This window comes from Atopomonas hussainii (assembly GCF_900109735.1).
GTDB lineage: Bacteria > Pseudomonadota > Gammaproteobacteria > Pseudomonadales > Pseudomonadaceae > Atopomonas > Atopomonas hussainii.
The window spans coordinates 112864-220513 of the sequence record NZ_FOAS01000004.1 but is presented as its reverse complement, the minus strand read 5'-3'; the positions used below and the strand labels follow the sequence as shown (position 1 = coordinate 220513).

122 protein-coding genes (2 of these 122 running past the window's edge) are annotated in these 107650 nt (G+C 58.8%); 72 read left to right on the top strand and 50 right to left on the bottom strand.

Annotated elements, in window-relative coordinates; translation table 11 throughout:
* From BMX80_RS05505 to BMX80_RS05425, 16 genes are all read left to right on the top strand, one after another.
* Window positions 1-265, top strand: partial view of a YkgJ family cysteine cluster protein gene (locus tag BMX80_RS05505; protein WP_071873278.1) — the 3' portion only. 161 nt of this gene lie to the left of the window's left edge; only the last 265 of its 426 coding nucleotides appear in the window; the start codon falls outside the window, past its left edge; its stop codon occupies window positions 263-265.
* 1008 nt (window positions 266-1273) lie between these two features.
* Complete coding sequence (locus BMX80_RS05495; protein WP_074866059.1) at window positions 1274-2542, top strand: parallel beta-helix domain-containing protein; 1269 nt, start codon at window positions 1274-1276, stop codon at window positions 2540-2542.
* Window positions 2535-3653 (top strand): SO2930 family diheme c-type cytochrome, encoded by a 1119-nt coding sequence (locus BMX80_RS05490; protein ID WP_074866056.1) that lies wholly within the window; start codon window positions 2535-2537, stop codon window positions 3651-3653. Before BMX80_RS05495 ends, BMX80_RS05490 begins: the two co-directional genes overlap by 8 nt.
* Before the next feature lie 85 nt (window positions 3654-3738).
* Complete coding sequence (gene nrdR / locus BMX80_RS05485; protein WP_071873275.1) at window positions 3739-4206, top strand: transcriptional regulator NrdR; 468 nt, start codon at window positions 3739-3741, stop codon at window positions 4204-4206.
* A complete protein-coding gene (ribD, locus tag BMX80_RS05480) occupies window positions 4203-5315 on the top strand; it encodes a bifunctional diaminohydroxyphosphoribosylaminopyrimidine deaminase/5-amino-6-(5-phosphoribosylamino)uracil reductase RibD (RefSeq protein WP_074866050.1) in 1113 nt (370 codons plus the stop codon). Before nrdR ends, ribD begins: the two co-directional genes overlap by 4 nt.
* Window positions 5316-5317: 2 nt before the next feature.
* A complete protein-coding gene (locus tag BMX80_RS05475) occupies window positions 5318-5977 on the top strand; it encodes a riboflavin synthase (protein WP_071873273.1) in 660 nt (219 codons plus the stop codon).
* Between the two features lie 27 nt (window positions 5978-6004).
* Window positions 6005-7096, top strand: coding sequence for a bifunctional 3,4-dihydroxy-2-butanone-4-phosphate synthase/GTP cyclohydrolase II (gene ribBA / locus BMX80_RS05470; protein WP_074866047.1), 1092 nt, complete (start codon window positions 6005-6007; stop codon window positions 7094-7096).
* Between the two features lie 60 nt (window positions 7097-7156).
* Window positions 7157-7633, top strand: coding sequence for a 6,7-dimethyl-8-ribityllumazine synthase (ribH, locus tag BMX80_RS05465; protein ID WP_071873271.1), 477 nt, complete (start codon window positions 7157-7159; stop codon window positions 7631-7633).
* Window positions 7630-8094 (top strand): transcription antitermination factor NusB, encoded by a 465-nt coding sequence (nusB, locus tag BMX80_RS05460; protein ID WP_071873270.1) that lies wholly within the window; start codon window positions 7630-7632, stop codon window positions 8092-8094. Before ribH ends, nusB begins: the two co-directional genes overlap by 4 nt.
* Window positions 8095-9075 carry a thiamine-phosphate kinase gene (gene thiL / locus BMX80_RS05455; RefSeq protein WP_074866046.1) on the top strand — a complete coding sequence of 327 codons (981 nt, stop codon included), beginning with the start codon at window positions 8095-8097 and terminating at the stop codon, window positions 9073-9075.
* Window positions 9068-9571 carry a phosphatidylglycerophosphatase A family protein gene (locus BMX80_RS05450; protein ID WP_074866044.1) on the top strand — a complete coding sequence of 168 codons (504 nt, stop codon included), beginning with the start codon at window positions 9068-9070 and terminating at the stop codon, window positions 9569-9571. Before thiL ends, BMX80_RS05450 begins: the two co-directional genes overlap by 8 nt.
* A gap of 23 nt (window positions 9572-9594) precedes the next feature.
* The gene (locus tag BMX80_RS05445; RefSeq protein ID WP_083394249.1) at window positions 9595-10278 is read left to right on the top strand and encodes a substrate-binding periplasmic protein; all 684 of its coding nucleotides are present in this window, start codon (window positions 9595-9597) and stop codon (window positions 10276-10278) included.
* Window positions 10279-10291: 13 nt separating this feature from the next.
* A complete protein-coding gene (locus BMX80_RS05440) occupies window positions 10292-10924 on the top strand; it encodes a retropepsin-like aspartic protease family protein (RefSeq protein WP_071873300.1) in 633 nt (210 codons plus the stop codon).
* Window positions 10925-11028: 104 nt separating this feature from the next.
* Entirely contained in the window at window positions 11029-11628 is a 600-nt protein-coding gene (locus BMX80_RS05435; RefSeq protein ID WP_074866041.1) for a TetR/AcrR family transcriptional regulator, read from the top strand.
* Between the two features lie 74 nt (window positions 11629-11702).
* On the top strand, window positions 11703-12806 hold the full coding sequence (locus BMX80_RS05430) for an NADH:flavin oxidoreductase (protein ID WP_074866037.1): 1104 nt from the start codon (window positions 11703-11705) through the stop codon (window positions 12804-12806).
* 184 nt (window positions 12807-12990) lie between these two features.
* Window positions 12991-13950 (top strand): DegV family protein, encoded by a 960-nt coding sequence (locus tag BMX80_RS05425; protein WP_074866034.1) that lies wholly within the window; start codon window positions 12991-12993, stop codon window positions 13948-13950.
* Here the strand turns inward: BMX80_RS05425 and BMX80_RS05420 are convergent.
* The 9 genes from BMX80_RS05420 to BMX80_RS05380 form a co-directional block, all read right to left on the bottom strand.
* Window positions 13934-15112: a glycosyltransferase family 4 protein gene (locus BMX80_RS05420; RefSeq protein ID WP_074866031.1), complete on the bottom strand. Its 1179-nt coding sequence runs from the start codon at window positions 15110-15112 to the stop codon at window positions 13934-13936. The genes BMX80_RS05425 and BMX80_RS05420 overlap by 17 nt on opposite strands.
* An 85-nt stretch (window positions 15113-15197) precedes the next feature.
* Window positions 15198-15932 (bottom strand): sulfate transporter CysZ, encoded by a 735-nt coding sequence (gene cysZ, locus BMX80_RS05415; RefSeq protein WP_074866029.1) that lies wholly within the window; start codon window positions 15930-15932, stop codon window positions 15198-15200.
* 81 nt (window positions 15933-16013) lie between these two features.
* Window positions 16014-17987, bottom strand: a complete 1974-nt coding sequence (locus tag BMX80_RS05410; RefSeq protein ID WP_074866026.1) for a sensor domain-containing diguanylate cyclase — start codon at window positions 17985-17987, stop codon at window positions 16014-16016.
* A gap of 90 nt (window positions 17988-18077) precedes the next feature.
* Window positions 18078-18419, bottom strand: coding sequence for a HopJ type III effector protein (locus BMX80_RS05405; RefSeq protein WP_074866023.1), 342 nt, complete (start codon window positions 18417-18419; stop codon window positions 18078-18080).
* Window positions 18416-18709 carry a DUF1244 domain-containing protein gene (locus BMX80_RS05400; protein ID WP_074866020.1) on the bottom strand — a complete coding sequence of 98 codons (294 nt, stop codon included), beginning with the start codon at window positions 18707-18709 and terminating at the stop codon, window positions 18416-18418. Before BMX80_RS05400 ends, BMX80_RS05405 begins: the two co-directional genes overlap by 4 nt.
* 93 nt (window positions 18710-18802) lie before the next feature.
* Window positions 18803-19174, bottom strand: coding sequence for a dihydroneopterin triphosphate 2'-epimerase (gene folX / locus BMX80_RS05395; RefSeq protein ID WP_074866017.1), 372 nt, complete (start codon window positions 19172-19174; stop codon window positions 18803-18805).
* Window positions 19174-19758, bottom strand: coding sequence for a GTP cyclohydrolase I FolE (gene folE, locus BMX80_RS05390; protein WP_074866014.1), 585 nt, complete (start codon window positions 19756-19758; stop codon window positions 19174-19176). Before folE ends, folX begins: the two co-directional genes overlap by 1 nt.
* Window positions 19748-20449 carry a dihydromonapterin reductase gene (gene folM, locus BMX80_RS05385; RefSeq protein ID WP_074866011.1) on the bottom strand — a complete coding sequence of 234 codons (702 nt, stop codon included), beginning with the start codon at window positions 20447-20449 and terminating at the stop codon, window positions 19748-19750. The genes folE and folM overlap by 11 nt, the downstream gene beginning before the upstream one ends.
* Before the next feature lie 162 nt (window positions 20450-20611).
* Window positions 20612-21031, bottom strand: a complete 420-nt coding sequence (locus BMX80_RS05380; RefSeq protein WP_074866008.1) for a thiol-disulfide oxidoreductase DCC family protein — start codon at window positions 21029-21031, stop codon at window positions 20612-20614.
* 127 nt (window positions 21032-21158) lie between these two features.
* Between BMX80_RS05380 and BMX80_RS05375 the strand changes: the two genes are divergently transcribed.
* Entirely contained in the window at window positions 21159-22073 is a 915-nt protein-coding gene (locus BMX80_RS05375; protein WP_083394248.1) for a MerR family transcriptional regulator, read from the top strand.
* A 34-nt stretch (window positions 22074-22107) separates the two neighbouring features.
* On the opposite strand, the gene BMX80_RS05370 is transcribed toward BMX80_RS05375, so the two are convergent.
* Together BMX80_RS05370 and BMX80_RS05365 are read right to left on the bottom strand one after the other, a co-directional pair.
* Window positions 22108-22746 carry a hypothetical protein gene (locus BMX80_RS05370; protein ID WP_074866002.1) on the bottom strand — a complete coding sequence of 213 codons (639 nt, stop codon included), beginning with the start codon at window positions 22744-22746 and terminating at the stop codon, window positions 22108-22110.
* Window positions 22747-22940: 194 nt separating this feature from the next.
* Complete coding sequence (locus BMX80_RS05365; RefSeq protein ID WP_074866000.1) at window positions 22941-23387, bottom strand: PAS domain-containing protein; 447 nt, start codon at window positions 23385-23387, stop codon at window positions 22941-22943.
* Window positions 23388-23507: 120 nt separating this feature from the next.
* On the opposite strand from BMX80_RS05365, the gene BMX80_RS05360 reads away from it, so the two are divergent.
* Window positions 23508-23963: a flavodoxin gene (locus BMX80_RS05360; RefSeq protein WP_071873299.1), complete on the top strand. Its 456-nt coding sequence runs from the start codon at window positions 23508-23510 to the stop codon at window positions 23961-23963.
* A gap of 141 nt (window positions 23964-24104) precedes the next feature.
* Here BMX80_RS05360 and BMX80_RS05355 read toward each other — a convergent pair whose 3' ends face one another.
* Window positions 24105-24830: a Crp/Fnr family transcriptional regulator gene (locus BMX80_RS05355; protein WP_083394247.1), complete on the bottom strand. Its 726-nt coding sequence runs from the start codon at window positions 24828-24830 to the stop codon at window positions 24105-24107.
* A 103-nt stretch (window positions 24831-24933) separates the two neighbouring features.
* Here BMX80_RS05355 and BMX80_RS05350 point away from each other — a divergent pair, with 103 nt between their 5' ends.
* Together BMX80_RS05350 and BMX80_RS05345 are read left to right on the top strand one after the other, a co-directional pair.
* Window positions 24934-25716 carry a class II aldolase/adducin family protein gene (locus BMX80_RS05350; protein ID WP_071873251.1) on the top strand — a complete coding sequence of 261 codons (783 nt, stop codon included), beginning with the start codon at window positions 24934-24936 and terminating at the stop codon, window positions 25714-25716.
* Between the two features lie 292 nt (window positions 25717-26008).
* Window positions 26009-26539, top strand: coding sequence for a DUF1569 domain-containing protein (locus BMX80_RS05345; RefSeq protein ID WP_074865997.1), 531 nt, complete (start codon window positions 26009-26011; stop codon window positions 26537-26539).
* A 4-nt stretch (window positions 26540-26543) separates the two neighbouring features.
* Here BMX80_RS05345 and BMX80_RS05340 read toward each other — a convergent pair whose 3' ends face one another.
* From BMX80_RS05340 to mscL, 8 genes are all read right to left on the bottom strand, one after another.
* Complete coding sequence (locus tag BMX80_RS05340; RefSeq protein WP_071873249.1) at window positions 26544-26996, bottom strand: DUF2214 family protein; 453 nt, start codon at window positions 26994-26996, stop codon at window positions 26544-26546.
* Window positions 26997-27009: 13 nt separating this feature from the next.
* A complete protein-coding gene (locus BMX80_RS05335) occupies window positions 27010-28047 on the bottom strand; it encodes a sensor domain-containing diguanylate cyclase (protein WP_074865994.1) in 1038 nt (345 codons plus the stop codon).
* Between the two features lie 5 nt (window positions 28048-28052).
* Window positions 28053-29333 (bottom strand): MATE family efflux transporter, encoded by a 1281-nt coding sequence (locus tag BMX80_RS05330; protein WP_083394253.1) that lies wholly within the window; start codon window positions 29331-29333, stop codon window positions 28053-28055.
* 146 nt (window positions 29334-29479) lie between these two features.
* The gene (locus tag BMX80_RS05325; RefSeq protein WP_074865988.1) at window positions 29480-30832 is read right to left on the bottom strand and encodes a metal-dependent hydrolase family protein; all 1353 of its coding nucleotides are present in this window, start codon (window positions 30830-30832) and stop codon (window positions 29480-29482) included.
* A gap of 72 nt (window positions 30833-30904) precedes the next feature.
* Window positions 30905-31600 (bottom strand): CTP synthase C-terminal region-related (seleno)protein, encoded by a 696-nt coding sequence (locus BMX80_RS05320; protein WP_071873245.1) that lies wholly within the window; start codon window positions 31598-31600, stop codon window positions 30905-30907.
* A gap of 57 nt (window positions 31601-31657) precedes the next feature.
* Window positions 31658-32083, bottom strand: coding sequence for a group II truncated hemoglobin (locus BMX80_RS05315; protein ID WP_071873244.1), 426 nt, complete (start codon window positions 32081-32083; stop codon window positions 31658-31660).
* Between the two features lie 7 nt (window positions 32084-32090).
* Window positions 32091-33215 (bottom strand): methyltransferase, encoded by a 1125-nt coding sequence (locus tag BMX80_RS05310; RefSeq protein ID WP_074866135.1) that lies wholly within the window; start codon window positions 33213-33215, stop codon window positions 32091-32093.
* A 102-nt stretch (window positions 33216-33317) separates the two neighbouring features.
* Entirely contained in the window at window positions 33318-33722 is a 405-nt protein-coding gene (mscL, locus tag BMX80_RS05305; protein WP_074865985.1) for a large-conductance mechanosensitive channel protein MscL, read from the bottom strand.
* 113 nt (window positions 33723-33835) lie between these two features.
* On the opposite strand from mscL, the gene BMX80_RS05300 reads away from it, so the two are divergent.
* A complete protein-coding gene (locus BMX80_RS05300; RefSeq protein ID WP_074865983.1) occupies window positions 33836-34108 on the top strand; it encodes a YdcH family protein in 273 nt (90 codons plus the stop codon).
* 1 nt (window position 34109) lies between these two features.
* Here BMX80_RS05300 and BMX80_RS05295 read toward each other — a convergent pair whose 3' ends face one another.
* Window positions 34110-34766 (bottom strand): oxidoreductase, encoded by a 657-nt coding sequence (locus tag BMX80_RS05295; RefSeq protein WP_074865980.1) that lies wholly within the window; start codon window positions 34764-34766, stop codon window positions 34110-34112.
* 137 nt (window positions 34767-34903) lie between these two features.
* Window positions 34904-35359 carry a MaoC family dehydratase gene (locus BMX80_RS05290; RefSeq protein WP_071873240.1) on the bottom strand — a complete coding sequence of 152 codons (456 nt, stop codon included), beginning with the start codon at window positions 35357-35359 and terminating at the stop codon, window positions 34904-34906.
* A gap of 186 nt (window positions 35360-35545) precedes the next feature.
* On the opposite strand from BMX80_RS05290, the gene BMX80_RS05285 reads away from it, so the two are divergent.
* The 3 genes from BMX80_RS05285 to BMX80_RS05275 are packed head-to-tail and all read left to right on the top strand — an operon-like array spanning window position 35546 to window position 37195.
* Complete coding sequence (locus BMX80_RS05285) at window positions 35546-35911, top strand: CidA/LrgA family protein (RefSeq protein WP_074865978.1); 366 nt, start codon at window positions 35546-35548, stop codon at window positions 35909-35911.
* A complete protein-coding gene (locus BMX80_RS05280) occupies window positions 35904-36617 on the top strand; it encodes an LrgB family protein (protein WP_074865975.1) in 714 nt (237 codons plus the stop codon). The genes BMX80_RS05285 and BMX80_RS05280 overlap by 8 nt, the downstream gene beginning before the upstream one ends.
* Window positions 36614-37195: an LON peptidase substrate-binding domain-containing protein gene (locus tag BMX80_RS05275; RefSeq protein ID WP_074865972.1), complete on the top strand. Its 582-nt coding sequence runs from the start codon at window positions 36614-36616 to the stop codon at window positions 37193-37195. Before BMX80_RS05280 ends, BMX80_RS05275 begins: the two co-directional genes overlap by 4 nt.
* On the opposite strand, the gene BMX80_RS05270 is transcribed toward BMX80_RS05275, so the two are convergent.
* A complete protein-coding gene (locus BMX80_RS05270) occupies window positions 37192-38475 on the bottom strand; it encodes a bifunctional DedA family/phosphatase PAP2 family protein (RefSeq protein ID WP_074865969.1) in 1284 nt (427 codons plus the stop codon). The two genes, BMX80_RS05275 and BMX80_RS05270, sit on opposite strands and share 4 nt — an antisense overlap.
* 112 nt (window positions 38476-38587) lie before the next feature.
* Between BMX80_RS05270 and BMX80_RS05265 the strand changes: the two genes are divergently transcribed.
* On the top strand, window positions 38588-39457 hold the full coding sequence (locus tag BMX80_RS05265; RefSeq protein WP_235821606.1) for a class I SAM-dependent methyltransferase: 870 nt from the start codon (window positions 38588-38590) through the stop codon (window positions 39455-39457).
* Between the two features lie 15 nt (window positions 39458-39472).
* On the opposite strand, the gene BMX80_RS05260 is transcribed toward BMX80_RS05265, so the two are convergent.
* Entirely contained in the window at window positions 39473-40705 is a 1233-nt protein-coding gene (locus tag BMX80_RS05260; RefSeq protein ID WP_407922778.1) for an alpha/beta fold hydrolase, read from the bottom strand.
* A 220-nt stretch (window positions 40706-40925) separates the two neighbouring features.
* Between BMX80_RS05260 and BMX80_RS05255 the strand changes: the two genes are divergently transcribed.
* The 15 genes from BMX80_RS05255 to lipA all read left to right on the top strand — a co-directional run bounded on the left by BMX80_RS05255 (window position 40926) and on the right by lipA (window position 54945).
* On the top strand, window positions 40926-41633 hold the full coding sequence (locus BMX80_RS05255) for a response regulator transcription factor (RefSeq protein ID WP_074865963.1): 708 nt from the start codon (window positions 40926-40928) through the stop codon (window positions 41631-41633).
* A complete protein-coding gene (locus BMX80_RS05250; RefSeq protein ID WP_074865961.1) occupies window positions 41630-42856 on the top strand; it encodes a sensor histidine kinase in 1227 nt (408 codons plus the stop codon). Before BMX80_RS05255 ends, BMX80_RS05250 begins: the two co-directional genes overlap by 4 nt.
* Window positions 42857-42939: 83 nt before the next feature.
* Window positions 42940-43842: an SdiA-regulated domain-containing protein gene (locus tag BMX80_RS05245; RefSeq protein WP_407922777.1), complete on the top strand. Its 903-nt coding sequence runs from the start codon at window positions 42940-42942 to the stop codon at window positions 43840-43842.
* Window positions 43843-43919: 77 nt separating this feature from the next.
* Window positions 43920-45179: a glutamate-5-semialdehyde dehydrogenase gene (locus tag BMX80_RS05240; RefSeq protein WP_074865958.1), complete on the top strand. Its 1260-nt coding sequence runs from the start codon at window positions 43920-43922 to the stop codon at window positions 45177-45179.
* Window positions 45179-45823, top strand: coding sequence for a nicotinate-nucleotide adenylyltransferase (nadD, locus tag BMX80_RS05235; RefSeq protein WP_074865956.1), 645 nt, complete (start codon window positions 45179-45181; stop codon window positions 45821-45823). Before BMX80_RS05240 ends, nadD begins: the two co-directional genes overlap by 1 nt.
* Before the next feature lie 14 nt (window positions 45824-45837).
* Window positions 45838-46197: a ribosome silencing factor gene (gene rsfS, locus BMX80_RS05230; RefSeq protein WP_071873295.1), complete on the top strand. Its 360-nt coding sequence runs from the start codon at window positions 45838-45840 to the stop codon at window positions 46195-46197.
* Between the two features lie 5 nt (window positions 46198-46202).
* Window positions 46203-46670 (top strand): 23S rRNA (pseudouridine(1915)-N(3))-methyltransferase RlmH, encoded by a 468-nt coding sequence (rlmH, locus tag BMX80_RS05225; RefSeq protein WP_074865953.1) that lies wholly within the window; start codon window positions 46203-46205, stop codon window positions 46668-46670.
* 17 nt (window positions 46671-46687) lie between these two features.
* A complete protein-coding gene (gene mrdA, locus BMX80_RS05220) occupies window positions 46688-48601 on the top strand; it encodes a penicillin-binding protein 2 (RefSeq protein ID WP_074865950.1) in 1914 nt (637 codons plus the stop codon).
* Window positions 48591-49736: a rod shape-determining protein RodA gene (rodA, locus tag BMX80_RS05215; RefSeq protein ID WP_074865946.1), complete on the top strand. Its 1146-nt coding sequence runs from the start codon at window positions 48591-48593 to the stop codon at window positions 49734-49736. Before mrdA ends, rodA begins: the two co-directional genes overlap by 11 nt.
* Window positions 49737-49753: 17 nt before the next feature.
* Window positions 49754-50746 (top strand): lytic murein transglycosylase B, encoded by a 993-nt coding sequence (gene mltB / locus BMX80_RS05210; protein WP_074865942.1) that lies wholly within the window; start codon window positions 49754-49756, stop codon window positions 50744-50746.
* Window positions 50746-51729 (top strand): septal ring lytic transglycosylase RlpA family protein, encoded by a 984-nt coding sequence (locus BMX80_RS05205; protein ID WP_083394245.1) that lies wholly within the window; start codon window positions 50746-50748, stop codon window positions 51727-51729. Before mltB ends, BMX80_RS05205 begins: the two co-directional genes overlap by 1 nt.
* Window positions 51730-51865: 136 nt before the next feature.
* The gene (locus tag BMX80_RS05200) at window positions 51866-52978 is read left to right on the top strand and encodes a D-alanyl-D-alanine carboxypeptidase family protein (protein ID WP_074866132.1); all 1113 of its coding nucleotides are present in this window, start codon (window positions 51866-51868) and stop codon (window positions 52976-52978) included.
* Window positions 52979-53042: 64 nt separating this feature from the next.
* Window positions 53043-53318: a DUF493 domain-containing protein gene (locus BMX80_RS05195; protein ID WP_071873228.1), complete on the top strand. Its 276-nt coding sequence runs from the start codon at window positions 53043-53045 to the stop codon at window positions 53316-53318.
* Window positions 53318-53971 carry a lipoyl(octanoyl) transferase LipB gene (gene lipB / locus BMX80_RS05190; RefSeq protein ID WP_074865939.1) on the top strand — a complete coding sequence of 218 codons (654 nt, stop codon included), beginning with the start codon at window positions 53318-53320 and terminating at the stop codon, window positions 53969-53971. Before BMX80_RS05195 ends, lipB begins: the two co-directional genes overlap by 1 nt.
* Complete coding sequence (lipA, locus tag BMX80_RS05185; protein ID WP_074865936.1) at window positions 53968-54945, top strand: lipoyl synthase; 978 nt, start codon at window positions 53968-53970, stop codon at window positions 54943-54945. Before lipB ends, lipA begins: the two co-directional genes overlap by 4 nt.
* 90 nt (window positions 54946-55035) lie before the next feature.
* On the opposite strand, the gene BMX80_RS05180 is transcribed toward lipA, so the two are convergent.
* From BMX80_RS05180 to ppa, 3 genes are all read right to left on the bottom strand, one after another.
* Window positions 55036-55794 carry a methyltransferase domain-containing protein gene (locus BMX80_RS05180; RefSeq protein WP_074865933.1) on the bottom strand — a complete coding sequence of 253 codons (759 nt, stop codon included), beginning with the start codon at window positions 55792-55794 and terminating at the stop codon, window positions 55036-55038.
* Window positions 55791-56105 (bottom strand): nucleotide pyrophosphohydrolase, encoded by a 315-nt coding sequence (locus BMX80_RS05175; RefSeq protein WP_074865930.1) that lies wholly within the window; start codon window positions 56103-56105, stop codon window positions 55791-55793. The genes BMX80_RS05180 and BMX80_RS05175 overlap by 4 nt, the downstream gene beginning before the upstream one ends.
* 62 nt (window positions 56106-56167) lie before the next feature.
* Window positions 56168-56695 carry an inorganic diphosphatase gene (ppa, locus tag BMX80_RS05170; protein ID WP_071873223.1) on the bottom strand — a complete coding sequence of 176 codons (528 nt, stop codon included), beginning with the start codon at window positions 56693-56695 and terminating at the stop codon, window positions 56168-56170.
* Between the two features lie 234 nt (window positions 56696-56929).
* Between ppa and BMX80_RS05165 the strand changes: the two genes are divergently transcribed.
* The 5 genes from BMX80_RS05165 (at window position 56930) to BMX80_RS05145 (ending at window position 62205) form a co-directional block, all read left to right on the top strand.
* Window positions 56930-57259 (top strand): TraR/DksA family transcriptional regulator, encoded by a 330-nt coding sequence (locus tag BMX80_RS05165; RefSeq protein ID WP_074865928.1) that lies wholly within the window; start codon window positions 56930-56932, stop codon window positions 57257-57259.
* A 122-nt stretch (window positions 57260-57381) separates the two neighbouring features.
* A complete protein-coding gene (locus BMX80_RS05160) occupies window positions 57382-59835 on the top strand; it encodes a Lon protease family protein (RefSeq protein WP_074865926.1) in 2454 nt (817 codons plus the stop codon).
* Between the two features lie 750 nt (window positions 59836-60585).
* Window positions 60586-61074 carry a TIGR00645 family protein gene (locus BMX80_RS05155; RefSeq protein ID WP_071873220.1) on the top strand — a complete coding sequence of 163 codons (489 nt, stop codon included), beginning with the start codon at window positions 60586-60588 and terminating at the stop codon, window positions 61072-61074.
* Window positions 61075-61209: 135 nt separating this feature from the next.
* Window positions 61210-61518 carry a DUF6482 family protein gene (locus BMX80_RS05150; protein ID WP_071873219.1) on the top strand — a complete coding sequence of 103 codons (309 nt, stop codon included), beginning with the start codon at window positions 61210-61212 and terminating at the stop codon, window positions 61516-61518.
* A 69-nt stretch (window positions 61519-61587) separates the two neighbouring features.
* Entirely contained in the window at window positions 61588-62205 is a 618-nt protein-coding gene (locus BMX80_RS05145; protein ID WP_074865923.1) for an FKBP-type peptidyl-prolyl cis-trans isomerase, read from the top strand.
* Window positions 62206-62273: 68 nt separating this feature from the next.
* On the opposite strand, the gene BMX80_RS05140 is transcribed toward BMX80_RS05145, so the two are convergent.
* Both BMX80_RS05140 and BMX80_RS05135 read right to left on the bottom strand, forming a co-directional pair.
* Window positions 62274-63440, bottom strand: a complete 1167-nt coding sequence (locus BMX80_RS05140; protein WP_074865920.1) for an FAD-binding oxidoreductase — start codon at window positions 63438-63440, stop codon at window positions 62274-62276.
* Entirely contained in the window at window positions 63433-64959 is a 1527-nt protein-coding gene (locus BMX80_RS05135; protein ID WP_074865917.1) for a phytoene desaturase family protein, read from the bottom strand. Before BMX80_RS05135 ends, BMX80_RS05140 begins: the two co-directional genes overlap by 8 nt.
* A gap of 176 nt (window positions 64960-65135) precedes the next feature.
* On the opposite strand from BMX80_RS05135, the gene BMX80_RS05130 reads away from it, so the two are divergent.
* Window positions 65136-65771: a TetR/AcrR family transcriptional regulator gene (locus BMX80_RS05130; protein WP_074865913.1), complete on the top strand. Its 636-nt coding sequence runs from the start codon at window positions 65136-65138 to the stop codon at window positions 65769-65771.
* A gap of 4 nt (window positions 65772-65775) precedes the next feature.
* On the opposite strand, the gene BMX80_RS05125 is transcribed toward BMX80_RS05130, so the two are convergent.
* Together BMX80_RS05125 and ispB are read right to left on the bottom strand one after the other, a co-directional pair.
* On the bottom strand, window positions 65776-66015 hold the full coding sequence (locus tag BMX80_RS05125) for a PA4570 family protein (RefSeq protein ID WP_071873214.1): 240 nt from the start codon (window positions 66013-66015) through the stop codon (window positions 65776-65778).
* A 141-nt stretch (window positions 66016-66156) separates the two neighbouring features.
* The gene (gene ispB, locus BMX80_RS05120; protein ID WP_074865910.1) at window positions 66157-67125 is read right to left on the bottom strand and encodes an octaprenyl diphosphate synthase; all 969 of its coding nucleotides are present in this window, start codon (window positions 67123-67125) and stop codon (window positions 66157-66159) included.
* 250 nt (window positions 67126-67375) lie between these two features.
* On the opposite strand from ispB, the gene rplU reads away from it, so the two are divergent.
* From rplU to BMX80_RS05095, 5 genes are all read left to right on the top strand, one after another.
* Window positions 67376-67687 carry a 50S ribosomal protein L21 gene (gene rplU, locus BMX80_RS05115; protein ID WP_071873212.1) on the top strand — a complete coding sequence of 104 codons (312 nt, stop codon included), beginning with the start codon at window positions 67376-67378 and terminating at the stop codon, window positions 67685-67687.
* Window positions 67688-67710: 23 nt separating this feature from the next.
* Window positions 67711-67968 carry a 50S ribosomal protein L27 gene (gene rpmA, locus BMX80_RS05110; protein WP_071873211.1) on the top strand — a complete coding sequence of 86 codons (258 nt, stop codon included), beginning with the start codon at window positions 67711-67713 and terminating at the stop codon, window positions 67966-67968.
* A gap of 101 nt (window positions 67969-68069) precedes the next feature.
* Complete coding sequence (cgtA, locus tag BMX80_RS05105; RefSeq protein WP_074865907.1) at window positions 68070-69290, top strand: Obg family GTPase CgtA; 1221 nt, start codon at window positions 68070-68072, stop codon at window positions 69288-69290.
* Between the two features lie 62 nt (window positions 69291-69352).
* Window positions 69353-70471: a glutamate 5-kinase gene (gene proB / locus BMX80_RS05100; protein WP_074865904.1), complete on the top strand. Its 1119-nt coding sequence runs from the start codon at window positions 69353-69355 to the stop codon at window positions 70469-70471.
* Window positions 70472-70482: 11 nt separating this feature from the next.
* The gene (locus BMX80_RS05095) at window positions 70483-70947 is read left to right on the top strand and encodes a CreA family protein (protein ID WP_074865897.1); all 465 of its coding nucleotides are present in this window, start codon (window positions 70483-70485) and stop codon (window positions 70945-70947) included.
* 110 nt (window positions 70948-71057) lie between these two features.
* Here the strand turns inward: BMX80_RS05095 and rpsT are convergent, their stop codons facing one another.
* Window positions 71058-71330, bottom strand: a complete 273-nt coding sequence (gene rpsT / locus BMX80_RS05090) for a 30S ribosomal protein S20 (RefSeq protein ID WP_071873207.1) — start codon at window positions 71328-71330, stop codon at window positions 71058-71060.
* A 149-nt stretch (window positions 71331-71479) separates the two neighbouring features.
* Between rpsT and murJ the strand changes: the two genes are divergently transcribed.
* From murJ to ispH, 6 genes are all read left to right on the top strand, one after another.
* On the top strand, window positions 71480-73030 hold the full coding sequence (gene murJ, locus BMX80_RS05085; RefSeq protein WP_074865892.1) for a murein biosynthesis integral membrane protein MurJ: 1551 nt from the start codon (window positions 71480-71482) through the stop codon (window positions 73028-73030).
* Between the two features lie 84 nt (window positions 73031-73114).
* A complete protein-coding gene (gene ribF, locus BMX80_RS05080; RefSeq protein ID WP_074865888.1) occupies window positions 73115-74062 on the top strand; it encodes a bifunctional riboflavin kinase/FAD synthetase in 948 nt (315 codons plus the stop codon).
* A 40-nt stretch (window positions 74063-74102) separates the two neighbouring features.
* A complete protein-coding gene (gene ileS / locus BMX80_RS05075; RefSeq protein ID WP_074865885.1) occupies window positions 74103-76922 on the top strand; it encodes an isoleucine--tRNA ligase in 2820 nt (939 codons plus the stop codon).
* The gene (lspA, locus tag BMX80_RS05070) at window positions 76915-77433 is read left to right on the top strand and encodes a signal peptidase II (RefSeq protein ID WP_074865882.1); all 519 of its coding nucleotides are present in this window, start codon (window positions 76915-76917) and stop codon (window positions 77431-77433) included. Before ileS ends, lspA begins: the two co-directional genes overlap by 8 nt.
* The gene (locus BMX80_RS05065) at window positions 77426-77872 is read left to right on the top strand and encodes an FKBP-type peptidyl-prolyl cis-trans isomerase (RefSeq protein WP_071873202.1); all 447 of its coding nucleotides are present in this window, start codon (window positions 77426-77428) and stop codon (window positions 77870-77872) included. Before lspA ends, BMX80_RS05065 begins: the two co-directional genes overlap by 8 nt.
* A 3-nt stretch (window positions 77873-77875) precedes the next feature.
* Window positions 77876-78820, top strand: coding sequence for a 4-hydroxy-3-methylbut-2-enyl diphosphate reductase (gene ispH / locus BMX80_RS05060; RefSeq protein ID WP_074865879.1), 945 nt, complete (start codon window positions 77876-77878; stop codon window positions 78818-78820).
* Between the two features lie 66 nt (window positions 78821-78886).
* On the opposite strand, the gene BMX80_RS05055 is transcribed toward ispH, so the two are convergent.
* The 7 genes from BMX80_RS05055 to BMX80_RS05025 form a co-directional block, all read right to left on the bottom strand.
* A complete protein-coding gene (locus BMX80_RS05055; RefSeq protein WP_074865877.1) occupies window positions 78887-79300 on the bottom strand; it encodes a type IV pilin protein in 414 nt (137 codons plus the stop codon).
* 7 nt (window positions 79301-79307) lie between these two features.
* Complete coding sequence (locus tag BMX80_RS05050; protein WP_074865874.1) at window positions 79308-83987, bottom strand: pilus assembly protein; 4680 nt, start codon at window positions 83985-83987, stop codon at window positions 79308-79310.
* A 20-nt stretch (window positions 83988-84007) separates the two neighbouring features.
* Window positions 84008-84502: a pilus assembly PilX family protein gene (locus BMX80_RS05045; protein ID WP_074865871.1), complete on the bottom strand. Its 495-nt coding sequence runs from the start codon at window positions 84500-84502 to the stop codon at window positions 84008-84010.
* Between the two features lie 2 nt (window positions 84503-84504).
* Window positions 84505-85482, bottom strand: coding sequence for a PilW family protein (locus tag BMX80_RS05040; RefSeq protein WP_074865869.1), 978 nt, complete (start codon window positions 85480-85482; stop codon window positions 84505-84507).
* 3 nt (window positions 85483-85485) lie between these two features.
* Window positions 85486-86031, bottom strand: a complete 546-nt coding sequence (gene pilV / locus BMX80_RS05035; protein WP_074865866.1) for a type IV pilus modification protein PilV — start codon at window positions 86029-86031, stop codon at window positions 85486-85488.
* Window positions 86022-86498, bottom strand: coding sequence for a GspH/FimT family pseudopilin (locus BMX80_RS17920; RefSeq protein ID WP_074865863.1), 477 nt, complete (start codon window positions 86496-86498; stop codon window positions 86022-86024). Before BMX80_RS17920 ends, pilV begins: the two co-directional genes overlap by 10 nt.
* A 100-nt stretch (window positions 86499-86598) precedes the next feature.
* Window positions 86599-87108, bottom strand: a complete 510-nt coding sequence (locus BMX80_RS05025; protein ID WP_074865860.1) for a GspH/FimT family pseudopilin — start codon at window positions 87106-87108, stop codon at window positions 86599-86601.
* Window positions 87109-87157: 49 nt separating this feature from the next.
* Between BMX80_RS05025 and BMX80_RS05020 the strand changes: the two genes are divergently transcribed.
* A complete protein-coding gene (locus BMX80_RS05020) occupies window positions 87158-88246 on the top strand; it encodes an NAD(P)/FAD-dependent oxidoreductase (protein WP_074865857.1) in 1089 nt (362 codons plus the stop codon).
* On the opposite strand, the gene BMX80_RS05015 is transcribed toward BMX80_RS05020, so the two are convergent.
* Complete coding sequence (locus tag BMX80_RS05015; RefSeq protein ID WP_074865854.1) at window positions 88241-89110, bottom strand: helix-turn-helix domain-containing protein; 870 nt, start codon at window positions 89108-89110, stop codon at window positions 88241-88243. The two genes, BMX80_RS05020 and BMX80_RS05015, sit on opposite strands and share 6 nt — an antisense overlap.
* 138 nt (window positions 89111-89248) lie before the next feature.
* Here BMX80_RS05015 and BMX80_RS05010 point away from each other — a divergent pair, with 138 nt between their 5' ends.
* Entirely contained in the window at window positions 89249-90151 is a 903-nt protein-coding gene (locus BMX80_RS05010; protein ID WP_074865852.1) for a DMT family transporter, read from the top strand.
* Here the strand turns inward: BMX80_RS05010 and BMX80_RS05005 are convergent.
* The 4 genes from BMX80_RS05005 to BMX80_RS04990 all read right to left on the bottom strand — a co-directional run bounded on the left by BMX80_RS05005 (window position 90128) and on the right by BMX80_RS04990 (window position 92577).
* Window positions 90128-90946 carry an SDR family oxidoreductase gene (locus tag BMX80_RS05005; RefSeq protein ID WP_074865850.1) on the bottom strand — a complete coding sequence of 273 codons (819 nt, stop codon included), beginning with the start codon at window positions 90944-90946 and terminating at the stop codon, window positions 90128-90130. The genes BMX80_RS05010 and BMX80_RS05005 overlap by 24 nt on opposite strands.
* Window positions 90947-91056: 110 nt before the next feature.
* Window positions 91057-91518, bottom strand: coding sequence for a hypothetical protein (locus BMX80_RS05000; protein ID WP_074865847.1), 462 nt, complete (start codon window positions 91516-91518; stop codon window positions 91057-91059).
* A 1-nt stretch (window position 91519) separates the two neighbouring features.
* Complete coding sequence (gene yaaA, locus BMX80_RS04995; protein ID WP_074865845.1) at window positions 91520-92299, bottom strand: peroxide stress protein YaaA; 780 nt, start codon at window positions 92297-92299, stop codon at window positions 91520-91522.
* Between the two features lie 56 nt (window positions 92300-92355).
* Window positions 92356-92577 carry a hypothetical protein gene (locus BMX80_RS04990; RefSeq protein ID WP_071871935.1) on the bottom strand — a complete coding sequence of 74 codons (222 nt, stop codon included), beginning with the start codon at window positions 92575-92577 and terminating at the stop codon, window positions 92356-92358.
* A gap of 189 nt (window positions 92578-92766) precedes the next feature.
* Between BMX80_RS04990 and BMX80_RS04985 the strand changes: the two genes are divergently transcribed.
* On the top strand, window positions 92767-93462 hold the full coding sequence (locus BMX80_RS04985) for a lipopolysaccharide kinase InaA family protein (RefSeq protein WP_074865842.1): 696 nt from the start codon (window positions 92767-92769) through the stop codon (window positions 93460-93462).
* Window positions 93463-93720: 258 nt separating this feature from the next.
* On the opposite strand, the gene BMX80_RS04980 is transcribed toward BMX80_RS04985, so the two are convergent.
* Both BMX80_RS04980 and BMX80_RS04975 read right to left on the bottom strand, forming a co-directional pair.
* Window positions 93721-94227, bottom strand: a complete 507-nt coding sequence (locus tag BMX80_RS04980; RefSeq protein WP_074865840.1) for a L,D-transpeptidase family protein — start codon at window positions 94225-94227, stop codon at window positions 93721-93723.
* 13 nt (window positions 94228-94240) lie between these two features.
* Window positions 94241-94795 carry an NUDIX hydrolase gene (locus BMX80_RS04975; RefSeq protein ID WP_074865837.1) on the bottom strand — a complete coding sequence of 185 codons (555 nt, stop codon included), beginning with the start codon at window positions 94793-94795 and terminating at the stop codon, window positions 94241-94243.
* 129 nt (window positions 94796-94924) lie between these two features.
* On the opposite strand from BMX80_RS04975, the gene BMX80_RS04970 reads away from it, so the two are divergent.
* From BMX80_RS04970 to BMX80_RS04950, 5 genes are read left to right on the top strand one after another with little or no spacing between them, the layout of a single operon-like run.
* The gene (locus BMX80_RS04970) at window positions 94925-95530 is read left to right on the top strand and encodes a CoA pyrophosphatase (RefSeq protein ID WP_071871931.1); all 606 of its coding nucleotides are present in this window, start codon (window positions 94925-94927) and stop codon (window positions 95528-95530) included.
* 5 nt (window positions 95531-95535) lie between these two features.
* A complete protein-coding gene (locus BMX80_RS04965) occupies window positions 95536-96057 on the top strand; it encodes a gamma carbonic anhydrase family protein (protein WP_071871930.1) in 522 nt (173 codons plus the stop codon).
* The gene (locus BMX80_RS04960) at window positions 96054-96269 is read left to right on the top strand and encodes a DUF1289 domain-containing protein (protein WP_071871929.1); all 216 of its coding nucleotides are present in this window, start codon (window positions 96054-96056) and stop codon (window positions 96267-96269) included. Before BMX80_RS04965 ends, BMX80_RS04960 begins: the two co-directional genes overlap by 4 nt.
* A gap of 17 nt (window positions 96270-96286) precedes the next feature.
* Window positions 96287-97468, top strand: a complete 1182-nt coding sequence (gene purT, locus BMX80_RS04955; RefSeq protein WP_074865835.1) for a formate-dependent phosphoribosylglycinamide formyltransferase — start codon at window positions 96287-96289, stop codon at window positions 97466-97468.
* 5 nt (window positions 97469-97473) lie between these two features.
* Entirely contained in the window at window positions 97474-98175 is a 702-nt protein-coding gene (locus BMX80_RS04950) for an SGNH/GDSL hydrolase family protein (protein WP_074866125.1), read from the top strand.
* On the opposite strand, the gene BMX80_RS04945 is transcribed toward BMX80_RS04950, so the two are convergent.
* Both BMX80_RS04945 and BMX80_RS04940 read right to left on the bottom strand, forming a co-directional pair.
* Window positions 98165-99451 (bottom strand): HlyC/CorC family transporter, encoded by a 1287-nt coding sequence (locus tag BMX80_RS04945; protein WP_139214023.1) that lies wholly within the window; start codon window positions 99449-99451, stop codon window positions 98165-98167. The genes BMX80_RS04950 and BMX80_RS04945 overlap by 11 nt on opposite strands.
* Window positions 99452-99464: 13 nt before the next feature.
* Window positions 99465-100265 (bottom strand): cytochrome C assembly family protein, encoded by an 801-nt coding sequence (locus BMX80_RS04940; protein ID WP_071871926.1) that lies wholly within the window; start codon window positions 100263-100265, stop codon window positions 99465-99467.
* A 149-nt stretch (window positions 100266-100414) separates the two neighbouring features.
* On the opposite strand from BMX80_RS04940, the gene ffh reads away from it, so the two are divergent.
* From ffh to BMX80_RS04910, 6 genes are all read left to right on the top strand, one after another.
* Window positions 100415-101788, top strand: a complete 1374-nt coding sequence (gene ffh, locus BMX80_RS04935; protein ID WP_074865829.1) for a signal recognition particle protein — start codon at window positions 100415-100417, stop codon at window positions 101786-101788.
* Window positions 101789-101932: 144 nt separating this feature from the next.
* Window positions 101933-102184, top strand: coding sequence for a 30S ribosomal protein S16 (gene rpsP, locus BMX80_RS04930; RefSeq protein WP_071871924.1), 252 nt, complete (start codon window positions 101933-101935; stop codon window positions 102182-102184).
* A gap of 5 nt (window positions 102185-102189) precedes the next feature.
* On the top strand, window positions 102190-102729 hold the full coding sequence (rimM, locus tag BMX80_RS04925; protein WP_074865827.1) for a ribosome maturation factor RimM: 540 nt from the start codon (window positions 102190-102192) through the stop codon (window positions 102727-102729).
* A 5-nt stretch (window positions 102730-102734) separates the two neighbouring features.
* Window positions 102735-103478 (top strand): tRNA (guanosine(37)-N1)-methyltransferase TrmD, encoded by a 744-nt coding sequence (gene trmD / locus BMX80_RS04920; protein WP_074865824.1) that lies wholly within the window; start codon window positions 102735-102737, stop codon window positions 103476-103478.
* Between the two features lie 45 nt (window positions 103479-103523).
* A complete protein-coding gene (rplS, locus tag BMX80_RS04915) occupies window positions 103524-103874 on the top strand; it encodes a 50S ribosomal protein L19 (protein WP_071871921.1) in 351 nt (116 codons plus the stop codon).
* 125 nt (window positions 103875-103999) lie between these two features.
* Entirely contained in the window at window positions 104000-104434 is a 435-nt protein-coding gene (locus BMX80_RS04910) for an acyl-CoA thioesterase (RefSeq protein WP_074865821.1), read from the top strand.
* Here the strand turns inward: BMX80_RS04910 and BMX80_RS04905 are convergent, their stop codons facing one another.
* On the bottom strand, window positions 104435-105106 hold the full coding sequence (locus BMX80_RS04905) for a hypothetical protein (RefSeq protein ID WP_071871919.1): 672 nt from the start codon (window positions 105104-105106) through the stop codon (window positions 104435-104437). It abuts the gene before it with no gap.
* Between the two features lie 109 nt (window positions 105107-105215).
* A complete protein-coding gene (locus BMX80_RS04900) occupies window positions 105216-107156 on the bottom strand; it encodes a cation:proton antiporter (protein WP_074865819.1) in 1941 nt (646 codons plus the stop codon).
* 69 nt (window positions 107157-107225) lie between these two features.
* Between BMX80_RS04900 and xerD the strand changes: the two genes are divergently transcribed.
* A protein-coding gene (gene xerD, locus BMX80_RS04895) for a site-specific tyrosine recombinase XerD (RefSeq protein ID WP_235821609.1) crosses the window boundary here: on the top strand, window positions 107226-107650 show its start. 472 nt of this gene lie beyond the right edge of the window; only the first 425 of its 897 coding nucleotides appear in the window; it begins with the start codon at window positions 107226-107228; its stop codon lies off the right edge, out of view.

Genomic DNA, 107650 nt, shown 5'->3' with positions numbered 1-107650 from the left:
GCGCGGAGAACCGCTAAAAAACACCGCCAAGCGTTTAATGAAAGAAGGCATCGTCGAGCACTTTCAGTCGCGCACCGGCCTGTTCACCTTGGCGCGCATCAGTAATGGCGACTGCCTGTATCTGGATCAGAAAACCCGCCTGTGCACTGTGTACGACAACCGACCGGATACCTGCCGCAATCATCCCCAGATCGGCCCGCGACCGGGCTATTGCGCGTTTAAACCGCAGCCGCAGTTACGGGCGCAGGTTAAGCGGTTGGATTGAAGGGGTGGTCAGCTAGATAACAGTGTTGGCGGAACCATCTTGTTGCGCCTTCCCGGCGCGTCACTTGACTCGCTTCGCTCGCCCATCGGGCCAGCCTGCGACTGTTACTCCGCTTTGCTACGTTCATCTTGCGTGCCCAAGAAGAAAGTAACCAAAGAAGAAGGGCACCCTGTGTCCGGGTTTGGCCTGCGGCCAAACTCCCTTCGCGCCGGGCCTGCTCCACGGGTCGCGGCGAAGGGCCATCCTGGCCCATCGCCACTCGCTCGACATCCCTGTCTCGCGCCCCGCTGCGCAAACCCTCTGCTCAGCCGAACACCAAGGGGTTAGCGCCTTCGTCCGACTTGGCGTGAAGCGTATTAACATGGTGCTGTTTGTACTCCCTCTCCCGCTGGGAGACGACTGCATGGATGCAGGAGTTAGGGCGACGCAGGATGCCAAAGCCGAGGGCTGGGGTGAGGGCATTGAGCATGGTCACCAATGGTTCAGCACGCACCAATCGCCCCTTTTATCCGGCTGAGCGCAGGCTGGCTGTAGTGGGGTAAGCCGCAGGGATGCGGCGCAAGCGGCGATGGGCTAGGGATAGCCCTTCGCCGTGGCCCCGCGGAAGACTGCCGGAGCGAAGGCACTCGGCGCAGCCGAGCCGGATAGTCGGGGCGAGCGGTTTTGCGCACTTTTGCCAAGACAAAAGTGCGTCGCCCGGGAAGGGCGAAACAAGAGGGTTCTGTTTGCGCAGAAATCAGCTTGGCACATGAAGTAGCTATCAATTCATTGCTTCACCTTGGCTTGGTTCGTTTGGGGTAACGCAGCAGGCCTTGCAGCCTGCTTGCCGGGTTACGCCTTGGGCTAACCCGGCCTACGGGGCTCATGAGCCTGAGCTGAAACTCACCCGAACCCCCTCAAAACCACCTCTTTACACAAATCCGTCAGTGATTTTTCAGCTTTCCGTAAGCCACCCACACCGGCAATGACTAGGCTCGTGGCAGTCATAACAACAAGAGTGCCCCGAACATGCCCCGTTTACCCTTTTATGCCGCACCATTGGCTGTGCTGTTGCTGGCCGGTTGTGGTGAAGAGCAAGCGCCGCAAACCCACAGCGACTTCCAGAAAGACCTGCAAACCCAGCTGATTCGAGCCAAGCCCGGCGCGGTGATCGAGCTGCCTGCCGGCACCTTTCAGCTCGATCGCAGCCTGACGCTCACCGTCGATGGGGTCACTCTGCGCGGCGCGGGTATGCAGCAAACCGTGCTGTCGTTTAAGGGGCAAAAAAGCGGCGCGGAAGGCTTAACCGTGTCGGCGTCGGACTTCACCTTAGAAAACCTCGCCATTGAAGACAGCAAAGGCGATGGGGTGAAGATCACCGGCGGCAAGAACATCGTGATTCGTGGCGTGCGGGTGGAGTGGACTAACGGGCCAGACACCAAAAACGGCTCTTACGGCCTGTACCCAGTGCAAACTGAAAACACCTTGATTGAAGATTCCGTGGTGTACGCCGCTTCCGACGCGGGTATTTATGTCGGCCAGTCGCGCAATGTGGTGGTGCGTAATAACCGCGCCGAGCGCAATGTGGCTGGTATCGAGATCGAGAACACCATTGCTGCCGATGTGTACGGCAACTTAGCCACCAATAACACCGGCGGCATTTTGGTGTTCAACATGCCTAACTTGCCGCAGCCGGGGCATACCACGCGGGTGTTTGCTAACAAGGTGATCGCCAATAATCACGACAACTTCGCCCCTAAAGGCACCGTGGTGGCGAGTGTGCCGGCCGGCAGTGGGGTGCTGATTAACTCCAACGATTTTGTCGAAATCTTCGATAACGAGATTGCTGACAATAAAACCGCCAACGTGATTGTGAGCAGCTACTTCAGTGCCGGTTACGACAGCAAAGGCAAACAAGCCGACGACTTTGACCCATATCCGGAAGGCATTTTTATTCACGGCAACCGCTTTAGCGGCGGCGGTGATAGCCCCGATCACCTAGAGCTGAAAGCGCTGCGCATTGCCGAGTTTGGCTTAAACGGCAGCCTGCCGGATGTGCTCTGGGATGGCATCGTCAACCCCGCCAAACTGGTCGATGGCACGCTGCCCACTGAACTGCGCTTGTGCCTGAATAACGGCGAAGCCGGGCTGGTGAATGTCGATGCCGGCAATGGCTTTAAGTCGATTAGCACCGACGCCAGCGCACATCAGTGCAGCTTAGAGCCGCTACCCGCCGTGGTGTTGCCTGCGGTGCCGGGCGAGGCCGAGACCAACAAAGAGACCAGCCACGATGCGTAAGTGGCTTTTATTCGCGCTCAGTGGTCTGTTGGCAGCTTGCCAGCAAACCGCTGAGCCGCTGTTTATGCCGACCGGCGAGGATTACCCCGAGCAGCTCAGCGGCTGGGGCATGTTGCAGCGCTCGGGCGGGCAGTTGCAGCTGGCTAAGGGCGTGAGCCCGTACGACCTCAACACGCCGCTGTTTAGCGACTACGCGCACAAGTTGCGCACGGTGTGGCTGCCTGCCGGCACGGTCGCGGAATACGGCGACGAGCACTTTAACTATCCGGTCGGCACGGTGCTGACCAAAACCTTCTATTACCCGCTGGATGAGCAAGGTCAGCCGCTGCTGATGGATAGCGGTACCGAACTTGAGATCGCCAACAGTTTGCCGCTTAAGCGGGTGCGCTTGATGGAAACCCGCGTGCTGGTGCATCAAAAAACTGGCTGGGTGGCGCTGCCGTATGTGTGGAATGCCGAGCAAACCGAAGCGCAGCTGGAATGGATCGGCAGCGAAACACCGCTCACCGGCACTGACGCGCAGGGTAAAACCCACAGCTTTACCTATACAGTGCCCGACGCTAACCAGTGCCTAGGCTGCCACGCGCAAAACCATGTGGCTAAAGAGTTGCGCCCGCTCGGCCCCAAAGCGCGGCACTTAAATAAGGACTATCCCTACGCCAGTGGCGGGCAAAACCAGCTGGTGTATTGGCAGCAGCAGGGCTTGCTGGCTGAAGTGCCGGAGCAGGTTGCGCAGAACACTCTGTGGCCCAGCCCGCGTGCGGGCGAGGCGCTGGCGGCGCAAGCGCGCAGTTATCTGGATATCAATTGCGGGCATTGTCATAACCCTCAAGGCGCGGCACGTACCTCGGCGCTGTGGCTGGATCTCGCCACGCAAGATCCACTCAAACTCGGCCTGTGCAAAGCGCCGATTGCTGCCGGAAAGGGCACCGGCGACAGACTCGTGGCGATTGCGCCGGGGCAGGCTGCTGAGTCGATCTTAAGTTACCGCATGGCCAGCCTTGACCCCGGCGAGATGATGCCCGAGCTAGGCCGCAGTCTGGCGCATGCCGAAGGTGTGGCGCTGATCGAGCGGTGGATTAACGCCATGCCCGGCAACTGCACCGACTAGAAGCAGCCAGAGAGGGGGCGGGTAGGCCCAGCGCACGCTTTGCGCTACCATGGCGCCCCCTGTTCTTTATGATGCGGTGACGGCCATGCACTGTCCCTTTTGCGGCGCAAACGATACCAAGGTGATCGACTCACGCTTGGTGGCAGAGGGCGAGCAAGTTCGCCGTCGTCGTGAGTGCTTGGCCTGTCAGGAGCGTTTCACCACCTTCGAAACCGCCGAGCTGGTGATGCCGCGCATCATCAAGCAAGACGGCTCGCGCCAGCCCTTCGATGAAGAAAAGCTCCGCGCCGGTTTGCAGCGTGCGCTGGAAAAGCGTCCGGTGAGTGTCGAGCGCCTCGAAGAAGCCATCGCCCATATCAAGCACAAGCTGCGCGCCACCGGCGAGCGTGAGGTGAAATCGCTCACCATGGGCGAGTGGGTGATGGACGAGCTGCAGCAGCTCGATGAAGTGGCCTATATCCGTTTTGCCTCGGTGTATAAGCGCTTCCAAGACCTCAACGAATTCCGCGAAGAAATCGAGCGCCTGTCGCGCGAACCTATTAAGCGCTCATGAGTTTGTCCGATCACGCCGCCATGGCGCGCGCGCTTAAACTGGCGCGCCGTGGTTTGTATTCCACCCACCCCAATCCCCGCGTTGGCTGTGTGCTGGTGCGTGATGGCACCGTGGTGGGCGAAGGCTGGCACGTGCGTGCCGGCGAACCGCATGCCGAAGTGCACGCCCTGCGCGCCGCTGGCGAGCAAGCACGCGGCGCGACGGCGTATGTGACGCTAGAACCCTGCAGCCACCACGGCCGTACTGGCCCGTGCGCCGATGCCTTGTTGGCCGCTGGCGTGAGCCGTGTGGTGGCGGCCATGCAAGACCCGAATCCGCAAGTGGCCGGCCAAGGTTTAGCACGCTTGCGCGCCGTCGGTGTGCAGGTGGAATCCGGCCTGTTAGAGGCCGAGGCCCGCGAGCTAAACCTCGGCTTTATCAGTCGCATGGAGCGTGGCCGCCCGTTTGTGCGCGCCAAGCTCGGCATGAGTCTGGATGGCCGCACGGCCATGGCCAGCGGCGAAAGTCAGTGGATTACCGGCCCGCAAGCCCGCCAAGCGGTGCAGCGTTTGCGCGCCCAGTCGTCGCTGATTATTAGCGGCGCGGATACCGTGCTGGTCGATCAGGCGCGGCTTACCGTGCGCGCTGCTGAACTGGGTTTAGATGAAGAGCAAACCGAGCTGGCGCTGAGTCGCTCGCCGCAGCGCTTGCTCATCGACAGCCGCTTGCGCGTGCCCGTGAACGCACCGTTTTATCAAGCTGGCCCCGCGTGGCTGGCCTGTAAGGCTGGCCAGGATGCCAGCGCCTACCGCGCCGCCGGTCACACTGTGCTTGAATGCACAGATAGCCGCCCGCATATCGACCTACACGCTTTGCTGGCGCAACTCGCCGCCCTGCAAATCAATGAAGTGCTGGTGGAAGCCGGCCCGCGTTTGGCGGGGGCGTTTGCCGCCGCAGGGCTGGTGGATGAGTTTTGGCTATTCCAAGCGCCCGTGCTGCTCGGTAGCAGCGCACGGCCTTTGCTGGACTGGCCCCTTGAGCGCTTGGCCGATGGCCCGCGCTTAACCGTTATTGAGCGCCGCATGGTGGGCAACGACCAGTTGCTGATCGCGCGGCCGAGCAAGGAGTAAGCATGTTTACCGGCATTATTGAATCGGTCGGCAGCATTCGCGCCTTAACGCCAAAAAGCGGCGATGTGCGCGTGTATGTGCAAACCAATACGCTGGATTTAGGCGACGTAAAACTCGGCGACAGCATCGCCGTCAACGGTGTGTGCTTAACCGCCGTCGAGCTACCGGGCGATGGCTTTTGGGCCGATGTCTCGGGCGAAACCATCCGCCGCACCGCGTTTGTCGATTTAAAAGTCGGCAGCCGAGTGAATCTGGAAAAAGCCCTGACCCCGACCACGCGCTTAGGCGGCCATTTGGTCAGCGGGCACGTGGATGGCGTCGGCGAAGTCATCAGCCGCAGTGATGACGCGCGCTCTATCCAGTTTCGGGTGCGTGCACCCAAAGAGCTGGCCAAGTACATTGCCCACAAAGGCTCAATCACGGTGGATGGCACTAGCCTCACGGTGAATGCCGTGGACGGCGCGGTGTTTGATCTCAACATCGTGCCGCACACCGCGCAAGAAACCATCATGGCCGAGTATCGCGCAGGACGCCGAGTCAACCTCGAGGTTGATCTGCTGGCCCGTTATCTGGAGCGCCTGCTGCTGGGCGACAAAGCGGCCGAGGGTTCCTCCGGCGGCATCAGCGAAGCATTTTTGGCCGAGCACGGCTACCTCAAATAACCGACTTGTGATTTAAGGAGCCGCCCTGTGGCCCTCAACAGTATCGAAGAACTGATCGAAGACATTCGCGCCGGCAAGATGGTCATCCTCATGGATGACGAAGACCGCGAAAACGAAGGCGACATCATCATGGCCAGCGAGGCCGTGCAGGCCGAGCACATCAACTTTATGGCGCGCTTTGCCCGTGGCCTGATCTGCATGCCGATGAGTCGCGAGCGTTGCGAGCGTCTTAATCTGCCGCTGATGGCGCCGCGTAATGGCTCAGGTTTTGGCACTAAGTTCACCGTGTCGATCGAAGCCGCTACCGGCGTGACTACCGGTATCTCTGCCGCTGACCGCGCGCGCACTGTGCAAGCTGCCGTGGCTAAAGAGGCCACCGCCGATGACATCGTCAGCCCCGGGCATATCTTCCCGCTGATGGCGCAGCCCGGTGGCGTGCTGGCGCGTGCTGGGCACACCGAAGCGGCCTGTGATCTGGCTCGTTTGGCCGGCTTTGAACCGTCTGGGGTGATCTGCGAAATCATGAACGACGACGGCACTATGTCGCGCCGCCCGGAGCTGGAAAAGTTCGCCATCGAGCACAACATCAAGATCGGCACCATTGCCGACCTGATCCATTACCGCCTGCTGCACGAACGCACCGTCCAGCGCGTAAACGAGCAGCCGCTGGAAACCGAACACGGCACCTTCAACCTAGTCACCTACCGTGACGGCGTTGAGGGCGATATCCACATGGCGCTGACCATGGGCGATATCAGTGCCGAAGAAGATACCCTAGTGCGTGTGCACAACATGGACCCGCTGCGCGACCTGTTGATGGTCAAGCAAGAAGGCCGTTGGAGCCTGCGTGCGGCGATGAGCAAGGTTGCCGAAGAAGGCAAAGGCGTGGTGCTGCTGTTGGGCAATCAGCTCAGCGGCGATGCGCTGCTGGCTCGCGTGCAAAGCCAAGCCGGTGTGGTGGAAACCGCCAAGCGCCCGGCCTCGTACCAAGAAGTCGGCGCTGGCTCGCAGATTCTGCGTGACTTGGGCGTGCGCAAAATGCGCTTGCTCTCCGCGCCGATGAAGTTTAACGGCATATCCGGCTTCGATCTCGAAGTTGTAGAATACGTCGACTGCTAACCTATTCCCTTGTGGCTGGCCCCTGCGGCCAGTCCGCTCTTTATTAGTGATGAGATAACCATGACCCTGAAGACCATCGAAGGTACTTTCACCGCCCCTAAAGGCCGCTACGCGCTGCTGGTAGGTCGTTTTAACAGCTTTGTCGTAGAAAGCTTGGTCGAGGGCGCGGTCGATACCCTAGTGCGTCACGGCGTGAGCCGCGACGACATCACCCTGGTGCGTGTGCCGGGCGCTTACGAGATGCCCCTGATGGCCAAGAAGATTGCCGCCAGCGGTAAGTTTGAAGCCATTGTGGCGCTGGGCGCAGTGATTCGTGGTGGCACCCCGCACTTCGAATACGTGGCTGGCGAGTGCACCAAGGGCTTGGCCCAAGTGTCGCTGGAATACGGCCTGCCGGTCGCCTTCGGCGTGCTGACGGTGGACTCCATCGAGCAAGCCATCGAGCGTTCTGGCACTAAGGCCGGTAACAAAGGTGGCGAAGCGGCTCTGTCGGCTCTGGAAATGCTCAGCGCTATCGCTGCGCTGGAGGCTGTGTGAGCGAGCAAACCCCTAACACCGGCAAGTCGCCCATCGCTAAGCGCCGCAAGGCGCGCAGTTTAGCGGTGCAGGCCGTGTATTCCTGGCAGATCGCTGGGCAGTCGGTGGCTGATATTGAAGCAGCCTTTCGTACCGATAACGACTTCGACAGCGTTGACGGTGCGTATTTCCACGAGCTGTTAAGCGGCGTGGCGCGTTTGAAAACTGAGCTGGATGAATGCTTCGAGCCGTTCCTCGATCGCGCCCTGAGTGAGATCGACCCGGTGGAGCTGGGCATTCTGCGCTTGGCCACGTACGAGCTGCGTAACCGCGTTGATGTGCCCTATAAAGTGGTGATCAACGAAGCCATCGAGCTGGCCAAAGTGTTTGGCGCCAGCGAAGGGCACAAGTTCGTCAACGGCATTCTCGATCGTTTGGCCCCGCGCCTGCGTTCGGCCGAGCTGCGTGGCGCTAAGCGCTAAATGCCAGCGGGTGAATTTGCCCTGATCGCCCGTTACTTCGCCAGCGCGGCTTGTGCCGCCGCTGGCGAAGAACTGGCACTGGGCATTGGCGATGATTGCGCCATCCTCTCTTTAGCCGCCGAGCAACAACTGGCGGTATCTACCGATACGTTAAACCAAGGTGTGCACTTTCCGGCAGGCGCCGACCCGCGCTTGCTCGCTTGGCGCGCGCTGGGTTGCACCTTGAGTGATTTGGCCGCCATGGGCGCTAAGCCCGTGGGCTTTACCTTAGCGCTAAGCCTGCCTGAGGCCGATGAGGCGTGGTTGACGGCGTTTGCCGAAGGGCTGAACACCGCCGCCCAGCAATACCGCGTGCGCTTGGTCGGTGGCGACACCACGCGCGGGCCGCTAAGCCTCACGCTAACTGTATTAGGCCGCGTGCCCAGTGGTATGGCGCTCAAGCGCAGCGGCGCGCAAGTCGGCGATTTGCTCTGTGTCGGTGGTGTGCTGGGCCAAGCTGCAGCCGCTTTACCGTGGGTGCTTGGCGAGCGTTTGCCGGAGGCGGCAGCCGAAGGTTTGCTGCACCGCTACTGGCAGCCAGCACCGCAGCTGGCCTTGGGCCGCGCCTTGCGTGGTCGGGCGACCAGCGCGATTGATATTTCCGATGGTTTGCTGGCCGATTGCGGTCACTTGGCTAAAGCATCCAACGTGTTGCTGGAAGTCGACAGCGCCCGCGTGCCGCTAGATGCCAATGCCGTCGCGTTACTGGGCGCCGAGCAAGCGCAAGCCTGCGCGCTGCGCGGTGGCGACGATTACCGCTTGGCCTTTACCTTGCCGCTTCGTTGTCTTGAGGGCTTGCAGGCCGAAGGCTATGCGGTGAGTGTGATTGGTCGCGTGCGTAGTAAGCAGGTAGGCGGGGCACTTGAACTGCTGCATAACGGCCGTCGTGAAACCGTCACCCAAGGTGGCTATCAACATTTTCAGGAGCCAACCGATGGCTGATGTAACCCCGGCCTCGGTGTGGCGTAATCCGTGGCATTTTCTCGCCTTTGGTTTAGGCTCCGGCGCTATGCCGAAAGCGCCTGGCACCTGGGGCACCTTGGCGGCCTTGCCGTTTGGCATTGCTTTGCAGTTTGTCAGTCCGCTACTGGCTGCGCTGCTAATCTTAATGGCGGCAGTTTTTGGTATCTGGCTGTGCGAGCGGGTATCACGGGATCTGGGCGTGCACGATCATGGCGGCATCGTCTGGGATGAATTCGTTGGACTGTGGATCACCTTATGGCTAGCTCCTGCGCATTGGTCGGTGTGGCTAGCAGCCTTCGCGCTGTTTCGCCTGATCGACATCAGCAAGCCTTGGCCCATCAGCTGGTGCGACAAACACGTGCACGGCGGTTGGGGCATCATGCTCGACGATCTCTTGGCCGGCGTCTTCGCCTGGGCCTTGCTGCAGCTGGGGCTGTGGTTTGTGGGGTATTCCTTACTCTGGCCGGCGTCGTAAGCCACGCCGATTCGCCGCCGCTATTGCCGGCTAAAACGCTGATCGCCAGCGAAGTCTGGACCGGGCTTACTGAAGCCGACGGGCGCGGCATGGCGTGGGATCTTCTGCGTGAAGTGTTTACCGGCGTCACTGAGCTGCAATTCGAGAGCATGCCGTATACCCGCTCTGTGGGCTTAGTGCTGCAAGGCCAGCGCCATGCGTGGGTGGGTTCATACATTAATGAAGAGCCGCAAGCCGTGTACCCGCGTTGGCCAATTGATGCCGACCGTTTGGGCGCACTGGCGTTGGCTAAGCGCCATATCAGCCGTGCTGAGCAGCTAAAAGACATGCGCGTGGGCTCGTTGCACGGCTACAAAATGGATCAATACATCCCGGTGCGCATGCAGTATCAAGAGTTTCCGCGCACCACGGGCGTGGTCAATATGCTGGTGCGTGATCGGCTGGATGCCTATATCGACGGTGTGGTGGAGGTGGAAGAAATTCTCGCCCGCGCCACACCCGAGCAGGCGGCGCTATTGGCGGTGCATGAGGTGGCGCAGGTGCCTTTATATGTAGCCTTTAGCGATACCGATGAAGGCCGCGCGCTGCGCGATTATTTCGACCTGCGCATGGATGAGTTATACCGCCAAGGTGTGATCCGCAAGGTGTATGAACGCTGGGATTGGCCGTATGCTCCGTTTGTCAAAGTGGTTCCGCAAGGAGAGTAGTGTGAAGCATTGGATGGCGGCTGCCCTGTTGGCAGTCAGTGGTGCCAGCGCGCAGGCCGCGCCGATTGTGCAGGTGGTGGGGCTGTTTAACGACGGCGCGGTGGTGAGTGTCGATGGCCAGCGTAAGCTGCTGCGCGCCGGCGAAGTGGGCCCCAAAGGCGTCAAGCTGATCAGTGCCACCACCCGTGAAGCGGTGCTGGAGGTCGACGGGCAAACCCGCACCTTGGGCCTCTCGCGGGATACCTCGGCCTCGGCCAGTGTGAACACGCCGAAAACCAGTTTCAGCGTGGCGCGCTCCAATGATGGGCATTACTGGGTCACCGGCGCGGTGAATGGGCAAACCATGCAATTTATGGTGGATACCGGCGCCACCTCGATTGCCATGAACGAGGCTTACGCCAAGCGCTTAGGGATTGATTACCGCGTGCAGGGTTCCCCTATGGTGGCCAGCACTGCTGGCGGCAATGTCAAAGGCTGGCGGGTTAAGCTCAACAGCGTGAAGATCGGCGGCATTGATGTGCTTGGCGTTGAGGCGGTGGTGCTGGGCGGCGACTTTCCCACCGAAGCGCTGCTGGGCATGAGCTGGTTGTCGCGGGTGAGCTTTAAAGAAGACAACGGCGTGCTGCGCTTAGAGAGCAAGCACTGAGCCGAGGCGGTGTTTGTGGCGCGCTAACGGCGCAGTGCTGGGCGTGCTATCACCAAAATCAATAGTGCTGGGCGAGGCGAGACGATCGGTCATATCCTCGCCGCATGCAAACACTCAAGCTCGACAAACACGATAAACGCGATCTGATCCTCGCCAAAGGCGCGGCGGTGATGATGCGCCGTGGCTATCACGGCACCGGCGTGCAGGAGATAGTTCAAGCCGCCGGCATCCCCAAGGGCAGCTTTTATCACTACTTCGCCAGCAAAGAAGACTTTGCCTTGGCCGCGCTTGCGTCTATCTATCAGCCGCGCTTGCAGCGTTATGCGCAAGCGCTCAGCAATGCCGACAAAGCGCCGCTGGCGCGCATTCTCGATTACTACCGCGACTTGCAGGCTTACTTTAGCCAACCGCAGGGCGTGCAGTGCCACTGCTTTATTGGCAGCTTGAGCTTTGAAATGAGCGAGGCGGTGCCGGCCATTGGCGAGCACGTTGCAGCGGTGTTGGATGAGTCGGTACGCCTGTTGGCCGCCTGTCTGCGCGAAGCCCAACAGCAAGGCGCGCTGGCCGCCGAAGAAGACTGCGACAACCTCGCCCTGTTTATCGCCAATGCTTGGCAGGGCGTGTTAACCCGCCTAAAAGTCGGCAACGACCTTGCCCCCCTCAATGCTTTTGTCCTGCGCCTAGAGCGCTTATTGCAACCTTAACCCGTGCGGCCAGTGCCTACGGGCGAGGCTTAGCATTTAACGAGACGACCGGTCAGTTTGACCTTGGAGAACCCATGTCTGCCAACGCTCTGTTTGAACAATTCACCTTAGGTAATCTGACCCTGCCGACCCGTGTGGTTATGGCACCGATGACCCGCTCGTTTTCCCCCGGTGGCGTGCCGAATGCCAAAGTGGTCGAGTACTACCGTCGCCGTGCGGCGGCTGGCGTGGGTTTGATCATCACCGAAGGCACCACGGTGAATCATGTGGCCAGCAACGGCTACCCGAACGTGCCGCGCTTCTACGGTGAAGATGCGCTGGCCGGTTGGAAGCAAGTGGTCGACGCTGTGCACGCCGAAGGCGGCAAAATCGTCCCGCAGCTGTGGCACGTGGGTAATGTGCGCCGCTTGGGCACCGAACCGGATGCCAGCGTGCCGGGTTACGGCCCGATGGAAAAACTTAAAGACGGCAAAGAAGTCGTGCATGGCATGACGCAAGACGACATCAACGACGTGATCGCCGCCTTCGCCCAAGCCGCCAAAGACGCGCAAGCCATCGGCATGGACGGCGTAGAAATCCACGGTGCGCATGGCTACTTGATCGACCAGTTCTTCTGGGAAGGCACCAACCAGCGTACCGACGGCTACGGCGGCAGCTTGGCGGATCGTTCGCGTTTTGCCATCGAGCTGATCAAGGCCGTGCGTGCTGCGGTGGGCCCGGAGTTCCCGATCATCCTGCGCTTCTCACAGTGGAAGCAGCAAGACTACACCGCGCGTTTGGTGCAAACCCCGGAAGAACTCGGCGCCTTCTTGCAGCCGCTGTCGGATGCAGGCGTGGATATTTTCCACTGCTCTACACGCCGTTTCTGGGAGCCAGAGTTTGAAGGCAGCGAGCTGAACCTGGCGGGCTGGACGCGTCAGCTGACCGGCAAGCCGACCATCACCGTGGGCAGCGTGGGGCTGGACGGTGAGTTCCTGCAGTTTATGGTCAACACCGACAAAGTGGCCCAGCCGGCCGGCATCGAAGGCCTGCTGGAGCGCCTCAACAAGCAAGAGTTCGACTTGGTGGCGGTTGGTCGTGCGCTGCTGGTCGACCCGGATTGGGCGATTAAAGTGCGTGAAAATCGCCTCGAAGACATCAAGCCGTTCTCGCGCGAAGCCTTGATGAGCTTGGTGTAATTCGGCCAAAACCGAGGGCGGGTTGTTCACCCGTCCTCGGTTGGCTTGTGATGCTTGTCACAATGCGGCACATTGTTCGACAAGCTTTTACTGCTAACTCCACGCAGCGCTGCCCTTGGCGCTTGGCGCAGTAAAGGCACTCCCAAAACAACAATGGCGCCGCGAGCGCTGACTGGAGTGAATCATGCGTATTGGCTTGGTGGTCGATGCCACCTGCGATCTGCCGCACGAGTTTCTGCGCGACAACGATATTCGTGTGTTACCCATTCATTTGCACATCGGTGACGAGCTGGTTATCGATCGGCGCATTCCCGACACCATGGGCGCGTTTTTAAAGCGCGTGCAGGCTGGCGGATTGCCGGAAAGCCACACTTCGCCAGTGGGCGCCGAGCAGCTGCAACCGTGGATTCTCGAAGAGCTCGTTGAGCGCTACGACTTGGTCTACTGCATGACCGTTGCCGCTGCCCGTAGCGGCATTTATGAGCAAGCGGCGCAAGCGGCCACCACCGTTATGCCCAAGGCGCAAAGCCAGCGCGAAGCCGCCGGGCAAAGCGGCGACTTCACCCTGCGGGTGATCGACAGCGAAACGGCGTTCAGTGGCCAAGGCGTGTTAGCTGCCGAAGCGGTGCGCCTACTAAAAGCCGGCGCACACCCCAACGCGATCCGCACCATGCTGGAAAAACTGCGCAGCCAGATTGGCGTGTATTTGGTGCCTAATGATTTGGATCGTTTACGTAACGAGGCGCTGAAAAAAGGCGACAACCGCAAAGGCGCGGCTATTTGGCTCAAAGGCGCGGCGCTGGGCTTAGGCTCGATGCTGGATGTGAAGCCCTTGGTGGAGCTGCGTAACGGCGTTGAGAAGGTGCATGTTGGCGGTAAAGGCTTCGCCAAAGCGGCAGACAAACTGTTTAAGTTCTTGGCCGAGCGAGTGGATAGCGCCACGCTGGAAGCGCCGCACTTGTGCATCAGTTATGCCGGCGATATGCAGGACTTAAAACAGATGCCGGCCTTCCAAGCCTTGGAGGCCTTGTGCCCCAAGCGTGGGGTGAGCCTGTATCTGGCCCCGTTAAGCATGACCGGCATGATCAACTTAGGCGCCGGCGCCTTGGCCGCCGCGTTTGCCGGGGCTAATGACGGTTTGTAAGGGGCGTCTGCTGGGTTTGTTGGAGCAGCTGCTCCAACTCGCCGACAATGTGCTGCCAACTGAAGGCGGTGGCGCTTTTGCGCGCATTGAGGCGCAAGCGGCGGCGTAGTTCGCTGTCTTGCGCGCAGTCTTGCAAGGCTTGGCAGAAGGCTTGCTCATCGCCATCAATCGCTAACAGGCCGTTGTGCCCATGCTCGATCAGCATGCTGGCGGCGGCTAGATCATAGGCTAAGGTGGCCAAGCCACTGGCCATGGCCTCTAACACCACATTACCGAAGGTTTCGCTGCGCGAGGGAAACACGAACACGTCGGCACTGGCGTAGTGACGGGCCAACTCATCGCCCACCAGCGTGCCGGTAAAGTGCGCCTGTGGCAGGGCTTTTTGCAGGCTCTTGCGCAGCGGCCCATCGCCGACGATGACCAACGGCAGCGGCTTGGCCAAGGCTTGATAGCTGTGCAGGAGCAGCGCGAGGTTTTTCTCCGCCGCCAAACGGCCCACATACAGCAAGGCCGGGGTCTGCTCGTTGGCCCCCCATTGCGCGCGCAAGCGCTCATCGCGGCGGCTGGGGCAAAAGCGCTGGCCGTCGACGCCGCGACCTAACACGTGACTGTTGTGAATGCCCAGGTGCACGAGGGCGCGCTGCTGTTGCTCGCTGGGCACTAAGGTGCGCTGGCTGCGGTTGTGGAACCAGCGCAGGTATTGCTCCAACAGGCTTTGCAGCCAGCCAAAGCGGTAATGCTGACTGTACTGCTGAAAGTTGGTGTGAAAGCCGCTTAAGCAGGGAATCGCCAATTTGTTCGCCGCACGTAGTGCTGACAAGCCCAGCGGCCCTTCGGTGGCGACATACACCACATCGGGGCGCTCGCGGCGCCACTGGCGCAGCAGTTTGTGGTGCGCTGACACGCCCCATTGCAGCTCGGGATAACCGGGTATCGGGGCGCCGCGCACTAACAGGTGATCGGCCTGCTTGGCCGGCTCGTGGGCTTGTCGGGGGCGAATGATGCTTACCCGGTGGCCGCGCTCACGCAGACCTTCCACCCAGTGTTTCAGGGTGTGGGCAACCCCGTTTACCTCGGGCGCGTAGGTTTCGCTCACTAAAGCCAAGTGCAGGGGCAGTGTGCTGTGGTGTGCGGCATTGAGCAGCAAAGACGGTGCATTCATACGGTCACTCTGGCGCTAATGAGTGGCGAAAGAGTGACCGTTTTATGAACGAAACATGACCTTGGCACGCCTGTGCTGCGTGCGCTTAGGCGCTGGGAGTTTCACGTACCCAGTACAGGGTGGCGCCGATGACGGCCGCCGGCATACAGAACAGATTGGCCAGCGGGATCAGTGTGGCCACATACACCACACCGCCAAAGCTGAGCGAGCCCCAGCGCCGTTCACGCAGCCAGCTGAGCATGTCGGGAAAGCTCACTTGGTTGTTGTCGCAGGGGTAGTCGAGATATTGCACAGCCATCATCCATGCGCCAAACAGCAGCCACAGCGGCGCGGCAATGATGTTTAAACCGGGAATCAGCGAAAGCACCAAGAGCCCAATCGCGCGTGGTGCGAAGTAGGCCAGTTTGCGCAGTTCGCGGGCAATGCTGCGCCCCACTAAGGGCGCTAAGTCGGCCAGGCGAAACGGCTGCGTGCGGTCTTCGCCGCGCGCCATGATCTCGACCTTCTCGGCGAGAAAACCATTGAACGGCGCGGCAATGATGTTGGCCACCACGGTAAAGGTGAAAAACACGATGACCAGCACTAACAAAGCGAACAGCGGCCAGAGGATATAGTTAAGAAAACTGGCCCAATCCGGCAGGCTGGGCATGAAGTAGTTCACCCAGTAGTCGAACTCACCGAAGGCCCAATAAATCATCCCGCCGAACACCAAGATGTTCACCAGCAGCGGCAGCATGACAAAAGCCCGAAGGCCGGGGCGCAGCATGTAGCTGAAGCCTTCAATGAAATATTGCGGGGGGGAAATGACCGGATGGTTCACAGCGCACTCCTAGAACGGGTGAGCGCTTAGTGTACCGATCTGCTGTGCTTTAAACAGCGGCACGCGGCTTAAGAGTGCGCCTTAGGGCGTATCGGGGCTGTGGCTAGTGGCGAGCGCCGGGCTGTAGCTCATCACCCGGTTACGCGCTTGCTTGGCTTCATACATGGCCAAATCGGCCGCACGCAGCAGGCTTTCGCTGTCTTGCGCATCCTCGGGGTACATGGCTAGGCCAATGCTGGGGGTGATGAAGTCGATGCAGGTGCCGTCGATGTCGTAGTCCTCGCCGGCCCGATTGAGCAAGCGCTGGGCGATCATCCAAGCTTGTTCGCGCTGGGTGTTGGGCAGCACGACGGTGAATTCGTCGCCGCCTAAGCGAAACACCCGGTCGTCATCGCGCAGCAACCCGCTTAAGCGCTTGGCGACATGCTGGAGCAGCTGATCGCCGACGTCGTGGCCAAAGCGGTCGTTGACGGGCTTGAATTGGTCTAAGTCGATAAACAGCAGGGCAAACGGTGCGTTGCCGCGACATAGCCCCTGTAAGCGTTCGCTAAAAGCTTTGCGGTTGCCTACGCCAGTGAGCGCGTCGCGGTAGGCCATGTCTAACAAGGCGCTGTGGTAGGCCTCTTGCCGTGAGGTGTCGCGCAAAATGCCGCGCAACCCGCAGATCTGGTCTTGGCTGTCGGTGATTTGGCTCAGGCGAATTTCAAAATGGCCAAGGCTGCCGTCGGCACGTTGATACTGGCTGTTAAAGGCCGGTATTTGGTCGCTACAGGCAATCGCTTCTTGGAAGAAATGCTCGGCGGTGGGGCGCAGTGCTTCCGGCAGCATCGCGCTGTAGTGGGTGCCAACGAGCTGCTCTTCGCTGGCGCCGATGATGCTTTGCATGGTGTGGTTGATGCGGGTCAGCCGGCCTTGCACGTCTAACTCGCAGTAACCGTCTTTGATGTTGTCGAGGATCAGTCGTTCGCGTTCGCTGCTGTCTTGGCGCTGGTCGAGCATCAGGTTGATGCTGCGGCTCACGCGGGTCAGCTCGTCGTTGCCGGTGATGGGCAAGCGGTGCTTGGGCTGCTGGGCAATGCGTTTGATATGCCGGTTGATATGCCGAATGGGCACCAGTACCCAATATTCGAAGCTGAGAAAACCAATCAATAACCCCACCCCGGCGAGCACAAACGCGCTGATCAAGAAAAACTCCACGCTGTGCTGGCCTTGCAGGTACAGCTGGCGCGGCAGGCTGAGTTCGATATCAAACTGCGCTTGGTGCTGCGCGTCGCCAATGCGCAGCCAGCCGCTTTGCAAATGCTCGCTAGGTGTTTCGCGGCTGAGTAGGGTGATCGCCGGCTTTTGAACATCCAGCGGTAGGCTCAGTGGTAGGGCAGGCAGCGTGCTGGTTTTCGCTTGGCGCAGCTGAATGGGGGTGCGTAGGCCGGATTGCATTTCTTCCTGCCAGGCTTTGTCGAGCAGACGCACCATCACCAGTGCGCCGTTGCTGGTGCTGCGGTCTTCGCCGGGGGTGATGCTGACTTGTACGGCGAGCATCACCACATTGGCGACCCGCACCAACAGCACGCGATTGTCGCGAATGTTGTTGGAGCTGTGCTGCATGCGCAGTGCTTGCAGTGCCGTGGTGACCATAGGTTGGAGTGCTTGGCTAGACGGTGCAGGTTGGCCGTCGAGGGTGATCAAGGTGTGATTGCTGCTTTTGCGCCACCGGGTGTGTACAGGTTTGCCGGCGGCATCGTAATAGATGACGAGATGCAGGTTGAGGTTTTCGAGGGTGTCGCCGCTGAGGTTGCTGTCGATATATTCGGGATTGCCTCGGGCAATAAATTCGAAGCTGTCGTCCCACCAAGCCCAGTCGCGCGCTACGGCCAAGTGGTAGCGTAAGGTTTGGTACAGCTGGCGGTTGAGTTGTTGCAGACGGTCGTTGAGTTCTTCGTGGTCGCTGCGATCAAAGCGCGCCACGAGGGTGTTTTGCGCCAGCAGCCAGACGCCCGTCACAGTAGCGAGCAGCAGGGGCACAAATAAGCTGAGCAGGCGTAGGCGTAAGGGCATTGCTGGCGCCGTCTAATGTCTTATCGACAGTATAGGCAGCGTTCTTGCGCGGCGCCGCGCGGTTGCAGCAGCGCCGTGTTTTTTCTTGCTTTACGCCTTGGTGCTCAAGGGCAGCTGGGTGAAACGCACGCCGGCCAAGCCTTCGCGCATCAAGGCGCGGATATTGGCATGGTCGTCGCCGTTGGGGTTGGCCAGTACGGCGCGGTAGTGCTCGCCAAAGGCGCGCAAGGTTTCTTCGAGGCTTAAGTTTTCCAGCAGGGCTAGGCCCAGCACTTTGCATGAGCCTTCGTTCTGCCCAGCGGCATTGTGGACGTCGCCGTTGTCGAAGGCTTGCGGCTGATAAGCATAGTGCTCGGCAATAAACGCTAAGGTTTGTTCAAAACGGTGTGTGTCGCGCTGCAGGGCTTGGCGAAAGGCATTGATGGCGTTCATTCGGGCTTGTTCCGGGCAAAATCAGCCAGCTGCTCGGCAGAGGCTTCGCGTTGGTATTGGGCCTTCCATTGCGCGTAGGGCATGCCGTAGATCAGCTCGCGGGCGTCATCTTGGGTCAGCTCAATCTGCTGCTCATCAGCAGCGGCTTTGTACCACTTAGATAAGCAATTACGGCAGAAACCGGCGAGGTTCATCAGGTCGATGTTTTGCACGTCGGTGCGCTTTTGCAGGTGCGCAACGAGGGTACGGAAGGCGGCGGCTTCAAGTTCTAGGCGTTGTTGTTCAGTCATGCGGGGCTCCCATTCAGCGCTGGCAGGGTAGCCAGCCTAGGGCTTGTGGGCAAGGCGCCTAGGCTGTTGCGGTAAGCAGCGACGGGGCAGCCTTTAACGATGCTCGCTTAAGGTGATCGACACCGACTCGGCAAAACGCAGCGCATGCGGCTTGTCGATTTCTACTTCGGCATAGCGAACCTGCTTGAACTCCATGACCACTGCCAACACCTCTTGGGTTAAGCGCTCAAGCAGGGCAAAGCGGTTTTCTTCCACATGGCGAATCACCGCTTTGGTGATGGTGCGGTAGTTCAGCGCGTGCTCGATATCGTTCTCGTTCACCGCGTCGGCGGCGGGGTAGAGCACGGTGATGTTGATCAGCACGTCTTGCTTGTTTTTGATCTCGTCATCATTGATGCCGATATAAGTGCGCAGACGCAGATCTTTAATGCGGATTCGCGCCATGCCGGGTTCGAGGCGGGCCATCAGTTGCTCCGGTGAATCAGTTGCAGAAATTCATGCCGAGTGTTACAGGACTCGCGGAACGCGCCAAGCATCACCGAGGAGCTCATCACCGAGTTCTGCTTCTCGACACCACGCATCATCATGCACATGTGCTTGGCCTCGATCACTACGGCCACGCCGGCGGCTTGGGTGACTTCCTGCACGGCTTCGGCAATCTGACGGGTGAGGTTTTCCTGAATTTGTAAGCGGCGGGCGAACATATCGACAATGCGCGCCACCTTCGACAAGCCCAGTACTTTGCCGGTGGGGATATACGCCACGTGGGCTTTGCCGATAAAGGGCAATAGATGATGCTCGCACAGCGAGTACAGCTCGATATCGCGGACGATCACCATCTCGTCGTTATCAGACTCAAACAGCGCCCCGTTGACCACCTCTTGCAGGCTCTTTTGGTAGCCGTTGCACAGGTACTGCATGGCCTTGGCGGCGCGCTTGGGGGTGTCGAGCAAGCCTTCGCGCTCGGGGTTTTCGCCCAAACCTTGGAGGATCTGCTGGTAGTGCGCGGCCAGCGCTTGGGTGGCGGCGTTAGGTAATTCAGTGGACATGGCGACCTCCGTTTAAGTGCAAAGTGGTGCCGGTTAAGTAAGGGTTGTCGAGCAGGCTGCGTAGCGCCTGATAGAAAGGTTCGGGGCCGGGCTCAATACCCAAGGCCGATTTAGCCAGCGCTTGTTCGCGATACGCTGGGCTGTCGTGTTCGTTAAACATCAGCAGTGCCGGGGCTATGCCGTTAACTTTGATGCGCGGCGCGAGACGCTCAGCAAACGATAAGGTGAGGCTTTCCAGCCCGGCTTTGCTGGCGCAATAGGCGGTGTGTTTGGCGCTGCCCTTACGCGTGACGTCGTCGCTGATATGCACGATGTCCCGCAGGCCCGTGCCACTGAGCAAATCGCTGCAGTGCAGGTTGATTAAATAGGGCGCCAGCATGTGCACGCTAAACAGTTGCTGGAAGCTGGCGGCTTCTTCGCCACGGGTTTCTGCCAGCCATGTCGAGGCGTTGTGCACAATGGCGCGTAGCCCTTGGGTTTCGCGGTGCAGACTGTCGATAAAGGCCATGATCCCCGCGGTGCTGGCAAAGTCAGCTTGCAGGGTGCGAATGCCCAGCGCGCGTAGCTCGGTGAGCGATTCGCGCTCGCGCCGGTAGCTGATGATGACCTCGTGGCCGTCTTCGAGCAGCCGCTTGGCGCAGTGCAAGCCTACGCGCTGGGCGCCGCCGGTGATCAAGATAGGGTGCGACATGGTTGATCCATGAGCAAAGATGATGGATCAAGGTTATACCTGATTTTTATCTTGTACAACCTTTTGCTGTGCTTGATGGGGTCTGCGTGGGCGCTAAGCCGCGCTGTTCGTGGGGTTTTTGTTTTTCTGGCTTAAGTCAGTGGGCGTTTTGCCTTTGCTGATTCATGGTTTTGTACAAGTTTTATTGCCTTGCTGGTCGGCGTGGCAGGCAATTTGCCCACCGGGGTGCGGTAGCCAACCCAAATAGGGCCGAGCAATGCTGAACAGCCGGTACAGCGCTTGCCACACGCCGCGTAGCCATGGCCAGGCTAAAGGCGCTACCCAGCGGCCTAAGCCGGCGGCGCGCCAGCTCCACAGGGTGGCTTCGGGGCCGCTGAGCCATTGCCCATCGGTAAAGCGTGCGTGCAGGCGTTGCTGCAAATTGGCGCCGGCGGGCAAATCGACCGGCGTTTGGAAGCTGGCCGCGCTGATATCGACAAGTACTAAGCGTGCCGGGTTGGCGTGGCGGCGCAGGTGGTTAATCTCGCGCGCGCACAGCGGGCAAGCGCCATCAAAGTAGAGGGTTAGAGGCCAAGCGGGCATGCTGTGCTCCTGGATCTTTACCTTGTACAAGTTTTGTACATTCAACCGTGATTTGTGCTGGGTTACAATCCAAAGCCATTGCCAGCGCCGACCACCTGTCCATGCGTCGCGCACTTTAGGGATGTCTATGTCTGATATTGCCAGCAGCACCGACGCCGAGTTGTTTCCCATTCGCGAAGTGTGTCGCCTAACCGGCATCAACCCGGTGACGTTGCGCGCTTGGGAGCGCCGCTATGCCTTGGTGGTGCCAACGCGCACGGAGAGCGGTCATCGTTTGTACTCCATGGCCGATGTTGAGCGGGTGCGCAGCATTTTGGCGTGGATCGAGCGTGGCGTAGCGGTGAGCAAAATCGGCGCTTTGCTGCAAAGCAGCAGCGATAAGGCCGCCCCAGTGTTGGCCGATGGCGAGTTTGCCGCTTGGCAAGGCCGTGTGCTGGATGCCTTGAAAGTGTTCTCTGAGGCCGAGCTGGCACGCTTATACGGCCAGTTATTTTCACTCTACGGCGCGCTAGAAATTTACCGCGAAGTGCTGCTGCCGGTATGGAATCAACTGCTGATTGCCCGCGAGCAATTCGGTATGCGCAGCCAATGGCTGCTGTTGGATACTTTTTTGCGTGGCCGCGTATTGCAGCGTTTGCAATTAGCCCGTCGTGACGGCGCGCCCGACGTGCTGCTGTGTGCTCCGCAGGGGCAATGCCATGAGTTGGAGTGGCTGTTAGCCGGTTTGGCCTTGCAGGAGTCGGGCGTTAGCGTGCAGCTGCACAGCGCCGAACAACCCTTAGAAGAACTCGCCTTAGTGGGTGCGCACAGTGCGGCGCCGGTGCTGCTATTGCTGGCGCAAAAGCCGTTTGCCACCGACTGGTTGAATAAGCCGTTGGCCAAGTTAAGCCTGAGTTTGGATTGCACCTTAGCGCTGGCCGGGGCCGGCAGCGAGCTGGCCGCCGAGCGCTTGGCTGAGCTGGGTATCGCCCATTTGGGCAGCGATTGGTTTGCCTTGGCGCTGCGCCTTAAGCGCCTGCTGGCTGAGCAGCTAGACACCTAACACTGGCGCCACGCTGAGACAGGCGGCGACGGCGTTAGTACGCTGAGATACCCATCTCGCTTAAGTGTTCTTCGATCGACAGTTCGGGGTGCTGTTTGCGGTGTTGCTCGAAGATAAAACTATTGATTTGGTCTTCTTGCTCTTGCTCGTCGTAACTGAGCAAGTAGGCGGCGTGTTGTGTGCCGACGTCGCGCACTTTAACCGCCGAGATGGCCACGCGGCGGCCATTGCTGGGCAGCTCGATAAAGCCTTTGACGTGCTCCGGGGCGCGCTCGCTGCTGCGAATCAGCGCGCTGGATTGCGACAGTTGGGCGATTTCCAGCTCGGTGGTGCTGCCATCGGCGGCAATCAAACGCAGCGGAATACTCGGCTCCAGGCGCCATTGGCGCACGGTGGGGCCTTGTTCGTAAATGCGCGGTGGGCGCAGCTCTAAGGTCAGCTTGCCGAACTCGTCTTGCACCAGTTGCAGCGGGAAAACCAACTTGTGGCTGCGAAACAGGGCGGTCATCTGCAATTCGGAACTGGCCGCTAAGCGCACCAGCATGGCATTGCCAGCTTCGCCGCCATCCACACTGAACTGCGGATGGCGCGGCAGACCATCAGGCAGGCGCGTTTCCATGACTTCCAGAAGGAAATCCAGCTCTTCTTGGTTGAGTAAGCCTTTGCGGCCCATGTGCTAGTCCCGTGCGGCGTGTGCTGCAGATTGCTGACAATGCGGCGAGTATGCGCGGGCCAAGAAGCTGAAACAAGTTCGACTTGACAGGTTGTGATCTTGGTCTACCCGAAAGGTAGGCTGGCAAAAGGCCGTAACCCTTGCGCGGGTATAGCGCCCCGCTGAGTACGGCGGGGCGGTTGCCTCAGGAGCGGTTACGGGGTCTGTTTGGCCAGTTGCTGTTGCAGTGCGGCCAGTTGCGCTTCGAGCTGTTGCACGCGCTCTTCGGCGTTCACGGCGCGGGTGACGTCTTTTTGAATGCCGATAAAGTAGGTCAGCTGATCGGCTTCATTAAACACCGGGGTGATCGATAGCTCGTTCCAGAATGGGCTGCCGTCTTTGCGGTAGTTGCGCAGGGTTACCCGGCAGGGCTGGCCTGCCTTGATCGCCGCGCGAATGTCGCGCAGGCCTTGTTGGTCGCGGTCATCGCCCTGCAAAAAGCGGCAGTCCTGATAGAGGATGTCGTCGCTGACATAGCCGGTCAGGCGCTCGAAGGCTGGGTTGACGTAAATCAGGATGTTGTCATCGCCTTCTTGTTCGGCAATCACGATGCCGTCGTTAGAGGCGTTAATCATTTTTTGCAGCAGCTTGGCGCTGATCATGCGGGCAATCCTTGGAGGTCAGAGGCGCATGCTCTGATTCTAAGACTTGAGGCGCAAATGTCACGGTGTGTCAGCTTTGGCATAATGCGCGCCCCGAATCATCATCTGCGCGAGGCTTCGATGAAAATTGCCATTGTGTCCGGTTCTGTCTATGGCGCTGCCGAGGAAGTGGCCCATGCCGCTGCCGAATTGATGACTGCACAAGGCCTAGAGAGCTGGCATAAGCCACGGGTTAACCTTGATGAGCTGCTGGCCTTTGCCCCCGATGCGCTGTTGGCGGTGAGTTCCACCACCGGCATGGGCGAACTGCCGGATAGCCTGATGCCGCTGTTTTGTGAGCTGCGTGACCGTTTTCCGCAGTGGATGGGCAAGCCCGTCGCGGTGATTGCCTTGGGCGATGCCTCGTATGGCGACACCTTCTGCGCCGGTGGCGAGCAGCTGCGTGAGCTATTGGTGGACGAGCTGGGTATGCGCGAAGCACAGCCCATGCTGCGTTTAGATGCCAGCGAAAGCGTAACGCCGGTGGAAGATGCGCAAGATTGGCTAGTCCAGCTGGCCGCCGCGCTAAAGGCGTGAAGCTTGAGTTAGGAGGCGCTGAATTAATCGGCGAACGGCCCAAGCACAAGGCGTACGGAGCGCAACAGCCGAGACATACCGTCTGGTAGGCGAGGTTGTGAGCACCGCGCAACGCAGTGATTGGGTCGTGCAGGCATTAAGTCAGTGGCTCTGGGCGATCTGCTCAAGGGTGTCGTGCTGGTGAATGGTCAGGCTGCCGTAGTGCAGGCTGACCACGCCGGCGCGCTCCCACTCCTTAAGGTGCTTGTTAATGCTCTGCCGGCTGGCTTGCAGCATCAAACCGAGCATTTCTTGCGATACATGCAGCTGCAAGCGCGTGCCGCGCGCCTCTGTGCGGCCATAGCCTTCGGCAAGCATTAACAGGCGCTTGGCTAAGCGGCCTTCGAGCGGCAGAAAGGCGGTGTCTTCGATCACCGAAAAGCTCAGGCGGATATGCCAGCACAGTAGCTGGACAAAATGCGCGTACAGCTCGGGGCGTTGTTTGAGCAGTTGTTGAAAGCCAGCCCGGGGAATCATCAGCAGCTGTGTGGTGCCTTGCGCCCAGCCATCATGGGTGCGGGGTTGGTTGTCGAAGAGGGAGATTTCGCCAAACCAGCTGCCGGGTTCCAGAATGGTCAGCACCGCCTCGCGGCCATCGGCCGAGCTGGAGCTGACCTTAATGCCGCCGCTTAACACGCCGTACAGGCCATCGCCGGGGTCACCTTTACGGTGCAGGCATTGCCCGTCGCTAAGGTTGCGCAGCCGTGCACAGCTCACTAAGTGCTCGATGGCGTCGGCGGGCAAATCAGCAAACCAGCGGTAACGCAGTAACTCGCGGCGGCAGTGCTCGCTGTTGGGCAGTGTAAATTCGTTGACAGTTTCAGCCACGGTGACTCACTACACTCTTAAACGTATTCCCCAAGCTTAGGCTTTGGGCAGCCCGTTGTGGCTGGCTTTGCCGGCCAGATAATGCCAATAAGAGGAAAGCACCGTGTCGCTCGCGCAAACCCTGCAAGATCTCAACGTTAAACAACACGTCAGCGCTGCCGAATGGCAGACCCGCGTCGACTTGGCCGCGTGTTATCGGTTGATTGCTCACTACGGCTGGGATGACCTGATCTTCACCCATATCTCCGCCAAAGTGCCGGGTACCGAAGAGTTTCTGATCAACCCCTACGGCTTAATGTTTCACGAGATCACCGCCAGCAGCCTGGTGAAAATCGACTTGCACGGCAACAAGCTGATGGACACCCCGTTCGACATTAACCCCGCCGGTTTCACCATCCACAGCGCCGTGCACGAAGCGCGCGAAGATGTGGCCTGCGTACTGCACACCCACACCGCACAAGGTGTGGCCGTCGCGGCGCAGAAAGACGGCGTGTTACCGCTGTCGCAACAATCGCTATTTGTGTTGGCTAGCCTCAGTTATCACGACTACGAAGGTGTGGCCCTGCGCGAAGACGAAAAAGCCCGCCTGCAGGCCGATCTTGGCCACACTAACTTCATGCTGCTGCGTAACCACGGCCTGATGACCGTAGGCGGCAGCATTGCCGATACCTTCCTGATGATGTTCACCTTTCAGCGCGCCTGCGAAATTCAGGTCATGGCGCAAAGCGGCGGCGGGGCCTTGGTAAGCATTCCCGGGGAAATTCTCGCTGGCGCCAAGCAGATGGTCGCCGGAGTGATGAAAACCAAAGAAGGCATGGGCGGCGGCCTTGCATGGCCGGCCTTGCTGCGCTTGTTGGATGCAAAGGACCCGAGCTACCGCAGCTAAGCAAGCGCTGATTGAATGGCTGCACGCCCCAATCACGGCACGATCCAAGCACTGGATTGTGCGGTGCTCATAAGCTCGCCTACCAGACGGTATGTCTCGCTTACTGTGCTCCGTACGCCTTGTGCTTGAGTCGTTCGCCGATTAACTCAGCGCTTCCGTACAAAGATGTGGATTGATCGACGCGCATTGGCTCACCGCCACTGCGCGTTTTTTATCGCCTCGCCGCAGCGTGCAGAAACTTGCTAACGTGCAGGCGCAAAACAATAAAAAGTAAGCCTTGAGAGGGAAGGGAATGAACCGACGTCGATTACTGTTGGCCGCCGTGGCCGGCACTGTGGGTGCAGGGGCAGGTATTTGGCAAACCTTAGGCCCAGCGCTGCCCAAAGCCGAGCTGACCTTGGCCGCCGTGCGTGAGCGCTTGCTGGCTACGCGCAGCCAGCCAGTGGCGTATGCCGGCAGCTGGAGCTTAAGCCAGCTTTGGCAGCACCTTGCGCAGAGCGTGGAGTTTTCCATGCTGGGCTTTCCCGAGCTTAAGCCAGCGTGGTTTCGTAGTTCTGTGGGGCCAACGGCGTTCAGCGTGTTCAGCGCTCGTGGGGCGATGAAGCACGGCCTTGATGAGGCGATTCCCGGCGCGCCGGCACTGAATGCCGAACAGGCAGAGCAAGCCGCATTTGAGCGCTTAATCACCGCGCTCGATGACTTTGCCGCGTGGCAGGGCGAGCTGCAGCCGCACTTTGCCTACGGCGCCTTGAGCAAAGATGATTACGCCTTAGCCCATGCTCTGCATGTGCTCGATCACTGGCGGCTGATGCGCCCGGCGTAAGTGTTTATTGGCCGTAACCGCGCGCCAGCAGATGCGCTAAGGCGAGCATGCCCAGCAGCAGGGCAAACTCCACACGCATCGTCCACAACACCCATTGGCGCTGGCGTGGATTGATGATGGGCGCTTGCTGGGCCACTAACTGCGGGCGCCAATTGAGAAAGGTAAAGGTCGGCAGCATCGACAGTAGGCTGATCAGCAAAAACAGCCCGACTTTGCTGAGAAACACACTGTTGGTTAGGTAGTACTGCCAGCCCTTGCCAAACCAGATCACCCGCGCCGCGCCAGTGGCGAACACCATGGCGGCCATCAGGCCGTAGCTTAAGTCGAGCACAATCAAGCGCTTGGCTTGGCGGGCGCTGAGCGCCGGCTTAAAACACTGATGCTCCAGCACTAACAGGGCAAACAACAGCGCAATGCTTATGTAGTGCGCATAGGCGAGCAGGCTACTGCCAGACATGGGGCTTCCTAGTTCAGGGGCTTGCGGGCTCGGCCAGGCACGTGCGATTGCGCCCGGCGCGTTTGGCGGCATATAACGCCATATCGGCGCGGTGCAGCAAGCTTTCTCGCGACTCATTCGCTTGCAGCAGTGCGGCGCCAAGGCTCAGCGTCATCGTGCGGCTGCCTGAGTCGGTGCTGATCGGTGCGCGGCCAATGCTTTGCCGCAGGCGTTCGGCAATCTGCTCCAGCTCTTGTGTGCCGCTGACGCCGGTCAGCAAGAGAAACTCTTCACCGCCAAACCGCACCAGTAAGTCATCCGGACGCGTGGTGGCCGACAGACGCCGCGCCACGGCCCACAGCACTTGGTCGCCGGCCAGATGCCCCAGCTCGTCGTTGACCGCTTTGAAGTGATCGAGATCGGCAAACAATGCGCCCAAGTGCTGGCCGCGTTGGGCCAGACTCTGCAGTAGGGTGTCCCATTGCTCCTCCATGCCTCGGCGATTCCATAGCTGGGTCAGTGGATCGAGCAAGGCTTGCCGGTGTTCGCGGCTGACTTCATGGCGCAGGCGGCGGGTTTGCCGGCTCATGTGGTGCAGGGTGAGCAGGCCTTGGGCGATATTGGCCAAGTGCTCCAGCTGCTCACGATCGGCGGCGTTAAACTCGCGTGGGCGCGGGTGCAGTAAACACAAGGTGCCAATGGGGCGGTTCATAAAGAACAGTGGCATGCCGGCATAAAAGCGAATGTATGGCGCGCCTGTTACCAGTGGATTGTTGGCAAAGCGCGGATCATCCAGCGCGTTCTCAATCACCAAGCAGTCGCGCTCTAAGATGGTGTGCCCACAAAACGACACCTCGCGTGAGGTTTGTGCGCAATCCAGCCCCACGCGGGCTTTAAACCATTGCCGGTTGTGATCGAGTAAAGACACCAGTGCGGTATTGACCGCAAAGACACGCTGGGCGGTGGCCACCAAGCTGTCTAGAAACGGGTCAGCGGGGGTATCGAGAATTTCCAGCGCATCCAGTGCGGCTTGTCGCTCAGCCTCCTGCCGTGCAAAAGGGGGCGCCTGCATGATGGTTACCTGTGCTTAACCATAAAACCTGAAGGTGAACTGGCAATCTGCCACGTCATCAGGCTTAACGATAGCCCACGCATGGCCATAAACAGTAGAAAACCCGACCACAGGCCATGGTTGCCCAGCGCGGCTAAGGGCCACGATAGCGGCAAGTACAACGCCAAGGCGATCAGCATGGCGTTGCGCATTTCCCGTGCCCGCGTGGCCCCGACAAACAGGCCGTCGAGCAAGTAGCTGATCACTGCCACCACCGGCAAGGCGGCCAGATAGGGCAAGTGTGCTTGGGCGATCTGTTGCACGGCCGGTAAGCTGGTTTGCAGGACGATAAACGGCTCGCCCAACAGCCAAAACGCTCCGCTGAGCAACACGGCAAAGCCCACCGACCATAGCCCAGCCACCTGCAAGGCGCGCCACAGAGCTTGCGGCTGCTGCGCGCCGATGGCTTTGCCGCACAGCGCTTCAACCGCGTGGGCGAGGCCGTCCAGTGCATTGGCGGTGATCAACAGGCCATTAAGTAGCAAGGCATTGGCCGCCACGGTGCTATCGCCCAAGCGCGTGCCATACAGGGTGAGCAGAAAGAACACCACCTCAAGGGCTAAGGTGCGGATGAAAATATCCCGGTTCACCGCCAATAAAGCCGACCAAGTATGCGCTTGTTGTAACGCTGCCCACTGCAAGTGTCCGGGGTGCTGGCGCAGGGTTTTAAGCCCCAGTAACAGACCCAGCAGCAGGCCGCTCCACTCGGCAATCACCGAGGCCCACGCCGCCCCGGCCACGCCCCACTGCAAGCCCCAAACAAAGGCAATATCCAACACCACGTTGCACAGCGAGCTGGTCAGCAGCATCGCCAGCGGTATCCGCGCGTTCTGCGTGCCCAGCAACCAGCCGATCAAGGCAAAACTGCACAGTGCCGCCGGCAGGCCTAACAGGCGGATGTACAGGTACTCCTGCGCCAGCGCATCCAGCGCGGCGCTCGGCTGCATCAAGGTCAGTAGCCAAGGCGTGAGCGGCAGCATTAAGAGTGCGAGGGCAAGGCCGAGCCCGGCGCCGAGTAATAAGCCCTGCGCGAGTAGGGTACGCAGCGCCGAACCATCGTGACGGCCCAAGGCCTGTGCGGCAAAGCCGGTGGTGCCCATGCGCAAAAAGCCCATGGCCCAGACCAGCAAGGTATACAGATTGCCGCCCACCGCCACGGCTGCCAGTTGATGGTCGTGGGGTAAGTGGCCCACCACGGCGGTATCCACCAGCGCCACCAAAGGCACGGTGAGGTTCGACAGCAGCATGGGCCCGGCCAAGGCCCATACATCACGATGGGTTTGCCGGTGGCGTAAGTCGGTGAGCACGATGGGTTAGGCTTAATGGTGAGCAGGATTAAGCCCAAAACCTCGCCGGCTATGCTTCTTAGCGCGGCGAGGTGATGTTGCGGTCGTTATTGGCCGCTTTGGGCAGTGGTGTTCTTGTAGATTTTGCCGTCTTTCATGATCAGGGCGAAGTTCTTTTCTGGTTCAGCGACCAAGTCGATGTTTTCCAGCGGGTTGCCGTTGACCAGCAGGAGGTCGGCATAGGCGCCTTCTTTAATAACGCCCAAGGGGCCGGCCGGATAAGGCGTTCGGGGGCCAGAAAGAGCTAAAAGCTCGCCCGCTGTTGAGGTGGCTTGGCGCAGCACTTCCACAGGGCTGAACCAGCGCTTGAGTTTAGCCAGTTGCTTGCCTTGTTTCTCGGCCAGTGCCGGGTCAAACAGGGTGTCGGTACCGAACACCGTTTTTACGCCTAGTTCTTTGGCCAGCTTGTAGACGTGATCAGTGCCTTTGGTGACTTGAATATATTTGGCGCGACTAAAAGAGCCCTCAGGGAAGGGGATAGCGTCCTCGTCATCCAAAATGGGCTGCATGCTTAAAAACGCCCCTTTGCTTTTGATTAAACGTAGGGTCTTTTCGCTTAATAAATGCCCGTGTTCGATGCTCATAACCCCGGCATTGAGCGCGCGTTGAGTGGCTGCATCGGTGAAGGTGTGGGTGGCGACATAGGTGTTCCAGTCGGCGGCGGCATCGACCGCAGCCTGGGTTTCTTCGTCGGTAAACTGGCTCACGTCTAAGGGGTCGAATGACGAAGACACGCCGCCGCCGGAGTTGATTTTGATTTGCGTGGCACCCATGCGCAGCGCTTCGCGGGTGCGCTTAAGCACTTCTGGCACGCCATCGGCGACCATCACGTGACCGATTTGCTCCATGTACACCAATGGGGCGTCAGGCTCTGCTGGCACTGCGGTCGCGGGGCGAAAGTCCGTGTGGCCGGAGGTTTGGCTAATGGCTGGTCCCGAGGGAAAGATACGCGGCCCGTTATACATGCCGGCGTCGGTGAGTTTGGCTAAGGAAAACACATTGCCGCCTACGTCGCGCACGGTAGTAAAACCGCGCAGCAGAGCTTTTTCATTGCTCTTGGCTCCAACCAGCAAGTGATAGGCATGGTCGACATTCAAGCCGACTTGCATGGGAATGCTGGCGTAGGCTGAGTGCCAATGCATGTCGATCAAGCCGGGCATCAGGGTGCGTCCTTGGCCATCAATTATCGTGGCGCTGTCGCTGCTGATGGGGTCGGTTGAAATGGTCTTAATTAGGTTGCCTTGAATCAGCACATTGCTGTTCATCTGCAATTGCTCGCTACTGCCGTCAAAAATATTGACGTTGGTGATGAGCGTTTGTGGTGCATCGTTGGCATAGGTCGGGCTGATGCCTAAGAGGCCGGTCAATAGCAGGCAAATGCCGCGATATAGGGTGGGCATGGTGGAGGTCCTTTTCTGGCTGGTCAGTGCTCGCTACAACACTGTACCTAGCGAGCAGGCGGGGAAGATGACCTAGCGCAAGCGTTTCTGGCAGGCGCGCAAAAAGCCTAACACGATCGGCGGCGTGGTCCCGTTCAGTGCGGCGCGTTCGGGTTGGAACAAGGTGGCGACAAAAAATGGGTGCTCGCCAAGCTCCACGGCGCGTACTTCGCCATGTTCATCAACGCCGGCGATGCGTAACTGCTCTTTAAACAGCGCCTCTTGCAGGGCAGGGTTGAGACCGTAGCTGCACTGATAACCTTCTTGGCATTCCTTGCTGCCGTAGGCGTGTGCCAGATGGCTGCCGGCAACTAGATGGATGGTGTCGCTGACATTGATTAGCGCGCAGCTGAGTTTGTTGATCAGTAATTGGCGGCCGCGTGGGTTGCTTTCGGCGTGCTCCGCCTCGGCCATGCCCAGATGATGGCGGGCGTATTCCAGTAGTGCATGCTGAAAGCCGCCACAGGTGCCGAGAAAAGGCACCTTGTGCATGCGCGCATAGTGAATCGCCAGCAATGCGCCGTCGGTGCTGTCGTAGGGGCTGCCGGGCACGCACCACAGGCCATGAAAGCGCGCTAAGCGATCTTCGTTATTGATCAGCAAGGTGGGCACCCACTCGAAGCTGAGCATGATGCCCAGCGCGTCGGCCGCCATCTGTAATGCCTGGGGAATGGCTTGGTGGGCGGTCAGCTTGGCGTTGTAATCACCGATCAGGCCGATATGCAGCATGGCAACAGTTCCTAGCTCTTTGCCTGAGCTTAGCTGCCTGCGCTGCCGGCCGGGGGATTATTTTTGGCCGTGCTGGTGTTGGCTGACTTGATACACGCGCTCGGCGGGAATGCGCAGCTGGGCGAGCAAATAGTCGGCAAAGTCGGCGGCGTAGGGTTGCTTGGCAATCGCCTGTTGCATGCAGTTCAGCCACGCGTCGCGCTCTTCGGCGCCAATGGTTAAGTGTGCATGGGCTTGCGGAATGCTGATGGGCCCGTAGGTTTCGCTAAACAGACGTGGGCCGCCGAGCCAGCCGCAGAGAAACTTAGCCAGCTTGTCGATGGTGGTTGCGCGGTCGGCGGGGTGCATCTGGCTAATGTGCGTGGCCTGCTCATCCATGATGGCGTAAAAGTCGCGCACCAATTGCAGGATGCCGGCTTCGCCGCCGGCGGCTTGGAAAGAGGTGTCGCGGTAGCCGTAGCTGGCTTTGTCGCTGATTTGCATAACAGGCCTATTTGCGCGCTTTAAGAATGACGAACTTGGCGTTGCTGGCCACCAAGCTCACCTCGCGGAAGGCGCGCTTGAGTTTGGCGTGGTAGCCCAAGTGGCGGTTGCCGACGATCCACAATTCACCGCCCACGCGCAGCGCTTTATGCGCCTGCTGGAACATGCGCTGGGCCAAATGATCGCCGACCACTTGCTGCTGGTGAAACGGCGGGTTGCACAGCACCACATCGACACTGCCGGGCGCCACGCCGCTTAAGCCATCGTTGACGTGAAACTCGGCCTGCCGTGCACCGTGGCACAGGCGCCAGTTTTCCGCAGCCGATTGCACCGCCATATAGGACTCATCGAACAGACTGAACTGCGCCTCAGGATTGTGCAGTGCACAGACCAAGGCCAGTACGCCATTGCCGCAGCCTAAGTCGGCTACGCGAGCGTTACCGAGGTTGCGTGGCAGGTGCGGCAAAAACGCGCGGCTGCCGATATCCAGCCCCTCGCGGCTAAATACATTGGCGTGGTTGCGTAGCTCCAGCGCCGGTTGCTCTAAGCGGTAGCGACTGGGGTAGGGCGAGATAAACGGCCCTTTGGCCTGTGGGGTAACAAACAGCAGGCGGGCTTTTTTCTGCGCCAAGCTGGCTTGCACTGGGCCTAGGTAGCGCTCCAGCAAGTCGCCCGCCGAGCGCGGTAGGTGTTTAACCATGCCGGTGGCGATCACCGTGGCGTTAGCTGCCAGCTGGCCGTGCAGGCGAATCAGTTGTTCTTCCAGCAGGCTCAGGGTTTTCGGGATGCGCATCAGTACTAGATCAAACGGCCCCTGCCAGCGATCACACGCGGGCACGAACTCGACCGAGCTAGCGCCTAAGCCATTGTGCTGTTGGTTGTAGCGCAGGCCTTGCTCGGCCAAATACGAGTCGCCACTGCTGGTGACAGGACAGTGCTGCGCTAATGACAACGCCAGCGCACCGAAGCTGTCGTTGAGCACCAGAGCGCGGCAGTTTGGCGGCAAGGCCAGCGTGTGCACGTGGTTGAGCAGGTACTCATCGGCGGCGTCGAAGGCTTGCAGGGTATCGCCCCGCGTGACGGGCATGCGCGCCAAGGCGAGGGTGGCGAAAGACGTTTGAAGAACAGGCAGGTCAGACATGCGGCAGGCTGGCACAGCGGGAACAGGCGCAGGATTGTACCTTAGGCGTAAAGAGGCGCCGACCCATGCGCGGCTCTTTACGCCTAATGCGGCTTACTGTTTTTCTTTAAGTAGGTCGCGAATCTCGCTGAGTAGCTTTTCTTCCGCGCTGGGGGCAGGCGGCGCAGCCGGTGCGGCCTCTTCCTCTTTCTTTAAGCGGTTAATTGCCTTAACCCCCATGAAGATGGCAAAGGCGACGATGGTGAAATCGACCACGGTCTGAATGAATTTGCCGTAGCTCATCACCACCGCCGGCAAATCACCTTCGGCGGCTTTGAGGGTGATGGCCAGATCACTGAAGTCGACACCACCGATCAACAGGCCCAGCGGCGGCATGACCACGTCACCGACAAACGATGACACTATCTTGCCGAAGGCGGCGCCAATGATGATGCCCACCGCCATATCGACCACATTGCCTTTAACGGCAAAGGCTTTGAACTCGTTAAGTATGCCCATGGATGCACTCCCTCTTCATCGTTGTTGTTATCACCGGTAGCGGTTGATGCAGGTCAACGCTGTGCCCGCTGCCTAGGGGCATAGTGCCGTTAAACCCCGCTGGAGGACAACGCATGCATGTAGATCACCACCCGCTGATGAACGACTTTCCCGAGCTGCGCGCCGAGCTGCAAGCGCTGCGCATGAACGACAACCACTTCGCCCGCTTGGCCGAAGAATATGAGCTGCTGGATAAGCGCATTTGCCGCATCGAAGACGGTATCGAGCTGTTGGATGATGCGGCGCTCGGTCAGTTAAAAACCGAGCGTGTGCAGCGCAAAGATGAGATTGCCGAGCTACTGCGCAAGGCCGCTAAGCCGGCTTGCTGCGGCTCGTGTTGCGGCTAGGTTAGTCGCGGCCGAGGCGGCGTAATTCGTCGGATTCGACGAAGCGCACGCCTTGGCCTTCTTCAAGGGCTAGGCGCCACAGGGCGCGCGCCAGTACCGAGGCTTCGATGCCGCGCCACTTGCCCGGCAGCCAGCGCATCAAGGGCGCAGCGAGGGTTTCCCCCAAACGCTGTTCGCGGCGTTCGCCCAATAACAAGCTGGGCCGCACTATGGTCAGTTGCTCCCAACCTTGTGCTTGCAGGGCGTCTTCCATTTCGCCTTTGACCCGGTTGTAGAAAACCTTCGAGCGGCTGTTGGCGCCGAGCGCGCTGATCACCAAAAAATGCCGCGCGCCCATCGCTTTGGCGGCTGCCCCTACGGCCAAGGGCAGGTCGTAATCCACTTGGCGGAAGGCGTCTTGGCTGCCGGCTTGTTTGATGGTGGTACCTAGGCAGCAGAAGGCGGCTTCCAGTTCGCGGTCGTTGTGGCTTTGGATGTCATCCAGAAGTGGCAGCAGCTCGCCGACGGGGTTGAGCAGCTTGTTGTGCTTGGCCAGCGGGCGGCGCGTGGGCGCGATGACCTGCTGCATGGCCGGTACGGCCAGCAGACGGTCGAGCAAGTGCTCGCCGGTTAAACCCGTTGCGCCAGCTAATAAAACGCGAATGGGAGTGTGGTGCATGCGCAGGCCTCTTATAGCGGTGGGTTGTAACCCAATGCTTTAAGCATAATTCATCGCAGCATTTGTGCCGGACATAACGCACAACGCCGATGCCTAGGAGGGCATCGGCGTTGTCGGTAACGCGGCTGCGCAGGTGCTTATACGAAGCAGAGGGTCAGCGGCTCGGCGATATACGCAGGCTTAGCTTGGCCTTCGATTTCCATCTCGGTGCGGGCTTTGATCAGCCACTGGCCGGGGTTCTTTTCGGTCACGTCAGTGATGCTGACTTTCAAGCGCACGCGTGAGCCTTCACGCACGGGCTGTACGAAGCGCACGCTGTCCAGACCATAGTTGACGGCCATCTTCAGGCCTTCCGGCATGATCATCAGGCCTTCCATCAGTACAGGAATTAGCGACAGGCTTAAGAAACCGTGGGCAATGGTGCCGCCAAACGGGGTCAGCTTGGCTTTGACTGGGTCTACGTGAATAAATTGATGGTCGCCGGTGCACTCGGCGAATTGGTCAATGCGGTTTTGTTCGATGGTGAGCCAGTCGGATGTGCCCAGCTCTTTGCCGATATAAGAAGTCAGTTCTGCTACAGGAACGAATGCCATATTTCCTCCATGGCGGGTTTTGCTGCGATTGTTTTTGTTGTGTGACTGCCATCACTGGCGTCAACCCTTTGGGCTAAGAAACCACGCGGGTTTAGCTCGGTCAAGCCGCAATGTTTGACCGAATGTTTAGTTATCAGATGAACGGCGGTTGCTGCCATAATTCAGCGCACAAGCGGGGAGGCGAGCATGTTGTTACGCGGTATTACAGCGCTGATTGTGTTGCAAATTATTGGCAGTGGCGTGCAGGTGTTGCTGTTACCTATGTTGCCGGGGCCGATCATTGGTTTGCTGTTGTTGTTTATCTGGCTGTTGCTGCGTGGTGAGGTGAGCCCGGCGTTGCATGAAGGGGCTGGCGCACTGCTGCGTTATTTGCCGCTGCTGTTAGTGCCGCCCTCAGCTGGGGTGATTTTGTACGCCGCCGACCTTGCCGATGATTTACTCAAGCTGGCGCTGGTGTTGCTGGTTTCGCTAACCGTGTCGCTGTGGTTTACCGGCTTCTTTATGCAGTGGCTGATCCGCCGGCAACAGCGCAAGGAGGCCAGTCATGAGTGATTGGCATGCGGCATGGCAGGCCATCAGTGGCCATCCGTTATTTGGCTTAGGGCTGACCCTAGGCGTTTATCAACTGGCGCTGGCGCTGTACGAGAAAACCCGCTGGGTGTTCGTGCAGCCCATGTTGGTCAGTGTGTGTTTGCTCAGTGGCGTGTTGTGGCTGCTGAAAATTCCTTACGCGCAATACGCCAGCAGCAGCCAGCTGCTGACCTTATTACTCGGCCCGGCCACGGTGGCCTTGGCTGTGCCCTTATTTATGAACTTACGCCGCGTGCGCCAATTGCTGTGGCCGACTGTGCTGACCTTGTTGGTCGCCGGCACTTTAGCCACGGTGCTGGGTGTGGGCTTGGCGTGGCTGCTGGGGCTGGAAGATTGGCTGCTGCTGACCTTGGCGCCTAAGTCCGTCACTTCGCCGATTGCCATGTTGGTGGCTGAGCAAATTGGCGGCGTCGCGGCGCTGGCGGCGGTGTTCGTGATCATCACCGGGATTATCGGTGTGCTGCTGGGGCCTGAGTTCTTGCGCCTGTGTGGCATCACCCATCCGGCGGCGCAGGGCATGGCGCTGGGGCTGACTTCGCATGCCATCGGCACCGCGCGCGCCTTGCAGGAGGGCGAGGAGTGCGGCGGCTTCTCGGCGCTGGCGATGAGTTTGATGGGCGTCAGCACGGCAGTGTTGTTGCCGCTGGTTGTGGCGCTGTTGGTATGAACAGGCTGCCGTTATTTCCGCTTAAAACCGTGCTGTTTCCCGGTGCGCGCTTGTCGCTGCAAATCTTCGAGGCGCGCTATCTGGATATGCTCAGTGCCTGTCTGCGGGAAGACGCCGGCTTTGGCGTGGTAGGACTGTTACAGGGCGAAGAGGTGGCTGGCGGCAACCTGCAATTTGCAGCGGTGGGTTGTGAGGCGCGCATTGTCGATTTCGAGCGGCGTGACAACGGCCTGCTGGGCATCACCGTACAAGGCCAGCGACGTTTTATCGTCCGTGAGCACAGCGTGGCAGCGAACCACTTGCACCAAGCCACAGTGGACTGGCTGACTGAAGAAGCGCCCAGCCCTTTACAGGTGGAACACACCGAGCTGGCCGCTATTCTGCTGGCCTTGGCCGAACACCCCAGTGTGCAAGAGCTGGGCATGCCCGGCGTGGTGGGTGACCAGCAAGCGCTCAGTTATGCCTTGGCCTATCTGTTGCCGTTGGAGCAAGAGCACAAGCTGGAACTGCTGACCATCAGTAGCGCGCGTGCCCGGCTGGCGCGTATCGAAGAGCTGGTGGCGTGGATGCAGAGTTAACCCAGCAGCGTCAGCAGCGTGAGCCAACCGGGGATAAAACTCAGCAGCGCCCAACCGAGCTGGCGCGGGCTCAGGGCCGTCATCGGTGTAATGCGCTGGCACAGGCTTTGGCTCAACGCCACGCACATCGCCGCGAGTAGCAGCGAGGCAGCGACATCGGTGGGCCAGTGCGCCGAAAGATACAGGCGCGAATACAGCACCGGCAGCGCCGGCACGCTGAGCACCAGCAGCCAAGTTAGTCGGCCCGTGGCCCGCCTGCCGCGCCCTAGGAGTACGCCAAGGCTGAGGGCTAAAGTCAGGGCCAACACACTGTGCCCGCTGGGCAGGCTGATTTGCTCGAGGGTTTGCCCTAAACCCGGCGGCCGTTGGCGGGCGATGCTCAGTTTGATCAGCCCGGTGAGGCCGGTGGCAGTGAGCACACTCACCGCCATAAACAAGGCTTGGCGTCGTGCTCGAACCCACCAAAGACCCAGCGTTAAGCTCAGCCCGCCAGCAAACAGTGGCCAGGTATCGCCCAGCGCGCTGATGCGGCTAAACCACTGATCGGCGTTGGGGGTGTGGACACGCTGCAAGGCCTGATTAACCCACTGGTCCAACACCTGAAAGTGCGGCCAAGTGGTCAGTAAAATCAGCAGCGCCGCCGCGCAGCTCACTCCGGTCAGTAGGGTGGCGTAGCGATACTCGCGCGCACCCAGCCATAGCCCCACCGCCAGCGGCGTGATGACCAGCGCGCTAAGCCACAGCACTTGCGGCCAGAAGCCTTCTGGCAGCGGCAGTTGCAGCGCCGCCCCGGCCAGCCAGCCGGGGGCGATATAGGCCACGCTCCAACCGGCGGCAGCCACTAAACTGACCAGCGCAAAACGCAGGCGCGGCATATCCAACATGCCCGCGACCATCGGCAGAATGGGCCGTAAGGGGCCGATAAAGCGGCCAATCAATAAGCTGGCGATGCCGTAGCGGGCGAAGAATTGCTCGGCATGGCTGATCCACTCAGGGTGTTGGCGAAATGGCCAGACCCGCCGAATGCGCTGATGAAAATGTCGGCCAATGGCATACGACAAACCATCGCCCAGCAGCGCGCCGCCATACGCCCACGCCAAGGCTGCCGGCAGGCTCAAGGCGCCGGCGCCGGCAAGGCTGCTTACGGCAAACAGCAGCACCACGCCGGGAATCAGCACGCCAGCTAGGGCGAGGCATTCGAGGCAGGCGATCAGGGCGATGGTCAGGCCAAGCCATGCGGGGTTTAGGCTCAGCCAGTGGATAAACGGTTCGACAGTCATTAACGCGTGGTGCTCGGCGGGCCAACCAAGGTTGGGCCTATCAGTGGTGTCATTGTGCCGACGCAGGGCCGGGCATAGGCTGGGCGCAGAATAACAAAACCCGGAGCCCTTGATGGCCACTTTGATGTTGCAAGGCATGACCCGCAAAGACAGCGCACATATTTCCCCCAGCGCGCATTACACCGGGTTTGTCTGGTTTCGCCATGGCTTAAGCGAGCCCGCGTTTGCCAGTGATTTTGGCCGTTTTGCGCACCGGGTTTTGGCGCCGATCAGCTGGGCTGCCAAGCGCGCTTTCGGGCTGGATATCGAGCGTTTCTTATTGCAGCGGCATTTGCTGATCGATGCTCGTTTGGTGCAGGCCATCGAGCAGGGCGGAGTCACCCAAGTGGTGGAGATCGCCTGTGGCTTGTCGCCGCGCGGCCGGCGCATGCGTAAACGTTTTCCGCACATCACGTATGTAGAGGCTGATCTGCCTGATATGGCTGCCAGCAAGCGTGAGCTGCTGCGCGTGCAGGGTTGGCTGGGGGCGCAGCACCGCGTCGAAGCGGTGGATATCTTGGCTGAAGAAGGCCCGCTGAGCTTGGCGAGTTTATTTGCTGGGCTGGATCGCACTAAGCCGGTGGTGGTGATTACCGAAGGCTTGCTGAATTACTTTGAGCGCCCTGTGGTCGAGCGTTTCTGGCGTGCGCTGGCCGCGCAGCTGCGCGGCTTTAGTCAGGCGACCTACCTCACCGAGTTATATCCAGATTTAACCGAGCACCCGCGTTACCGTCAGTTACGTTGGGGGGTGTGGTTGATCGGCAAGCTGACCCGTGGCGGCTATCCGCTGCATTATCAGAGCGAAGCGGCGATTGCCGATGCGGGCAAAGAATGCGGCTTTCGCGAAGTGCGCGTGCTGGACCCAGACCGCCAGCCGGCGGAGCTGAACCTGCCGCGTGGCGAGTTGGCTAGCTTGGTGCGGATTGTCGAGGCGCGTCTCTGACGTTGCCCTGCTAGATCAGGCGCTGGCCTTGAGCGCCTGGGTACTTAAGTGCTGTTGCAAATAATCTTGCAGGCGCTGATCGGCATCCGCATCTAGATGCGTGCAAACAAACGTCGCACAGCGGCCCTGATTGCGCACCAAGGCGATGGCTTGCTCGCCCAGTGCATTGCAGTGCAGATGCCAGTCGAGCAGTGGTGCGTCGTCTGGCAAGGTCACGCTCAATAAACCGCCGAAATAGCTCAGCTGGCTGAGGTGTGCGCTAAGGCTGCCTAGCTCCGGGTGGCTAAGCTGCACGTTTAGGTTGGCGCTTAAGTGGGGCTGCTGGCGGCGCTCTAAGGTGTCGAGGTCTTGCAGGTCGATCCGCTCGGTGTGCGGCGCGTTGGCGGTCACGGTTTGGCCGTGTAAAAACGGGCTGTACAAGCTCAGGCAGGCGTCGCGCTGTTCAAACTGCGCCAGATGGTCGGCGTTACGAATCAAGTAGGCCTCCGCCTGCGGGCACTGAGCGGCAAAGGCGGCGTTTTCCCACGGTTGGGTGAAGTGGTCGAACTCGCCGGTAAACACCAGCGTGGGGCACTGCGGGTAAGCGCTAAAGCCTTGAAAGTTCAGCAGGCGCTGGCTGTTTTGCTGGTAGCGCAACTGCGCGGCGTCATCCATGCGCACAATTTGCCGATACAGCGCCTTGCGAAAACCTGCGCTGACTTGGGTGTGCTCAAGCGCCAAGTGGTTGATTAACCCCGCCATGGCGCCGTGAGCAAAGGCATCTTGCTGGCCCTGTTGCAGCAGGGTGAGAGCTTGCTCCAGTAAACGCCGTGAACCATCGCGACCAAACTGCGTCACACCGGCCAGTAACAGACGCTCGCAGCGTGTTGGATGGCGCACGGCAAACAGCGCCGCTAAGGCCGAGCCGTATGACAAACCCACCGCTTTGACCTGCGCCACACCTAAGGCAGCAAGGCTGTCATTGAGTAAGTCGGCAAGGCCTTCCAGGCTCAGCTCAGGGGCTTGCTGTTCGTTACAGCCCTGCGAGGGTAGGTCGATCAGCAATACCGGGTGCTCGGCGAGCAAGGTTTCGATTTCGCTGGCGAACGAGCGAAAGCTTTGAAAGGCCCCGCCCAGTAGCAGTACTGGCGCACGCTGGTCGTTGGCATGCCGGGCAAAGGCCTGATAATTCACCTGCCACGGGCCGACGCGCAAACAATGCGGCGTTTCGCTCAAGCGCTGCGGGGTGAAATCGAGGGCGTAATCCAACATGACAAATCCCTGGGCTGTAAGTGCCACGCCCGAAGGCAGCGGCTTTTATCTTTTTTATCAGGGCTTCACGTTACGGGCGTGCGTGGCACTTGGTTACCCAACCTTTATTGGGTGCATGCGCTGGCGCGAGGTGGGTGCTCTAAGCTGCTGTAGCAAGAGGTAACTTTCACGATGTCTTTACGCTACGTGATGTTTCCTGAGGGTTGCGGAGGTGTCTGTGGGTCAACATCGTGGTCGCGTATTGCTGGTTGAAGACCAGCGCGATTTGGCAGTGTCGTTATTAGAAGCGTTAGCGGATGAGGGCTATCAAGCCGATTACGCCGCCGATGGGCGGCAGGCGCTGACCTTGGTGCGCGAGGCCGAGCCACGCTTTGAGTTGCTGGTGGTGGATATTGGCTTGCCGCGCTTAAACGGTTTGGCGTTGTGTGAGCAGCTGCGAAGCGAAGGTCTGCACGTGCCGGTGTTGTTTCTAACCGCACGCGACAGCCAAGACGATGTGCTGCAAGGCTTTGCCGTCGGTGCGGATGATTACTTAGTTAAACCCTTTGCGATCAAAATTCTGTTGGTGCGGATTGCTGCGCTCTTGCGGCGCAGTCGCGTAACAGATGAGCACCAAGGTCAGCTCAGTTATGCCGGCCTGCGTTTGGCGCCGGAGCAAGGCATCGCATGGCGCGAAGGCATGCAGCTAGCGCTATCGCCCATTCAAACCAAGCTGCTGACGATATTGCTGCGCGAGGCGCCGAAAGTGGTCAGTCGCGAACAGTTACTGTTGGAGGTGTGGGGCGAGGACTCCTCCGCCAACGCCGCCCTGTTGCGTGCCCATGTGTACCAGCTGCGCCAAGTGATTGACCGGCCATTTGCCCAGCCGCTGCTGTGCACACGGGGGCGGCAAGGGTTTTATTTGACGGCAGAGGGCATGCAATGAAGGCGCAGAGCTTGCAGCGCCAGCTGCTGTTGCCCTTGATGGCGCTGTTGCTGGCGCTGATGTTAGGCAATGCGCTGCTGATGCAGTCGGCGCTGAACTGGGGTAGTGAGGCGCAAACCCGCCAGCAACTGGTCTACCAAGCGCAGTTCTGGCAAGCGCGCTTGCCGGCATACTCGCAGCAAATCGATAGTTTTACTTGGTTGGTATTGGCTTACGACGATTTGCCGGCGACGGTGCGTGAGCAGGTTTCGCCGCTCTGGCGCGGGCTGGATGAGCTCAGTGGCGTTCAAGAAGACGTATTTATTCTCAGTTGGCCCAAGCCTGCGGGTGAAGTGTTTTACCTTCTGTTTAATACCCAACAGATTGAGCCTGATGAGCCCTTAGAAACGCAGGTTATGCTGCGCTATGGCTTGCTGATCGGGCCTGCCGTGCTGCTGGGGCTGTTGTGTTTGTGGTGGCTGATTCGTCGTGCCGTGCAGCCTTTAAAGCAAGTTCAGCAACAACTACAGATGTGGGATGGGTACGTCGAGCAGGCCAAGCTCGTACTGCCGCCGCATAGCTCGGCGGAAGTTAGGCAGCTGCTGCAGGCGCTCAACCAGGCGGTGCAACAAGTGCGGCAAGCGGTGGCGCGGGAGCAGCAATTTACCCGCTTTGCCAGTCACGAATTGCGCACGCCCGTGGCGGTGGTACAGGCAGCGCTGGAGCGTCTGCAGGGTACGTTACCGGCCCAGCAGCCCGCTTTGGCGCGAATAGCGCGGGCCGTTAAGGACATGCAGGGGCTGATCGAAACGTTTCTACTGCTGGCGCGTGAGCGCACTGTCGATGGCGCGGTGCGCGACGCCGTGCTGCTTGATGCGCATTATTTGCAGGCGGTGCAGGCGCACTTGGCCGAGGCCCGCACGATGCCAACGCTGCATGTCGAGGTTGAGGGCGTGCCCGGGCAGTGGGCGTCGGCCGCCTTGCTGCATGTATTGCTCAGTAACTTGCTGAGAAATGCTGCGCAGCACGGCGATGGCTCGCCCACGCAGGTGCGTTTAACCCCAGCGGCACTCACCGTTACGAATCGATTGGCGGATGAGAGCAGCGCTGGCGAAGGCTGGGGCTTGCAGATTGTGCGGGCGATTTGTGCGCACTGCGGCTGGCAGTTTGCGGCTGAGCACGATGACCAGACGTTTACCGCCTGCGTGTGTTTTAACCCGGAGTCTGCCGAGCCTTCACGTTAGCTTGACGCTGCCTTACTTAGCCTGTCGCACAGTTCATTCTCAATGAGGTGTGTGGCGTGACAGAGGCTAAAAAGGCGAGGCATGTGGGGCGTTGGCTATTGTCGTTGGCGCTGCTGTTAATGTCGTTGTGGGGCGGGGTGTATGCCAAGCAGCACCAGTGGCTTGATCGCGGTTGGTTCAATTTGCTGTTTTGGTGGGAATCCTTACCGCAGGGTATTGCCGGGGTTTGGCTGAATGACTATCAGGTGTTGCTCGATGCGGTCGAGCTGCCCGATGTGCACGGTCTATCCGATGTGCAGTACGACCCCGAACGCCAAGCCTTGTGGGCGCTGGTCGATCATCCTGCTGAGCTATTGCTGGTGTCGCTGCAAGGCCAAGTGTTGGCCAGAACCCGTCTGCTGGGGCTGGAAGATGCCGAAGCACTCACCTTAGTGGCGCCGGGTCGCTTGGTGGTGGCCGACGAGCGCGTGCAGCGCTTGCTCGATGTGCAGCTGGAAAACCTGCAAGCCAGGCTGACGGTAGATAGCTTGCCAAACCTTACCCTCGGCGTGGCGCGCAACGGCAATAAGGGCTTCGAAGGGCTGGCGTGGGACAGCAGCACAGAACAGCTCTGGGTGGCTAAAGAGCGTGACCCTAAACAGCTCTTTACCGTGAAGGGTTTCCCTTATTCGGGGCAAGAAAACCTAGTTGTGGATGATGACGCCGAACGCAATCGTCGCTTGTTTATGCGTGACATAAGCGGCTTACATTTTGATGGGGCGAGTGGTCACTTGCTGGTGCTGTCGGATGAGTCGCAGTTGCTACTTGAGGTCGATCGGGCAGGACGACCGAAGAGTAGTTTGTCGCTGCGCCGTGGTGCGGCAGGCCTTAAGGCGGCTGTCCCGCAGGCAGAAGGCGTGAGCATGGATGAGGCTGGCAATTTGTATTTGGTCAGCGAGCCAAACCTGCTCTATGTGTTTGCGCGGCGCAAAGCGCCCGCCGGCTGAATGCTGCTAGGTACTCGAAATACAATGCCGCAGGCCCGTATAATCAGCCGTTTCGCTGAAAAACCTGTGGAAGTTGCATGACTGAGTCTGTACTTGCCTATATGCAGAGCCTGGGCCAAGCCGCCCGCGATGCCTCGCGTGTGGTTGCCCAAGCCAGCACCGCGCAGAAGAACGCCGCTCTGCTGGCCGCCGCTAAGGCGCTGGATGCGGCCCGCGCTGAGCTGACCGAAGCCAACCAAAAAGACCTCGATAATGGCCGCGCCAATGGCTTAGAAGCCGCGCTGCTTGATCGTCTGGCGCTGACCCCAGCGCGCATCGACGGCATGATCGAAGGCTTGCGCCAAGTGGCCGGTTTGCCAGACCCCGTCGGCACTATCCGCGATATGACCTACCGCCCGTCGGGTTTGCAGATTGGCCGCATGCGCGTGCCGCTCGGCGTGGTGGGGATTATTTATGAGTCGCGCCCGAACGTGACCATCGACGCCGCCAGCCTGTGTTTGAAGTCGGGCAACGCGACGATTTTGCGTGGTGGCTCCGAGGCGATTCACTCTAACCGTGCGATTGCCGCCTGCATCCAGCGCGGCTTGGCAGAAGCCGGTTTGCCGGCTGCGGCGGTGCAAGTGGTGGAAACCACCGACCGCGCCGCGGTGGGCGCGCTGATCAGCATGCCCGAGTTTGTTGATGTAATCGTGCCGCGCGGCGGCAAAGGCCTAATCGAACGCATCTCACGCGAAGCGCGTGTGCCGGTGATCAAACACCTCGATGGCATCTGCCATGTGTATGTCAGCGCGCATGCCGACTTGGCCATGGCGCAAGAGATCGCCTTCAACGCCAAGTGCTATCGCTATGGCATTTGCGGCGCGATGGAAACCCTGTTGGTCGATCAAGCGATTGCCGCTGAGTTTCTCCCGGCCATGGCGGCCCGCTTCGCCGAGCAAGGCGTCGAGCTGCGTGGCTGTGTGCAAACCCAAGCGCTGATCAGCTGCCTGGCGGCGAGTGAAGAAGACTGGTCGACTGAATACTTGGCGCCGGTGCTGTCGATTAAGGTGGTGGCTGATCTACCTGCAGCGGTGACGCACATCAATCACTACGGTTCGCACCACACCGACGCCATCGTCACGGAAAACCTCAGTCAGTCGCGGCAGTTTATGGCCGAGGTGGATTCAAGCTCGGTGATGGTTAACGCGCCGACCTGTTTTGCCGATGGCTTTGAATACGGCTTAGGCGCGGAAATCGGTATCTCCACCGATAAAATCCACGCCCGTGGCCCGGTTGGCTTGGAAGGCCTGACCAGCGAGAAGTACGTGGTGATCGGCAGCGGACAGACGCGCGGCTGATGACCCAGCGCATTGGCCTGTTAGGCGGCACGTTCGACCCGATTCATCACGGCCATCTGCGCGCGGCGCTGGAGGTGCGTGAAGCCTTGGGCTTGGACGAACTACGCCTGATTCCCAGTGCGCGGCCACCGCACCGTGAGCGGCCCGGTGCTAGCGCCGAACAGCGTTTGGCGATGGTGCAATTGGCGATTGCGGGTATCGCCGGTTTGGCGGTGGATGACCGCGAACTGCAGCGGGAAAAGCCTTCCTACACGGTCGACACACTGCTGTCGTTACGTGCCGAGCTAGGCGCTGAGGTGCAATTGATTCTGCTGTTGGGCTGGGATGCCTTCTGTGGCTTGCCGACTTGGCACCGCTGGCAGAGCTTACTGGAGCTAGCCCATGTGCTGGTTCTGCAGCGCCCGGATCAGGCCGCTGAACTGCCGGAGGCGCTGAAGGATCTGCTCGCCGCACGCAGTGTGCAAAACCCGCAAGCGTTCACTGGCCCAGCGGGGCAGGTGGCGTTTATGGAGCAAACATCGCTGGCTATCTCGGCAACGCACATTCGAGCGTTGTGCGCGGCGGGCCAGTCCATTGATTTTCTGCTGCCGTCCAGCGTGCAGCATTTTATTCAGGCGCACGGCTTGTACCGTGACGCCCCTTGAGGTTGAACAACAGCATGCAAACAGAACAACTGGTCGAACTGGCGGTCGCCGCCTTAGAAGAGATCAAAGGCAAAGACATCGTCACCATCGACGTGCGGGAAAAAACCAGCGTCACCGATGTGATGATCATCGCCAGCGGTACTTCGGGCCGTCACGTTAAGTCGCTGGCCGACAGCGTGATGATGAAAGCCAAAGAGCAAGGCGTTAGCGTGCTCGGCAGCGAAGGCCTAGACAGTGGCGAGTGGGCGCTGCTCGACTTGGGCAATGTCGTGGTGCACGTCATGCAGCCTACCGCGCGTGAGTTTTACGACCTTGAGCGCCTGTGGCAGAGCACCGCGCAAAGCCGCGAGCAGCATCAGTCGCAGGGCGAATAAGCACGGTGAAAATTCGCCTGATTGCTGTGGGCACGCGCATGCCGCGTTGGGTGGAAGACGGCTGGCAAGAATACGCCAAGCGTCTGCCGCCTGAGCTGACGCTGGAGTTGGTGGAGATTCCGCTGTCGACGCGCGGCAAAAATGCCGATGTGGCGCGGCTGATCCACAAAGAAGGCGAAGCCATGCTGAGCAAAGTCGGCGCTGGGGAACGTATTGTCACCCTAGAAGTCGAAGGCAAGCCGTGGAGCACCGAGCAGCTGGCGCAGTCACTGGATAACTGGCGCCTCGATGCGCGCACCGTCAACTTGATGGTCGGCGGCCCGGAAGGGCTGGCGCCTGAGGTATGCGCGCGCAGCGAACAGCGTTGGTCGTTGTCGCCGCTGACCTTGCCGCACCCCTTGGTGCGGGTCTTGTTGGCTGAACAGCTGTACCGCGCTTGGACTGTGCTGTCCGGCCATCCTTACCACAAATAACGAGTCGCCCACCTGTTATGGCCGCGCCCATCCGCCTGAAAGATCACGAACGTGACGCCCGCGTGGTGCGCTCGCGCGTGTGGGTGGGTGTGTTATTTGTGCTGATCTTGGTGGGCATCTTGTTTGCGCGCCTGTACCACCTGCAGGTCACGCAGTACGAGCATCACAGCACGCTGTCGGAAAACAACCGCGTGCACGTGTTGCCCATCCCGCCGCACCGCGGGCTGATTTACGACCGCAACGGCAAAATTCTCGCCGATAACCGCGCCAGTTTTAGCCTCACCTTAACCCGCGAGCGGGCCGGACAGAGTTGGCCTGATCTGCTCGATGAGGTGGTCGCAGTCCTTGAACTAGGCGCCGATGACCGGCGCTTGTTTGAGCGCCGCGTGCGCCAAGGGCGGCGGCCCTTCGAGCCGGTGCCGTTTTTGTTCAACTTAAGTGAAGAGCAAATCGCCCGCATCGCGGTGAATCAATATCGCCTGCCCGGTATCGAAGTGCAGGCCAACCTCGTGCGCCACTACCCGTTTAAAGAGCACTTTGCTCACTCGGTCGGCTACGTCGGGCGCATTAATGAGCAAGAGCTGAAGAAGCTCGACCCCGTGGCGTATGCCGGTACTCACCATATCGGTAAAACCGGCATTGAATACTTCTACGAAGACCGCCTGCATGGCCAAGTGGGTTATGAAGAGGTAGAAACCAACGCCCGTGGCCGAGTGATGCGCGTGCTTAAGCGCACCGATCCACAGGCCGGCGTTGACCTGCACCTGTATATGGATGCCGACCTGCAAGAAGTCGCCGAGCAAGCCTTAGGCGGTCGCCGTGGCGCAGTGGTGGCGATTGAGCCACAAACCGGCGGTATTCTTGCGCTGGTCAGCCAGCCGGGCTACGACCCTAACTTGTTCGTCACCGGCATTAGCTTTAAAGATTACGCCGAGCTGCGCGACTCGATAGACCGCCCACTGTTTAACCGCGTGCTACGCGGCACCTATCCGCCGGGCTCGACCATCAAACCGATGGTGGCGATTGCCGGTTTGGACTCCGGCGTGGTGACACCGCAGAACCGTGTATTCGACCCCGGCTTTTATAAGTTGCCCAACGTTAAACACCTGTATCGGAATTGGAACCGTACCGGTGATGGCTGGGTCGACATGAACATGGCTATCTACCGTTCTAACGACACCTACTTTTACGACCTAGCCCACAAGATGGGCATCGATCGCTTAAGCGAATACATGAAAGCGTTTGGCTTAGGTCAGCGTGTGACTGTCGACTTGGCCCGTGAAGAAAGTGAAGGCTTGGTGCCGTCACGGCAGTGGAAGCGCGCCGTGCGCAATCAAGCCTGGTACCCCGGTGAAACGCTGATCGCCGGGATCGGCCAAGGTTACATGCTCGCCACGCCCATGCAGCTGGCACAGGCCACGGCGGTGATGGCCAATCGTGGCCAGTGGATTCGTCCGCGCATGGTGCGTTTGCTTGGCGATCAGCCGATTGACGAGCCGGAAACACCTGCGAACGTCACCCTCAAAGACCCGAAAAGCTGGGATCGCGGTATTGAAGGCATGATCAACGTGCTGCATTACCCGCGCGGCACGGCTTACCGCGTCGGTAGTACGGCGGCGTATCAAATCGCCGGCAAAAGTGGCACCGCGCAGGTGGTGGCGATCAAGCAGGGTGAAAAGTACGACCGCAACAAAATCAATGAACGCCATCGCGACCATGCCTTGTTTATCGGCTTTGCCCCGGCCGATGCGCCACGCATTGCCGTGGCAGTGATGGTGGAAAACGGTGAGTCCGGCAGTGGTGTGGCCGCGCCGGTGGTGAAAAAAGTCATGGATGCTTGGCTGCTAGATGCCGAAGGCAAGCTCAAGGCGCACAGCGGCAAGGTGGAGTACCATCCGCCGCCACCGCCCGAGGAAGCCCATGGCCAATAACTTCGACCGCAACATCACCCGAGAAGACTTAATGCGTCGGCGTGCTTCGCTGTTACAGCGCATGCATATCGACGGGCAGCTGCTGTTTATCTTGCTGACCATTGCCGCTACGGGCCTGTTTGTTTTGTATTCGGCCAGCGGTAAAGACTGGGGCTTGGTTATTCGCCAGGCCGTGTCGTTTGGCATTGGTTTAACCGGCATGCTGATCATCGCTCAGTTCGAGCCGCGTTTTATGGCCCGCTGGGTGGTGTTGGCGTATGTCGGCGGCTTAGTGCTGTTGGGTATTGTGCTGGTGGCGGGCGATGGCGCCAAAGGTGCGCAGCGCTGGATTTACATTCCCGGGGTGATTCGCTTTCAGCCGTCGGAATTCATGAAACTGATCGTGCCGATGATGGTGGCCAGCTACTTAGGCAGTCGCGCTTTGCCGCCGCGCCTAAAACACATTGTGGTGGCGCTGGCGCTGGCGGTGGTGCCGTTCGGCATGATCTTGATTCAGCCCGACTTAGGCACCTCGCTGCTGATTATCGCCTCCGGTGCGTTTGTGCTGTTTATGGGCGGCTTGCAGTGGCGTTGGATTCTTAGCGCCGTGGCTGCCGTGGTGCCGCTGGCTATCGGTATGTGGTTCTTTGTCATGCGCGATTATCAAAAGCAGCGCGTGTTGACCTTTCTCGACCCCGAGAGCGATCCGCTGGGCTCGGGCTGGAACATTATTCAGTCCAAGGCGGCGATTGGTTCTGGCGGTGTGTATGGCAAAGGCTGGCTGCAGGGCACGCAGTCGCATTTGGATTTTTTGCCCGAAAGTCACACGGACTTTATCATTGCCGTGCTTGGCGAAGAGTTTGGGCTAGTAGGCATCTGCCTGCTGCTGTTTTTGTATTTACTGTTGGTGGCTCGTGGTATGGCCATCACCTATAAAGCACAGAGCCTGTTTGGCAAGCTGATGGCGGGCACAATCACGCTGACGTTTTTTGTTTATGTGTTTATCAACATAGGCATGGTTAGCGGATTGTTACCGGTGGTGGGGGTACCCTTGCCATTTATCAGTTATGGTGGCACCTCGATTGTCACCTTGCTGGCTGGGTTTGGCGTCATGATGTCGATTCACACGCACCGCAAGTGGATCGCCCAAGGTTAAATAAAGAGAACGAGTTAATGCGTCTTCGCAAAGGTTTGTTGGCCGCACTGTTGGCCGGTTTGGGGGCTTCTACGGCTGTGCAGGCGGCGGATTATCAAAGCCAGCCGCAAGTGCAGGCGTTTATTCAGGACATGGCCAATAACCATGGCTTTGCTCAGGAGCAGCTGCATGGCTTGTTCACTGAGGTGGAGCGCAAGCAAAGCATTCTGGATGCGATTTCGCGCCCAGCTGAGCGCGCCAAGCCGTGGAAGGATTACCGCAAGATTTTCATCACCGACCAACGCATTCAGCGTGGTGTGGATTTCTGGAAACAACACGCCGCCACCCTGGCGCGCGCCGAGCAAACCTACGGCGTACCGGCTGAGGTGATTGTCTCGATCATTGGCGTAGAAACTTTTTATGGTCGTATCACCGGCAACTTCCGCGTGATCGACGCGCTGTCGACACTGGGTTTTGATTACCCGCCGCGCGCCGACTTCTTCAAAAAAGAGCTGCGTGAGTTCCTGCTGTTAAGCCGCGATCAGCAAGTTAACCCGCTCACCCTCAAAGGCTCTTACGCCGGTGCCATGGGCATGCCGCAGTTTATGCCGTCGAGCTACCGCGCCTACGCGGTGGATTTCGATAACGACGGGCACATCAATATTTGGAGCAACCCGGTCGATGCCATTGGCAGCGTGGCCAACTACTTCAAAGTGCATGGCTGGGTAACTGGTGGTGCAGTGGTGTCGCGCGCTAGCGTGAGTGGCTCGCGGGTGGATGAAGGCTTAACTCAAGGCCTCGACCCGGTGAAAACCGTGGCTGAGCTGGCCGAGCTGGGCTGGCAGAGTGAAGACAACCTGCCCGCCGATATGCTGGTGACGGCTTATCGCCTAGAAGGCGCCGAGGGTAATGAGCACTGGCTGGGGCAGAAGAACTTCTACGTTATCACCCGCTACAACCGTAGCGTGATGTACGCCTTGGCCGTGCATCAGCTGGCCGGTGAAATTCGTCGTGCACGAGGTGCCAACTAATGCTGTTACGCCCGTTATCGCAGGCTGTTTTGCTGGGCTCTGCGGCCTTGTTGCTGGCCAGTTGTGGCAGCAAACAACAAGCGCCGACAGAGTACTCGGCTAGCCCTATTAGCGGGCCCGTTTCAGCCTATAACCGGCCTAACCGTGATGGCGCGCCGTGGTGGGACGTCGATGTGTCGCAAATCCCCGATGCCGTGCCCACGCCGCATAATGGGGCGTACAAAAACAGCCCGTATACCGTGATGGGCCAGCGTTATTTTCCGCTGACCAGCTCGCGCAATTATCGCGTCGAGGGCACGGGCTCGTGGTATGGCACTAAGTTTCACGGCCAAGCCACCGCCAATGGCGAAACCTACGACCTGTACGGCATGACTGCCGCGCATAAAACCTTGCCGCTGCCCAGTTACGTGCGCGTCACCAATCTGGAGAACGGCAAGAACGTGATCGTGCGGGTTAACGACCGTGGGCCGTTTTATTCCGACCGGGTGATCGACTTGTCGTTCGCTGCGGCGAAGAAGCTTGGTTATGCCGAGAAGGGCGTTGCTCCGGTGCGCGTCGAGGCTATTGACCCGCAGCAGTGGTGGGCCGAGCGCGGCCAGAGTGCGCCGTTGGTGCTGGCTTTGCCGCCCAAAGCGCCGCAAGCGCAGGGGGCTGAAACCTATGCGCCGCCACCCAGTGAGCCGATGGCGGTCAGCGCTGTCTCCAGCACGGAGATCGACGCAAAAAAAAAGCCCATTGCATCGCCCGCTGGGCTGTATCTCCAAGTCGGAGCCTTCGCCAACCCGGACGCAGCGGAACTGCTGCGCGCCAAATTGTCTCAACAGCTGAACACCAACGTGCTCGTCGCGCCGCTGAATCAGAGCGTGCAAACCCTGCACCGAGTACGCATCGGCCCGCTTGCGAGTCGGGAAGAAGCTGTCCGCCTGCAGGATGAACTGCGCGTGGCCAATTTTGATGCCGGCCACGTGGTCACCCAGCAGTAACCGAATTTGCACGGCCTAGCGGTAGGGGCCGCCAATCCACCGCAACACTAGAACGCTTGTCATGCTGAAAAAAACTAACCGCCTTATCGCCCTGATCTTTGCTTGCAGCAGTGCTTTTGCTGTGGCGCAAACCCCCATGCCGACACCCGCGCCTAACCCGGCGCAGAGCATTGTGCCGGCACCGCCGCAGTTAGCGGCTAAGTCGTATGTGCTGATGGATGCCGCCAGCGGCAACATTCTGGTCGAATCCAACGGCAACGAAGCCCTGCCGCCGGCCAGCCTGACCAAGCTGATGACGGCTTATCTGGCCACGCTGGAAATCCGTCGTGGGCAGATCAAAGAAAGCGACCTAGTGAGCATCAGCGAAAAAGCTTGGCGTACCGGCGGCTCGCGGATGTTTATCGAAGTGGGCAAAGAAGTGTCGGTGGATGACCTGCTGCACGGCATCATCATTCAGTCCGGCAACGACGCCAGCGTGGCGATTGCCGAGCACGTGGCCGGCAGTGAAGATGCCTTCGCTGACATGATGAACAGCACCGCCGAGCGCTTGGGCTTAAGCAACAGCCACTTCATGAACGCCACCGGCCTGCCAGACCCCGAGCATTACTCCTCGGCGATGGACATGGCCAAGCTGGCACGCGCGATCATCTACGAAGATCAGGCCCACTACGAGATCTACAAGCAGAAGGAATTCTTCTGGAACGGCATCAAACAGCCCAACCGTAACCTTCTGCTGTGGCGCGACAAAACCGTCGATGGCCTGAAAACCGGGCACACCGAAGAGGCCGGCTATTGCTTGGTGGCTTCCGCCGTGCGTGACGGCATGCGCTTGATTGCCGTGGTGTTCGGCACTAACAGCGAGCAAGCCCGCGCGGCCGAAACGCAAAAGCTGCTGACCTACGGCTTCCGTTTCTTCGAAACCCAGACCTTCTACCAAAAAGGTGCTGAGCTGACGCAAAGCCAAGTGTGGAAGGGCGAGCAGAGCATAGTTAAAGCCGGCTTGGCTGAAGACCTGACCCTCACCGTTGGCCGTGGCCAGCTGCAGAAGCTTAAAGCCAGCATGACCTTGCAATCCCCGCTGATTGCCCCCATCAAGCAGGGCCAGGCGATTGGTCAGGTTGAGGTCAAACTGGACGATCAAGTGCTGCACAGTGCGCCGTTGATTGCCTTGGAAGAAGTGCCGGAAGGCGGTTTCTTCCGTCGGATCTGGGATGGCCTGCGGTTATTCTTCTTTAATCTGTTCAATTAATCGTTAATCAGGCCGCCGCCGGTTATCCGCCGGCAGCGGCTGCGGGCCACAAGCCTGAGGTGTTATGAGCGAAGACGTACAAGCGCCAAAAATCGAATTTCCCTGCGCCGACTACCCGGTGAAAATCATCGGTGATGCCGCCGAGGATTTCTCCAGCGTGGTGATCGAAATCATCCAGCGCCACGACCCGGCGTTCGACGAAACCTGCGTCAACCTGCGGGCCTCCAGCAACGGACGCTTTGTCTCCGTGCAGGTGCGCATGTTGGCCACCAGCGAAGCGCAACTTAAGCAGCTGCATGAAGACCTGCGGGCTACGGGCCGCGTACACATGGTGCTGTAATGAGCACCGCGCTGGTCATTCGTGACCTCGGCTTAGTTGATTACGTGCCGACGTGGCATGCCATGCAGACCTTTACCGAGTCGCGTGGTGCTGAAACGCCGGACGAAATCTGGCTGCTGGAGCACCCGCGCGTGTTCACCCAAGGCCAAGCTGGTAAAGCCGAGCATGTGTTAGCGCCGGGTGATATTCCGGTGGTGCCGGTCGATCGCGGCGGGCAGGTCACGTATCACGGCCCCGGCCAGTTGGTGGCTTACCTGCTGATCGACGTCAAGCGGCGCGGCACTGGCGTGCGCGAGCTGGTCAGCCAGATCGAGAACAGCTTGATCGCCCTGTTAGGCGAATATGCCATCACCGCTGTGGCCAAACCCGATGCACCGGGCGTCTATGTCGATAACGCCAAGATTGCCTCATTGGGCCTGCGTATCCGTCACGGCTGCTCGTTTCATGGTTTAGCCCTGAACGTGGATATGGATTTAGAACCCTTTGCACGCATCAACCCCTGCGGTTACGCCGGGATGGCGATGACTCAGATGCGTGCCTTAACCCCGGCCGTGTCACTGGAGACCGTGCGTCAGCAATTGGCGGCGCAACTGGCCCATCATTTGAACTATGCCGCGAGCGAGATCCGCCGCGCAGGAAGTGAACCGCTATGAGCACGCCCCAAGAGCCCGGCAAGCGCCCGGCTAAAGTAGAAGCTGGAGTTAAACTGCGCGGCGCCGACAAGGTGGCGCGTATCCCGGTGAAGATTATTCCCACCGATGAACTGCCGCGTAAGCCGGACTGGATTCGCGTGCGCATGCCGGTATCGCCGGAAGTCGAGCGGATCAAAAAGCTGCTGCGCCAGCACAAGCTACACAGCGTGTGCGAAGAAGCCAGCTGCCCGAACTTGGGTGAGTGCTTCAGCGGAGGCACCGCCACCTTCATGATCATGGGTGACATCTGCACCCGGCGCTGTCCATTCTGCGATGTGGGTCATGGCCGACCCAAGCCGCTGGATACCGACGAGCCGATGAACTTGGCCACGGCGATTGCCGACCTGCGCCTGAAGTACGTGGTGATCACCTCGGTAGATCGCGACGACCTGCGTGACGGCGGCGCGCAGCACTTTGCCGACTGCCTGCGCGAGATTCGCAAGCTCTCACCCGGCGTGCAGCTGGAAACCTTAGTGCCGGACTACCGTGGCCGTATGGACATCGCCCTCGATATCACCGCCACCGAGCCGCCGGATGTGTTCAACCACAACCTGGAAACTGTGCCGCGCCTGTACAAAGCCTCGCGCCCCGGCTCGGATTTCGAGTGGTCGTTGGACCTGCTGGAAAAATTCAAACAGCGTGTGCCGGGCGTGCCGACCAAATCGGGCCTGATGCTGGGCTTGGGCGAAACGGACGACGAAGTGCTGGAAGTGATGCAGCGCATGCGCGAGCACGACATCGATATGCTCACCCTAGGCCAGTACCTGCAACCGTCGCGCAGCCACCTGCCGGTGCAGCGCTTTGTGCACCCGGATACCTTCGCCATGTTCGCCGAGAAAGGCGAGGCGATGGGCTTTAAGAACGTGGCTTCCGGCCCCTTGGTGCGCTCGTCGTACCACGCCGATCAACAAGCGCACGGTAGCAAGATCAAGTAATCAGTGCTTCCTTAGCCTGCGATAGAAGGCGCTGACTTAATCGGTGCCTTACTAAAAAGCGCTGCGCTGGTTAACCAGCTCGGCGCTTTTTTATTGCCGCTGACACAGCCAGTGCAAGTAACGGCCAAGCCCAGCAAAGGTCGGGTGGCGGCTATGGGCAAGCTCTTGCTCGACATAGGTTTCAAGGCTCGCGTGGCTTTGAAACTGCTTGGGCATGTAGTCAAAAAACACCCGAATACCGCTGCGTGCCTGCACTGCGAGGCTTGCCTCTGTGAGCGCGCTTTCCAGCAGGCGCGGGTCGATGGGTTGCTGTGGGGTTAAGCCGCCTTGCTCGCCGCGCCAGTGCTCTTTGCTGACCTTTCGGAAGTTGCCTTTGATCAGGTTGCGGTAGCGCAGCGCATCTTGGTTGTAGAACGCCAGCGACAGCCAGCCATCGTCACTGACAAAGCGGTGCAGGGTGCTGAGGCTAGTCAGCGGCTCTGCTAACCACTCCAGCACCGCATGGCAGAGCACCAGATCAAAGCGCTCGCTGGCTAAGTGTTGGTTGAGGTCTTGCCACGGGCATTGAATAAACCGTGCGTCTAAGCCAGCTTCAGCAAAGGCGTGCTCAGCCTCGGCTAGCATGGCTGCGGAAGGTTCGGTCAGTGTCAGCTGGTGGCCTTGCTGGGCTAACCAGAGGGCGATGTGCCCTTGGCCGGCGCCGATGTCCAACACGCGCAAGGGGCGCTTCGGCAGCACCTCAAGCAAGTCGCGTTGCAGCACGGCTAAGCGCACCGCACCTTTGGTGCTGCCGTAAATCTTGCTGGCGAAGCGGCTGGATAGCTCGTCGAAATAACGGTCGCCACTCATGGCTTCGGCTCCGGCCAGCGCGCGGCATTCTTGGCTAGCTTGTCGGCGACAACGCTGGGCATATCCAGCTTGAGCTCGGCGCACAGCAGCAATAAATACAACACCACATCGGCGATTTCTTCACCGCAGGCTTCTAGCTGCTCGGTATTGAGCTCGCGCGCTTGCGCATCGCTTAACCACTGAAAACACTCCACCAGCTCGGCCATCTCGACGCTGGCGGCCATGGCGAGGTTTTTCGGGTTGTGAAAGCGCTGCCAGTCCATGCGATCGCGCAGGGCATGCAGTTGCTGGGTGATGGCGACGGTATCCATAAAATCTCCAGACACAAAAAAGGCCGACAGCTAGGGTCGACCTTGTTTGTCAGGCGTGCAGATTAGCCTTTGTAGGCAGCCGCAGCCTTGGTGATCGCAGCGCGGGCGGCGTCGGCGCCTTCCCAGCCTTCAACCTTAACCCACTTGCCTTTTTCGAGGTCTTTGTAGTTCTCGAAGAAGTGCTTGATCTGCTCCAGCAGCAGCGCCGGCAGGTCGGTGTATTCCTGCACGTCTTTGTACAGCTGAGTCAGCTTGTCGTGCGGCACTGCCACCAGCTTAGCGTCGCCACCAGCTTCGTCGGTCATGTTCAGCACGCCAACCGGACGGCAGCGAATCACTGAGCCCGGCGCTACCGGGTAGGGGGTGACTACCAGCACGTCCAGCGGGTCGCCATCGTCAGCCAGGGTGTGCGGAATAAAGCCGTAGTTGGCCGGGTAGAACATGGGGGTGGCCATGAAACGGTCGACCATCAGGGTGTCCATGTCGTGATCAATTTCGTACTTGATCGGCGCATGGTTGGCCGGAATTTCGATGGCAACGTAGATGTCGTTGGGCAGGTCCTTGCCGGCCGGGATCTTGCTGTAGCTCATGGTTCTACCTTCAACGCAGGTCAAAAAGTGCGCCGGATTATAGGGCCAATCGGCGCGTGATGCTATTTCGCCGCTGTGGCCCATTGGTCGCATGCACGCCGGAAGGCTGATGCAGGTCAGCGCGCAGGGTGTTTAAGCGCGCGAGGATAACGCCAAGTGCGGCGTGTCACGCGCGCAGCCAGCAAGACTGGCGTAGATGACCAATACTCAATACAGGCAACGAAGGAGTCAGCCATGTCTACCCTCAATCGCGAGCAACAGTTGGCTAACCTGGCGGCAGAGTACCGTGCCCGGCGCGAGGCGCTGCGCCGTGACCTCAGCCAAACCCGTTCGGCGGATTTCGCCGAGCAAGCCAGCGAGCGGGAAAACGACGAAGTGCTCAACGCCTTGCTGCTGGAAACCGAGCAAGCGCTAATCGATGTGCAGCATGCCCAAGAGCGCCTCGCCAGTGGCGAATACGGCTGCTGCAAAGCCTGCGGTGAAGACATTCAAGCCGCCCGCCTTGAGGCCATGCCGCTGGCTGAGCTGTGCATTGCCTGTGCGCAGAAGGCTGAGCACGCCTAGTGCCGCACCGGTGCAGCCGTCACGCGGCGTTACGCTGGCGTTGCTGCGGCACTGGGGCGACAATGCCGCTTTATTGCATCAATCCGGGCGCTGCGCGCGCCCGCCGCAGATAAGGATTAGGCATGCCGGCAAAGAAAACGGCTTCCCCTTTGGCCTTGGGCCTTCATGAACTGAGCATCCAGCTGGACGAGCAGGCGCTCAACTTTAACCACACCGACGAGCTAGAGCCGTTTCGCGGCGTACTCGGCCAGGAACGCGCTGTCGAAGCGTTGCAGTTCGGTGTGGCCATGCCGCGTAGCGGCTACAACGTGTTTGTGATGGGTGAGTCGGGCACCGGGCGTTTCTCCTATGTGCAGCGTTACCTCAAGGCGGAGGCCAAGCGTCAAGCCACGCCGAGTGACTATTGCTATGTGAATCACTTCGACGAGCCGCGCGAGCCCAAAGTGCTGGAGCTGCCCTCGGGCACGGCGTGCCAGTTGATTGCGGTGATTGATCAGCTGCTGGATAACCTGTTGGCGACCTTCCCGGCGGTGTTCGAAACCCCGGCGTTTCAGCAGCGTAAAGCCGCCATCGAGCGCATCTTCAACCAGCAATACGACCGCGCGCTGGATAAGGTCGAGCGCAAGGCACTGGAGAAAAACGTCGCGCTGTATCGCGATGCCAACAACGTGGCGTTTACGCCGATGCAAGACGGCAAGGCGTTGGATGAAACCGAGTTCGCCCAGCTGCCTGAAGCCGTGCGCGAGCGCTTTCACGAAGACATCAGCGCGCTGGAGGATTATTTAAGCGCGGAGCTGTCGAACCTGCCGCAGTGGAAGCGTGAAAACAGCAACCAGCTGCGTCAGCTCAATGAAGAAGTGATCACCGAAGCGCTGCAGCCTTTGCTCGACCCGCTGCGCGAGCAGTACGCCGAGCAAGCCTGCGTGTTGGCTTACTTAGAGGCCATGCAGGCCAATTTGCAGAAGGTGGTGATTGATCTGCTGGTGGAAGAACGCCCGCTGGAAAGTCGCCCAGATGCGTACAAAAAACAGCTGCTCACCGAGCTGTATGCACCCAGTTTAGTGGTCGGCCACGGGGAGCAAGCCGGCGCGCCGGTGGTGTTCGAGGCGCACCCGTCCTACGACAACCTGTTTGGTCGCGTGGAATACGTGTCTGACCAAGGCGTGCTGTCCACCAGCTACCGGCAGATTCGCCCCGGCGCGCTACACCGCGCCAACGGCGGCTATCTGGTGCTTGAGGCAGAAAAAATGCTCGCCGAGCCGTTTGTTTGGGAAGCCCTCAAACGCTCGCTGCATTCGCGCACGCTGAAAATGGAATCGCCTTTGGCCGAACTGGGCCGTTTGGCGGCGGTGAGCCTGTCGCCGCAGGTGATTCCGCTGCATATCAAGGTGATTCTGATTGGCTCGCGGCATGTGTATTACACCCTGCAAGACCTCGATCCGGACTTTCAGGAAATGTTCCGCGTGCTGGTCGACTTCGACGAAGACCTGCCGTGCACCGGCGAGAGCCTAGAAAGCTTCGCCCAGCTGCTGAAAACCCGTTGCAGCGAAGAAGGCTTGGCGCCGCTCACCCGCGCCGCCGTGCAGCGTTTGGTGATCTACAGCGCGCGTCTGGCCGAGCATCAAAGGCGCTTGTCGGCACGGATTGCCGATGTATTCCAGTTGGTTAGCGAAGCCGATTTCTTGCGCAATTTGGCCGGCGATCCATACACCGATGTGCAGCACATCGAGCGGGCGCTCAAAGCCAAAGCCACCCGTACCGGGCGTGTCTCGGCGCGGATTCTCGATGACATGCTCGACGGCGTGATCCTGATCGACACCGAAGGCGCTGCGGTGGGCAAGTGCAACGGCCTGACAGTGCTGGAAGTCGGCGACTCGGCGTTTGGTGTGCCCGCGCGGATTTCCGCCACGGTGTACCCCGGCGGCAACGGCATTGTGGATATTGAGCGCGAGGTCAACCTTGGCCAGCCGATTCACTCCAAGGGCGTGATGATTCTGACCGGCTATCTGGGCAGCCGTTACGCGCAGCAATTCCCGCTGGAAATCTCCGCCAGCATCGCGCTGGAGCAATCCTACGGCTATGTGGATGGCGACAGTGCCTCGTTGGGTGAGGTCTGTGCGCTGATCTCGGCCTTGTCGCGCACGCCGCTCAAACAGTGCTTCGCCATCACCGGCTCGATCAACCAGTTTGGTGAAGTGCAGGCCGTAGGCGGGGTGAACGAGAAGATTGAAGGCTTCTTCCGTCTCTGTGAAGCGCGCGGTTTAACCGGCGAGCAAGGGGTGATTATCCCGCGCTCCAACGTGCCGAGCTTGATTCTTGAGCAGCGCGTGATCGATGCGGTGAAAGCTGGGCGCTTCCACATTTACGCGGTGCGCCAAGTGGATGAAGCGCTCGGCCTGTTGCTCGGCGAAGACGCCGGCGCCTTGGCCGACGATGGCCAGTTTGCCGAAGGCTCGGTGAATGCTCGCGTGGTCGAGCGCCTGCACGATATTGCCCAGCTCAGCGAAGATGAGCGTGAAGAGGCCGAAGGCGCGGAAGGCGCTGAGGGCAGCGAAGAGGCTGACGCCAAGGGCTAAACGCGACGCGGGTTCATAGTCTGTCTGGTCGGTCACTGCACAATCTGCTGCAGGCACCGGCCAGACTCGCTCAGGCGGGCTTTCCCCAAGGCCATGCACAGAGTTATCCACAGCGAGCGGGGATAACCTGCGAAGGCGTACCGCACTTGTCGGCATGCTCTGTGCGCTGGGGAATGTGTCACTGGATATGTCATAGCCCCACCGGCTGCAAGCTGCTGCTGAGCGGCCTGTAGGGCCTTCAATGCACAGTGGGGCAGTACAAGCGCTGTCTTGCTGGTGTGCAGCGGCTGAGCTTGACGCCGTGTTGCTGCTGCTTAGCTGTTGCTCCTCTAATCGCTTGTAATGCACTGTTTTTATTAATAAATCTGCGTTTTCTGGGCTTTTGCTAAGCGATGGCTGTGGGCGTCGTGGTTCGCTATCGCCTTGCCCTAGGCCTCGGCGCGTTGTGGTGCGTTGCAGGGGCATGACGGTGCGTGGTTGCTGCGTAGGCAGGCATGGCTTTTGACGGCGCTGGGCGCTTTTGGGGCTGTGCTGAGCAAATCCTGATCAATCTGCTATAAGCCGCGTCAGGCTTAGCGTGTAGCCGCTTACTCCAAGGCCACTCACAGAGTTATCCACAGAAGCTGGGGATTAACTCTGCGGTTATGCCAGCGGGTGGCTTGGCTAGGCATTCACGCGGGGCGTGCCTTGTATGCAGGGTTAAGCTGGGTATACTCGCGCCGCATCGTTCACCCCTTGTTGAGGAGCGTTATGGAACGTTTTATCGAATCAGTCATGTACTCCGCCCGTTGGTTACTGGCGCCTATTTACTTAGGTCTGTCGCTGGCGCTGTTGGCCTTGGCGCTGAAGTTCTTCCAAGAGCTGGTGCATGTCATCCCCAACGTCTTTGCGCTGACCGAATCGGACTTAGTGCTGGCCATTCTGGCGATGATCGACATGGCGCTGGTCGGCGGCTTGTTGGTGATGGTGATGATCTCGGGCTACGAGAACTTCGTGTCGCAGATCAATCTGGCCGAAGGCAAAGAACGCCTGTCGTGGCTGGGCAAGATGGATTCCAGCTCGCTGAAGAACAAAGTGGCGGCGTCCATCGTGGCGATTTCCTCCATCCACCTGCTGCGTATTTTTATGGATGCGCAGAACATCGAGCCGGTGTACCTAAAGTGGTACGTGATTATCCACATGACCTTTGTCGCCTCGGCCTTTGCCATGGGCTACTTGGATAAGCTCACCAAGCATTAAGCGGCTGGTAGGGCTGGTAAAAAACCGCAGGCGAGCCCTGCGGTTTTTTTATGCGCGTTGGTCGGGTAATGCAGGTTAAAACTTGTACATCTGTGTTTTTGGTGTAAAGGTTTTTCTAGGCAGAGGAGGAACACCATGAACCTAGAAGAACTCTCCGTACTGGCCCATGGCGGGCAAATCGAGGCGCTGGATTTGGTCTCGCTGGAAGGCGGCATTTATGTGCTAGAGGCGCAAATGGACGGGCGCCGCATGCCGGTGCAGGCGCACAACGGTGGCGAGTTACGCCTGCGTTCGGTGGAGCACGCGCGTGAAGTGCTGCAAGGCATGCCGGCCGAGGTGCCGCTGCATTTAGTGCATGCCGTGGTGCATGACGAAATGATTGGCCTGCCCGGCAAAGCCGCCGAGCCATTGCGGGTGCCGGTGCATAATCAGCCCTCTTGGTGACTGACAAGGGCAGGGCTGGGCGAATGTGTTAGGCTGCGCGCCTCGTTGAATTGTTAGCAGGAGTCGCGCATGTCGCACCAAGTACCCGATACCGATGAAGCCCGCGTAAGTTACGGCATTGGCCGCCAGCTGGGTGATCAGCTGCGTGACAACCCTGTGCCGGGCATGTTGTTGGATCAGGTGATCGCCGGTCTTACCCAAGCGTTTCAGGGCGAAGCCAGCGCTGTGCCGATGGCTGACTTGAGCGCGAGCTTTAAAGTCATCCGCGAAAAAATGCAGGCCGAAGCCGCCGCGCGTGCCGAGCAAGCGCAGCAAGCCGGTTTGGATTACTTGGCAGAAAACGCCAAGCGCGAAGGCGTAACTGTGCTGGCCTCGGGCCTGCAGTATGAAGTGATCAATGCCAGCGAAGGCCGCCAGCCTGCTGCCACCGACCGCGTGCGCACCCACTACCACGGCACCCTGATCGACGGCAGCGTGTTTGACTCGTCGTATCAGCGTGGCGAGCCGGCTGAGTTTCCGGTTAACGGCGTGATTGCTGGCTGGGTAGAAGCCCTGCAGCTGATGGGCGAAGGCGCCAAGTGGCGTCTGCACGTACCGAGCGAGCTGGCTTACGGCGCGCAAGGCGCTGGCAGCATTCCGCCGCACTCGGTGCTGGTGTTTGATGTTGAGCTGCTGAACGTGCTGTAAGACGTTCTGCGAAAAAAACGGCCATCACGCGCAAGCGGATGGCCGTTTTTTATGCCTTGTCGGCTGCTTTACAGAAGGATCTCGATGTCCTCAGTCGGAAACGCCACGCAGGAATAAATCCAGCCAAAGTCGCGGTCGGATTTGCGCAAATGCGCTTCTGTAGGGTTAAACACCGCCCCAGACAGCAGCTTAATGCGGCACAAGCTGCACTCGCCCGAGCGGCAGGCGTTTTCTGCGCCATAGCCGTTGCGCTCTAAGCTATTGAGTAACGGTTCGCCCACTTTGGCGGTAAAGCTGCCTTTGCCGCGCACGCTGATGGTGACTTCATCATCCAAGCTCACGCCTTGCGGCCAGCCGGCTTGTTGGTCGGGGCTTTTCGGTGCGCCGTTGGCTTCAATGCGAATACGCCGACGTTTAACGCCCAGCGCTAGCAGTTGCTCAAGGCAGTTGTTGTTAAACGGCGTGGGGCCGCAGATGTAGAACATCTTGCCGTCAAGCTGCTCGCCTAATAGCTCGCGCAACACCTCGCCAGTTAAGCGCCCGCTGCGGCCAGTAAAGCCAGCAGGTGGGCGCGAGATGATTTCATCTAAGCGGAAGTTGGCGTGCTCACTGGCCAGTTGGCGCAGTTCGTCGGCGTAGATCACGTCATCCACAAAACTGTTGGCGTAGATCAGCTGAAAGTTAAACGGCAAGTCGTTGTGCAGAATGTTCAGCAACATGCTGCGCGCCGGCACGCTGCCCGAGCCACCGGCTAAAAACACGAGGTCATCGCCGTGAAACACTGGGTTGTGGTGAAAGCTGCCCATCGGCCCTGAGCTTTGCAGGCTATCGCCCACCTGCACGGCATCCAGCAGGTGATGCGAGACAAAACCGCCTTGGGCGCGCTTGATGGTCAGGTCGTAGTAACGGCGCTCGCACGGAGACGAGGCCACCGCATACGGCCGCGCAGTTTCGACGCCATTAATCTGCACAAACACGTTGATGTATTGCCCGGCCTGAAAAGGCGGTAGGAGGCGGCTGTCGCTGGCGGCGACGCGCAGGGTTTTGGTCGAGGGGGTGTCTTCGACGATCTGCGTCACCGTGAGGGCGAGGCGTTTGGGGTGCAGTTGGCTGATGGTTTTCGCCACCGCGCCTTTGACTTCAGTGAAGTCGCTGCCGGTCTGCGCGAGGGCATCTTTGGCGGCCATAGCATCGCGAAAGCCAGCCACCGCGTTAAGCAGGTTGTTATCAGACATGGGCCACCTCGGTGTGCTGCGCTTTGATGTATTTCAGGGCGGCGCGGGCGGTGGATTCGCCGGCCATGTAGGTGGGTTGGAAACCGCCCATGCCTGTCCACGCGCTGGCTAAGTACAAGCCCGGTACACCGTCTAAACGCTCGCGCAGCAGGGCTGAGTCTTCCGTGCTTTGACGGAAGCCGTAGATCGCCCCGCTGGGCGTGTTGAGGTAGCGCATCATGGTCAGCGGTGTGGCGACTTCGACTTCTTCGATGTAGTCGCGCACCTTGGGGTACACCTGCTCGATCACGTCGATCAGCTGCTCGGCAAAGGCGTACTTGGTTTTCGCGTAGTCTTCCGGTGCCACGCTATTCCACACATCGCCGTATTGCAGGCACACCAGCACCACTTGGCTTTTGCCCGGCGGCGCGGCCTCGGGTTCTTCAAAGTTGTAGCAGGTCAGCATGCCGCCTAAAGGCGCTTCCAGGCTGCCCATGCGCTGGTACAGCGCTTCATCGCTTAAGGTTTGGTAGACGAAGCTCGAAGCCGCGGTGATGCCCAGTTCTTGCGGCGTGCAGTCCAAGCCCAGATAAATCACAAACGCCGAGGTGCCCATGCGTCGCGACTTGAAGTCTTGCTGCACAGGTAGTGGCGGTTGCTGGCCGTCGAGCAGCTCGTTAAAGGTCATCAGCGGGCTGGCGTTGGAGACCACCGTGCGGCACTTAACCACTTCGCCGGTTTCTAGCTGCACACCGCTGACTGCGCCGTTGTCGGTGAGGATTTTCTCGGCGCCGCAGTTAAAGCGTACTTCGCCGCCGGCTTCTAAGAACGACTCGACTAAGGCGTTAGACATCGCCTGCGAGCCGCCCTTGATATGCCACGGTTTAAACGCCGCGTAGGCGTAAATCATCACTGCTAAATCAGGGAAGGGGATCTCACCCGGCGGCACGCCAAGGTACAACCAATAGGCGCTGATCAGGCTTTTAAGCTTAGGGTCTTGGAAGTGCTCGTCGACCACGCTTTTGGCACTCATAAAGCCGTATTTCACATAGTGGGGGCACATCTTCTTCAGCATGTCTTCGCTGCCGGCGCGGCGCGCTTGCGGCAGGGTCATAAAGCTTTCTAGGCAGATGGTTTCGCAAAGCTTTAAGAAGGCCTCGATGCCGGCTTGCTCGGCAGGAAAGAGCTCGATCAGGGTGCGCTTCAGGCCGCTCCAACTGGCTGGCAGGGTAACGTCGATTTCGCCGGGCACCGCCAAGCGATACAGCGAGTGTTCTTGCACGAACTCGACTTTATCCAGCACGCCAAGGCTGTCGAACACCTTGCGCATGATGAACGGCTTGTCCGGCGTGCCGAGGCCGCTGAGCTGGTGCAGGGCCACTTCAAACTCAAACTGGCCGCGCACGAAAGAGGTCGCGCAGCCGCCGGGAATGTTGTGCCTTTCCAGTAGCAAGGTTTTGCTGCCCTCGCGTTGCAGGGCGGTGGCGGCGGTAAGCCCGGCATTGCCGGCGCCAATCACCACGGCGTCGTAGCTGTGCATAAAATAACCTCAACTTAGCGGTGTTAAGATTTGCCTAAAATAAAACTCAGATGGGTTTCGGCGGCGTGCTGCTGGCGAATCACCTGAGTGCGTTTTCGCAGGGTAGGGGCTTAATCTTATCGCTGTCAAGATTCTTTCGGGTGATAGGATTACGCGACACAGAACCTGAGGCGGCTATGGCGCAATCGGCAAAAAACAAACGCGATACCTACCATGTGGGCAACTTGGCGCCGCAGTTACTCAGCGCGGCCGCAGAACTGTTGGCCGAGGTGGGGCCGGCAAAGTTGTCGTTGCGTGCGGTGTCTGAGCGGGTGGGGGTGAGCTCTACGGCCGCGTATCACCACTTTGCCAATCGCACCGAGCTGCTCAGCCAACTGGCCGCACAAGGCTTTGATGAGTTAGGGCGAGTGCTGCGGCAACGCGATGATGGCGCGAGCTTAAATGCCAAGTTGCGCGGCGGCGTGCGCACTTACTTTGCCTTTGCACGGCGTAATCCGGCGCTGTATCAGCTGATGTTTGGTGCCGAGCTGGCGACTGAGGACATGAGCCCAGCGCTGCGCATCGCTCGTGAGGCGGCCTTTGGCGAGCTCAAGCAGCTGATCGCCGAGGTGCTGGCAAAACCGTTGGATAGCAGCGAGGTGCGCAGCGCCGCACTGGCCAGTTGGTCGTATACCCACGGCTTGGCGTCGTTAGTGATTCACGGCGTACTGCAGCCGCCCGCGGAGGGCGGCGATGAGGCGTTTGTGATGAAAGGCCTGCAGGGTTTGAGCCTGCTGCTGCAGGTGGGGATGAACAGCGCTAGCGAGCGATAAGCGCTTACAGCCAGTGATTTTGCCCAAGCGCACGGGCGTAGCAGAGCAAAAACAGCTGGCGCACGGTTTCTTTTTGCGCGTGTGGCGGGGTTTGCTCCAGCTCGTGTACGTCTAGGTCGCCTTGATCGACCAGCTCGCGAATCGCTTGGCTATCCAGCTCGGCACACACGCGGCCGGTGCCGCAGTGCAAAATCCGTAAACGGGGTTCTGGCCGCTCCAGCCAGGCATCAATTAGATACGTCATAGCACACCTCCTTGGCTTATTTGCAAATGATAATAATTATCATTAAGTAGGCGTGCAAGTGAGCTTTGCTGTGTGCGGCGCGGAAAACGACCAACGGCAGCCGAAGCTGCCGTTGTCTGAACTGCGTAGGTGCTGTTCGGCTTAGTGCGTGCGGGCGACCGAGAAGCGCGCCAAGCCTTCCAGCGCTTCGCGGTAGGGCGAGGCGGGTAGTACGCTGAGCAGTTCTACGGCCTTGTCGGCGTATTCGCGGGCCAGCTTGGCGGTGTAATCCAGCGAGCCGCTGGCCTCTACCGCTGCGCCAATGGCAGTGATATCGGTGCTGCCACCTTTCTGAATCGCTTCACGCACGAGTGCGGCTTGTTCGGCGGTGCCTTCGCGCATGGTGTAAATCAGCGGCAGGGTGGGCTTGCCTTCGGCCAAGTCATCGCCGACGTTTTTGCCCATTTCCTCGGCATTGCCGCGGTAGTCGAGCAGGTCGTCCGCCAGCTGGAAGGCGACGCCCAAGGCATCGCCGTATTGGCGCACCGCTTCGCGCTGTTCATCACTGGCGCCACAGAGGATGGCGGCGCTGTGGGTTGAGGCTTCGAACAGCATGGCGGTCTTGCAGCGAATCACTTCCATATAGGTTTCTTCGCTGGTGCTGGCATCGCGCACTTTAGATAGCTGCAGCACTTCGCCTTCGGCAATCACGCGGGTGGCTTGCGAGAGCACTTGCATCACCGGCAGCGAGCCGAGCTCGACCATCATTTCGAACGAGCGTGAATAAAGGAAGTCGCCTACCAGCACGCTGGGTGAGTTGCCCCACAGTGCATTGGCGGTCGAGCGGCCACGGCGCATGCCCGAGGCATCTACTACGTCGTCGTGCAATAACGTTGCGGTGTGCAGGAATTCGATGATCGCAGCTAATAAGCGGTGGTTGTTAGCTTGATGGCCAAGGGCGTTGGCGGTGAGCAGCACCAGCAGCGGACGCAGGCGTTTGCCGCCGGCGGAGACAATATAGTCACCAATCTTGCTGACCAGTGGCACGCGCGACTGCAAGCGCTCGCGGATTTCGGCGTCGACGGCGGCAAAGTCGTCGGCCACCAGCTCGATAATGGCCTGGGGCTGCATAATTGCTGGGCTTCCTCAATGATTGCGCGGCATGCTAGGTGTGGGGCTTGGGGGTGTCAAGGCAAAAGCCAATCAGGCTTGCTTGCGCTCAAGGCTTTGCGTAGAATCGCGGGCCCTGAATCTATTACCCAGGTTTTCCCTGCCTACGCAATCGTCGGGTGACGCGGAAGGTTCCGCCAAGCCGACAGCCATGCCGGTCGATAACTCTTTCGATAAAGCGCCGGGTGAGCAGGACTAACGGAGAACATACATGTACGCAGTAATCGTTACCGGTGGCAAGCAATACAAGGTTGCCGAAGGTGAATTCCTTAAGGTTGAGAAGCTCGAAATCGCTACTGGCGAAGCTGTAGCTTTCGACCGCGTTCTGCTGGTTGGCAATGGCGACGACGTTAAAATCGGTGCTCCGGTTGTTGATGGCGCCAAAGTAACCGCAGAAGTTGTGGCTCACGGCCGTGGCGAGAAGGTTCGCATCATCAAGTTCCGTCGCCGTAAGCACCACATGAAGCGTCAGGGCCACCGTCAGTGGTTCACTGAAATCAAGATCACCGGCATTCAGGCCTAACCCTTTTTTGGAGGATTGCATCCATGGCACACAAAAAAGCTGGCGGTAGTACCCGCAACGGCCGCGACTCAGAAGCTAAACGCTTAGGCGTGAAGATGTACGGCGGCCAAATCGTTAAGGCTGGCAACATCATCGTTCGTCAGCGCGGCACCAAGTTCCATGCAGGCCCGAACGTTGGCATGGGCAAAGATCACACCCTGTTCGCTAAGGCTGACGGCGTGATCAAGTTCGAGGTTAAGGGCGCCTTTAACCGCAAGTACGTGACCGTGGTTAACGCCTAATCACTGCTTGACTGAAAAAGCCCTGTCGATGACAGGGCTTTTTTGTTTGTATTGATAATGATCTACAGTGAGCCCATCCGTAATGGGTGGGAGATGGTCCCATGAAATTCGTAGACGAAGTCAGCATCCGCGTTCAGGCTGGCGATGGCGGCAATGGCTGCATGAGCTTCCGCCGTGAAAAATTCATCGAAAAAGGTGGTCCGGATGGTGGCGACGGCGGCGACGGTGGCTCGATTTATCTGGTCGCTGACGTCAACCTCAACACCTTGGTGGATTACCGCTACACGCGCCGTTTTCAGGCGCAGCGTGGCGAAAACGGCAGCAGCAAAGACTGCACCGGCGCGAAGGGTGAAGATATGTTTTTGCCAGTGCCGATTGGCACCACGGTGATTGATGCGGGTACGCAGGAAATCATCGGTGACCTGAAAGCCGACGGGCAAAAACTGCTGGTCGCCAAGGGTGGCTGGCACGGCTTGGGCAACACCCGCTTCAAGTCCAGCGTTAACCGCGCGCCACGGCAGACCAGTAAAGGTACGCTGGGTGAAGGTCGCGACCTGAAGATGGAGCTGAAAGTGCTGGCCGATGTCGGCCTGCTCGGCATGCCCAATGCCGGTAAGAGTACTTTTATTCGTTCGGTTTCGGCGGCTAAGCCGAAAGTGGCGGATTACCCCTTCACCACTATCGTGCCTAACTTGGGCGTGGTGCGTGTCGGTTCGCATCGCAGCTTTGTGGTGGCAGATATCCCCGGCTTGATTGAAGGTGCTTCCGATGGTGCTGGCCTCGGCACGCGCTTCTTAAAGCACTTGTCGCGTACGCGCCTGTTGCTGCATTTGGTGGATATGGCGCCGTTGGATCTGTCTGATCCTGCTGATGCGGCGGAGATTATCCTCAATGAGCTGGAACGTTTTAGCCCGGCATTGATGGAGCGTGAGCGCTGGTTGGTGCTCAACAAGGCCGATCAGCTGCTGGAAGATGAGCAGCAAGAGCGCGTGCAGGCGGTGGTTGAGCGCTTGAATTGGCAGGGCAAGGTGTACACCATCTCTGCGCTGGAGCGTGAAGGCACCGAGCAGCTGTGTCGCGACATCATGGCCTACATGGAGCGTCGCGGTGAGCTGATCGAAGAAGACGAGGCCTTTGCCGCGCAGCTTAAAGAGCTGGATGCGCGTATCGAGGCTGAAGCACGCGCGCATATCCAGACGCTGGATGATCGTCGTGCGCTGCGTAAAGCAGGCTTGTTGCCCAGCGATACCGATGACGAAGAGTTGGATGATGATTGGGAAGGCGACGAAGATGGTCCAGAGATCATCTACGTACGCGACTGATCACGTCGGGTAATAGTGTTTGGGCGGTCGTTGACCGCCCTTCGTTTGTGTGGAAAGAACAAATGCGCGAAAGAGTTCAGCAGGCTAAGCGTTGGGTGGTGAAAATCGGCAGTGCCTTGCTCACCAATGATGGGCAGGGTCTTGATCGTGCGGCCATGGCGGTGTGGGTTGAGCAGCTGGTTGCGTTGCGGCAGGCAGGCGTGGAGTTGGTGCTGGTGTCATCCGGTGCGGTAGCGGCCGGCATGCGTACGCTAGGCTGGACGGAGCGCCCCAAGGCTATGCACGAGCTGCAAGCGGCCGCTGCCGTAGGACAGATGGGCTTAGTGCAGGCGTGGGAGTCCAGCTTTAAGCAGCATGGTCTACACACCGCACAAGTGTTGCTCACCCATGACGACTTGTCCGACCGCAAGCGCTACCTGAATGCCCGCAGCACCCTGCGCAGCTTGGTGGATTTTGGCGTGATTCCGGTGATTAACGAGAATGACACGGTCGTCACCGATGAAATCCGCTTTGGCGATAACGACACCTTGGCGGCCTTGGTGGCTAACTTGGTGGAAGCTGATTTGCTGGTGATCCTCACCGATCGCGATGGCATGTTCGACGCTGATCCGCGCAATAACCCCGATGCGCAGCTGATTCTTGAGGCGCGCGCGGATGACCCTGACCTCGACGCCAAAGCCGGCGGCAGTGCCGGTGCGTTGGGGCGTGGCGGCATGGCGACCAAGCTGCGTGCCGCGCGCTTGGCGGCGCGTTCGGGCAGTCACAGTGTGATTATTGGTGGGCGTATCGAGCAGGTGATCAGCCGCTTAAAGGCGGGTGAGCGCATCGGTACTTTGCTCACCCCAGAACGCACGCCGTTGGCGGCGCGTAAGCAGTGGTTGGCTGGGCATCTGCAAATGCGTGGCGCGCTGGTGTTGGATGACGGTGCCGTGCGGGCGCTGCGCGAAGGGCATAGAAGTCTGCTGCCGGTGGGTGTGCGCGAAGTGCGTGGCCAGTTCCGTCGTGGCGAGATGATCGCTTGCGTGGATGTCAATGGTGCCGAGGTGGCGCGCGGTTTGGTCAATTACAGTGCGCTGGAGGCCAGTAAAATCGCTGGTCAGCCTAGCGAGGCCATCGAACGCTTGCTGGGTTACGTGGATGATTTGGAGTTGGTGCACCGCGATAACTTGGTGCTCGTCTAAGGAGATTCGGCATGCGTTATGGCGTGTTGGTGGGCTTGCTGTTAAGCAGTTCTGCAGTAATGGCAGAAGAGATTGGCGAAGTGTCGACGGTGTTTAAATGGCTCGGCCCGAACGACAAGGTGGTGGTTGAGGCGTTTGATGACCCTAAGGTGCAGGGTGTGACCTGTTATCTGTCACGCGCCAAGACGGGCGGCATCAAGGGTGGCTTAGGTTTAGCGGAAGATCGCTCCGAGGCCTCGATTGCCTGTCGTCAGGTTGGCCCAATCCAGATTGTTGAGCCGCTCAAAGAAGGCGAAGAGGTCTTCAAGCAGCGCACCTCATTAGTGTTCAAGAGTATGCAGGTGGTGCGTTTTCATGACCGTAAGCGCAACGCGCTGGTGTACTTGGTGTACAGCGATCGGGTGATTGAGGGCAGTCCGCAAAACAGCATTACGGCGATCCCCATCATGCCGTGGCCTAAGGCTGAGGCTCAGTAACGATAAGAAAGGCGCCGTGATTAGGCGCCTTTTTTTGTGCGTGCGAGTAAATCGCAGGCAATAAAAAACCAGCTCGAAAGCTGGTTTTTTATGAATCCGGTAAGAACCGATCAGGCCGCTTGTGACAGCGCTTTAACCTGAGCGTTCAGGCGGCTCTTATGACGAGCAGCCTTGTTCTTGTGGATGATGCCCTTGTCGGCCATGCGGTCAATGACCGGTACAGCAGCAACGTATGCAGCCTGGGCTTTTTCGGCGTCTTTGGCAGCAATGGCCTTAACGACGTTTTTGATGTAAGTGCGAACCATGGAACGCAGGCTGGCATTGTGGCTGCGGCGCTTCTCAGCCTGCTTGGCGCGTTTCTTGGCGGAGGGGATATTAGCCACCGTCGAGCTCCTCGAAATACTGGGGGTTACCAAATAAAGGCGGCAGATGATGCCGCCGTGCTTTGCGTCTGTCAACCCTGAAACGCATCTGTGCTGGAGCGCATTCAGCCTGTTGGTTACACTCGCGCCACGTTTTCGGGGGATCGAACATGGCGGCGGCACCAGCAAAAGGCGGTTTATTGCGTTCCAGCGCGGTGGTCAGTGTGATGACGCTGCTTTCGCGTGTGCTCGGCATGGTACGCGATATGGTCGTGGCTGCCTATTTTGGTTCGGGCTCGGCGGCCGATGCCTTCTTTGTGGCCTTCAAGATTCCTAACTTTTTACGCCGCTTATTTGCCGAGGGCGCCTTTGCGCAAGCCTTTGTGCCGGTGCTGGCGGAATACCAAACCCAGCGCAGCTTTGATGACGTCAAACTGCTGGTGGCACGCACGGCGGGCAGCTTGGGGTTAGTGCTCAGCGGCGTGACCTTGTTGGGCGTTGCCGGTGCGCCGGTGCTGATCATGCTGTTTGCGCCGGGCTTTCACAGTGAGCCCGCCAAGCTGGCCATGGCTGGCGAGATGCTGGCGATTACCTTTCCCTACTTGTTGCTGATTTCCCTTACCGCCTTCTGCGGCAGTGTGCTGAACAGCTATGGCCGCTTTGCGGTGCCGTCGTTTACCCCGGTACTGCTGAATATCTGCATGATCGCTGCCACGGTGGGTCTGACGCCGTATTTCGACGAGCCAGTCTTTGCGCTGGCGTGGGGCGTGTTTATCGCCGGTATCGCGCAGTTGCTGTTCCAGCTGCCGTTTATGGCGCGCCTAGGGCTGCTGGCAGCGCCGCGCTGGGGCTTTAAAGACGAAGGCGTGCGCAAGATTATGACCTTGATGCTGCCGGCGCTGTTTGGTGTGTCGGTGAGCCAGATCAACTTGCTGCTGGATACCGTGCTGGCGTCGTTCCTGCAGACCGGCAGTGTGTCGTGGTTGTATTACGCCGACCGCTTGTCGGAATTGCCCTTGGGCGCCTTCGGGATTGCCATTGGTACGGTGATTTTGCCTTCGTTGTCGCGCCAACACGCCTCTAGCGACCCGAAAGCCTTTAGCAAAACCATCGACTGGGCGCTGCGTATGGTGCTCTTGGTTGGTGTGCCGGCAGCTTTGGCATTGGCCTTGTTGGCCGAGCCGATGATCGCCACCTTGTTCTTCTACGGCGCGATGACGCAAACCGCGGTCGAGCAATCGGCGCTGGCCTTGCAGGCTTATTCGCTCGGCGTGCTGACCTTTATGCTGATCAAGGTATTGGCGCCGGGCTATTTCGCCCGCCAAGACACTAAAACTCCGGTACGCATCGCGATCATCTGCATGGCGGCGAATATGGTGTTTAACCTCATCTTGATCTGGCCGCTGCAGCACGTGGGCTTGGCGCTGGCGACGTCGCTATCGGCCATGCTCAACACCGGTATGTTGCTGTGGGGCTTGCGCAAGGCGGGCGTGTACGAGTTTGCCCCGGGTTGGGGGCGTTTCTCGCTGCAGCTATTGTCTGCATGTGTGGCCATGCTGGCCGTGGTGGTGTGGCTGAACCCGGCCCACGCGGTGTGGTTTGACTGGGGCTGGCAGATGCGTGCCGGGTGGATGGCTCTCTTGGTTGTGGCTGGCGGCGCAGCCTATGCGGGCGCTTTGCTGGTAACCGGTTTGCGTCCACGCCATCTGCGTCACGCCTAACATGGCTGCGGCATGCGCTAAGCGGTTGGTCAGCGCTGAGCTGGCAAGGCTATAATCGGCCTCTTTTGCTGTAAGCCAGGTGCTATGGAGCTGATTCGCGGTCTGCACAATTTGCGCCCCCGTCATCGCGGGCATGTCGTCACTATCGGTAATTTCGATGGTGTGCATGTGGGCCATCAAGCCATTTTGTCGCGCCTGCGTGAATCTGCCGCGCGCGCTGGCTTGCCCAGTTGTGTGGTGATTTTCGAGCCGCAGCCACGCGAGTTTTTCGCCGGCCGCGAAGCGCCGCCGCGCCTGAGCCGCCTGCGTGACAAACTCGCGCTGCTGAAAGCCGCGGGTGTCGATCGCGTGCTGTGCCTGAGCTTTAACCAGCGCCTGCGTGAACTCACTGCAGAGGCCTTTGTGCAGCGCATTTTGGTTGAAGGCTTAGGCGTTACCCATCTGCAAGTGGGCGACGACTTCCGCTTTGGTTGCGACCGTGCCGGCGACTTTGCCTTTTTACAGCAAGCCGGCAGCACGCTGGGGTTTACCGTAGAAAACACCCAAACCGTCGAGTTGCTCGGTGATCGCGTAAGCAGCACGCGGATTCGCTCGCTGCTGGAGTCAGGCGATTTCGCCACTGCCGAAGCCCTGCTAGATCGCCCCTTTGTGATCGCCGGGCGCGTGCTGCACGGGCAAAAGCTCGGCCGCACCTTGGGTGTGCCGACCGCCAATATCCAGCTCAAGCGCTTACGCGCACCGCTGCACGGCGTGTATGTGGTGAGTGTGCAGCACGAAGGGCAAGTACTGGCTGGGGTGGCCAATATCGGCGAGCGCCCCAGTGTGGCGGGCGACGGCCAAGCGCACCTTGAAGTGCATGTGCTCGATTACGCCGGCGACCTCTACGGCCAATACCTGCCGGTGCGCTTTCATGCCAAGCTGCGCGACGAGCAAAAATTTGCAGGGCTAGATGCCCTAAAAGCCGCGATTTATGCGGATATCGACGCTGCCCGCGCTTATTGGCAGCAATACCCTTTACCGTGCTGCGTGTAACGCGGCAGTTCTTTACGCAAGCAGGAATGAGCCAAGAGCCATGACCGACTACAAAGCCACCCTGAATCTGCCGGAAACCGACTTTCCCATGAAAGCCGGTCTGGCCCAACGTGAACCCGGCATGCTGGACGCATGGAACGGTATTGGGCTGTACCAGAAGATTCGCGCCATTAGCGCCGGTCGGCCGAAGTTCGTCCTGCACGATGGCCCGCCCTATGCCAACGGCGACATCCACATCGGCCACGCGGTGAACAAGATCCTTAAGGACATCATCGTTAAATCGAAAACCCTCGCCGGTTTCGATGCGCCGTACGTGCCGGGTTGGGACTGTCACGGTCTGCCGATTGAACACAAAGTAGAAACCCTGATCGGCCGTGCCGGCGACAAAGTGCCGTACCGCGAATTTCGTCAGAAGTGCCGCGAATACGCCGCCAGCCAAGTCGATGGCCAGAAGCGCGACTTTATCCGCCTGGGCGTGCTTGGCGATTGGGATAATCCCTACCTGACCATGAACTTCCAGACCGAGGCCGACATCGTACGCAGCCTCGGCCGCATCGTTGCCAACGGCCACTTGGTCAAAGGCTACAAGCCAGTGTACTGGAGCGTGGTGGGGCAGAGCGCCTTGGCCGAGGCCGAGGTGGAATACCAAGACAAGACCTCCACTGCCATCGACGTACGTTTCACTGCTGTCGATCAAGCCGCCTTGCTGGCCGCCTTCCCTGAGGCCGCTGGCGAAGGTAGTGCCGCGCTGGTGATCTGGACCACCACGCCGTGGACCATCCCCGCCAACCAAGCCGTGGCGCTGAATGCCGAGCTGGAATACAGCTTGGTGCAGCTGGATTGCGGTAATGGTGTCGAACGCTTGGTGCTGGCCACCGACATGGTCAAAGACATCATGGCCCGCTGGGGCGTGGAGAGCTGGCAGAGCCTAGGCGTGTGCCGTGGCGCTGCGCTGGAAGGTTTAAAGCTGCAGCACCCGTTCTTCGATCGCCAAGTGCCGGTCATCTTGGGCGATCACGTGACGCTGGATGCCGGTACCGGCGCCGTACACACCGCCCCCGATCATGGTTTGGAAGACTTCCAAGTCGGCCAAGCCTATGGCCTCGGCACCCTCAACTTAGTGCAAGCCGACGGCACCTACAGCGAAGCGGCTGGCCCGTTTGCTGGCGTGCATGTGTACAAGGCCGACGAGCCGGTACTGGCCGCGCTGAAAGAACACGGCAAGCTGGTGTGTGTGAAGAAATTCCAGCACAGCTACCCGCACTGCTGGCGCACCAAAACCCCGCTGATCTACCGCGCCACGCCGCAGTGGTTTATCTCGATGGACGAGAAAGGCCTGCTGGATGACGCCAAAGCCGCCGTTAAGGGCGTGCGCTGGGTGCCGGAGTGGGGCCAGAACCGTATCGAAGGCATGCTGGAGCAAAGCCCGGACTGGTGCGTATCGCGCCAACGTACCTGGGGCGTGCCGATTACTCTGTTTATCCATAGAGACACCGAAGCGCTGCACCCGCGCACGCAGGAGCTGTTCGAAGAAGTCGCCAAGCGTATCGAGCAAAGCGGTATCGATGCCTGGTTCGAGCTGGACGCCGCCGAGCTGCTCGGTGCTGAAGCCGAGCAGTACCTGAAAGTCACCGATACGCTGGACGTGTGGTTCGACTCCGGCGTGACCCACGCTGCGGTGCTGGAACGCCGCGAAGAGCTGGGCTTCCCTGCGGACCTGTATCTGGAAGGCTCCGACCAGCATCGCGGCTGGTTCCAGTCGTCGCTGAAGACCAGCATCGCCATCCACGGCAAAGCGCCGTACAAGCAAGTGCTGACCCACGGTTTTACCGTCGATCAGGACGGCCGCAAGATGTCCAAATCGCTCGGCAACGTGGTTGCTCCGCAAGCGGTGATGGACAAGCTAGGTGCCGACATTCTGCGTCTGTGGGTGGCCTCTACCGACTACTCGGCCGAGATGGCTGTGTCGGATCAGATCCTTACCCGTACCGCCGACTCGTACCGCCGCATCCGTAACACCGCGCGCTTCCTGCTGGCCAACTTGAACGGCTTTGATCCGGTTAAAGACCTGCTGCCCAACGAAGAGTTGCTCGATCTGGACCGCTGGGCCGTAGCCCGTGCCGCCGAATTGCAGGCAGAAATCCTCGAGGCGTACAGCAATTACCGCTTCTTGGTGGTGTACCAGAAAGTGCACAACTTCTGCGTGCAGGAGCTGGGCGGCTTCTATCTGGACATCATCAAAGACCGTCAATACACCACGCAGGCTAACAGCCGTGCGCGCCGTTCGTGCCAGACCGCGCTGTACCACATCATCGAGGCGCTGGTGCGTTGGGTGGCGCCTATCCTCAGCTTCACCGCTGACGAGATCTGGGGCTTCCTGCCGGGCGAGCGTAATGAGTCGGTGCTGCTGAATACCTTCTACACCGGCCTAAGCGCACTGCCTGCTGATGCCGAGCTGAACATGGCCTTCTGGCAGCGCGTGATGCTGGTCAAGGATGCAGTAAACAAAGAGCTGGAAAATCAGCGCAGCCAAAAACTGATTAAAGCCAACCTGCAAGCCGAAGTCACCCTGTTCGCCAGCGACGCCATTCAGGCCGACTTGGCCAAGTTGGGCGATGAACTGCGCTTCGTGCTGATCACCTCCAAGGCCAGCGTAAAAGGTCTGTGTGAGGTAGGCGAGAGCGCGGTAGCCACCGACGTCGAAGGCCTGAAACTGGCGATTGTGGTCAGCCAAGCGCCGAAGTGCGTGCGTTGCTGGCACCACCGCGAAGACGTCGGCCAGCATGCCGGTCACGAAGAGATCTGTGGCCGCTGCGTGGATAACGTGGCTGGCAGCGGCGAGGAACGAGCTCATGCTTGATCGCCTCAAGCAAGGCGGCTTGCCGTGGCTGTGGTTGAGTCTGCTGCTGTTAGTGGCAGACCGCCTCAGCAAGGTCTATTTCGAAGGCCTCTTTGACTACCAGCTGTACCGGCAGATCGTGGTGATTCCGGACTATTTCAGCTGGACGCTGGCCTACAACAAAGGCGCCGCGTTCAGCTTTTTGGCCGGGCACTCGGGTTGGCAGCGCTGGTTCTTCGCCGCCATTGCCGTGGGCGTGAGCGTGGCGCTGGTGATCTGGCTCAAGCGCTTGCCGAAAAACGATCGTTGGACGGCCATCGCTTTAGCCATGGTGCTGGGCGGTGCGTTGGGTAACTTGTACGACCGCGTAGTGCTAGGGCAGGTGGTGGATTTCATCCTCGTGCACTGGCGCAACGAGCATTATTTCCCAGCCTTTAACTTGGCCGATTGTGGCATCACGCTGGGCGCAGTGATGTTGTTTAAAGATGTATTTAAGAAAGACGAAGCCCCGTCCGGAGAAAAGCATGTCTGACCTAGTGATTGGCCCGGATAGCCGCGTAACCCTGCACTTTGCCCTTAAGTTTGCCGAGAGTGGCGAAGTGGTCGATTCAACCTTCGACAAGAACCCCGCGAGCTTCACCGTAGGCGATGGCAGCCTATTGCCGGGTTTTGAGCAGGCGCTGTTCGGCAGCCAAGCGGGCGACAAAAAAAGCATCGCCATTGCCCCCGAGCAAGGCTTTGGTCAGCCCAACCCGCAGAACGTGCAACGCATGCCGCGCGATAACTTCCAAGATATGGAGTTATCCGAAGGCCTGCTGGTGATCTTTAACGATGCCGCCAATACCGAGCTGCCCGGCGTGGTTAAAGCGCTGGAAGGCGACAGCGTGGTGATCGACTTCAACCACCCGCTGGCCGGTCGTGCGTTGACTTTTGACGTGGAAATTATCGAGGTCCGGCCTGCTGCCGGTTGAGCCATGCAGATCAAACTCGCTAACCCGCGCGGCTTTTGCGCCGGCGTCGACCGCGCCATCGAGATCGTTAACCGCGCGCTGGATGTTTTCGGCGCGCCGATCTACGTGCGGCACGAAGTGGTGCACAACAAATTCGTGGTCAACAACCTGCGCGAACGCGGCGCGGTGTTTGTCGAAGAGCTGCATCAGGTGCCGGATAACGTCATCGTCATCTTCAGTGCCCACGGCGTCTCCCAAGCGGTACGTCAAGAGGCCGACCGTCGTGGCCTGAAAGTCTTCGATGCCACCTGCCCATTGGTCACCAAAGTGCATATGGAAGTGGTGCGCTACAGCCGCGAAGGCCGCGAAACCATCCTCATCGGCCACGCCGGCCACCCCGAGGTGGAAGGCACTATGGGCCAGTACGACGCCAGCAACGGCGGCACGATTTACCTGGTTGAAGATGAAGCGGACGTTGCCAAGCTAGAAGTACGCAACCCAGAAGCGCTGGCTTACGTGACGCAAACTACCCTGTCGATGGATGACACCAGCAAAGTCATCGACGCCCTGCGTGCGAAATTTCCCGCCATCCACGGCCCGCGTAAAGACGACATCTGCTACGCCACGCAAAACCGCCAAGATGCGGTTAAACAGCTGGCTGGCGAGTGTGACTTAGTGCTGGTGGTAGGCAGCCCGAACAGCTCCAACTCCAACCGCCTGCGTGAGCTGGCAGAGCGTATGGATACCCCAGCCTACTTAATCGACGGCGCCGAAGAAATTCAGCCGCAGTGGCTTGAGTCGGTACAGCGTGTGGGTATAACCGCCGGTGCCTCCGCGCCGGAAATCCTTGTGCGCGGTGTTATTGAACGCCTACAAGCCTTAGGCGGTGGCGGCGAGGTGGAGCTTGAAGGTGAGCCGGAAAATATTACCTTTTCAATGCCCAAAGAGTTGCGGCTGAAAACGCTTTGAGCTGTGCTTTAAGCCCAATAAAAAACCGCCTTTCGGCGGTTTTTTATTGGGCTTAGGGTATGGAGCTTACAGGCTGCATCCTTCGTCCCAGGCGGTAGCGAAGTTGCCGGTGCCGCCGCGGATGCCGGCTGATGTGAGCGTCAGAGTGCCTTGGCCTGCCAGTCGACCAGGATTAAGGGGAGTTGCCGTTAGCGTGTAGCTTGAAGCATTTGAGGCGGTTATCGCTACGTTAAAGATCGCGCCGCCATCCACGGGGGCTTGGCTATACGCTCCTAAGTTGGCTCCCGCATAGGATTGGGTTTGTGCGCGATGGCTCTCCATGATGGTGGCGGCGCCTGTGAGGACGCTTTTGGCGTTCTCACAGGCAGTGTTGTTGATATAGGTTTGATAATTAGGGATAGCGATTGCGGCGATAATGCCAATGATCGCTATGACCATCATCAACTCAATCAATGTAAAACCACGGTGATGGCTGTTCATTAGGGCCTCAGAGCTCGTCAATCCAGAAAATTTTGCCGGTGCCGGATTTGAAGTCAAATTCCTCACACTCGATGCCGTTACATTTGACACCACTGCTGCCGCCACTGCTGTTGTCACGAATCAGAACAGTAGTGTCACCCGAAATACCGCCAGAGTTTAACTTCGTTTTTCGTGTGGCGTTGCCGCTGGTTGAGTCAATGTTTCCAGGTAACGGCGTGGCATCATAAAGATTAACTTCATAGCGCCAGTTGATGCCGGCGGAAGCGCGACAGTCAGCAGTATTGGCCGTTGGCTCGTAAGTGGTGAAAGTGATCACGCCCTCAATAGTAAGTGCGCGAGTTAGGTTCTTTTCACCGGTTCCTGTCAGAGTAATAAACCAGCCCCCATTACGCTCTGCGAAGGCTTCTGCGGCTTCCTCTTGTGCCGCGCTACTACCGCTTTGTACAAGGTTGTCAGTGGCATCATACAGCGCGCTTTCAGTCAGGGCAGTATTGGTGCCAGGGGCTCCGTTGGCTGGGTTGTAGGTAATGCTGCTTCGGAACGAGTAGAAGCGGTCAGTCGTCCGGGTGCTTAAGGGGTGGGCACGATAGCCCGAGCCAATGTTGACGACCAGGGATGTGCCGCTAGCTGTTTGCAGAAGCACCGCGTCAGGCGTGTTATAGAACCGGCGAGTATTGGCTTGGCGCTGCTCTAATGTCAGAGAGCTGTAGTTACTTGGCACAACGTCCGCCATAACACCGTCTGCATTGTCTGCTGAGCTGTTACCGTTACTGTCGATGCCAGTGACTAGGCTGCTGCCAGACTCTCCTTTGTTGATGAAGAAGCGCCAGAGCTGACCTCCTACGTCGCCAATCAGAATTTGATCGGTTAAACCGTCACCGTCAATGTCGTAAATGCGCGGTGAGGCAGGCATGGAATACTTCATTTTGGTGAAAGTTTTGGTATGGCCAGCAAAACTGCTAGCTGACCAAATTAAGCTGCCGGTTTCGGCATCGACAATATAGAGTGCGTTGCCGTAGGTGTCAGCAGTGCGAACATCGACATTGTCTTGTGCCGGGTTGTAACCGCCACCAAAGATCAGCACGTTCTTATCTACGCTGCCAACCTTAATTTTACCGCGCACCGGCACTGACCAAGTTTGACCTAAGTACTCAAACCCAGGTGTAACGCCCCCTTGGATTTGCCATAGCAGGCGTGGTGATGAGCGGTTGGTAATGTCTAGGGCGTATATGTCACGGCCACCACGGCGCATGGTTGCGTAGAGGTAGACAAATTCGCCAGTGTTGAGGCTGGTGCTGGAAGTGCCAATATCTCCGTAGATAAGGCCGTTGCCGTTAAGGTCGTTTTTCCAAATCAGCACACTATTATCCATGCCATAAGGCTTGGGGTTAGGGGAGGCTGTTTTGGCGTTTGTTTTCAGCTTTTTGATATTTGAAAGCAAGGCTTGCGGCATGAAGGCGAACTGTTCAGCACCCGTGTTGGTGTTAAACGCCTGAATAAAGCCTTCGTTAGTGCCTACATAAACGCTTTGATCTTCGCTGGTGCAAGTCTCGCCTGACCAGGCAGTACAGCCATAAGTAACTAGCTGAGGTACCGAGTGCAGTGGATCGCCCATGGCCTTGCGCTGGCTACTATCATCGTTTTGCCCGCGAATCCAGTTGATGAGGCTAACGCGCTCTGCATCATCGGTGGCATTTAAATGGCCATTAAGGATGCTTGTGTTGTTGTTGCTCAGCTCTGTCGCGGCGGTATTGAGGGTTACTGGGCTGCTAGGAGCGTTGCCGATATAAGTGCGCAAGTTTCTGCTAGCGGCTGTGGGGATTTGCGATGCAGCCCCACCATTAGCAGTGTTGTTGCCGTCGGCAGAGGTGGACCAGAAGCTTCGTGAGGTTGTTTTAAAGCCGCCTGTTAATGGGTCTACTGCAGCGATGCCGTCACGATCTAAGATCAGTTTGCTTAAATCACCTGTGCCATCGTCAATACTAAAGCGCTTGAGGTTGCCAACCCAGCGGTCAGTATCAGATGGCTTGAACAGTGCGAAGTAAACTTCATTCTTGTTCTCGGTTCGTTCGAACTGGTTAACAGTAGCGCCGGGACTTACAAAGGTGGTGTCGGTCGCTAACACCTCTTGAATGATATTGTTAAAGACTTGAGTCAGGTCTGAGGCATTGCTAGCGGTGTTGAAAGTACCACCGCCTTCAGTAGCAAGATCCTGCAGAAAGTCTTTAATAGATGCGCTGGTTGCTGCATCTGAGGCGTCCAAGGCAAAGCCAACAGTATGCGTGGTTACGAAGTTGTCACCAGAAATTGTCGGAGTCTGATCTTGTGTTGCCCACCACTCTGAAAGTGAACGTGCACAGCGCTCGCCATCATTGCCAGAGTCGCCCGTGCAACTTGAGCCAATGAGTGAGCCAATCCCGTTTTTAGCGGCTGTGGTGTTTGAGTTAGCCACCCCGTCGGTGAGAAGTACGGTATGGGTTGACTGACAGGCGCTAGTAATAGGACTGCTGTTGCCGCGTAAATATTGAGCAGCATCGTACATGGCGGGAACGACAGGGGTGCCGTTGCCTGCATACATTGATTGAACTAGAGAGTTAACTTGATAACGTACGGTGTTAGTTGAGGAATCTAATCCGCCATTGGCTACTTTGATGCGTAACTTAATAGATTCAGCCGGGTTGCTTTCAAAGGCCTTGATAGGGATGGTGCTGTTGCCTTTGTCTAGAATAATTGCCACATCATTGCTGGGCACCCAGTCGCCACGATTAACTAGTGCTTGTAGCGCGTTTTTAAGCGCTGTAGAGCTGCATGTATAAGGCTTGTCTGCAGGCCAGTTGCCAGTGCTGCTAGTAATAGTGCACGTGCCGCCATTGATGTTGGCTCGTGCTGATAGGTTATTGTAAGCGGCCGATAGCTCAGGGGCGCTGCCAATGTTTTGAATGAACGGCGTGAAAGTTGCGCCTGAAGTGATCGAACTACTTGGGGTGACAGTAATGCTGGCTTCCATGATTGTTGCGTTGCGGCGAATAGGCAGCTTTTCAAAGCGAGCGCCTGCATAGCGTGTATTGAGCACGCTATTGCCTAAATTGGCATTGCTATTTAGGTTCTGATCGCCATCGTTCTTTTCGGCGCCAACGCGTGTTTCAACGATGGGGTTATTACAGCCACTGCCGCCGGTGTAGTTGATGGTCAGTGTTGGCTGTAGGCCTTGTGCGCCATCAATGCTCCAGGCTGCTCTATAGCCGACGGTGAGCGGGGTGACAAAGAACGCCATGGCGTTGTTGCCACACCAGTCGCTACGGTTAACAACTTCCTGTACTACGTTGGTTACATCCGGGCCAGGTTCGACGACAGAGGGGTTTTGTACCGTCCAGCTTGGAGGGGTCCAAGTGGTAGTGGCGACAGTTTTGGAACGACTGTTTAAGTTTTCGCCGGCAGTAAAGGCAGCGCTGTCACTTGCTGCTTGGGCTTTGATTGAAAAGCTCGGGTTGTCTGCAACGGCGCTCGTGGCTGCCGGGGCAAAACCGAGTACGGCGCTGGTGATGACAGCACCTTGGGGGATGCCGACGTTCTGAAAGCGCAGAGCGGTCATGCGTTGCTCTGTGCTGGTTAGGGCAGAGGTGTACTGAATAACTAGTCGGGGGCTGTTGCCGCCGCACGAATTAGGGTTGGCGCAGAATGTGTAATTGGTATTGTTGGTCGGTTGTACTGAAACCAGTACAGAGTTTATCGCCGAGCCAATATTGCTGTTTACAATGGCTTGAATGCTACTGGTTACGGTGAAAGAGGCAGGCGAGTTCTTCCAGTTGCTGTTAGACGATATCGTGGTGCTAGGTAGAAAGACTTTTGCGCTGTCTAGCGGGGTGCCGTGATTGGGCAGGCTCGGCGTCGCACTGTTCTCGAAGGTAAAGCTAAAAGGGGCTTTATGGTTTTTGCTATTAGTTTCGCTGAATGTGATGTAGGCGTCGTCAATGGTTGCGCCGGAGGGAATATTAAACCCACTAAAGTGGAATAGTGCATTGTTGGGCTGCGAGCCATTACCATCTATCGTGATGTCTTTTAACGTGGTGGTTTGGCAAGCTCCGCTGGGGTCTGTCGTTGGGGTAAGACGGCAGGTGGTATTGCTCTTCAAGTAAAAAGCGCCAGCACCTGTCAAAGTAATATTGTTTGACTGACTGACGTTAGTGCTAACAGAAATTTGCCCCATGCCTAGGCTTGATGTATTGAGATTCGCAGAGCCTGCGTTTGGCCCGGTAAGATCTTGAACGGCATCGTCGGCACTGGTCAGAATGCTAGGCGTGCCCGCTACTTGAGTAGCATCTGTGGGGAGTTCTTGGTCAATATATGTGACCGGGTAAATCATCCGTGTGTTGCCGTATTCGGCGCGAGGATTAAGCGCCATAACACCGACGTTAATGCCGCTGCTATTGTAGACGATGTCTTGAAAGGCTTCTTTTAAAACCATGAGGCGAGAATTTACGCCGTTGGCATTGTTGTTGTTATCGAGGCGCCAGTTCATCGAGCCTGAGTTATCTAGGATAAAGAGAACATTAGGCTTGGTCGCGTCGTCGATAGCGGGGCCGCCGAAAAACACCTCAGTGTCATCTGCATGGGCAAGTGCGCTGCTGAGAATGCTGCCACTGAGCGCCAGGCTTAAAGTAAAAAAATTCGTTTTTGCTGATTTCATGGTCTTTTCCTCAGCGCTATTTAATTTATTACGCCTATGCGCGCGCGATAACCTTGGGCATGTTTTGCGGTCACATGAGGATCAAGGTCGGCGTTATTGGCAGGGCAGGTTGTGACGGGAGTGTCAGCCACTGATGTGGCTGAGCCGCAGCTGCGATATTCATAACGGTAGGTGGCAATATTGCCGCCTAATGAGTTGCCTGTTTCTAGTCGGCCGGTCACGCTAATAAGGCTGTTGGTGGTCTTGGTGGCGCTGTTGTAGTTGTTGGTCAGCGTACTGGCAAGGGTGTCCATATTGGCATTGCCTTTGGCGGCTGCTTCAATTGAAGTGCTTACAAAATCTAAGCCGCTTTCGGCTGCTTGGAAGGCGGTATTGTTTTGTTGAGAATTCAGGGCCATGCGCTCTTGCAGTGACGCTGTGTTGCTGGCGGTGACTGCGATGATAGTTAGTGTGAGCAGAAGTACCAGGCTCACTAATAGTGCAATCCCGCCTTGTTTTTTAGGTGCGTAGTTCATGCTCAGTTCCTAAGATGTTGGCGATTTCTAATGTCAATTTCTGAAGTAAAGGCTCTGCGCAGTCTTCCGTCATTTGCAGCCGCTAATGTTGGATTGTTCAGGTCTGCTACTGCTAGAACATTGCCGTTGGGCGCGTTGATCAGTGGGTCTGGATACGCCACGACGATACTGACTTTTATTCGGTAGACTTGACGAGAGTTAGCCGCTGTCAGTCCGTCGGCATCAACCCACCGTGTGGTAGTTGGCGAGCTGGCTAAGCCATAAAGGATCTGAAGGTTCTCTGCGCCTTCAATGATCTCGTCATTGTTCCTGAATAGCCCCATTATGGGATCGCCGTTGCTGTTGGTACGACCAGTGTCTCTTATGCTGTAGCTTGCATTTGCCATTTGCCACAAAGTTACTGGGACAGAGTTGCCTGTTGCATTGTCTTGTGTGTACGGATTGATTCCGCGGGGATCATACTCATTACCGCTGCTTGTGATGCTGCCTGTGCTATTACTGCTGGAGTTTGTCTTTATAACGGCGACATTTGTGCAGTCGGTGAACATGAAGGTTTCATTGGCAGCATGGCTAACTTCAGGGGTAAAGGTGATGCCATTGTTTGCGATATTAGTAAGTGTCGCCCCGGTGTTGCTGGCGTATGAGAGAGAAAGGGTGTCGCTGCCATTCGCGCCCTCTGTGCCCGTTACCGTAGCGACCAACATCGTTTCGATTGCGGTTTGCGCGCTGGTTGGTGTGTCGGCTGTGGGTTGGTTGGCATTGGCGCAGCCAAGGTAGTTTGCGCGTCGAGCATCGCGTTGAATGAACTCAATGGCGATTCGAGCGCTTTCTTGAGTGCGCGCTAGAGCATTGTTTACTCGGTCGTTGGACGTGGTTCGGGAGAGTAATTGCAGTACGCCTAGCAATAAAATGCTGCCGATGAGCAAGGCTATCATTAGCTCTATGAGAGATAAGCCGCTTTGTTTTCTATGTTGCTTCATAGTTTATAACTCTACGTTCAGGCTGAAGCTTTTAGTAACGTCTCGATCGTTATCTAGATCGTTAGCGGCTCTGGCGCCGTTAATAGACTCTTGCCACTCAATGGTTATGGTGTATTGGTTGGTGTTGGCTTTAGTAATGACAAAGGTGCTGCCTGCAATTGCGGGGCGGTAATCATCGCCGTCAACGCCGACGCCGTTAATGTCGATGAAGTTTTCCGTCCACTCGCGTAGGTCTTGGGCACGCTGGGCGGCGTTGCTGCAGGTAGAGCTACCAAAGCAGTTAGGCGAACTGGGAGGCGAGTCATTAGCTTTTAGGCTCATGGTGTAGTCGCTACCTGCGGCGTTCTCTACGGCTACCGTTCTATTCATGCGCATTCTTTCAGCTAAGTCGTAGGCCAATAAGCTGGCTTGAGTACGCTGAGAGGCATTTTGGTTGGACTTCATGCTGAGCAGCATTAATGAGGCGGTACCTAGTAAGCCAACAGCAAGAATTAACAGGGCAACCAGTACCTCGATTAACGTAAAGCCTCGAGTGTTTTTTAGGGGCATACGATTACTCCACTACGGGCTTGGCCTGAACCATTGACATTAATTTGCCGGTCGCCAATGCCGGGCAATGCGCAGACAGTCACGCTAGCTGCGCTTGCGGTGCCGTCAGCGTTAAATGTCAGCTCTGTGGCTCCGCCTGCATCAAGTGTGATGGTGTTTTCTGACGTGATGATTGAGGTGCTTCTCAGTACATTCGCGTTTTGCAGCACGATGATGGCTTGATTCCAGTTTGTATCGCCAGCGCATGTTGCGCCGTTGGTAGAGGAGCATACGGTCACAGTTTGTTTGTTGGTTACAGCCTCACTGCGCGCATATTGCATAAGCGCTAAAAGCCGATTCGTGTCTGTAGCTACGTCAGACCGCTGAGTCATCTGTGTTAGGGCGGGCAGACCCCAAGCCGCTAAGAAGCCGATAATGGCGATCACGACCATTAGTTCGATTAGTGTAAATCCTGCTGTTTTGTTCATGGTGGAACTCATCCATTGCGCATGGATGTAGCATACGAAAGCTTCAGGAGAAGTACTGAGCACCTGTCGACAGGCGAGCAACAAGGCCGATGAAGGGTTGTCAGCACTTGTTAGGGCTACGTTTTTCGAGTCGAGGCCTGCCGGCTAGGTTCACAATAATCGCGCGCTGAGAGCTTTTTTCATGGCAGTCGGTGAGCGTGCCGTTTAAGGCGGCAGTCATGCCGTCCGCCTTGTAGGTGAGGTGGTGACGCTTGCGAAAGCTCTTCCAGGTCCAGCTGTTGCCGTTGCCGATGTTCTTGGCAAGTAAGATTTTGTCATCACCATCAACCAAACCATTTTGGTTGCTGTCTGTGAATATGATGATTTGGTTTTTCCAGTCGCGTGTTGTCAGGCACTGGGTTGTGCCAGAGCAAATTGACACTGGCTTTTTTTGGCTGACAGCTTCGAAGCGGGCGGTATTCAGGATGCCCAGCATGGCATTGCTAGCGGTGGCGAGTTGATTGTTGCGATAGAAGGTTGTGATGCCATTGAGGGCGGGTGGTAAAAGCATGCATAACAGTGTTGCCGTTAGAGCAGTATCTAATAAGGTGTAGCCTTGCTCTTGTCGCATTGTTCAGCTTCCTTGCTGTTTGGTCATAAGAAGGTAGTCGAGTTTTTCTATGCCGGATTTTCTTTGTGTTGGCGGCGGGGTCATCGGGGCCCTTTCTTTGCGTGCCTTAGGGCAGGGCACTCTTCTGGAGCGTGGAGCGTTCTGTCGTGAGGCCTCGTGGGCTGGTGGTGGGATTGTTTCGCCGTTGTATCCGTGGCGGTATTCGCCAGCGGTGACGGCCTTGGCGCTGTGGTCACAGGATTTTTATCCGCAGTTGGCCGACAGCCTGCACGGGCAGACCGGTATTGATCCCGAAGTGACCCGCACCGGTTTGTATTGGCTGGATTTGCCCAACGAAGAGCGTGCCTTGGCGTGGGCTAAGGCGCACGGGCGGGAGATGTTGCAAGTCAGCGCTACCGATGTGCGGGCTCAGGTGCCAGCGCTGGGTCAGCAGTTTCAGCGTGCGCTGTGGATGCCATCGGTGGCGAATGTGCGTAACCCCCGCTTGGGGCAGGCGCTGGAGGCGACGCTTAGGGCTAATCCGCAGGTGGAGCTTCGCGAACATTGTGCGGTGCAGCGCTTAGAGGTGCGCGATGGGCGTGTGCAGGGCGTGCATACGCACGAAGGTTTTCTGCCTGCCGAGCAAGTGGTGTTGTGCGCGGGAGCTTGGACGGCGGAGCTACTCAAGCCGCTGGGCTTGGCTTTGCCAGTAGAGCCGGTTAAGGGGCAGATGCTGCTTTATAAGAAAGAGCCCGGTTGGCTAAAGAGCATGGTGCTGGCCGAGGGGCGTTATGCCATTCCACGTCGCGACGGCCACATTCTGTTTGGCAGCACGCTGGAATATGAAGGCTTCGACAAAACCCCGACGCAGTTAGCGCAGGATGACTTAAAAGCCAGTGTGGCGTCGTTGTTGCCAGCGTTAGCCGAACAAGCCCCGGTTGGGCATTGGGCGGGCCTGCGGCCCGGCTCGCCGGACGGTATTCCATTTATCGGTAAGGTGCCGGGTGTTGAGGGGTTGTGGCTTAACTGCGGGCATTTCCGCAATGGCTTGGTGATGGCGCCGGCTAGCTGTCAGTTGTTGGCCGATTTGATGCTCGGCCGCGAGCCGATTATCGACCCCGCGCCCTACGATCCAGCCTTGCGCTTGCAGGCTCTATAAGCCGCCGCGAATTTGCTGCGCCGTCAGTTGGTAGTGCTGACGAAGATGACGGCGCAGGTGGCGGGCATCGGCGAAGCCGCATTGACTGGCGATCAGCTCGATATCCTGCGTGCTGCGTTGCAACAGGCTAAAGGCGCGCTGGGTGCGGCGCTGCATCACCCACGCATGGGGTGTTTGGCCAAAGCTGTGACGGAACATGCGATTGAAGTGATAGGGCGAGAGGTTAGCCACGCGGGCTAAATCGTCGAGGGTTAGGCTTTGCTCTAGATGTGCCTCGATGAACTCGCGCAGGCGATTGCGCACATGCGGGCTCAGGCCGCCACGGTATTCGCGCACAGAGCGTTGGCTGTGGTGGGTCAGTAGGCGGTCAACAATGCGTTGGCTAACGCTGGTGCATAGCAGGCTATCGGCGTTGTTTGGACTGGCTAACGCGAGTAATCGGCAGTCGTGGCTGAGCTGTTGGTCTTCATAAAAAGTGGCGGCGCTGAGCTGTATTTCGCGTGGCTCGCGATCGAGCAGCCATAGGCTGTCACGGGTCAGGCGTTTGGGGCTGATATACAGGTGGGCGAACTCCAGCGGCCCATTCACCACCCAGGCAGAGTGATGCTCGGCGGGCAGCAGGCACAGCTTGCCCGGCGCGCCACGCAGACTGGGTTGGTCGCGGCGATAGGTTTGCCAGCCACCGGCCAAATAGCACGACAAGGTGTGGTGCTCGGGGCGCTCATACTGCGTGCTGTCATGTTGGTTGCGCCACAGCGCTAGCTCCAGTCCGCTGCCTAAAGGGCGGCGGTGCAGGAGCTGCGCGCGCGATTGGCTTAGGCTGCTAAAGACGCTGCTGGCTGTGGGCGGGGTGTTTGGCGGCATGTCGGCTCATCTCGTCAGAAACCCAAGCCTGACACAGCCACGCTGTGTTGTGCAGGCGGCAGCGATGAAAAGCGCAATTTCAGCCCCTCAAGGTTAGAGCAAAGCGTGCCACGCTGAAGGCTCGTTGAGGAGGGAGCTATGACTGCCGGGCTTTATTTGTTGACCGTCGCCATCTGGGGCACCACGTGGATCGCCTTGAAGTGGCAGCTGGGCGAAGTGGCGCCGTTGGCGTCGATTGCCTATCGCTTTGCCTTGGCGGCGCTGGTGTTGTTTGTCGGGCTGTGGCTGAGCGGTAAGTTACAGCGGCTGCGTTGGAGCGACCAGCGCTGGTGCATGGTGCAGGGCTTGTGTTTGTTCTGTCTGAATTTTCTCTGCTTTTATACCGCTACGCAGTGGATTGCCAGTGGGCTGGTCGCGGTGATCTTTTCCACCGCCAGTGTGTGGAATGCCTTGGCGGCTAAGGTGGTGCACGGTCGGCCGTTATCCAGCCGCGTGCTCTTGGCCGGCGCCTTGGGCGTGGCTGGCTTGGCGCTCTTGCTCGCGCCGCAGTGGCAGGCCAGCAGCTTTACTGCGCAGAGTGCCTTAGGCGTACTGTTGGCGTGTTTGGGCACGCTGTGTTTTTCGGTGGGGAATTTGGTCTCGGCGCACCAGCAAGCCAATGGCATTCGACCACTGACCAGTAATGCCTGGGGAATGCTGTATGGCGCGGTGCTGCTGGTGCTGATCGGTCTGCTGGCGCAGGTGCCGTTTACGCTGGAGTGGACGCCGCGTTACCTAGGTGCACTCTTCTACTTGGCGATTCCCGGTTCGGTGATTGGTTTTACCGCCTACTTAACCTTGGTGGGGCGTTTGGGGCCGGAGCGCGCGGCTTATTGCACGGTGCTCTTCCCGGTAGTGGCGTTGAATATATCGGCGTGGCTAGAGGGCTACAGTTGGACGCTGTGGGGCGGCTTAGGCTTGCTCTTAGTGCTGGCGGGCAACTTGTGTATGTTTGCCCGCTGGCCAGCCGCGTTGCGCTTACAAACCAAAGCGCCGGCGTAGCAGTGCATCCAACACGCGCCGCGGCAGCCACTGCGCGAGCAGCGGCAGGCTGCGGCTACCGTAGCCAGCACGGACAATTGCCGGCGTGTCACTGCGCTGGCTGGCGCGTAGCACTCGTTGCGCCAGCACTGCGGCCGGCGTGGGCTTGTCTTGCGAGGCATTGGCGCGGGCGCGAATGCCGTCGCGAAACGGCCACCACGGCGACTGCTCGCTGATCAATTGCTCAGCACCTTGCGAGCTGCTGGCGCCGAAGTCGGAGGCGATTGCCCCGGGCTGCACTTCCAGCACCCGTACGCCGAGCGGTGCCAGCTCCAGGCGCAGCGCATCCGAAAGTGCATGCACGGCGGCCTTAGATGCACAGTAGGCGCCGGCAAACGGCGTGGTGAGATAGCCCGACACGCTGCCGATGTTGATCACTAAGCCTTGGCTTTGCCGCAGTAGCGGCAGGCAGGCGCGGGCCAGCTGCACCGGTGCCACGCAGTTGACCAAGAATTGTTGCTGGAGGCGCTCGTGGGGCAAGTCCAGCAGCGGTCCCATCACGCCGATACCAGCGTTGTTGATCAGCACGTCTAAGCGCCCCTCGAAGGTGGCAACGCGCTCGGCTAGAGCGGGGAAGTCCTCTGGCTTTTGCATGTCGAGCAAAAAAGGCCGGGCGCCGAGTGCTTGCAGCGGCGCCTGATCGGCTTCTTTGCGAACCCCTGCCCAGACTCTGTAACCGGCTTTAAGAAAAGCCTGGCTCAGCGCTAGGCCAATGCCGCTGGAGCAGCCGGTGATCAGGGCAACAGGGGTTCGCATAGAGCATCCTTGGCGGGTGAAAAGACGCCCAACCGTGCGGCTAGCCTTGCTGGCTGTCAAGTTGTGGGCGGTTTGATCAGTACGTTGAATAGCGCTTGTCGATGTGTGCTTTACGGTGCGAAGTGCGCTTGTAAGCGGATACCGGTATAGCTCAAGGCCGCCGGATTAACTCCATCGCGCAGGCGCGGCAGCGGTAGGCAGTGCTGCCAATGCTCATTCGGGGCGAGCCCCTGATCGACACGGAAATTGCCCCGTGCCAAGCGTTCGCTGACCAGCTCAATGCCTTGGCCGGGAAGTTCGGCGCTGATCTGCCAGGTGAGTGCCAGCAGGGTGTGCTCGCTGCGGTTGTGCAGGTTGGCGCGCAGCGGGGTTTCATGTGGGCAGTTGGCATCCCACTGCAAAGTTAGCGCGAGCTGTGCAACACGCTGCTGGTCGCGGTGGTCTTGCCAGAGCACTAGGGCGCCGACCAGTAGCAGGCCGGTCAGGGCAACCAGCGATACCGGCAGCGCTTTGGCCGGGTAGCGCAACAGCAAGATCAGCCATGTCAGCGCCAGCAGCGCACCGAACCACATCTCAGCTCTCCGCTGTGTCGCGCAGAAACACCAGCTTGTCGGTGCTGGAGTGTTCGTCGCTGTAGGCGTAGCCCTGGGTATTAAAGGCTTTGAGTTGTTCGGGCTGGGTGATGCGTTGTTCGATCACAAAACGGGCCATCAGACCGCGGGCTTTTTTCGCGTAGAAACTGATGATCTTGTACTGGCCGTTTTTCAGATCGCGGAACTCCACATCGATGATGCGTGCGTTCAGGGCGTTTTTTTTCACCGCGCTGAAGTATTCGTTAGAGGCGAGATTAAGCAGGATGTCATCGCCCTGCGCCGCGAGGGCTTGATTTAGCCATTGGCTGATTTGCTTGCCCCAAAAGGCGTACAAGTCTTTGCCTTTGGGGTTGGCCAGCTTAGTGCCCATTTCCAAACGGTAGGCCTGCATTAAATCCAGCGGGCGCAGCACGCCATATAGGCCGGACAGAATGCGCAGGTGTTGTTGGGCGAAGTCGAGGTCATCCTCGCTGAGGCTCGCCGCATCGAGACCGGTGTACACATCGCCGTTAAACGCCAAGACGGCTTGCTTGGCATTGGCGGGAGTGAAGGGCTGCGACCACTCGGCATAACGCACGGCGTTCAGGCTGGCGAGTTTGTCTGAGAGCTTCATCAGCTCGGCGATGTCTTGCGGGGCTAAGTCGCGCAGCAGGTTGATCAGGTTTTGCGCGTGCTCTAAATGTTCGGGCTGGGTAAAGCGCTCGGTGTGTGGCGCGCTGGTGTAATCCAGATTTTTCGCGGGGGATAAAACCATCAACATAACAAGACTCCTTTGCTGGCTCTGATCATACCAGCGTGAAGGCTTGTCACCAGCGCTTAGCGGTTCTGTACGCCCGGGCCTTGGCTTAAGGCGAATAACAGCAGCAGGCCTTGGTCGTTGGGCAGTGCGCTGTGTTGGCTAAGGCGTGCGCTGGGCGGCAATAGGCAGTAACCGAGTTTGGCTTGTGGGTCTATGGGCTGTGGCCATGCCCACAACACGGCGGACAGCAACATGCCGCTGCATAGGGTGCCTAAACCTAGAGTTGTTTCTCGCTTCATGCTCCAACTCCTTGAAAGTGTTGGTGAATGCATTCTCACTCTAGTCCTTGTTGTCGAGCCTGGCGGGGTTTCCGACCAGCGGTAGTGCGAGCGCTGTCTGAGCTGCTAATGGTCGTAGAGGGCGTGCAATTCTGGCGCAGCGGGGTTAAGGTCCTGTGACAAGAAAAAAGCTAAATAGAAGAAGTGCTTATGGGGATTGCATTGTTGCAAAGACGCCAAGGCGACGAGTTCGCTGCTTGGTGGCGTAAAGATGGCGAATGGGTTGAAGAGCCCAATCAGCGTCGCGATGGCTTAAGTGGGGTGATTCGCCACCGCGCCCGCGACGGCGTGCTGCTGTATATCAAGCGCCAAGACGGGCACACCTTCCGTAGTCTGCGCTACCCGTTAGGTCGGCCCACCACGCTGCGTGAGTGCCACGCCTTGCAGGCGTTGGAAACCGCCGGGGTGCATGTGCCGCATGTGCGTTACTTCGGCATGCAGCATGAGGGGCATTGGCAGGCGGTGATGGCTACCGAAGCCCTGCCGGAAGGTTTCATCAGTCTTGAAGATCTCTACCAACAAACAGAACCGCTCGCCGAGCCAGTGCGGGTGGCAGTGCTTGGTGCATTGGCGAAAATGCTCGCCCGTATGCACCAGGCTCGTTGGCAGCATGCCGGGCTGTACGACAAGCATTTGTTTGTGCGTATCAGCGGCGATGCGACCAGTCCTCAGGTGGATGCCGCAACCTTGGATTTAGAGCGCGCGCGTCATCGTTTAACGGCAAGCCAAGCCGCCCGACATGATTTGCGTCAGCTCAAGCGGCGCATTGCGCAGTGGAATGATGCCGATTGGGCGATCTTCCTGCCAGCTTATGAGAAGGCTTTTGGTCGCGCTGTAGCGTTTTAAGTGCTGCGTTGCAGAAAAAAAAGGCCTCGTTGCAGGCTGTGTGAAAACGTCGCGAGCGCAGGCTAGGCAAGGCAAAAACAGGCGAAAAAGCGCAGTTTACGAGTGGTAAATACTCCGCACATCCTGTGCTCCGCCCTGCGGGCCAGCTAAAGCTGTTCAATCCCGCTCCTGCGGGTTTGTGAGCATTTTGAGCCTGTTTTTAACGCCGCATAGCCAAGTGCAGTAGTTTTCACACAGTCTGGTTGGAGGCCTTTTGTTTTAAGGGCGGATTTCGATCAGCGTGCCGTCTTTTACCCGTGACCAAATATCGCGCATGTCGTCGTTTTTCAGCGCGATGCAGCCTTCGGTCCAGTCGAGCGTGTGGAAGTACCACTCCGGGTATTCATCATCCAGCGGCGTGCCGTGCAGCATGATCATGCCGCCGGCCGGTACGCCGAGCTTCTGCGCGCGCGCGCGGTCGCGGCTGTTGGGGTAGGAGATATGCATCGACAGGTTGAACTTGTCGCTGGTCTTGCGCCAATCGATCCAATAAAAGCCTTCCGGGGTGCGCATGTCGCCTTCGCGCACTTTGGCGCCTTTGGGCTGCTTGCCCAGCGATACGCGGTAGCTTTTGATCACCTTGCCGCGATGCATTAAGTGCAAGCGACGTTCACTTTTTTCTACCAGTACTTTATCGATGATTGGCTCGCTGCTGGCCTGTGCGGCGAAGGGCGTGCAAAACAGTACAGCGACAACAGCACACAGCAAAGACAACCAGCGACGCATAGAAAGACTCGTGTTAAGCAGTGGGAGAAGGTTTTTGCCAGCGGGTGATGGCTTCATTACGCACCGGAAACACCCGGTGCTTACGGTCGGCGAAGAAGCATTCTAAAGTGCGGCCAATGGTCGGGAAAGCCAGTTCCGACCAGGGAATTTCATGTTCGTGAAATAAGCGCACTTCGAGGCTCTCTTCGCCAATGCCAAACGCGCCCTCATGCAGCTCGGCGCGGAAGAACATGTACACCTGATGGATATGCGGCAGGTCAAACAGGGTGTACAGCTCCAGTGCGCGCACTTGTGCGCAGGCTTCTTCCCAGGTTTCGCGGGCAGCGGCCTCGGCGAGGGTTTCACCGTTTTCCATAAAGCCTGCGGGTAGCGTCCAGTAGCCGCGGCGCGGCTCAATGGCGCGTTTGCAGAGTAAAACCTGCTCGCCATGCACCGGCAGGCAGCCAGCAATAATCCGCGGATTTTGATAGTGAATGGCCTGACATTGGTCGCACACAAAGCGCGGTCGATTATCCCCCGACGGTATGCGCTGGTTCACGCTGGCGCCGCAATGGCTGCAGAACTTCATGGGGTTTCCTGAGCTTGTGATGGTTATTGGCATGTTTGCCGTAGAAATCGCCCGTCTGCAAGCCTTGCGGTTGGCTTGGGCTTGCTCGGCAACCATGCCATCATGGTTGCCACACTTAAGGACCCTTGCATGCTTGAGCATCTGCGCCAAACCTTACAGACGCTTGAACCCCGGCGTATCGACCTGCCGCATCTGCCGGAGGCCGCCGTGCTGGTGCCGATTACCCGCGCGCCAGAGCCCACGCTGATTCTTACCCAACGGGCCAGCACCTTAACCACGCACAGCGGCGAAGTGGCTTTTCCTGGTGGTCGCCGCGACCCCGAAGACGACAGTTTAATCGCCACCGCGCTGCGCGAAAGCCATGAAGAAATCGGCTTGGAGTTCGAGCATGTCGATGTGCTCGGGCCAATGGGCGCGCTGGTATCGCGCTTCGGTTTGCGCGTCACGCCGATTGTCGGCCTAGTTCCAGCCAATCTTGAGTTGCGCCCCAGCGAAGCTGAGATTGCCCATGTCTTTGAAGTGCCGCTGCACTTTTTTAAAGACGACCCGCGCGAACTCACCCATCGTATCGATTACTTAGGGCAAAGCTGGTACGTGCCCAGTTATACCTTTGACGGCTTCCGCATCTGGGGGCTGACCGCGATCATGATCGCTGAACTGACTAACCTGCTGTACGGCGGGCGGATTGACTTAACCCAACCGCCGCCGGCGCACGACATCATTCATTTAAGGTGACCGCTATGAAATACCGCCTAGGCCAATCGGCTGTGGAATGCCATCCCGAGAGCTGGATTGCGCCCAGCGCCGATGTGATCGGCAAGGTCAAGCTCGAGGAAGGCGCTAGCGTGTGGTTCAACGTCACCCTGCGTGGCGATAACGAGTTGATCCACATCGGCAAACATAGCAACGTGCAAGACGGCAGCGTGATGCATACCGATATGGGTTATCCGCTGACCTTGGGGCAGGGCGTCACCGTCGGCCATAAAGCCATGCTGCACGGCTGCACTGTGGGTGACTTCAGCTTGGTGGGCATCAATGCGGTGATTTTGAACGGTGCGCGCATTGGCAAGTACTGCATCATCGGCGCCAATACCTTGATTCCTGAGGGTAAAGAAATTCCCGATGGCTCGTTAGTGGTTGGCTCGCCCGGCCGCGTGGTGCGTGAGCTTAGCGAGCCACAAAAGAAAATGCTCGAAGCCAGCGCCGCACATTACGTGCATAACGCCAAGCGTTACGCCAAAGAGCTGGCGGTGGATGAATGAGTGTGTTGTCCGCCCTGTCGGCGCCCAAGTCGCCCTGCGTGTCGGTGTGTGCGTTGGATGATGACAACATCTGCATCGGCTGCCAGCGCAGCGGCGAAGAAATTTCCCGCTGGGGGCGCATGAGCGCCGATGAAAAACGTGCCGTGCTCAAGCGCTGTCATGAGCGTACGCAGGCGCGCGGCCAATACCTGGCAAACCCCTCCGCTTCATAAGTTAACAAGGACATCACATGCCCACTCTGGGAACTCCGCTGTCGCCCACGGCGACCCGTGTTTTGCTGCTTGGCTCTGGTGAGCTGGGTAAAGAAGTGGTGATTGAGCTACAGCGTTTGGGTGTCGAGGTGGTTGCGGTCGATCGCTACGCCAATGCCCCGGCCATGCAGGTGGCGCATCGCGCCCATGTGGTCAACATGCTTGATGGCGCCGAGCTGCGTCGGGTGATTGAGCAAGAGCGCCCGCATTACATAGTGCCGGAGATCGAGGCCATCGCCACCTCGACCCTGCAAGAGCTAGAAACCGAAGGCTTTACCGTGGTGCCGACGGCGCGCGCTGCGCGTTTAACCATGGACCGCGAAGGCATTCGCCGCCTCTCCGCCGAAGAGCTAGGCCTGCCGACCTCGCCGTACCGCTTTGCCGATACGCAAGCGGAGTATCAGGCAGCGGTCGAGGCGATTGGCTTTCCGTGCGTGGTCAAACCGGTGATGAGCTCCTCGGGCAAAGGCCAGAGCGTGCTGAAAGGTGCGGACGATGTGCAAGCCGCGTGGGAGTACGCCCAAGCGGGCGGTCGTGCTGGGCAGGGGCGGGTGATTGTCGAAGGCTTTGTCGATTTCGAGTACGAAATCACCTTACTCACTGTGCGCCACATTAATGGCACCAGCTTCTGTGCGCCGGTCGGTCATCGTCAGGTGGGCGGCGACTACCACGAGTCGTGGCAGCCGCAGGTGATGTCGCCGCAAGCACTGGCCGAAGCGCAGCGCATTGCTGAACAGGTGACCGAAGCCCTCGGCGGGCGTGGTCTGTTTGGTGTGGAGCTGTTCGTCAAGGGCGATCAGGTGTGGTTCAGCGAAGTGTCGCCGCGCCCGCACGATACCGGCATGGTCACGCTGATCTCGCAGGACTTATCCGAGTTCGCCCTGCATGCGCGGGCGATTCTGGGCTTGCCGATTCCGGCGATTCGCCAGTTTGGCCCGGCGGCCTCGGCGGTGATTTTGGTCGATGGCCACTCGCAGCAGGTCAGCTTTGGCAACCTAGCCGCCGCGCTCAGTGTGCCGGATACCGCGCTGCGCTTGTTTGGTAAGCCCGAGGTGGCCGGCCAGCGCCGCATGGGCGTGGCGCTGGCGCTGGGTGACACTCAGGATGAGGCACGCAGCAAAGCCCGCGCAGCCGCCGCGGCGGTTAAGGTCACGCTGTGACGTGGCTGTGGTGGTCGGCGCTGCTGGCCAGTTTACCCATCGCCTTGCCGCAAGCGCTGTGGACGAAGAAAACCGCGCTGCGTCTGCCCGAGGCCGCTGGCCCGCAAAGTGGCGTGGCTGGCTCGGAGTTGTCTGGCGAGCCGCTGCGCCTGCTGGTGCTCGGTGAATCGCCCGTCGCGGGTGTCGGCGTTAGCTCGCAGCAAGAGGCCATCACCGGCCAGCTGGCGCTGGCGCTCAGTGCCCGCATGCAGCGCCCGGTGGCGTGGCAAGCCATCGGTGAAAACGGCATTACCGCTCGCGAAGCTGCTGAGCGGCTCTTGCCGCAGGTGCAGGGTGAATTCGAACAGATTTGCTTGGTGTTTGGGGTGAACGACACCACCCACTTCAGCTCGCTCAAACAGTGGCAGCAAGGTATGGACGTGCTGATCAGTACCTTGCAGGTGCGCAGTCATCAGCCGCTGTGGGTGACGGCCGTGCCGCCGCTGCAGCATTTCTCGGCGCTGCCGTGGTTATTACGCGAGTTGTTGGGCTGGCGGGCGCGCTTGTTGGATCAGGCGCTCAAACGCTTGGCGGCGCGTCGTGATGCGCGCTATGCCAAGGTGCAAGTGGCGTTTGTCGGCGAGTATTTAGCCCGTGATGGCTACCACCCCTCGGCGCTGGGCGCACAGGTGTGGGCCCAGGCGTTGGTGCGCCAGCTTATTCCGTAGCGGCTTGCTTGGCGGGCGTGTTGCGCAGCTCCCACACGCGCACATTACGTACGCGGTTGTCGGCCACTTGCAGAATTTCCATGCAATACGGGCCAATGCGCAGGCACACGTTATTGTCGGGGATTTGCTCCAGCGCTTCGGTAATCAGACCGTTGAGGGTCTTGGGTCCGTCACTGGGCAGGTGCCAGCCAAGGCTCTTGTTCACATCGCGGATATTGGCGGCGCCATCGATCACTTGGGTGCCGTCTTCCTGCGGGTGAATGTCGGGGTTGCGCAGCGCGTCTTGGTTGCTGAACTCGCCGACAATTTCTTCCAGCAAATCTTCCAGGGTGACAATGCCGATCACGTCGCCGTACTCGTCCACCACAATGCCGATGCGGCGTTTTTGCTTTTGGAAGTTAAACAGCTGCGTCGACAGCGGCGTGCTTTCCGGCACGAAGTACGGCTCGTGACAGGCCGCCAGCAGCGACTCTTTATCTAGCTGATTGCGCGTTAACAGGCGCGCAATCTGGCGCATGTGGATGATGCCTTCGACTTGGTTGATGTCGCCGCGAAACACCGGCAGGCGCGTGTGCGTGGTGGTGCGCAGCTGAGTGATGATGCGGTCGAGGTCGTCGTTGAGGTCGATGCCGAATACTTCATTGCGCGGGATCATGATGTCGTTCACCGACACCTTTTCCAGGTCAAGAATGCCCAGCAGCATGCTTTGCCGGTTGGCCGGCAGCTCGTGGCCGGACTCATCCACCACTGTGCGCAGCTCTTCGGCGGACAGGCTGTCTTTGGCTTTGGCCTTAGTGTCGACGCCAAACAAGCGCAGCAGGCCGTTGCTCATAAAGTTAGCCAGCCACACCACCGGGTAGAGCACTTTCTGCAAGATGGTCAGCACAATCGAGGCCGGAAAGGCCACCGCTTCAGGGCGCAGTGCGGCAAGTGTCTTGGGGGTGATTTCACCAAAAATCAGTACAGCCACTGTGAGCATGGCGGTGGCAATGGCAATGCCGGCTTCGCCCCACAACTGCACGGCAATCACCGTAGAGATCGACGCCGCGAGAATGTTAACGATGTTATTGCCCACCAAAATGGTGCCGAGCATGCGGTCGGGGCGTTGCAGTAAAGCATGGGCGCGTTTGGCGCCGGCGTGGCCTTCGTTGGCCATGTGCTTTAAGCGATAGCGGTTTAGGCTGAGCATGCCGGTCTCAGAGCTTGAGAAGAAGGCAGACAGTAACAGCAGCAGAACCAGCAAGCCGATCTGCATGGCGGGGTGAAGTTCGTTCACCGTGGGTATGTCCTCAGAGGGGGAGAATAAATTCGCGCACCAGCTTGCTGCCAAAATAGGCCAGCATCAGCAAGGTGAAGCCCGCGAGCGTCAGGCGGATGGCTTTGCTGCCGCGCCAGCCCAGTTGATGGCGGCCCCACAGCAGCACGGCAAACACCAGCCAAGCCAGCAGTGAGAACACCGTTTTGTGGGCTAAGTGCTGGGCGAGTAAGTCATCAACGAACACCCAGCCAGAGGCCAGTGCGGCGCTGAGTAATAGCCAGCCGCACCAGAGCATGGCGAACAGCAGTTTTTCCATGGTCTGCAGCGGTGGGAAGTTACGGATCAGGCCCGAGGGGTGCTTGTTCTTCAGCTGGCGGTCCTGCACGAGTAGCAGTAATGACTGCAGCATGGCGATCGATAACAGGCCGTAGGCCATGATCGACAGCAAAATATGCAGCAGTAAACCGGCGTCTTCCTGTACCACTACCAACTTGCCGCCGGGAATAAACTGCGCGCTCAGTACCGCCAGCAAACCGATGGGGTAGAGCAGTACCAGTAGGTTTTCCAGCGGTTGAGTGACGCAGGTCACCACGCCCATCAGAATGATGCAGGCGGCGATCAATGAGGCGGCGTTAAAAAAGTCCAGTGCCAAGCCGTCTTGGCTAAGCAAGTGGCCCGGCAGGCTCAATAGGTGGGCAAACAGCGCCAGCATGCCTAAGCCAAGTAGCAGGCGTTTGTTAGGCGCCTGACGCGTGTGCAGGCGCTGCGCTTGATAGAGGCCAGCCAGCGCGTACAGCGCGGCGGCGGACAAACTGGGTAAGAGTGGTTGCATGGGTCCTTGTCTGCGGCATGCAAGAGCGGCGATTTTCGCATAGCCGGGGTTGTGGTGAAAGACTTGTGCCGTCTGGGCCTGACGCCTTGCCGGTGGCGTGGGTATAATGCGCGGCTTAAGTATTTGCTGTGATTGGCCAGGAACCCGCCATGTTCGAGAATTTGACCGACCGCCTTTCCCACACGCTACGCCATGTCACGGGGCAGGCCAAGCTGACGGAAGACAACATCAAGGACACCCTGCGCGAAGTGCGCATGGCCTTGCTGGAAGCCGACGTGGCTTTGCCGGTGGTGAAAGACTTCGTCGCGCGAATCAAAGAGCGTGCGGTCGGTACTGAGGTGTCTAAGAGTCTCACGCCCGGTCAGGCTTTCGTCAAAATCGTGCGTGGCGAGCTAGAAGCGCTGATGGGCGCGGCCAATGAAGACTTGGCGCTCAATGCCCAGCCGCCGGCGGTGATCTTGATGGCCGGCCTGCAAGGTGCCGGTAAAACCACCACGGTGGCCAAGCTGGCGCGCTTCTTAAAAGAGCGGAAGAAAAAGTCGGTGATGGTCGCCAGTGCGGACGTGTATCGCCCGGCGGCGATCAAGCAGTTGGAAACCTTGGCGGGCGAAGTGGGCGTGAGCTTCTTCCCCTCGACAGCGGAGCAAAAGCCGATCGCCATCGCCGAAGCGGCGATTAAAGAAGCCAAACTCAAATTTGCCGATGTCTTGATTCTCGATACCGCCGGTCGTCTGCATGTCGATGACGACATGATGGGCGAGATCAAAGCCCTGCATGCGGCCATTAAGCCTATCGAAACCCTGTTCGTGGTCGATGCCATGACCGGTCAGGACGCCGCCAATACTGCGCGTGCCTTTAATGAAGCGCTGCCGCTGACCGGTGTGGTGTTGACTAAGGTTGATGGCGATGCGCGCGGTGGTGCGGCGCTGTCGGTACGGCAAATCACCGGCAAGCCGATCAAATTCCTCGGTATGGGCGAGAAAACTGAAGCCCTTGAGCCGTTCCATCCCGATCGCGTTGCCTCGCGCATCTTGGGTATGGGTGATGTGCTCAGCCTGATCGAGCAAGCCGAACAAACGCTGGATCGCGAAAAAGCCGAAAAGCTCACCAAAAAGCTGAAGAAAGGCAAAGGCTTCGACTTGGAAGACTTCCGCGATCAGCTGCAACAAATGAAAAACATGGGCGGCCTCGGCTCGCTGATGGAAAAACTGCCGATGCTCGGCGGTGTAAATCTGTCGAAGATGGAAGGGGTGGAAGACACCGCGTCTAAACAGTTCAAGCAGATGGAGGCGATTATTAACTCCATGACCCCGGCAGAGCGCCGTAACCCCGACATTATCAGTGGCTCGCGTAAGCGCCGGATTGCGCTGGGCTCGGGCACGCAAGTGCAAGACATTGGTCGTCTGATCAAGCAGCACAAGCAAATGCAGAAAATGATGAAGAAGGTCACCGCCAAAGGCGGCATGGCCAAACTGATGCGCGGCATGGGCGGGATGTTTCCCGGCGGCATGCCGAAGCTGTAAAAACAGCCTTATGACCGGTTATCCGTCGGGCATAAAAAAGCTGTTTGCAAACTGTCGCAGATTCCTTAGAATGTGCGGCCTTTCGGGCCTGGGGCCCAGCGTATTCGTATTTTCGTGAAGCGCCGACTATAGGACCAAGTTCACATGGTAACCATTCGTCTTGCTCGTGGTGGCTCAAAGAAGCGTCCCTTCTACCACCTGACCGTAACCGACAGCCGTAACGCCCGTGATGGTCGTTTCGTTGAGCGTGTAGGTTTCTTCAATCCTGTTGCCTCTGGCGCTGAAGAGCGTCTGTCGGTCAACCAGGAGCGCGTTAGCTACTGGCTGAGCCAGGGCGCGCAGCCGTCTGAGCGTGTTGCTCAACTGCTGAAAGACGCTGCGAAAGCTGCTGCTTAAGCTGTATGGCCGCTACACCTGAACTGGCCGAGAAGCTGGTTGTTCTCGGCAAGATCACCACGGTGTACGGCGTCCAAGGTTGGGTAAAAGTTCACTCCTTTACCGAGCCGATGGACAACCTGTTGCAGTATCGTCAGTGGCGCTTGCGTCGCGATGGCGAAACTAGGCAGGTCGAGATAGTCAAAATACGCGTGCACAGCAACAGCATCGTGGCCCAAATTAAGGGCGTCGATGATCGTGAAGTGGCGCGCGAATTTGCAGGCTTTGAGATTCTCTTGCCTGCAGATCAGCTGCCAAAGTTGGCCGTCGATGAGTATTACTGGCATCAGCTGATTGGTCTGAAAGTGACCAATCAAGAAGGCCAGTTGCTCGGGCAGGTGCATAGCCTGCAAGAAACCGGCGCCAATGATGTCATGCTGGTCAAGCCCTGTGCTGGGAGCTTGGATGGTCGCGAGCGCATGCTGCCCTATCTGCCAGAACAGTTTGTGCTGAACATCGACTTGGCGGCCGGCGAAATGCTGGTCGACTGGGATGCGGATTTCTAAACGGCATGCACGTTTCGGTTATCACGCTATTTCCTGAGATGTTCGCTGCAATCAGTGAATACGGCATTACCAGCCGAGCGGTTAAGCAGGGCTTGTTAAGCCTCAACTGCGTTAACCCGCGACAGTTCACTGAAGATCGCCATCAAACCGTGGACGATCGCCCCTTCGGCGGCGGCCCCGGCATGGTGATGAAAATGCAGCCGCTGGAGCATGCCTTGGCTAGCGCCAAGCAGGTGGCCGGTGAGCAGGCTAAGGTGATTTATCTGTCGCCGCAGGGGCAACCCTTACAGCAGGCGGCGGTACGCGAGATGGCTAATGCAGAATCGTTGATTCTGATTGCTGGTCGCTATGAAGGGATTGATGAGCGTTTCATTGAAGCGCATGTCGATGAGGAATGGTCGATTGGCGATTACGTCCTGTCTGGCGGCGAGCTGCCAGCCATGGTGCTGATCGACGCGGTAACTCGCTTGCTCCCGGGTGCACTGGGGCATGTTGACTCCGCCGAGGAGGACTCGTTTACCGACGGTCTGCTCGACTGCCCGCACTACACCCGTCCCGAGGTGTACAACGGCAAACGTGTTCCTGAGGTGCTGCTTAGCGGCAATCATGAACATATCCGGCGCTGGCGCCTGATGCAGTCCTTGGGCCGCACAGCCGAACGCCGCGCTGATCTTCTGGATTGCCGCTCGCTTTCTGGAGAAGAGCAAAAGCTGTTGGATGAATACTTTCGCCAGCAGAACGATAGTTAACGTATCGATGGCCGGCACAACGAACGCCAGCCTTAGGAGCACAACATGACGAACAAAATCATTCAGCAGATCGAAGCTGAACAGATGACCAAAGAAATCCCTGCTTTTGCCCCGGGCGACACCATTGTCGTGCAGGTAAAAGTGAAGGAAGGCGACCGCGAGCGTCTGCAGGCTTACGAAGGCGTTGTTATCGCCAAGCGTAACCGCGGCCTGAACAGCGCGTTCACCGTACGTAAAATTTCTAGCGGTGTAGGCGTTGAGCGTACCTTCCAGACCTACAGCCCGCTGGTTGACAGCATTGCTGTTAAGCGTCGCGGCGATGTACGTCAGGCCAAGCTGTACTACCTGCGCGCGCTGTCCGGCAAGGCTGCCCGCATCAAGGAAAAACTGGCCTAAGTTTCTGGCTGGTAGAAAAAAGCAGCTTCGGCTGCTTTTTTTGTGTCTGCAATTTGCTCGTCCTGCGTGTCATACAACAAGCCCAATAGCGGTACGCATAAGAGTGTTTGGCTTGGAGTAAAGCTATGTCCTCACGCGAGGAAGAAATCCAGCGCCGCACGGCGCAATCGGTAACACGCGTCACTAAGGCGGTATTTCCGCCGACCACCAATCATCACAACACCTTGTTCGGCGGTACTGCGCTGGCGTGGATGGATGAAGTGTCGTTTATCGCCGCCACGCGCTTCTGTCGCTTGCCGCTGGTGACGGTATCCAGTGATCGCATTGATTTTAAACATGCGATACCGGCCGGCTCGATCGTCGAGCTCGTAGGCACTGTGGTGCAGGTGGGCAATACCAGCTTAAAAGTATCGGTCGATGTGTATGTGGAGAACATGTACGACGAGTGCCGCGAGCACGCCATCAGCGGCGTGTTTAGCTTTGTCGCGATTGATGAGCAGAAGCGCCCGATCCCTGTGCTGCCAGAGGCTGCGGTTGAGGTGAGCGCGGGCGCGGCGTGATTAGCGCAGGCTGATTTTCAGGCTGGCCTGCGACAGGTCGATGTCATGTAGGCTCAGCGAGCCAAAGCTTTGGCTGACATCGGCGCCTTTCACGCGGATGTTGTCGAAGCGCATCTCGCCAATCGAGCTCGGCAAGCGCACGTTGATCGAGCCATCGGCATTGAGGGTGGAGGTCAGCTGGCGGGTGTCGTACTGCACATCGCGCAGGGTGGTTTCGGCGTCTAGGGCGTCCAGTGCAGGCATCACTAGTTTGCTGAGCTGTTGGATAACGCCGACGCCATCGCCGCTTTCCGCGCTCAAAAACAGCCCTTGCAGGGCGGTGTCGAGGCCTTGGGCGCTGACATCGCCCAGCTCCTCATCACTCATTGGCACTAGGCCTTTGCCAATCTGTTGGCTGTAGCTGTGTGTTGGCAGGCGCTGGATGTCGGCGCTGGCCATCTGAAAGGGGGCCAGCAAAGCCGCCACCATAGTGGCTGCCAAGCGCAGATTGGACTGCTTGCGCAGGGCTTTTTTCAGCTGTGCTTCGCTGAGCAGGCCTTGGGCGATGAGCTGTTCACCGAGGCGCAGGCCGCTGCCGCGCTGGGCGTGAATGGCGGCTTCGAGCTGAACCGGGGTGATGAGTTTGCGGGCCAGCAGGAGCTGGCCAAGACGAGAATTCTGATGCGCGCTCATGACTGCGTTTCCGATGGCGGTGGCATGTGAGTAAAGCATGTGGCCAGCAGTGGCGTATTGCTACCCAACCAAGGATAGGGTGGCGGCCCTATCCCGGTTAGGCAAGCCCTTAGGCGCTGGGGATGTTACTGCTGGCAACAACTTCGCTTTTGTTGCTCTCGTTGTCTGCCTTGGCTTCTTCTTTCGCTTCTTTGATGGCCGCTTTGGCTTCTTTAGCCTCTTTGGCCTCTTTCGCTTTGGCTACTTTAGCTTCGCTGTCGTTATCCAGCAGGCTAAGTAACGTCCAGCCGGCGCTGGGTTGCAGCATGTGGCCTTCGTGCAGCACGTGTAGCCAGCCTTTGGTGTCGCGGGCAAACAACACGGTGGCTTTGCTGCCGTGTTTATCCAGATATTCTTGCCAGCCAAAGTTCTCGGTTAGCGTTGTGGTTTTGAACTCGGCACCGTGCGACAGGCGGCTGGCCATTTTCGGGAAGGTCATCTCGGCATCGCCAAAGATGCGGCCGCGGTGTTCGTCGCTGGCGCGGTGTTTTTCACTGCGGCGGGTTTCTTGCCCGGTCATCACTGAGAAGGTGTTTTCCGGGCCAAAGTCGTGGCGAAAGCGCATGGTCGACAGCACGTTAATTTCGGCAATTGGCGACAGAGCGATCAGGCGGCCAATGCCGACTAAATCCATGTTTTCGTCGGCGTGCTGCGACATCGGGTTGCCGAAGTAGGTGGTCAAACCGGCCATGCGCGAGGCGCGGATATTTTCCCAGCTGGAGTCGGTCAATAGCACCCGATAGCCCATGCTTTGCAGGGCTTTGGCGATACCGCGGGCCACGCTGTTAGCGCCGATAAACAGGTAGCCGCTGGGCGTCGGTTCGGCCACTTTTAATAGGTGCGCCAGTGGGCGTGAGGTGGCGCTTTGCAGCACTACTGTGCCGATGATGACCAAGAAGGTCATCGGTACCAGCAGGCCGGCGCCGGCGTAGCCTTGCTCTTGCAGACGTAAGGCAAAGATCGCCGAAACCGCTGCAGCGACGATGCCGCGCGGGGCAATCCAAGACAGCAAGGCGCGCTCGCGCCAGTTGAGGTTGGAGCCATACGTCGACACAGCAATCGACAGTGGGCGGGCAATGAATTGCACTACCAAGAGCAAAATCAGTGCGCCGGGGCCGAGGGCGGTGAGTTGCTGCAGGTCCAGCCGTGCGGCGAGCATGATGAACAACACCGAGATCAGCAGCACGCTGAGGCTTTCTTTGAAGTGCAGGATATGCCGCACATCAACGCCGCGCATGTTGGCTAACCACATGCCCATCACCGTCACGGTGAGCAGGCCAGACTCGTGAATTACCAGGTTGGAGACAATAAACGCCACCAAGACGGTGGACAGGGCGGCGAGGTTATGCAGGTATTCCGGCAGCCAGTGGCGGCGCAGAATAATCCCCAGCAACCAGCCGCAGAAGGCGCCAAAGGCAGTGCCGCCGACGATCACCGCGCCGAAAATCAACAGGCTTTGGCTGAGGCCGTTGCCTTGGCTGCTGGCTAGAATGTATTCGTACACCACCACCGCCAGCAGGGCGCCGATGGGGTCGATGACAATCCCTTCCCAGCGCAGAATATTCGCCACTGCAGCTTTGGGGCGCACCACGCGCAGCATTGGCATGATCACGGTGGGGCCGGTCACCAATGTCAGGGTGCCGAACAGTAGGGCGATTTCCCAAGTGAAGTTAAGGAAATAGTGCGCCGTTACGGCAATCACAATGCCGGTGACTAGGGCGCCGACGGTGACGAGGCGCTGGACTACCGTACCGATCTCTTTGAATTCGTCAAAACGTAAGGTCAGGCTGCCTTCAAACAAGATGATGGCCACTGACAAAGAAACCATCGGGAAGAGCAAGTCGCCGAACACGGCTTGCGGGTCGAGCAGCCCAGTGACCGGGCCGGCGACGATGCCGGTTAATAGTAAGAACAAAATGGCTGGCAACTTCACTCGCCATGCCAGCCACTGACACAGCATGGCGCCGGCAGCGATACCGGCAATGGCCAGCACGATCTGATGCTCTTCCATGTACACTCCTCTTCTCGTTCTTCTAGGCGAGCCTAGCAGGCTAATCATTGCTCGGGCTCGCGGTGGCTCATTACTACCATGTCCCATCCTTGGATTTCACGTTTTCTCGAAGCGCAGTGGCTTGAGAAAGGCTTATCCCTCAATACCCGCGAAGCCTATGGCCGTGATTTAGCGCAGTTCGACGCGTGGTTGAGTCAGCAAGGTCACAGCCTCAACGAACTGGGGCGCGAGCAAGTGCTGGGTTATTTGGGCTGGCGTTTGCAACAGGGCTTTAAAGCGCGTTCGACAGCGCGTTTTTTGTCGTGCTTGCGCGGCTTTGCTGCCCATGCAGTGCGCGAAAACTGGTGGTTAGCTGATCCCACCTTAGATGTGGCTTTGCCTAAGCTCGGTCGGCCTTTGCCCAAGTCATTGAGTGAGGCCGATGTGGAGGCCTTGCTCGCGGCGCCGGATATCGACACCGCGCTGGGCTTACGTGATCGCTGCATGTTGGAGGT

What these genes read in the sequence shown, in the direction of transcription:
- BMX80_RS05495 (WP_074866059.1), top strand. Translation starts at nt 1,274, where the DNA reads ATGCCCCGTTTACCCTTTTATGCCGCACCATTGGCTGTGCTGTTGCTG.
- BMX80_RS05490 (WP_074866056.1), top strand. Translation starts at nt 2,535, where the DNA reads ATGCGTAAGTGGCTTTTATTCGCGCTCAGTGGTCTGTTGGCAGCTTGC.
- nrdR (WP_071873275.1), top strand. Translation starts at nt 3,739, where the DNA reads ATGCACTGTCCCTTTTGCGGCGCAAACGATACCAAGGTGATCGACTCA.
- ribD (WP_074866050.1), top strand. Translation starts at nt 4,203, where the DNA reads ATGAGTTTGTCCGATCACGCCGCCATGGCGCGCGCGCTTAAACTGGCG.
- BMX80_RS05475 (WP_071873273.1), top strand. Translation starts at nt 5,318, where the DNA reads ATGTTTACCGGCATTATTGAATCGGTCGGCAGCATTCGCGCCTTAACG.
- ribH (WP_071873271.1), top strand. Translation starts at nt 7,157, where the DNA reads ATGACCCTGAAGACCATCGAAGGTACTTTCACCGCCCCTAAAGGCCGC.
- thiL (WP_074866046.1), top strand. Translation starts at nt 8,095, where the DNA reads ATGCCAGCGGGTGAATTTGCCCTGATCGCCCGTTACTTCGCCAGCGCG.
- BMX80_RS05450 (WP_074866044.1), top strand. Translation starts at nt 9,068, where the DNA reads ATGGCTGATGTAACCCCGGCCTCGGTGTGGCGTAATCCGTGGCATTTT.
- BMX80_RS05440 (WP_071873300.1), top strand. Translation starts at nt 10,292, where the DNA reads ATGGCGGCTGCCCTGTTGGCAGTCAGTGGTGCCAGCGCGCAGGCCGCG.
- BMX80_RS05435 (WP_074866041.1), top strand. Translation starts at nt 11,029, where the DNA reads ATGCAAACACTCAAGCTCGACAAACACGATAAACGCGATCTGATCCTC.
- BMX80_RS05430 (WP_074866037.1), top strand. Translation starts at nt 11,703, where the DNA reads ATGTCTGCCAACGCTCTGTTTGAACAATTCACCTTAGGTAATCTGACC.
- BMX80_RS05425 (WP_074866034.1), top strand. Translation starts at nt 12,991, where the DNA reads ATGCGTATTGGCTTGGTGGTCGATGCCACCTGCGATCTGCCGCACGAG.
- BMX80_RS05420 (WP_074866031.1), bottom strand. Translation starts at nt 15,112, where the DNA reads ATGAATGCACCGTCTTTGCTGCTCAATGCCGCACACCACAGCACACTG.
- BMX80_RS05410 (WP_074866026.1), bottom strand. Translation starts at nt 17,987, where the DNA reads ATGCCCTTACGCCTACGCCTGCTCAGCTTATTTGTGCCCCTGCTGCTC.
- BMX80_RS05405 (WP_074866023.1), bottom strand. Translation starts at nt 18,419, where the DNA reads ATGAACGCCATCAATGCCTTTCGCCAAGCCCTGCAGCGCGACACACAC.
- BMX80_RS05400 (WP_074866020.1), bottom strand. Translation starts at nt 18,709, where the DNA reads ATGACTGAACAACAACGCCTAGAACTTGAAGCCGCCGCCTTCCGTACC.
- folX (WP_074866017.1), bottom strand. Translation starts at nt 19,174, where the DNA reads ATGGCCCGCCTCGAACCCGGCATGGCGCGAATCCGCATTAAAGATCTG.
- folE (WP_074866014.1), bottom strand. Translation starts at nt 19,758, where the DNA reads ATGTCCACTGAATTACCTAACGCCGCCACCCAAGCGCTGGCCGCGCAC.
- folM (WP_074866011.1), bottom strand. Translation starts at nt 20,449, where the DNA reads ATGTCGCACCCTATCTTGATCACCGGCGGCGCCCAGCGCGTAGGCTTG.
- BMX80_RS05380 (WP_074866008.1), bottom strand. Translation starts at nt 21,031, where the DNA reads ATGCCCGCTTGGCCTCTAACCCTCTACTTTGATGGCGCTTGCCCGCTG.
- BMX80_RS05375 (WP_083394248.1), top strand. Translation starts at nt 21,159, where the DNA reads ATGTCTGATATTGCCAGCAGCACCGACGCCGAGTTGTTTCCCATTCGC.
- BMX80_RS05370 (WP_074866002.1), bottom strand. Translation starts at nt 22,746, where the DNA reads ATGGGCCGCAAAGGCTTACTCAACCAAGAAGAGCTGGATTTCCTTCTG.
- BMX80_RS05365 (WP_074866000.1), bottom strand. Translation starts at nt 23,387, where the DNA reads ATGATCAGCGCCAAGCTGCTGCAAAAAATGATTAACGCCTCTAACGAC.
- BMX80_RS05360 (WP_071873299.1), top strand. Translation starts at nt 23,508, where the DNA reads ATGAAAATTGCCATTGTGTCCGGTTCTGTCTATGGCGCTGCCGAGGAA.
- BMX80_RS05345 (WP_074865997.1), top strand. Translation starts at nt 26,009, where the DNA reads ATGAACCGACGTCGATTACTGTTGGCCGCCGTGGCCGGCACTGTGGGT.
- BMX80_RS05340 (WP_071873249.1), bottom strand. Translation starts at nt 26,996, where the DNA reads ATGTCTGGCAGTAGCCTGCTCGCCTATGCGCACTACATAAGCATTGCG.
- BMX80_RS05335 (WP_074865994.1), bottom strand. Translation starts at nt 28,047, where the DNA reads ATGCAGGCGCCCCCTTTTGCACGGCAGGAGGCTGAGCGACAAGCCGCA.
- BMX80_RS05330 (WP_083394253.1), bottom strand. Translation starts at nt 29,333, where the DNA reads ATGCTGCTGTCGAACCTCACCGTGCCTTTGGTGGCGCTGGTGGATACC.
- BMX80_RS05325 (WP_074865988.1), bottom strand. Translation starts at nt 30,832, where the DNA reads ATGCCCACCCTATATCGCGGCATTTGCCTGCTATTGACCGGCCTCTTA.
- BMX80_RS05320 (WP_071873245.1), bottom strand. Translation starts at nt 31,600, where the DNA reads ATGCTGCATATCGGCCTGATCGGTGATTACAACGCCAAGCTGACCGCC.
- BMX80_RS05315 (WP_071873244.1), bottom strand. Translation starts at nt 32,083, where the DNA reads ATGCAAATCAGCGACAAAGCCAGCTACGGCTACCGCGACACCTCTTTC.
- mscL (WP_074865985.1), bottom strand. Translation starts at nt 33,722, where the DNA reads ATGGGCATACTTAACGAGTTCAAAGCCTTTGCCGTTAAAGGCAATGTG.
- BMX80_RS05300 (WP_074865983.1), top strand. Translation starts at nt 33,836, where the DNA reads ATGCATGTAGATCACCACCCGCTGATGAACGACTTTCCCGAGCTGCGC.
- BMX80_RS05295 (WP_074865980.1), bottom strand. Translation starts at nt 34,766, where the DNA reads ATGCACCACACTCCCATTCGCGTTTTATTAGCTGGCGCAACGGGTTTA.
- BMX80_RS05290 (WP_071873240.1), bottom strand. Translation starts at nt 35,359, where the DNA reads ATGGCATTCGTTCCTGTAGCAGAACTGACTTCTTATATCGGCAAAGAG.
- BMX80_RS05285 (WP_074865978.1), top strand. Translation starts at nt 35,546, where the DNA reads ATGTTGTTACGCGGTATTACAGCGCTGATTGTGTTGCAAATTATTGGC.
- BMX80_RS05280 (WP_074865975.1), top strand. Translation starts at nt 35,904, where the DNA reads ATGAGTGATTGGCATGCGGCATGGCAGGCCATCAGTGGCCATCCGTTA.
- BMX80_RS05275 (WP_074865972.1), top strand. Translation starts at nt 36,614, where the DNA reads ATGAACAGGCTGCCGTTATTTCCGCTTAAAACCGTGCTGTTTCCCGGT.
- BMX80_RS05270 (WP_074865969.1), bottom strand. Translation starts at nt 38,475, where the DNA reads ATGACTGTCGAACCGTTTATCCACTGGCTGAGCCTAAACCCCGCATGG.
- BMX80_RS05265 (WP_235821606.1), top strand. Translation starts at nt 38,588, where the DNA reads ATGGCCACTTTGATGTTGCAAGGCATGACCCGCAAAGACAGCGCACAT.
- BMX80_RS05250 (WP_074865961.1), top strand. Translation starts at nt 41,630, where the DNA reads ATGAAGGCGCAGAGCTTGCAGCGCCAGCTGCTGTTGCCCTTGATGGCG.
- BMX80_RS05240 (WP_074865958.1), top strand. Translation starts at nt 43,920, where the DNA reads ATGACTGAGTCTGTACTTGCCTATATGCAGAGCCTGGGCCAAGCCGCC.
- nadD (WP_074865956.1), top strand. Translation starts at nt 45,179, where the DNA reads ATGACCCAGCGCATTGGCCTGTTAGGCGGCACGTTCGACCCGATTCAT.
- rsfS (WP_071873295.1), top strand. Translation starts at nt 45,838, where the DNA reads ATGCAAACAGAACAACTGGTCGAACTGGCGGTCGCCGCCTTAGAAGAG.
- mrdA (WP_074865950.1), top strand. Translation starts at nt 46,688, where the DNA reads ATGGCCGCGCCCATCCGCCTGAAAGATCACGAACGTGACGCCCGCGTG.
- rodA (WP_074865946.1), top strand. Translation starts at nt 48,591, where the DNA reads ATGGCCAATAACTTCGACCGCAACATCACCCGAGAAGACTTAATGCGT.
- mltB (WP_074865942.1), top strand. Translation starts at nt 49,754, where the DNA reads ATGCGTCTTCGCAAAGGTTTGTTGGCCGCACTGTTGGCCGGTTTGGGG.
- BMX80_RS05205 (WP_083394245.1), top strand. Translation starts at nt 50,746, where the DNA reads ATGCTGTTACGCCCGTTATCGCAGGCTGTTTTGCTGGGCTCTGCGGCC.
- BMX80_RS05200 (WP_074866132.1), top strand. Translation starts at nt 51,866, where the DNA reads ATGCCGACACCCGCGCCTAACCCGGCGCAGAGCATTGTGCCGGCACCG.
- BMX80_RS05195 (WP_071873228.1), top strand. Translation starts at nt 53,043, where the DNA reads ATGAGCGAAGACGTACAAGCGCCAAAAATCGAATTTCCCTGCGCCGAC.
- lipB (WP_074865939.1), top strand. Translation starts at nt 53,318, where the DNA reads ATGAGCACCGCGCTGGTCATTCGTGACCTCGGCTTAGTTGATTACGTG.
- lipA (WP_074865936.1), top strand. Translation starts at nt 53,968, where the DNA reads ATGAGCACGCCCCAAGAGCCCGGCAAGCGCCCGGCTAAAGTAGAAGCT.
- BMX80_RS05180 (WP_074865933.1), bottom strand. Translation starts at nt 55,794, where the DNA reads ATGAGTGGCGACCGTTATTTCGACGAGCTATCCAGCCGCTTCGCCAGC.
- BMX80_RS05175 (WP_074865930.1), bottom strand. Translation starts at nt 56,105, where the DNA reads ATGGATACCGTCGCCATCACCCAGCAACTGCATGCCCTGCGCGATCGC.
- ppa (WP_071873223.1), bottom strand. Translation starts at nt 56,695, where the DNA reads ATGAGCTACAGCAAGATCCCGGCCGGCAAGGACCTGCCCAACGACATC.
- BMX80_RS05165 (WP_074865928.1), top strand. Translation starts at nt 56,930, where the DNA reads ATGTCTACCCTCAATCGCGAGCAACAGTTGGCTAACCTGGCGGCAGAG.
- BMX80_RS05160 (WP_074865926.1), top strand. Translation starts at nt 57,382, where the DNA reads ATGCCGGCAAAGAAAACGGCTTCCCCTTTGGCCTTGGGCCTTCATGAA.
- BMX80_RS05155 (WP_071873220.1), top strand. Translation starts at nt 60,586, where the DNA reads ATGGAACGTTTTATCGAATCAGTCATGTACTCCGCCCGTTGGTTACTG.
- BMX80_RS05150 (WP_071873219.1), top strand. Translation starts at nt 61,210, where the DNA reads ATGAACCTAGAAGAACTCTCCGTACTGGCCCATGGCGGGCAAATCGAG.
- BMX80_RS05145 (WP_074865923.1), top strand. Translation starts at nt 61,588, where the DNA reads ATGTCGCACCAAGTACCCGATACCGATGAAGCCCGCGTAAGTTACGGC.
- BMX80_RS05140 (WP_074865920.1), bottom strand. Translation starts at nt 63,440, where the DNA reads ATGTCTGATAACAACCTGCTTAACGCGGTGGCTGGCTTTCGCGATGCT.
- BMX80_RS05135 (WP_074865917.1), bottom strand. Translation starts at nt 64,959, where the DNA reads ATGCACAGCTACGACGCCGTGGTGATTGGCGCCGGCAATGCCGGGCTT.
- BMX80_RS05130 (WP_074865913.1), top strand. Translation starts at nt 65,136, where the DNA reads ATGGCGCAATCGGCAAAAAACAAACGCGATACCTACCATGTGGGCAAC.
- BMX80_RS05125 (WP_071873214.1), bottom strand. Translation starts at nt 66,015, where the DNA reads ATGACGTATCTAATTGATGCCTGGCTGGAGCGGCCAGAACCCCGTTTA.
- ispB (WP_074865910.1), bottom strand. Translation starts at nt 67,125, where the DNA reads ATGCAGCCCCAGGCCATTATCGAGCTGGTGGCCGACGACTTTGCCGCC.
- rplU (WP_071873212.1), top strand. Translation starts at nt 67,376, where the DNA reads ATGTACGCAGTAATCGTTACCGGTGGCAAGCAATACAAGGTTGCCGAA.
- rpmA (WP_071873211.1), top strand. Translation starts at nt 67,711, where the DNA reads ATGGCACACAAAAAAGCTGGCGGTAGTACCCGCAACGGCCGCGACTCA.
- cgtA (WP_074865907.1), top strand. Translation starts at nt 68,070, where the DNA reads ATGAAATTCGTAGACGAAGTCAGCATCCGCGTTCAGGCTGGCGATGGC.
- proB (WP_074865904.1), top strand. Translation starts at nt 69,353, where the DNA reads ATGCGCGAAAGAGTTCAGCAGGCTAAGCGTTGGGTGGTGAAAATCGGC.
- BMX80_RS05095 (WP_074865897.1), top strand. Translation starts at nt 70,483, where the DNA reads ATGCGTTATGGCGTGTTGGTGGGCTTGCTGTTAAGCAGTTCTGCAGTA.
- murJ (WP_074865892.1), top strand. Translation starts at nt 71,480, where the DNA reads ATGGCGGCGGCACCAGCAAAAGGCGGTTTATTGCGTTCCAGCGCGGTG.
- ribF (WP_074865888.1), top strand. Translation starts at nt 73,115, where the DNA reads ATGGAGCTGATTCGCGGTCTGCACAATTTGCGCCCCCGTCATCGCGGG.
- ileS (WP_074865885.1), top strand. Translation starts at nt 74,103, where the DNA reads ATGACCGACTACAAAGCCACCCTGAATCTGCCGGAAACCGACTTTCCC.
- lspA (WP_074865882.1), top strand. Translation starts at nt 76,915, where the DNA reads ATGCTTGATCGCCTCAAGCAAGGCGGCTTGCCGTGGCTGTGGTTGAGT.
- BMX80_RS05065 (WP_071873202.1), top strand. Translation starts at nt 77,426, where the DNA reads ATGTCTGACCTAGTGATTGGCCCGGATAGCCGCGTAACCCTGCACTTT.
- ispH (WP_074865879.1), top strand. Translation starts at nt 77,876, where the DNA reads ATGCAGATCAAACTCGCTAACCCGCGCGGCTTTTGCGCCGGCGTCGAC.
- BMX80_RS05055 (WP_074865877.1), bottom strand. Translation starts at nt 79,300, where the DNA reads ATGAACAGCCATCACCGTGGTTTTACATTGATTGAGTTGATGATGGTC.
- BMX80_RS05050 (WP_074865874.1), bottom strand. Translation starts at nt 83,987, where the DNA reads ATGAAATCAGCAAAAACGAATTTTTTTACTTTAAGCCTGGCGCTCAGT.
- BMX80_RS05045 (WP_074865871.1), bottom strand. Translation starts at nt 84,502, where the DNA reads ATGAACTACGCACCTAAAAAACAAGGCGGGATTGCACTATTAGTGAGC.
- BMX80_RS05040 (WP_074865869.1), bottom strand. Translation starts at nt 85,482, where the DNA reads ATGAAGCAACATAGAAAACAAAGCGGCTTATCTCTCATAGAGCTAATG.
- pilV (WP_074865866.1), bottom strand. Translation starts at nt 86,031, where the DNA reads ATGCCCCTAAAAAACACTCGAGGCTTTACGTTAATCGAGGTACTGGTT.
- BMX80_RS17920 (WP_074865863.1), bottom strand. Translation starts at nt 86,498, where the DNA reads ATGAACAAAACAGCAGGATTTACACTAATCGAACTAATGGTCGTGATC.
- BMX80_RS05025 (WP_074865860.1), bottom strand. Translation starts at nt 87,108, where the DNA reads ATGCGACAAGAGCAAGGCTACACCTTATTAGATACTGCTCTAACGGCA.
- BMX80_RS05020 (WP_074865857.1), top strand. Translation starts at nt 87,158, where the DNA reads ATGCCGGATTTTCTTTGTGTTGGCGGCGGGGTCATCGGGGCCCTTTCT.
- BMX80_RS05015 (WP_074865854.1), bottom strand. Translation starts at nt 89,110, where the DNA reads ATGCCGCCAAACACCCCGCCCACAGCCAGCAGCGTCTTTAGCAGCCTA.
- BMX80_RS05010 (WP_074865852.1), top strand. Translation starts at nt 89,249, where the DNA reads ATGACTGCCGGGCTTTATTTGTTGACCGTCGCCATCTGGGGCACCACG.
- BMX80_RS05005 (WP_074865850.1), bottom strand. Translation starts at nt 90,946, where the DNA reads ATGCGAACCCCTGTTGCCCTGATCACCGGCTGCTCCAGCGGCATTGGC.
- BMX80_RS05000 (WP_074865847.1), bottom strand. Translation starts at nt 91,518, where the DNA reads ATGTGGTTCGGTGCGCTGCTGGCGCTGACATGGCTGATCTTGCTGTTG.
- yaaA (WP_074865845.1), bottom strand. Translation starts at nt 92,299, where the DNA reads ATGTTGATGGTTTTATCCCCCGCGAAAAATCTGGATTACACCAGCGCG.
- BMX80_RS04990 (WP_071871935.1), bottom strand. Translation starts at nt 92,577, where the DNA reads ATGAAGCGAGAAACAACTCTAGGTTTAGGCACCCTATGCAGCGGCATG.
- BMX80_RS04985 (WP_074865842.1), top strand. Translation starts at nt 92,767, where the DNA reads ATGGGGATTGCATTGTTGCAAAGACGCCAAGGCGACGAGTTCGCTGCT.
- BMX80_RS04980 (WP_074865840.1), bottom strand. Translation starts at nt 94,227, where the DNA reads ATGCGTCGCTGGTTGTCTTTGCTGTGTGCTGTTGTCGCTGTACTGTTT.
- BMX80_RS04975 (WP_074865837.1), bottom strand. Translation starts at nt 94,795, where the DNA reads ATGAAGTTCTGCAGCCATTGCGGCGCCAGCGTGAACCAGCGCATACCG.
- BMX80_RS04970 (WP_071871931.1), top strand. Translation starts at nt 94,925, where the DNA reads ATGCTTGAGCATCTGCGCCAAACCTTACAGACGCTTGAACCCCGGCGT.
- BMX80_RS04965 (WP_071871930.1), top strand. Translation starts at nt 95,536, where the DNA reads ATGAAATACCGCCTAGGCCAATCGGCTGTGGAATGCCATCCCGAGAGC.
- BMX80_RS04960 (WP_071871929.1), top strand. Translation starts at nt 96,054, where the DNA reads ATGAGTGTGTTGTCCGCCCTGTCGGCGCCCAAGTCGCCCTGCGTGTCG.
- purT (WP_074865835.1), top strand. Translation starts at nt 96,287, where the DNA reads ATGCCCACTCTGGGAACTCCGCTGTCGCCCACGGCGACCCGTGTTTTG.
- BMX80_RS04940 (WP_071871926.1), bottom strand. Translation starts at nt 100,265, where the DNA reads ATGCAACCACTCTTACCCAGTTTGTCCGCCGCCGCGCTGTACGCGCTG.
- ffh (WP_074865829.1), top strand. Translation starts at nt 100,415, where the DNA reads ATGTTCGAGAATTTGACCGACCGCCTTTCCCACACGCTACGCCATGTC.
- rpsP (WP_071871924.1), top strand. Translation starts at nt 101,933, where the DNA reads ATGGTAACCATTCGTCTTGCTCGTGGTGGCTCAAAGAAGCGTCCCTTC.
- rimM (WP_074865827.1), top strand. Translation starts at nt 102,190, where the DNA reads ATGGCCGCTACACCTGAACTGGCCGAGAAGCTGGTTGTTCTCGGCAAG.
- trmD (WP_074865824.1), top strand. Translation starts at nt 102,735, where the DNA reads ATGCACGTTTCGGTTATCACGCTATTTCCTGAGATGTTCGCTGCAATC.
- rplS (WP_071871921.1), top strand. Translation starts at nt 103,524, where the DNA reads ATGACGAACAAAATCATTCAGCAGATCGAAGCTGAACAGATGACCAAA.
- BMX80_RS04910 (WP_074865821.1), top strand. Translation starts at nt 104,000, where the DNA reads ATGTCCTCACGCGAGGAAGAAATCCAGCGCCGCACGGCGCAATCGGTA.
- BMX80_RS04905 (WP_071871919.1), bottom strand. Translation starts at nt 105,106, where the DNA reads ATGAGCGCGCATCAGAATTCTCGTCTTGGCCAGCTCCTGCTGGCCCGC.
- BMX80_RS04900 (WP_074865819.1), bottom strand. Translation starts at nt 107,156, where the DNA reads ATGGAAGAGCATCAGATCGTGCTGGCCATTGCCGGTATCGCTGCCGGC.